Annotated in this window: 78 protein-coding genes and 2 pseudogenes (1 of these 80 cut by a window edge); 31 read left to right on the top strand and 49 right to left on the bottom strand. The window is 64.3% G+C overall.

Annotation, left to right across the window (positions count from 1 at the left end; all coding sequences use genetic code 11):
- Positions 1 to 124 precede the first annotated feature (124 nt).
- The gene (locus ABIE56_RS14345) at positions 125 to 3604 is read right to left on the bottom strand and encodes a hybrid sensor histidine kinase/response regulator (RefSeq protein WP_429244463.1); all 3480 of its coding nucleotides are present in this window, start codon (positions 3602 to 3604) and stop codon (positions 125 to 127) included.
- Positions 3605 to 3649: 45 nt separating this feature from the next.
- Here ABIE56_RS14345 and ABIE56_RS14340 point away from each other — a divergent pair, with 45 nt between their 5' ends.
- Positions 3650 to 4273, top strand: a complete 624-nt coding sequence (locus ABIE56_RS14340; RefSeq protein ID WP_429244462.1) for a 4'-phosphopantetheinyl transferase family protein — start codon at positions 3650 to 3652, stop codon at positions 4271 to 4273.
- A 141-nt stretch (positions 4274 to 4414) separates the two neighbouring features.
- On the top strand, positions 4415 to 5158 hold the full coding sequence (locus ABIE56_RS14335; protein ID WP_429244461.1) for a pyridoxine 5'-phosphate synthase: 744 nt from the start codon (positions 4415 to 4417) through the stop codon (positions 5156 to 5158).
- A 143-nt stretch (positions 5159 to 5301) separates the two neighbouring features.
- Here the strand turns inward: ABIE56_RS14335 and ABIE56_RS14330 are convergent, their stop codons facing one another.
- The 9 genes from ABIE56_RS14330 to dnaA all read right to left on the bottom strand — a co-directional run bounded on the left by ABIE56_RS14330 (position 5302) and on the right by dnaA (position 15759).
- Entirely contained in the window at positions 5302 to 5709 is a 408-nt protein-coding gene (locus ABIE56_RS14330; protein WP_247431301.1) for an ExbD/TolR family protein, read from the bottom strand.
- A gap of 5 nt (positions 5710 to 5714) precedes the next feature.
- Positions 5715 to 6128, bottom strand: a complete 414-nt coding sequence (locus ABIE56_RS14325) for an ExbD/TolR family protein (protein ID WP_247431298.1) — start codon at positions 6126 to 6128, stop codon at positions 5715 to 5717.
- A gap of 20 nt (positions 6129 to 6148) precedes the next feature.
- Positions 6149 to 6895: a MotA/TolQ/ExbB proton channel family protein gene (locus ABIE56_RS14320; protein ID WP_247431295.1), complete on the bottom strand. Its 747-nt coding sequence runs from the start codon at positions 6893 to 6895 to the stop codon at positions 6149 to 6151.
- Between the two features lie 54 nt (positions 6896 to 6949).
- The gene (locus ABIE56_RS14315; RefSeq protein WP_429244460.1) at positions 6950 to 7498 is read right to left on the bottom strand and encodes an energy transducer TonB; all 549 of its coding nucleotides are present in this window, start codon (positions 7496 to 7498) and stop codon (positions 6950 to 6952) included.
- Between the two features lie 306 nt (positions 7499 to 7804).
- Positions 7805 to 9103 (bottom strand): tetratricopeptide repeat protein, encoded by a 1299-nt coding sequence (locus ABIE56_RS14310; RefSeq protein ID WP_429244459.1) that lies wholly within the window; start codon positions 9101 to 9103, stop codon positions 7805 to 7807.
- 287 nt (positions 9104 to 9390) lie between these two features.
- On the bottom strand, positions 9391 to 11832 hold the full coding sequence (gene gyrB / locus ABIE56_RS14305; RefSeq protein ID WP_429244458.1) for a DNA topoisomerase (ATP-hydrolyzing) subunit B: 2442 nt from the start codon (positions 11830 to 11832) through the stop codon (positions 9391 to 9393).
- Between the two features lie 67 nt (positions 11833 to 11899).
- Positions 11900 to 12979 carry a DNA replication/repair protein RecF gene (gene recF, locus ABIE56_RS14300; RefSeq protein WP_429244457.1) on the bottom strand — a complete coding sequence of 360 codons (1080 nt, stop codon included), beginning with the start codon at positions 12977 to 12979 and terminating at the stop codon, positions 11900 to 11902.
- Positions 12980 to 13068: 89 nt separating this feature from the next.
- Positions 13069 to 14169, bottom strand: coding sequence for a DNA polymerase III subunit beta (dnaN, locus tag ABIE56_RS14295; protein ID WP_429244456.1), 1101 nt, complete (start codon positions 14167 to 14169; stop codon positions 13069 to 13071).
- Positions 14170 to 14382: 213 nt separating this feature from the next.
- The gene (dnaA, locus tag ABIE56_RS14290) at positions 14383 to 15759 is read right to left on the bottom strand and encodes a chromosomal replication initiator protein DnaA (RefSeq protein ID WP_429244455.1); all 1377 of its coding nucleotides are present in this window, start codon (positions 15757 to 15759) and stop codon (positions 14383 to 14385) included.
- 195 nt (positions 15760 to 15954) lie between these two features.
- Here dnaA and rpmH point away from each other — a divergent pair, with 195 nt between their 5' ends.
- The 4 genes from rpmH (at position 15955) to mnmE (ending at position 19595) form a co-directional block, all read left to right on the top strand.
- Positions 15955 to 16089 (top strand): 50S ribosomal protein L34, encoded by a 135-nt coding sequence (rpmH, locus tag ABIE56_RS14285; RefSeq protein WP_008211413.1) that lies wholly within the window; start codon positions 15955 to 15957, stop codon positions 16087 to 16089.
- Between the two features lie 29 nt (positions 16090 to 16118).
- Positions 16119 to 16484 (top strand): ribonuclease P protein component, encoded by a 366-nt coding sequence (gene rnpA, locus ABIE56_RS14280; protein WP_429244454.1) that lies wholly within the window; start codon positions 16119 to 16121, stop codon positions 16482 to 16484.
- Positions 16485 to 16550: 66 nt separating this feature from the next.
- The gene (yidC, locus tag ABIE56_RS14275; protein ID WP_429244453.1) at positions 16551 to 18245 is read left to right on the top strand and encodes a membrane protein insertase YidC; all 1695 of its coding nucleotides are present in this window, start codon (positions 16551 to 16553) and stop codon (positions 18243 to 18245) included.
- Between the two features lie 6 nt (positions 18246 to 18251).
- Entirely contained in the window at positions 18252 to 19595 is a 1344-nt protein-coding gene (gene mnmE, locus ABIE56_RS14270; RefSeq protein WP_429244452.1) for a tRNA uridine-5-carboxymethylaminomethyl(34) synthesis GTPase MnmE, read from the top strand.
- A 176-nt stretch (positions 19596 to 19771) separates the two neighbouring features.
- Here the strand turns inward: mnmE and ABIE56_RS14265 are convergent, their stop codons facing one another.
- The 3 genes from ABIE56_RS14265 to ABIE56_RS14255 all read right to left on the bottom strand — a co-directional run bounded on the left by ABIE56_RS14265 (position 19772) and on the right by ABIE56_RS14255 (position 22834).
- The gene (locus ABIE56_RS14265; RefSeq protein ID WP_429244451.1) at positions 19772 to 20272 is read right to left on the bottom strand and encodes a type II toxin-antitoxin system VapC family toxin; all 501 of its coding nucleotides are present in this window, start codon (positions 20270 to 20272) and stop codon (positions 19772 to 19774) included.
- Between the two features lie 344 nt (positions 20273 to 20616).
- Positions 20617 to 21843, bottom strand: coding sequence for an MFS transporter (locus ABIE56_RS14260; protein ID WP_429244450.1), 1227 nt, complete (start codon positions 21841 to 21843; stop codon positions 20617 to 20619).
- A gap of 100 nt (positions 21844 to 21943) precedes the next feature.
- A complete protein-coding gene (locus ABIE56_RS14255) occupies positions 21944 to 22834 on the bottom strand; it encodes a LysR substrate-binding domain-containing protein (protein ID WP_429244449.1) in 891 nt (296 codons plus the stop codon).
- 109 nt (positions 22835 to 22943) lie between these two features.
- On the opposite strand from ABIE56_RS14255, the gene ABIE56_RS14250 reads away from it, so the two are divergent.
- From ABIE56_RS14250 to ABIE56_RS14240, 3 genes are all read left to right on the top strand, one after another.
- Positions 22944 to 23996, top strand: coding sequence for an NAD(P)-dependent alcohol dehydrogenase (locus ABIE56_RS14250; RefSeq protein ID WP_429244448.1), 1053 nt, complete (start codon positions 22944 to 22946; stop codon positions 23994 to 23996).
- Positions 23997 to 24116: 120 nt separating this feature from the next.
- The gene (locus ABIE56_RS14245) at positions 24117 to 25298 is read left to right on the top strand and encodes an MBL fold metallo-hydrolase (protein ID WP_429244447.1); all 1182 of its coding nucleotides are present in this window, start codon (positions 24117 to 24119) and stop codon (positions 25296 to 25298) included.
- Positions 25299 to 25330: 32 nt separating this feature from the next.
- Positions 25331 to 26086, top strand: coding sequence for a DUF6624 domain-containing protein (locus ABIE56_RS14240; RefSeq protein WP_429244446.1), 756 nt, complete (start codon positions 25331 to 25333; stop codon positions 26084 to 26086).
- Positions 26087 to 26108: 22 nt separating this feature from the next.
- Here ABIE56_RS14240 and rtcR read toward each other — a convergent pair whose 3' ends face one another.
- Positions 26109 to 27698 carry an RNA repair transcriptional activator RtcR gene (gene rtcR / locus ABIE56_RS14235; protein WP_429244445.1) on the bottom strand — a complete coding sequence of 530 codons (1590 nt, stop codon included), beginning with the start codon at positions 27696 to 27698 and terminating at the stop codon, positions 26109 to 26111.
- A 172-nt stretch (positions 27699 to 27870) separates the two neighbouring features.
- Here rtcR and ABIE56_RS14230 point away from each other — a divergent pair, with 172 nt between their 5' ends.
- The 3 genes from ABIE56_RS14230 to rtcA all read left to right on the top strand — a co-directional run bounded on the left by ABIE56_RS14230 (position 27871) and on the right by rtcA (position 31973).
- Entirely contained in the window at positions 27871 to 29427 is a 1557-nt protein-coding gene (locus ABIE56_RS14230) for a vWA domain-containing protein (RefSeq protein WP_429244444.1), read from the top strand.
- Between the two features lie 292 nt (positions 29428 to 29719).
- Positions 29720 to 30940: an RtcB family protein gene (locus ABIE56_RS14225; RefSeq protein WP_429244443.1), complete on the top strand. Its 1221-nt coding sequence runs from the start codon at positions 29720 to 29722 to the stop codon at positions 30938 to 30940.
- Positions 30941 to 30959: 19 nt separating this feature from the next.
- A complete protein-coding gene (gene rtcA / locus ABIE56_RS14220) occupies positions 30960 to 31973 on the top strand; it encodes an RNA 3'-terminal phosphate cyclase (RefSeq protein WP_429244442.1) in 1014 nt (337 codons plus the stop codon).
- Here the strand turns inward: rtcA and ABIE56_RS14215 are convergent.
- The gene (locus ABIE56_RS14215) at positions 31970 to 32407 is read right to left on the bottom strand and encodes a winged helix-turn-helix transcriptional regulator (protein WP_429244441.1); all 438 of its coding nucleotides are present in this window, start codon (positions 32405 to 32407) and stop codon (positions 31970 to 31972) included. The two genes, rtcA and ABIE56_RS14215, sit on opposite strands and share 4 nt — an antisense overlap.
- A gap of 80 nt (positions 32408 to 32487) precedes the next feature.
- Between ABIE56_RS14215 and ABIE56_RS14210 the strand changes: the two genes are divergently transcribed.
- From ABIE56_RS14210 to ABIE56_RS14195, 4 genes and pseudogenes are all read left to right on the top strand, one after another.
- The gene (locus tag ABIE56_RS14210; protein WP_429244440.1) at positions 32488 to 33282 is read left to right on the top strand and encodes an SDR family NAD(P)-dependent oxidoreductase; all 795 of its coding nucleotides are present in this window, start codon (positions 32488 to 32490) and stop codon (positions 33280 to 33282) included.
- 105 nt (positions 33283 to 33387) lie between these two features.
- The gene (locus ABIE56_RS14205; protein WP_429244439.1) at positions 33388 to 35928 is read left to right on the top strand and encodes a DNA translocase FtsK; all 2541 of its coding nucleotides are present in this window, start codon (positions 33388 to 33390) and stop codon (positions 35926 to 35928) included.
- A 64-nt stretch (positions 35929 to 35992) separates the two neighbouring features.
- A pseudogene (locus ABIE56_RS14200) lies at positions 35993 to 36607 on the top strand (RHS repeat-associated core domain-containing protein); the annotation flags it as partial.
- A gap of 6 nt (positions 36608 to 36613) precedes the next feature.
- Positions 36614 to 37024, top strand: a complete 411-nt coding sequence (locus ABIE56_RS14195; RefSeq protein WP_429244438.1) for an energy transducer TonB — start codon at positions 36614 to 36616, stop codon at positions 37022 to 37024.
- A gap of 50 nt (positions 37025 to 37074) precedes the next feature.
- On the opposite strand, the gene rbsB is transcribed toward ABIE56_RS14195, so the two are convergent.
- From rbsB to ABIE56_RS14125, 14 genes are all read right to left on the bottom strand, one after another.
- Complete coding sequence (rbsB, locus tag ABIE56_RS14190) at positions 37075 to 38004, bottom strand: ribose ABC transporter substrate-binding protein RbsB (protein WP_429244437.1); 930 nt, start codon at positions 38002 to 38004, stop codon at positions 37075 to 37077.
- A 19-nt stretch (positions 38005 to 38023) separates the two neighbouring features.
- Entirely contained in the window at positions 38024 to 38968 is a 945-nt protein-coding gene (locus ABIE56_RS14185; protein ID WP_429244436.1) for an ABC transporter permease, read from the bottom strand.
- Between the two features lies 1 nt (position 38969).
- Entirely contained in the window at positions 38970 to 40451 is a 1482-nt protein-coding gene (locus ABIE56_RS14180) for a sugar ABC transporter ATP-binding protein (protein WP_429244435.1), read from the bottom strand.
- On the bottom strand, positions 40451 to 40849 hold the full coding sequence (rbsD, locus tag ABIE56_RS14175; protein ID WP_429244434.1) for a D-ribose pyranase: 399 nt from the start codon (positions 40847 to 40849) through the stop codon (positions 40451 to 40453). Before rbsD ends, ABIE56_RS14180 begins: the two co-directional genes overlap by 1 nt.
- Positions 40846 to 41742, bottom strand: coding sequence for a ribokinase (gene rbsK / locus ABIE56_RS14170; RefSeq protein ID WP_429244433.1), 897 nt, complete (start codon positions 41740 to 41742; stop codon positions 40846 to 40848). The genes rbsD and rbsK overlap by 4 nt, the downstream gene beginning before the upstream one ends.
- A 90-nt stretch (positions 41743 to 41832) precedes the next feature.
- Positions 41833 to 42186, bottom strand: a complete 354-nt coding sequence (locus ABIE56_RS14165) for a gamma-butyrobetaine hydroxylase-like domain-containing protein (protein WP_429244432.1) — start codon at positions 42184 to 42186, stop codon at positions 41833 to 41835.
- A gap of 73 nt (positions 42187 to 42259) precedes the next feature.
- Positions 42260 to 42877, bottom strand: a complete 618-nt coding sequence (locus tag ABIE56_RS14160) for a hypothetical protein (protein ID WP_429244431.1) — start codon at positions 42875 to 42877, stop codon at positions 42260 to 42262.
- A gap of 54 nt (positions 42878 to 42931) precedes the next feature.
- On the bottom strand, positions 42932 to 44269 hold the full coding sequence (hslU, locus tag ABIE56_RS14155; protein ID WP_429244430.1) for an ATP-dependent protease ATPase subunit HslU: 1338 nt from the start codon (positions 44267 to 44269) through the stop codon (positions 42932 to 42934).
- Between the two features lie 4 nt (positions 44270 to 44273).
- On the bottom strand, positions 44274 to 44807 hold the full coding sequence (gene hslV / locus ABIE56_RS14150) for an ATP-dependent protease subunit HslV (RefSeq protein WP_429244429.1): 534 nt from the start codon (positions 44805 to 44807) through the stop codon (positions 44274 to 44276).
- 69 nt (positions 44808 to 44876) lie between these two features.
- The gene (locus tag ABIE56_RS14145; protein WP_429244428.1) at positions 44877 to 45767 is read right to left on the bottom strand and encodes a tyrosine recombinase XerC; all 891 of its coding nucleotides are present in this window, start codon (positions 45765 to 45767) and stop codon (positions 44877 to 44879) included.
- The gene (locus tag ABIE56_RS14140; protein ID WP_429244427.1) at positions 45764 to 46450 is read right to left on the bottom strand and encodes a DUF484 family protein; all 687 of its coding nucleotides are present in this window, start codon (positions 46448 to 46450) and stop codon (positions 45764 to 45766) included. Before ABIE56_RS14140 ends, ABIE56_RS14145 begins: the two co-directional genes overlap by 4 nt.
- Before the next feature lie 60 nt (positions 46451 to 46510).
- The gene (dapF, locus tag ABIE56_RS14135) at positions 46511 to 47338 is read right to left on the bottom strand and encodes a diaminopimelate epimerase (RefSeq protein WP_429244426.1); all 828 of its coding nucleotides are present in this window, start codon (positions 47336 to 47338) and stop codon (positions 46511 to 46513) included.
- A gap of 7 nt (positions 47339 to 47345) precedes the next feature.
- On the bottom strand, positions 47346 to 47615 hold the full coding sequence (gene lptM / locus ABIE56_RS14130) for an LPS translocon maturation chaperone LptM (RefSeq protein ID WP_429244425.1): 270 nt from the start codon (positions 47613 to 47615) through the stop codon (positions 47346 to 47348).
- Positions 47616 to 47659: 44 nt separating this feature from the next.
- Entirely contained in the window at positions 47660 to 48130 is a 471-nt protein-coding gene (locus ABIE56_RS14125) for a GNAT family N-acetyltransferase (RefSeq protein WP_429244424.1), read from the bottom strand.
- Positions 48131 to 48348: 218 nt separating this feature from the next.
- Here ABIE56_RS14125 and ABIE56_RS14120 point away from each other — a divergent pair, with 218 nt between their 5' ends.
- Positions 48349 to 49833: a RimK family protein gene (locus ABIE56_RS14120; protein ID WP_429244423.1), complete on the top strand. Its 1485-nt coding sequence runs from the start codon at positions 48349 to 48351 to the stop codon at positions 49831 to 49833.
- A gap of 97 nt (positions 49834 to 49930) precedes the next feature.
- On the opposite strand, the gene ABIE56_RS14115 is transcribed toward ABIE56_RS14120, so the two are convergent.
- The gene (locus tag ABIE56_RS14115) at positions 49931 to 50173 is read right to left on the bottom strand and encodes a hypothetical protein (protein WP_429244422.1); all 243 of its coding nucleotides are present in this window, start codon (positions 50171 to 50173) and stop codon (positions 49931 to 49933) included.
- 80 nt (positions 50174 to 50253) lie between these two features.
- Here ABIE56_RS14115 and ABIE56_RS14110 point away from each other — a divergent pair, with 80 nt between their 5' ends.
- From ABIE56_RS14110 to ABIE56_RS14100, 3 genes are read left to right on the top strand one after another with little or no spacing between them, the layout of a single operon-like run.
- Positions 50254 to 50802 carry a lipocalin family protein gene (locus tag ABIE56_RS14110; protein ID WP_429244421.1) on the top strand — a complete coding sequence of 183 codons (549 nt, stop codon included), beginning with the start codon at positions 50254 to 50256 and terminating at the stop codon, positions 50800 to 50802.
- A 56-nt stretch (positions 50803 to 50858) separates the two neighbouring features.
- Positions 50859 to 51695: a shikimate dehydrogenase gene (aroE, locus tag ABIE56_RS14105; RefSeq protein WP_429244420.1), complete on the top strand. Its 837-nt coding sequence runs from the start codon at positions 50859 to 50861 to the stop codon at positions 51693 to 51695.
- Positions 51695 to 51955 (top strand): YkgJ family cysteine cluster protein, encoded by a 261-nt coding sequence (locus ABIE56_RS14100; RefSeq protein ID WP_429244419.1) that lies wholly within the window; start codon positions 51695 to 51697, stop codon positions 51953 to 51955. The genes aroE and ABIE56_RS14100 overlap by 1 nt, the downstream gene beginning before the upstream one ends.
- A gap of 3 nt (positions 51956 to 51958) precedes the next feature.
- Here ABIE56_RS14100 and ABIE56_RS14095 read toward each other — a convergent pair whose 3' ends face one another.
- The 6 genes from ABIE56_RS14095 to ABIE56_RS14070 all read right to left on the bottom strand — a co-directional run bounded on the left by ABIE56_RS14095 (position 51959) and on the right by ABIE56_RS14070 (position 56032).
- The gene (locus ABIE56_RS14095) at positions 51959 to 53365 is read right to left on the bottom strand and encodes an XVIPCD domain-containing protein (RefSeq protein WP_429244418.1); all 1407 of its coding nucleotides are present in this window, start codon (positions 53363 to 53365) and stop codon (positions 51959 to 51961) included.
- Positions 53366 to 53392: 27 nt separating this feature from the next.
- A complete protein-coding gene (locus ABIE56_RS14090; RefSeq protein WP_429244417.1) occupies positions 53393 to 54049 on the bottom strand; it encodes a lysozyme inhibitor LprI family protein in 657 nt (218 codons plus the stop codon).
- 105 nt (positions 54050 to 54154) lie between these two features.
- Complete coding sequence (locus ABIE56_RS14085) at positions 54155 to 54520, bottom strand: VOC family protein (RefSeq protein WP_429244416.1); 366 nt, start codon at positions 54518 to 54520, stop codon at positions 54155 to 54157.
- Positions 54521 to 54573: 53 nt separating this feature from the next.
- A complete protein-coding gene (locus ABIE56_RS14080) occupies positions 54574 to 54876 on the bottom strand; it encodes a hypothetical protein (RefSeq protein ID WP_429244415.1) in 303 nt (100 codons plus the stop codon).
- A 50-nt stretch (positions 54877 to 54926) separates the two neighbouring features.
- Complete coding sequence (locus ABIE56_RS14075; RefSeq protein ID WP_429244414.1) at positions 54927 to 55541, bottom strand: LysE family translocator; 615 nt, start codon at positions 55539 to 55541, stop codon at positions 54927 to 54929.
- A gap of 32 nt (positions 55542 to 55573) precedes the next feature.
- Positions 55574 to 56032: a DUF4126 domain-containing protein gene (locus ABIE56_RS14070; protein ID WP_429244413.1), complete on the bottom strand. Its 459-nt coding sequence runs from the start codon at positions 56030 to 56032 to the stop codon at positions 55574 to 55576.
- Positions 56033 to 56283: 251 nt separating this feature from the next.
- Here ABIE56_RS14070 and ABIE56_RS14065 point away from each other — a divergent pair, with 251 nt between their 5' ends.
- From ABIE56_RS14065 to ABIE56_RS14025, 9 genes are all read left to right on the top strand, one after another.
- Entirely contained in the window at positions 56284 to 56817 is a 534-nt protein-coding gene (locus ABIE56_RS14065) for an energy transducer TonB (RefSeq protein ID WP_429244412.1), read from the top strand.
- 86 nt (positions 56818 to 56903) lie between these two features.
- Positions 56904 to 57194 carry a hypothetical protein gene (locus tag ABIE56_RS14060; RefSeq protein WP_429244411.1) on the top strand — a complete coding sequence of 97 codons (291 nt, stop codon included), beginning with the start codon at positions 56904 to 56906 and terminating at the stop codon, positions 57192 to 57194.
- 102 nt (positions 57195 to 57296) lie between these two features.
- On the top strand, positions 57297 to 57602 hold the full coding sequence (locus ABIE56_RS14055) for a hypothetical protein (protein ID WP_429244410.1): 306 nt from the start codon (positions 57297 to 57299) through the stop codon (positions 57600 to 57602).
- A gap of 71 nt (positions 57603 to 57673) precedes the next feature.
- Positions 57674 to 58216, top strand: a complete 543-nt coding sequence (locus tag ABIE56_RS14050) for a gamma carbonic anhydrase family protein (RefSeq protein WP_429244409.1) — start codon at positions 57674 to 57676, stop codon at positions 58214 to 58216.
- Positions 58217 to 58354: 138 nt separating this feature from the next.
- Positions 58355 to 60403: a M3 family metallopeptidase gene (locus ABIE56_RS14045; protein ID WP_429244408.1), complete on the top strand. Its 2049-nt coding sequence runs from the start codon at positions 58355 to 58357 to the stop codon at positions 60401 to 60403.
- A 60-nt stretch (positions 60404 to 60463) separates the two neighbouring features.
- The gene (xth, locus tag ABIE56_RS14040; protein ID WP_429244407.1) at positions 60464 to 61231 is read left to right on the top strand and encodes an exodeoxyribonuclease III; all 768 of its coding nucleotides are present in this window, start codon (positions 60464 to 60466) and stop codon (positions 61229 to 61231) included.
- Complete coding sequence (locus ABIE56_RS14035; protein ID WP_429244406.1) at positions 61228 to 61899, top strand: YecA family protein; 672 nt, start codon at positions 61228 to 61230, stop codon at positions 61897 to 61899. The genes xth and ABIE56_RS14035 overlap by 4 nt, the downstream gene beginning before the upstream one ends.
- Before the next feature lie 192 nt (positions 61900 to 62091).
- Positions 62092 to 62922 (top strand): pirin family protein, encoded by an 831-nt coding sequence (locus ABIE56_RS14030; protein WP_429244405.1) that lies wholly within the window; start codon positions 62092 to 62094, stop codon positions 62920 to 62922.
- Between the two features lie 106 nt (positions 62923 to 63028).
- Positions 63029 to 63391, top strand: coding sequence for a hypothetical protein (locus tag ABIE56_RS14025; protein WP_429244404.1), 363 nt, complete (start codon positions 63029 to 63031; stop codon positions 63389 to 63391).
- 166 nt (positions 63392 to 63557) lie between these two features.
- Here the strand turns inward: ABIE56_RS14025 and ABIE56_RS14020 are convergent.
- The 8 genes and pseudogenes from ABIE56_RS14020 to ABIE56_RS13985 form a co-directional block, all read right to left on the bottom strand.
- Positions 63558 to 64733, bottom strand: a pseudogene (locus ABIE56_RS14020) (discoidin domain-containing protein); the annotation flags it as partial.
- A gap of 1595 nt (positions 64734 to 66328) precedes the next feature.
- A complete protein-coding gene (locus tag ABIE56_RS14015) occupies positions 66329 to 67150 on the bottom strand; it encodes a carbohydrate ABC transporter permease (RefSeq protein ID WP_429244403.1) in 822 nt (273 codons plus the stop codon).
- Positions 67147 to 68028 (bottom strand): carbohydrate ABC transporter permease, encoded by an 882-nt coding sequence (locus ABIE56_RS14010; RefSeq protein WP_429244402.1) that lies wholly within the window; start codon positions 68026 to 68028, stop codon positions 67147 to 67149. Before ABIE56_RS14010 ends, ABIE56_RS14015 begins: the two co-directional genes overlap by 4 nt.
- Positions 68025 to 69308, bottom strand: a complete 1284-nt coding sequence (locus ABIE56_RS14005; protein WP_429244401.1) for a sugar ABC transporter substrate-binding protein — start codon at positions 69306 to 69308, stop codon at positions 68025 to 68027. Before ABIE56_RS14005 ends, ABIE56_RS14010 begins: the two co-directional genes overlap by 4 nt.
- On the bottom strand, positions 69308 to 70798 hold the full coding sequence (locus ABIE56_RS14000; RefSeq protein ID WP_429244400.1) for a glucoamylase family protein: 1491 nt from the start codon (positions 70796 to 70798) through the stop codon (positions 69308 to 69310). Before ABIE56_RS14000 ends, ABIE56_RS14005 begins: the two co-directional genes overlap by 1 nt.
- Before the next feature lie 220 nt (positions 70799 to 71018).
- Positions 71019 to 74042: a TonB-dependent receptor gene (locus tag ABIE56_RS13995; protein WP_429244399.1), complete on the bottom strand. Its 3024-nt coding sequence runs from the start codon at positions 74040 to 74042 to the stop codon at positions 71019 to 71021.
- Positions 74043 to 74271: 229 nt separating this feature from the next.
- On the bottom strand, positions 74272 to 75291 hold the full coding sequence (locus tag ABIE56_RS13990; protein WP_429244398.1) for a LacI family DNA-binding transcriptional regulator: 1020 nt from the start codon (positions 75289 to 75291) through the stop codon (positions 74272 to 74274).
- A 323-nt stretch (positions 75292 to 75614) separates the two neighbouring features.
- A complete protein-coding gene (locus ABIE56_RS13985; protein ID WP_429244397.1) occupies positions 75615 to 76196 on the bottom strand; it encodes a TetR/AcrR family transcriptional regulator in 582 nt (193 codons plus the stop codon).
- Positions 76197 to 76286: 90 nt separating this feature from the next.
- On the opposite strand from ABIE56_RS13985, the gene ABIE56_RS13980 reads away from it, so the two are divergent.
- Positions 76287 to 77474, top strand: coding sequence for an MFS transporter (locus ABIE56_RS13980; protein WP_429244396.1), 1188 nt, complete (start codon positions 76287 to 76289; stop codon positions 77472 to 77474).
- Between the two features lie 19 nt (positions 77475 to 77493).
- On the opposite strand, the gene ABIE56_RS13975 is transcribed toward ABIE56_RS13980, so the two are convergent.
- Together ABIE56_RS13975 and ABIE56_RS13970 are read right to left on the bottom strand one after the other, a co-directional pair.
- Complete coding sequence (locus ABIE56_RS13975; RefSeq protein ID WP_429244395.1) at positions 77494 to 78420, bottom strand: M14 family metallopeptidase; 927 nt, start codon at positions 78418 to 78420, stop codon at positions 77494 to 77496.
- A 53-nt stretch (positions 78421 to 78473) separates the two neighbouring features.
- A complete protein-coding gene (locus ABIE56_RS13970) occupies positions 78474 to 79211 on the bottom strand; it encodes a GNAT family N-acetyltransferase (RefSeq protein WP_429244394.1) in 738 nt (245 codons plus the stop codon).
- A gap of 118 nt (positions 79212 to 79329) precedes the next feature.
- Between ABIE56_RS13970 and ABIE56_RS13965 the strand changes: the two genes are divergently transcribed.
- Positions 79330 to 80106, top strand: a complete 777-nt coding sequence (locus ABIE56_RS13965; RefSeq protein WP_429244393.1) for a hypothetical protein — start codon at positions 79330 to 79332, stop codon at positions 80104 to 80106.
- On the opposite strand, the gene ABIE56_RS13960 is transcribed toward ABIE56_RS13965, so the two are convergent.
- The 3 genes in view from ABIE56_RS13960 to ABIE56_RS13950 are tightly spaced (at most 3 nt apart) and all read right to left on the bottom strand, a layout consistent with a single transcriptional unit that may run on beyond the window.
- A complete protein-coding gene (locus ABIE56_RS13960; RefSeq protein WP_429244392.1) occupies positions 80103 to 81731 on the bottom strand; it encodes a PepSY-associated TM helix domain-containing protein in 1629 nt (542 codons plus the stop codon). The two genes, ABIE56_RS13965 and ABIE56_RS13960, sit on opposite strands and share 4 nt — an antisense overlap.
- A 3-nt stretch (positions 81732 to 81734) precedes the next feature.
- Positions 81735 to 81998, bottom strand: a complete 264-nt coding sequence (locus ABIE56_RS13955; RefSeq protein WP_429244391.1) for a hypothetical protein — start codon at positions 81996 to 81998, stop codon at positions 81735 to 81737.
- Positions 81998 to 82051: the final stretch of a hypothetical protein gene (locus ABIE56_RS13950; RefSeq protein WP_429244390.1), read on the bottom strand. The gene runs 216 nt beyond the window's last position; only the last 54 of its 270 coding nucleotides appear in the window; its start codon lies off the right edge, out of view; it ends in the stop codon at positions 81998 to 82000. The genes ABIE56_RS13955 and ABIE56_RS13950 overlap by 1 nt, the downstream gene beginning before the upstream one ends.

Raw genomic sequence — 82051 nt, 5'->3', positions numbered from 1 at the left:
GGGGCGATGCCGGCAGGCTTGTGGTTTGTTACAAATACCCCCACCCCGGCGTACCACCACCACCAGCCCCCCGGGCGGGGGGGGGGGGGCGCGCCCCCCCCCCCCCCCCCGCTCCTACAGGGTATTACGCAGCGTGGGTGCCCGTACGCTTCGCCAGCGCGACAAGCATCGCCCTCAACGCCGCAGGCTTCACCGGCTTGTGCAGCAGCGGATACCCCATCTCTCGCGCACGCTGCTTCAGCTCCGTACTTCCATCCGCGGTGACCATCGCTGCCGGGGGCATCGGAGAGATTTGCGTCCCCATGATCTGCAAGGCGACAAGGCCGTCCATCTCTTCCGTCAGATGGTAATCGGCGAGGATAAGATCGACGCGCGTATCACGCAGGATCGCGAGTGCCTCCCCGACATCGGTAGCCACGCGACAATCCACACCCCAACGGCCCAGTAGCGCCTTCATCCCGTCGAGGATGGTTTCGTCGTTATCGAGACAGAGCACGGTGAGCGGCAGTTGTTCGCCGCCAGGACGCGCCACCGCCGCCACACGCTTACGCGCCGTGGCTTCCGCGCGCGGTACGCTGATGCTGAAGCAACTGCCGTGGCCAACACGCGAGCGCAAGCCGAGCCGGTGGCCGAGGATGCCTGACAGGCGATCGCAGATGGAGAGGCCCAACCCCAGGCCCTTCTCGCCCCAGGGTGATGGCCGGTCGATCCGTTGGAACTCGCCGAAGATGCGCGCTTGCTGTTCCGTCGCGATGCCGGGGCCGCTGTCCCACACCTCGATGCGTATGTCTTTTCCGTCACGGCGTGCACCGAGTACGACACCACCGGATCTCGTGTAACGCAGCGCGTTCGAGAGGAAGTTAGCGACGATGCGGCGGAGCAGCTGAGCATCCGAACGAACTGCGACGGTGGTCGGAACAACGTGCAGCGTGAGGCCGCGCTGTTCGGCGACGACGGCGAACTGTTGTCGCAAGGAATCGAACAGGTCGGCGAGGGCAAACGGCGCGAGTTCGGGCCGGTAGCTGCCGGCATCCAGGCGCGAGACATCGAGCAGTGCGTCCAGCAAGTCTTCCGCGGCGCGGAACGATGCGTCGATACGTTCGGCGAGCTGTGTCGCATCGCCATCAAGGCCGGGATGTTGACGCAACGCGGACGTGAACAGGCGAGCCGCATTAAGGGGCTGCAACAAATCGTGGCTCGCGGCGGCGAGAAAACGCGTTTTCGATGCGTTAGCCGCTTCCGCTTCGCGGCGCGCGATAGCCGTCGCATCGAGCGCTTCGGAGAGTTCGGCGGTGCGATCCGCAACGCGTTGCTCGAGCGTTTCGTTCGCTTCAATGAGTGCGAGCTCAGCGTGCTTGTACGCCGTGACGTCGGTGAAGGTAGTAACGAAACCGCCGCCAGGGAGCGCGCGGCCGCGCATTTCGATCACCGTGCCATCGGGGCGAACACGCTGGAAAAGATGCGGTGAGCCCGCGCGCATGTAACGTATGCGCTTACCCACGTGTTCATCGACCTCGCCTGGCCCGCACTCGCCATGCTCCGCATTCCAGCGAATAAGGTCGGCGACGGGCAAGCCCACGTACACCATGCCTTCGGGGTAGTCGAACAACTCAAGATAGCGGCGGTTCCACGCGACCAGGCGCATGTCACCATCCACCACGCTGATGCCTTGCGATACGTTTTCCAGCGTGGTTGAAAGGAGTTCGCGGTTGAAGCGCAGCTCCTGCGAGGCTTCGTCCATGAGCGCCATGGCTTCGGCGATATCGAGACCCGTACCGCTCAACGCACCCATGAGAATACGCCGCGCACTCGCCGCACCGACGGCGCTCGCCAGCAGGCGCTCGGTGAACTGGATGAGCGGCCGGTCGGCGGAATCGGTGGGGGAGAGCGTCACGCCGTGGCGTTGGCCGTATTCGTGAAAGGCGCGCTGGGTGACCCGGTCGCCGACGATGCGTCCGGCGATCGTGCCCAGGTCGCGCACTGTCACGCGTCCACGCCAATCGCCGGCGCCACTGACGCTGCGCACGAACGGGTCGACGAACAGCGCCGCGTGCAACCGTTCCGCGACGCTCGGCCGGAAGCGCAGGGAGATGAAGACCAGGCACGACACGTTGATCAGCAGCGACCAGAACGTACCGTGGGTAACCGGCTCCCAACCGGTAAGGTGGAACAGCTCGTTGGGCTTTAACCAGCCGAGCCCGAACGGGCCATGATCCACCCACGCACTGGCGATCCAGCCGGCGCGTGTCATAGCTGGCAGGAGCAGGGTGTAGGCCCAGGTCGCGAAGCCAGCGATGAGGCCGACGTACACGCCGACCCGGCTCGCACCCCGCCAGTAGAGGGCGGAGACGATGGCCGGGGCGAACTGCGCCACGGCGGCAAACGAGAGCAGGCCGGTCGCCGCCAGGTTCTCGGCGTCGGCGATGACGCGGTAGTACAGGTAGGCCATCGCGGCCAGGCCGATGATCGCAATGCGCCGGATCGCGAGGACGAGGTGCGAGACATCGCCGCGTTGCTCCAGGCCAAGGCGACGGATGCGCAGCAACGCCGGCATCACCAGGTCGTTGCTGATCATGGTGGCGAGCGCCACCGCGGCGACGATGACCATGCCCGTGGCGGCCGAGAACCCGCCAATGAAGGCGATGAGCGCCATCGCGTGGTCGCCCAGCGCGATGGGCAGGTTCAACACCCACGCATCCACGTGGCGAGCCGTGACCGACGGCAGGCCCAGCCCGGCACTAACGATGGGGAGCACACCTACCGAGATCAGCACCATGTAGATAGGAAAGAGCCAGCGCGCCTTGCGCAGGTCGCGCGGGTCCTCGCACTCGACCACACCGATCTGGAACTGCCGCGGCAAGCAGAACATGGCGCAGAACGCGAGCAGGGTTTGCGCCACGAAACCCGGCGGCATGCTGCCTTGTTCGATCTGCTGCACGGGGGCGCGAACGGTCTCGACGATCCCCGGGCCGTGAAGATACGCGTACACCGCGATGCCGACGAACGCCAGCAGCTTCACCAGCGATTCCACGGCCACCGCGAGCATCATGCCGTGGTGGTGCTCCGTCGCATCGATGTTGCGCGTGCCGAACAGGATGGCGAACACAGCGAGGAGGGCGGCACACCACAGCGCCGTGTCACCGAACCACCAGCTCGAGCCATCGCCCAGCACGCTGAACGACATGGCCACCGCTTTGAACTGCAGGGCGATGTACGGAATGATCGCCACCACCGCGATGATCGCGACGAGGGCGGCCAGCCCGTGCGACTTGCCAAAACGCGCGGCGATAAAGTCGGCGATCGAGGTGATGTTGCGTTCGCGCGCCACGAGCACCAGGCGCTCGAGCAGGCCAAAGCCAAACACGAACAACAGCAGCGGGCCGAGATAGATCGGCAGATAGGCCAGGCCTGACCGGGCCGCTGTACCCACGGCACCGTAGAAGGTCCACGACGAGCAGTAAACCGCGAGCGCAAGGCTGTACACCAGCGGGCGCAGGCGCGGCTGGCGAGGGTACAGCGGGCGGCGGTCGCCGAGGTACGCGATCCCGAATAAAAGGCCGACGTACAGCAAGGCCACCAGCAGCAAGAGCCAGCCTGCAATCACGAGTGGGGGTCCCTGTCCGACACGGGCTCAGGCTAGCATGGGGGAATGCCCTTCGCCGTCCCCAACCTTCCCCACGCCGAGATCCATGTCTGGCGATTGCCCTGGTCCACCGATGCCGCCGAGGCGGCGCCGTTCCGGACACTGCTTGCCGCCTATGCCGGGCCGGATGCGCCCGAGGTGGCTCGGGGTGAGCACGGCAAGCCGCATTTCCCCGGTGCCGCCGGCATGCTCGGTTTCAGCTGGTCGCACAGCCAGGATACGGCACTGTTTGCCGTGGGGCGTGGTCCTGTCGGCTTTGAAGTAGGCGTGGACGTGGAACGGGTGCGCCCCCGGGCGAGGGCGATCGAGCTCGCCCGGCGGTTCTTCGCCCCCGATGAGACCGCGTGGCTGCAGGGCCTTGGCGACGTGCATGTGCTCGGCGCGTTCCTCGCGCTTTGGACGGCCAAGGAGGCCGTTTTGAAAGCCCATGGGGGTGGCCTTTCGTACGGGTTGCATCGCGTGGCATTCGCGCCCGATGGCTCGTACCTTGCCCCGCGTTCTTTCGATGGCGACGTGGGACCGGCCGAGGCCTGGCGGGTGGCCCAGGTGCCCTTGGAAGCGGGGCTGGTTGGCTCGGTCGCGTGGCGCGGTGAGCCGCGTTCAGTTCGCGTCTTCACATTTCCGCTTTGAACCTTTCCGCCCCTGGGCGTGTCGAAGTTAGCGTGTGTGTGTGAGCCGTGGAGTGCGCCACAGGGATGTGGCGCGTTATGCTGGGACGACAGTCATTGCGCACGTCGCGCTTGGTGACGTGCGCATTTTTTTGGACCGTCGATGACCCTACTCAGCGTAAACCTGAACAAGATCGCCGTGCTGCGCAATTCCCGGGGTGGCAACGAACCGGATATCGCCACCGCGGCCAATACCTGCATCGATGCAGGCTGTGGCGGACTCACCGTCCACCCCCGTCCCGATATGCGCCATGTCACGCCGGCCGACGTGCGAACGCTGGCTGGTTTGTTGCGCGGGCGCGTGGAATACAACATCGAAGGCAATCCGTTCGCCGGCGCGCGCGGTGCCTACCCTGGCCTTATTGAGCTGTGCCGCGAGGTGAAGCCGAACCAGGTCACGCTGGTGCCCGATGGCGATGGCCAGATCACGTCCGATCATGGTTTCGACCTGACGAAGGACATCGAAACGCTCAAGCCTGTCGTCGCCGCGTTTCGCGAAATCGGCTGCCGGGTAAGCGTGTTTGTCGACGCCGGCGGCGAAGGCTTTGCCGAGGCGAAGGCGATCGGCATCGAGCGTATCGAACTCTACACCGGGCCTTATGCGCAGGCGTTCCACGATGGCGATGCGCGCGCCGAGCTCGCAGCCTTTGCCGACACGGCTCGTCGTGCACAGCAGGCGGGGCTGGCGGTTAATGCGGGGCACGACCTCAGCCAGGCGAACCTGGGTACGTTCAAGGCCGCGATTCCGGGCCTTGCCGAAGTATCGATCGGGCATGCCTTGATTGGTGAGGCGCTTTACCAAGGGCTCGCCACTACCGTTCGTGCTTACCTCGATATCCTGAAGTAATAGCTATCGCGCGCAAGCGCGCTCCTACAAATGATCTGCGCAGGATTCGTGGCCGTGCGGTGACCGCAATCCACACTACGACGCACATAAAAAAACCCCGCCGTGAGGCGGGGTTTTTAGTCTTACCGGACAGACCAGATCGGTTACTGCGCGTTAACGAAGCCGATCTTGGTCAGGCCCTGGCCCTTCGCGTCAGAAAGCACGCGAGCCACGACCTCGTACTGAACCGAATCGTCCGCATCGATCTGCAGTTCCGGCTGGTTCGACTGCTGGGCGACCACCGCGATCTGGGCGCGAAGGCCCAGTTCGTCGACCGGCGTGTCGTTCCAGTACAGCGAGCCATCCTGGCGAATCTGCAGACGGATCGGATCCGGCGGATTTTCTGGGTTGACGATGTTCGGATTCGGCTGCGGCAGATCGATCTTGATCTTATGCGACAGCATCGGAGCCGTGATCATGAAGATGATCAGGAGCACCAGCATCACGTCGACGAGCGGCGTGACGTTGATGTCCGACATCGGGCCACCAGAGTTACCAGAGCTGAAAGCCATGTTCGTTACTCCTTGCCAGTCGACATGAAGCCGACGTGGACCATGCCCGCTTCCTTGGCGTCGCCAAGGATCTTCTTCACCACCTTGTACTCGGTGGTGCGATCAGCACGGATCTGAAGTTCCGGCTGCGGGGATTTGGCGGCACTGATTGCGAACTGCTGCTTCAACTCAGCCTCAGTGACTTCGTTGTCATTGAGGAAGTACGTACCGTCCGGCTTGACCGCGAGATCCATCGGCTCCACCGGGGTGTCATCCTTAACGTTCGGATTAGCCTTCGGCAGATCGATCTGGACCTTATGGGACATCAGCGGTGCCGTGATCATGAAGATGATCAGGAGAACCAGCATCACGTCGACTAGCGGCGTGACGTTGATTTCCGACATCGGCCCACCGGAGTTGCCCCCGCTGCTCATAGCCATGGGTCAATTCCTCTCGCGGATTACTTCGTGCCTTCGACACGGGCGCCGGTGGCGAAGAAGTCGTGCAGGTCATGCGCGAATTCGTCGAACTGGGCGTAGGTCAGGCGGTTCGAGCGCATGAAGAAGTTGTACGCGAGCACGGCCGGGATAGCGGTGAACAGACCGAACGCGGTCATGATCAGAGCTTCACCCACCGGACCTGCGACCTTATCCATCGAAGCCGAACCCGAAGCGGCGATGCCGATCAGCGCGTGGTAAATACCCCACACCGTACCGAGCAGACCGATGAACGGGGCCGACGAACCGACCGTGGCGAGCAGGGTCAGGCCGCCTTCGAGGCGCAGGCTCTCGCGAGCCACGGCCTGGCGCAGGGCGCGGTCGATGAACTCCGAACGCGACAGGGTCTCGGCGAGGCGACCACCGGCAGCTGCCTGGTGATGCGCAACGGCCGAAGCGGCGTCGAGTGCGATCTTCGAGAACGGTTCGCCCTTCGGCTGCTCTTCGAGCATGCGGATGGCTTCCTGGGTCGACGCGGTGTTCCAGAAGCCCTGGATCACCTTGTCGGCGCGCGAACGCACCAGGCTGTTACGGATGAAGTTGGCGACGATGAAGTACCACGAGAGCACGGACATCGCGACCAGCACCACGAACACAATCCAACCGAGGAAGTCGAAGTTGTGAATGAGGTGGTCGAAGCCCATCTGCTTCAGGGCATCGGCATTGGAGTTACCTGGCGAAGCAGGCTGAGCGGAGGTGTCTTGCAACATAACGCTACCCTTGGGAAGTCAAGCGTGAACTTAAAAGTTATAAGCCGTGGGGGCTTACAGCTGGTTTAGGTTGAACGTAACGGGGACACGTGCATAGCCTTCGACGGCCTGACCGCCTCGCTTGCCCGGGTTGAATCGCCAGTTCCTGGCCGCATCCTGCGCTGCCTTGTCCAGTTCGCGGAAACCGCTCGACTGGTCGATCTGGATGTCTTTCGGCGTACCGTCGACAGCCACGAGGACCAGAAGTACCACCGTACCTTCATGCCGCTGGCGAACCGCCTGCGGCGGGTACTTTGGCGGGTTGCGCTGACGGTACGACAGATTTTCGCTAGGCGCGATATCCGCCGGCGGTGCCGGAGGCGCGGGAGGCGCCGGAGGCGGTGCCGGAACGGCATTCGTGCTCGCCTCTTCAACTGCCGGCGGCGGCGGAGCCGGCGGCGGCGGTGTCGGTGGCGGTTTCACCTGCTGAATAATTTTCGGCGGCGGCTGCTTGGGGGGTTCCGGCGGCGGCGGCGGGGGAGGCGGGGGCGGCGGCGGCGGTTCGATAAAGTCGACCTGGACCACCTTATCCGTTTTCTTTTCTGCCTGCTTAGGCGGCGCCATGGGCGCTACCAGCAGGAGGAAAGCGAACGAGTGCAGCGCGATGGCAACAGCCAACGCACTTGTGCGCCCCCAACTGAACGGCGCTTGGCCGGTTGATTCGTTACTTGAGGCCATCAGTCACTATCAAGAGCTAATCAAGCGGAAGTGAGCCCGCTGCTTCCCGGCGCTCGGCGTTACACATTGCCTGAACGCGGGTTTTTGCAAGCGGAAAATATGCAAGTTACACCAGCATATGGCGTTTGTATAGCGCCTGAAGGGAAGATTTATGGCAAGCCACAAGACCCCCTTCCGGCACTTTACAAGGCCTTACTGATTACCTGCGGTTTTCAACCAGGCGTTGGCCTTGGCAGAGGTTTCAGGGTCCTGGGCCGCGAGCTTCATGTCCGCGATAGCACCCTGCTTGTTCTTCTGACCACGCTTGGCTTCCGCGCGCACCATATAGGCCTGGCCCTTATGCTGCACGCCCTTGCTGATGGCGTCCGTCGCAGCCTTTTCGGCAGCGGCGTATTTGTTTTCCTGGAGGTTGACCCGGGCGAGCTTGAGTGCCGGCTCGCCGTTGGTCGCCACCTTGACGGCTTCGTTCAGCGCGTTGGTCGCGCCGTTCATGTCGTCCGCGGTGATGTAGGAGTCGGCCAGCAGGTTGTAGTTGTCGCCCGTCTTCTGGACCACACCCTTGTCCATGCCTTCCTTGATGATGGCGGCCGCCTTGACGGCGTTGCCCTTCTGGCGCGCTTCGTTTTCCTGGCCGTCGATCAGGTAGATCTTGGCGAAGTTCACGTACTGCTTCTCGTCCTTGATGGCGCCGGCGGCATGCGCCTTCTCCATCAGGGCGATGGCTTCCGGGTACTTCTGTGCCTGGATGAGGGCCGAGGACGCGTTGTTCAGCGCCGTGGAGTCGTTCGGGTTCTTCTGCAGCTCATCCGACGCCATGGCGGCGGCCTTGTCGCCCTGGCCGGTCTCCGAGTAGCTGGCCATCAGGATCTGGTCCCACGACGCCTGCGGCTTGGCATCCGGCATCGACTTCGCCTTGGTCAGCGCGGCGATGGCTTCCGGGTACTTCTCGAGACGGTAATCGATGTTGCCCTCGAGGCCGTACGAATCCGCGGTTTCCTTCTTGCCCTGGTCGCGCCACTCATGCAGCGACTGAAGAGCCGGGGCGTATTGCTCATCGGCAACGAGAAACTGGGTGTACATGTACTTCAGCTGGAAGTAGGTGTCGTTCGGCAGGACGCCGATATCGAGCGCCTGCTTCAGCTGCACGATGGCGCCCTTCACGTCGCCAGCGTTGTACTTGATGTTGGCAAGGCCCTGCAGTGCGAGCGCCTGGGCGTACTTGCTGCTCGTGCCCGAACCATCGGCCAGCGGAGTGAGCAGCTGCACGGCCTTGTCGTTGTCGCCGTTATTGGCGGCATCGAGGCCCTCGTTGATGGCCTTCTGGTCCTTCTCGCTCTTCAGGTCGAGCTTGGGTTCCTGACGAGTGGCATTCGGGTACAGCACTTCCTTCTTGGCATCGGCCGGCTTGTCTTTAGCAACGACAACGGCGCTGGTGAGGGAAAGTGCGATCGCCGTAGCGAGCGCCATCTTGTTGAAGAAACCCTGTTTCATTGACTGACCTCGGTTGAAGGAGTCGTCGCACACGGCGGTGCTCCGGGGGACTACAGAGGTTACCCTGATTTGATTCCTAAGAACAAGTCGCAGCGCCACAAAAAACAAGAGTCAAAACAATGACTTGTTAGAAGAATGTTGGCGCTGACCGATTTAGGGTGATTTTTGGCCCTTGAAAATCCATTTTCGATCCACCCTACGCGGGCGAACGTTGCGAGCAAAAAAACGCCCGGCGGTCTTTCGACGGCCGGGCGTTTCGACGGTTTTCGCCATGTCTCTGGATCGAATCAGATATCCAGGTTGGCAACCTTCAGCGCATTGGACTCGATGAAGTCGCGACGCGGCTCGACGGCTTCACCCATGAGCATGGAGAACATCTGGTCGGCGGCCACCGCGTCCTCGATGCCCACCTGGAGCATGCGGCGCGTTTCCGGGTTCACCGTGGTCTCCCACAGCTGCTCGGGGTTCATTTCGCCCAGGCCCTTGAATCGCTGGATGGTGCGGCCCTTCTTGGCCTCATCGAGCAGCCAGTTGCGTACATCGGCGAAGCTGGTGACGCCGCGCGAGCCGTTGCCACGACGGACGACCGCACCAGGCTTCAGGCTGAGCTCGGCGAGTTGGGTCGAGATGGTGGCGATCGCGCGGTAGTCGCTACCGCCGAAGAACACCTGCGGCATGATCCAGGTGTGGCTCAGGCCATGCTGCATCCGCTCCACTTCTACCGCGGCACCCTGCTCGTTCAATGCTGGGCGGAAGCGCAGCGCGTACGTGGGCTTGCCGAGACCGCTCGCGCTAAGGCGCTTGGCGATGCCGTCGAGCCAGCCCTGCATGGCACCAGCGTCCTTCCAGAAGCCTTCGTCCAGCGGCGTGTGCTCGATCATCGCGGTGAGGACCGAGGTATCGAACCGGTGCGACATGCGTTCGATCTGGTCGAGCGCGGTCTGGTAGTCGCGCAGCAGCTTTTCGAGCGCTTCGCCGCCGATGCCCGGCGCACCCTCTTCCGGCTCGAGCGACGCATTGTCGACCGCGCTCGAAATCAGGAAGTCGTTCAGGACGCTGTCGTCCTTGATGTACAGCTCCTGCTTGCCCTGCTTCACCTTGTACAGCGGCGGCAGGCCAATGTAGACGTGGCCGCGCTCGATCAGCTCCGGCATCTGCCGGTAGAAGAAGGTGAGCAGCAGCGTGCGGATGTGCGAGCCATCCACGTCCGCGTCGGTCATGATGATGATGCGGTGGTAGCGCAGCTTGTCCGGGTTGTACTCGTCCTTGCCGATGCCGGTGCCAAGCGCGGTGATCAGCGTGCCGACTTCGGCGGAGGAGATCATCTTGTCGAAGCGAGCTTTCTCGACGTTGAGGATCTTGCCCTTCAGCGGCAGCACGGCCTGCGTGCGGCGGTTGCGGCCCTGCTTGGCGGAGCCACCTGCGGAATCACCCTCGACCAGGAACAGTTCGGACAGGGCCGGATCCTTTTCCTGGCAATCGGCGAGCTTGCCCGGCAGGCCGGCAATATCCAGCGCCCCCTTGCGGCGGGTCATCTCGCGCGCCTTGCGGGCGGCCTCGCGAGCGCGAGCCGCGTCGACGGCCTTGGAGGCGATGGCCTTGGCTTCGTTCGGGTTCTCGAGCAGGAACTCGGCAAGCTTGTCGTTGACGACCTGCTCCACCGCCGTCTTCACCTCGCTGGAAACCAGCTTGTCCTTGGTCTGCGAGGAGAACTTCGGATCGGGCACCTTCACCGAGAGAACCGCGATGACGCCTTCGCGCATGTCGTCGCCGGAAAGCGCGACCTTGGCGTTCTTGGCGATGCCTTCCTTCTCGATGTAGTTCTGCAGGGTGCGGGTCAGCGCCGCACGGAAGCCCGTGAGGTGGGTGCCGCCGTCACGCTGCGGAATGTTATTCGTGAAGCAGAACATCGTTTCCTGGTACGCATCCGTCCACTGCATGGCCAGTTCGACGGTGATGCCCTCGGAGAACGAGCTGAAGCTGATGACCGTGGGATGCAGGGCCGTCTTCAGCTGCGCCAGGTGCTGCACGAAGGACTTGATGCCGCCCTCGTAGGCAAAGATGTCCTTGCGCTCGTTACGCTCGTCCACCAGTTCGATCGTGACGCCCGAGTTCAGGAACGCCAGCTCGCGGAGGCGCTTGGCGAGAATGTCGTAGTGGAACTCGGTGTTGTTGGTGAAGGTGAGCTTGCTGGGGAGGAAGCGCACCATCGTGCCGCGGCGCGAGGTGTCCTGCGTGGCGGCGATGGGAGCGAGCGGCTCACCATGCGCGTACTGCTGGTTCCATTCCTTGCCATCACGCCAGATCGTCAGCCACAGCTTCTCGCTGAGCGCATTGACGACCGAGACGCCCACGCCGTGCAGGCCGCCGGACACCTTGTAGGAGTTGGCGTCGAACTTACCGCCGGCATGCAGCACGGTCATGACCACTTCGGCCGTGGACCTGCCCTCTTCCGGGTGGGTATCGACCGGGATGCCGCGGCCGTTGTCGGCCACGCTCACCGTATCGTCCTGATGGATCGTGACCGTCACGTAGTCGCAGAAACCCGCCAGGGCTTCGTCGATGGCGTTGTCGACCACCTCGAACACCATGTGGTGCAGACCGGTGCCGTCATCGGTATCGCCGATGTACATGCCGGGGCGCTTACGCACCGCTTCCAGGCCCTTCAGGACCTTGATGCTGCCGGAGTCGTAGGCGTTCGAGTTGGTCGGATCGAGAGGTTCGTTCATGCGAGGCCTGGTAATGACGCAGGAGGCCCCGGCGCGCGAAGGACGCGGCGCCAGGACAGTAGGTCGATTATAGCAAAGCCGTCACGGCACCCTGTTCCACGTGGAACACAGTGACGGGTTGGTCGGAAAGAGCGTGCGGAACCTCGGTACCGGTCACCAGCACCTGGACATCGCGGCCCATCAATTGAGCGACCACCCACTCTTGATGGGTACGGTCCAGCTCAGAAGCAAGGTCGTCGAGGCAGACCACGGGCCACTCGCCGCGTATCTCGGCGTGCAGCGACGCCTGGCCGAGCAGGCATGCCAGGGCGCAAAGCTTCTCCTGGCCGCGGGATAGGTGCTCCCGCAACGGCGCGTGCTCGAAAGCGACAGAAAAGTCAGCGCGGTGCGGCCCAGCAGTCGTGTGTCCCCGAGCCAGATCGCGCCCCCTGCGTTCAAATAGTGTCGTAGCGAGGTCACTCGTCTCGTCCCAGCCTGGCTTGTAGCGGATGGTGAACTCGCCCAGCTCTGGGAGCACGTTTCCCATGAAAGCCTGGATATGGGGAAGCAAACGGTCCAAATAAGCTTTGCGGTAGGCGGAGAGGCCTTCGCCGGACGAGGACAGCTCGGATTCCCAGGGCTCGATGAGACCCGGATTCAGAGGCCCACCGCTGCGTAGCAAGGCATTCCGCTGTTTGAGTGCCCGCTGATACCTGCGCCACTGATTCACGAAGCCATGTTCCACGTGGAACAAACCCCAGTCGAGGAACTGCCGCCGCTCCTCCGAGCCTCCAGCGATCAAATCATGCGAGCCAGGTTCGAAACAGACCACTGCGCACTCCTGGACCAATGCACCGAGTGACACGGCATCGCCATCGACCCGCGCCTGCCAACGGGCGCCCTCCCTGCCCAAGCCGAGACGCCTCGCACGCCCGTCGGCAGAACTCACCTCTGCGAACACCGAGAGAGCCGAAGCACCCCGCTTCAGCAGCACATCCCGCGAACCCGCTCGAAACGAGCGACCGTGGGAGAGCAGATAGGCGGCCTCGAGAACGCTCGTCTTGCCAGCGCCGTTAGCACCCACGAAAACGCTGATGCCGGGCGCAGGCGTAATCGACACGCCTTCCAGGCAACGCAGACCCGCGATTCGCAACGACTCGAACTTCATTCCCCGCCTTTACCCGTGCCAGAACGAACAACGCCGGGGTGTCGAAGACATCCCCGGCGTCGTGGGCCGAACTTTACAGCGTTGGGCCGTCAGAGGCGAAGCGGCATCACCACGTGGCGAGCTTCATCGTTGCCCTCTTCCTGCAGCAGGCAGCTGGACTGTGCATCGCGCAGGTTGAGACGAACCTTCTCGCCACGCAGTGCCCCAAGCGCATCCAGCAGGTAGCCCACGTTGAAGCCCACGGCCAGGTCGCTGACTCCGGTCTCGGCTTCCACTTCTTCCTGGGCTTCTTCCTGCTCCGGGTTGTGGGCGACGATCTTGATGTGGCCCGGCTGCAGTTCCAGCTTCACGCCGCGGTACTTCTCGTTGGAGAGGATCGCGGCGCGCTGCAGGGCGCTGCGCAGCACGTCGCGCTCGATCGTGGCGGTCTTGTCGGCGCCGAGCGGAATCACCGCTTCGTAGTCCGGGAAACGGCCGTCGATCAGCTTCGAGGTGAACTGCACACCACCGCGGCGAACGCGCAGGTGGTTGCGGCCAAACTCGAGCTCCACCGTGCCCTCACCCGATTCGAACAGGCCGATCAGCTCATTCACGCCCTTGCGGGGAATGATGATCTGCCGGCGTGCCGACACGGAGCTCTCGAGACGCGTTTCCTTGAGGGCCAGGCGATGGCCATCGGTGGCTACGCAGCGCAGCGTGTGTTCCTGCAAATCGAGCAGCATGCCGTTGAGGTAATAACGGACATCCTGGTTCGCCATGGCGAACGCGGTGCGTTCCATCAGGTCGCGCAGCACTTCTTCCGGCAGCGTCACCCGCTCGACCAGCTCGATTTCGTCGATGGTCGGGAACTCAGAGGCCGGCAGCGTGGCCAGCGTGAAACGGCTACGGCCGGCGTTGAGCGCAATACGGTCGCCATTGAGCTTCAGGTCGATCTTCGCGCCATCGGGCAACGCACGAACGATGTCGAACAGCTTGCGTGCGGGAATGGTGATCTCGCCTTCCTGCACGGCGTCGGCGTCAGTGGTCGCGACCATCTCAACTTCGAGGTCGGTGCCGGTGAATTTCACCTCGCTACCGGAGGCGCGCACCAGGAGGTTCGCCAACACGGGAAGCGTCTGGCGACGCTCAACGACGCCCACGACTTGCTGCAGGGGTTTGAGCAGTACTTCCCTCTGGATGCTGAATTGCATGCGTCCCCTACTCCTGCTTTTAAGGTTTTAAAGATTTTATAGTGGTAGTAGTTAGGCCGGTGGATATCTTGAAAAGTCCGATTTCATCTTACTTTTCAGTTACCTACGGCTTTATATCAACTGGCTTGAAGCGACGGTTTCGTGTGGGCTCGTTGTGGATAACTTTGAGGCCTGAAACCGTCCTCAGGTCACCCACCTATTATCCACAGGTTCTCAGCCCGTCAAGATACGGATCAGCTGTTCCCAATCCTGGCGCATACGCACATCTTTCTCACAGAAACCGCGGATCGTCCGGCACGCGTGGAGCACCGTGGTGTGGTCACGGCCGCCAAATGCCTCGCCAATCTCCGGCAGGCTGTGTTCGGTCAGTTCCTTGGACAAGGCCATGGCCACCTGGCGCGGGCGCGCCAGGGAGCGCACACGGCGCTTGGAGAGCAGATCGGACAGGCGTACCTGGTAGTAATCGGCCACCGTCTTCTGGATGTTGGGCACGGTCACGGCCTGCGCGTGGGTATTGAGCAGGTCGCGCAGCGTTTCTTCCGCGAAATCGGTGGTGATGTCGCGGCGGTAGAAGTTCGCACGCGCCGCAAGCGTGTTGAGTGCGCCTTCCAGGTCACGCACGTTCGAGCGGATGCGGCGCGCGAGCAGCATCGCCACGTCTTCCGACAATGCCATGTCCTTGTCCGCCGCCTTGGAAAGGAGAATGGCGGCGCGCGTCTCGAAATCCGGTGGCTCGATCGCTACCGACAACCCCCAACCCAGGCGCGATTTCAATCGCGGCTCAAGCTTGTCCAGTTCCTTCGGGTAGCGGTCGCAGGTAAGGATGATCTGCTGCTTGGCTTCGAACAGCGCATTGAACGTATGGAAGAACTCTTCCTGCGTCGTGTCCTTGCCGGCGAAGAACTGGATATCGTCGATCAGCAGCGCATCCACCGAGCGGAAGCGGCGCTTGAAGTCATCCATGTTCTTCTGCTGCAGCGCTTTCACCATGCCGCTGACGAACTGCTCCGAGCGCAGGTAGAGCACCTTCGCCTCGGGATTGTTCTGCAACAGCAGGTTGCCGGCGGCATGCATAAGATGCGTCTTACCCAGGCCCGTACCGCCATAGAGAAGGAGTGGGTTGTACGCGCGGCCAGGGTTCATCGCGACCTGCATGGCCGCGGCCTTGCCCAGCTGGTTGGATTTGCCCTCCACGAACGTTTCGAACGTGTAGTGCGGATCCAGGTTGTGCTGGTGTGGCGGCTCCGGTGCGGATGGCATATGCATGGCGGGCGCGGGGGCGTGCGCATGGGCCGGCGCAGGTGTGCTGGCCGCCACCGACGAGGCCGGTCGCGCAGGTGCCGGGCGGCCGCCGTGGGAACCCACCTCCAGACGCACGGGCAGGGGGTGGCCGGCCAGGTGTTCGATGATCGCTTCGATCCGAACCAGGAACTGGTTGCGCACCGTATCAAGCGAATACGGGTTCGGGGCGTACAGGTACAGGCCCGTGCCGTCCTCCCTGGCCTGCAAGGGCATGAGCCAGGTATGGACGTCTTCGGGGCTCAATTCGCCATCAAGACGCTCGAGACAGCGCCTCCAGAGATCACTCATCGGGTATTCTTTGCCACAGCGTAAAGGGGCGCTTGCGCGCGGGGTGGACGATGAAGTCTACCAGCCTTCCACCCCTCCCTCGGTGTACGCCCCGCCCGGCACCTGCTGTCATCCGCTTGCCAACCAGTTGACATCCTTCGGGATTGTCACGCATACTTGCAGGCCAACTTCAATCTTCACCCGGATGTAAGCGCCATGAAGCGTACTTTCCAGCCCAGCAAGCTCAAGCGCGCGCGCACCCACGGTTTCCGTGCTCGCATGGCCACGGCCGACGGCCGCAAGATCCTGAACGCGCGCCGCGCGAAGGGTCGCAAGCGCCTGATCCCGTAATCGGTTCGCCGGTCGTGCGAGCCGCAGCCTTGCCGCGCGATGCGCGGCTACGCCGCGCCGCCGACTTCGCAGCCTTGCGAAATGTCAGCGGTCGCCTCGGCGGCCGCTGTTTTCTTTTGCGCTTCGGAAATAATGCGGCAGGTACCGCCCGGCTTGGCCTGGCGATCTCCAAGCGCTGTTCCAAGCGCGCCGTCGACCGCAACCGGATCAAGCGCCTTGCGCGTGAGGCGTTTCGCCGCGCCCGGCCCGATCTGCCGCCCGTCGATATCCTCGTCATGGCCCGCGACAGCGCGGTCGAGGTACCCGGTGCCGCCCTTCTCGCGGAGCTCGATACCCTCCTCCGTCGCATCAAGCCGTTGAAGCGCGAGGGTGCCGACGGCACAATCGCGCGTTGACCTCTTTCCCGCCCGCCTTCCCGTCCTTATATCGGCCGCGGTGCCTAACGGATCTGGCTTAAGCTAATGAATCAAACGCGTACGCTTCTCTTCTTTGCGCTCATGTTCGTGGCGTACGTGCTGTGGACACAGTGGGAGCAGGATTACGGCCCGAAGCCGGCACCTGCCGCTCCCGCCGCCGCCCAGGTCGATGGCAAGCCTGCCGCCGATGGCAGCGTCCCCGGTGCGGCCGGCACGGCCAACGTTCCGGCCGATACCGCCGCAGCGCCTGCCGGCAAGGCCGAGCTGGTCACCCTGCAGAACGATGTGCTGCGCCTGACCATCGATACCCGTGGCGGCAGCGTCATCCGTTCGGAGCTCCTCTACTACCCGAACCAGCCGGTTACCCGTAAGGATCCGACCCCGCCGCCGGTGCGCCTCCTTGATGACGATGCGAAGACCTTCTTCGCCGCGCAGGATGGCCTGGTCAGCAACACGGGTGCCGCGCCGGACCACCGCGCCCTCTTCCACGCCGAGAAGACCCAGGCCGTGCTCGCCGACGGCGAGAAGTCCGTCAGCCTCGACCTGACCTGGACCGACCCCTCGGGTGTGAAGGTCACCAAGCGCTACACGTTGAAGCGCATGGATTACGTGGTTGACCTTGACCAGCGCATCGACAACGGCTCGCAGGCCACCTGGACGGGTAACGCCTACCAGCAGCTACAGCGCGCACCGGCTGAGAAGGTCAGCTGGTTCAAGTCATACACCGACCCGGCCCAGCACAGCTTCTTCGGCGCCGGCTGGTACAGCCCCGATACGAAGTTCGAATCGATGCTGTTCCCCGATTTCCAGAAGAATCCGCTGAACCGCGCCATCACCGGCGGCTGGATCAGCATGCTGCAGCACTACTTCCTCGTTGCCTGGATTCCGCCGGCCGACGAGAACGTCACCTATAGCAGCAGCATCGTCGATCCGAACTCTGCGACGCCGCGCTACCTCGTGCGTGCCTTCGGCCCCGCGCTGTCGGTCGCGCCGGGCCAGGCCGTCGATAGCGTGGCGCGCCTGTATGTGGGTCCGCGCCTGCAGGGCACGCTCGATGCGATCGCGCCGGGCCTTGACCTCACGGCCAACTACGGTTGGCTGAAGATCATCGCCACGCCGCTGCACTGGCTGCTTTCGCAGTTGCACGCCATCAGCGGTAACTGGGGTGTCGCGATCATCCTGCTGGTGTTGCTGATCAAGGCCGCGCTGTACAAGCTCACCGATGCCCAGTTCCGTTCGGGCGCCCGCATGCGCAAGCTCCAGCCGCGCGTGCAGGCACTGAAGGAGCGGTACGGCGACGACCGCATGAAGATGCAGCAGGCCATGATGGAGCTGTATAAGAAGGAGAAGGTGAACCCGATGGCAGGCTGCCTGCCCATCCTGATCACCTTCCCGATCTTCATCGGCCTGCTCCGCGTGCTGTCCGAGTCGATCGAGCTGCGCCACGCGCCGTTCTTCGGCTGGATCCACGATCTCTCCGCGCCGGATCCGTTCTACGTTCTGCCGGTGCTGTACTTCCTGGTCACGCTGCTCACCCAGCGCATGATGCCTACCGCCGGCATGGATCCGACCCAGGCCAAGATGATGAAGGTGATGCCGCTGATCTTCGGCGTCTTCTTCGCCTTCTTCCCGTCGGGCCTGGTGCTCTACTGGACGGTGAACGGTGCGACCAGCCTGCTCCAGCAGTGGTACATCAACCGTAGCGTCGACCGGGCGCACGAAAAGGCCAAAACGGCGTAAGCCACGATGACCCACGGCGCCGACACCATCGCAGCCATCGCCACCGGCGCAGGCGCGGCGGGAGTCGGCGCCGTTCGTGTGTCTGGGCCCCTCGTCCCGGCGATTGCCGCGAGCATGCTCGGCCGTGCGCCGAAGCCTCGTTACGCACACTTCGCTGCGTTCCGTGATGCGCAAGCTGAGCTGATCGACCGCGGCATCCTGCTCTACTTCCCCGGGCCAGCCTCCTATACGGGCGAGCACGTGCTCGAATTACAAGGCCATGGCAGCGCGGTATTGCTCGATGCCCTGCTCCGCCGATGCATCTCGCTCGGTGCACGCCTCGCGCGACCTGGCGAATTCACCGAACGCGCATTTCTCAACGGCAAGCTCGATCTCGCGCAGGCCGAAGCGGTCGCCGATGTCGTCAGTGCGACGTCGGAAGCCGGCGCGCGCGCGGCGTTGCGATCGATGGAAGGCGTGTTTTCCGCGCGTGTGGATGACCTTCTCGCCGAGCTGATCGCCTTACGCGTGCACATCGAAGCGGCGATTGATTTCCCCGAGGAAGAGATCGACTTCCTCGCCGATCCCGTGATCGGCGAACAGCTCGCCGCCCTGCGCGCGAACCTGGATGCGCTGCTTGTCGAGACACGCCGTGGCGTTCGCCTGAACGACGGTATCTCCGTCGCCATCATCGGTCGTCCCAACGCGGGCAAGTCCAGCCTCATGAACGCCCTGGCGGGAGCAGAACGCGCCATCGTTACCGACATCGCCGGCACGACGCGCGATGTGCTTCGCGAAGCGATCACTCTCGACGGCGTCACCCTTGAGCTTTCCGACACGGCAGGCCTGCGTGACTCCGACGACATCGTCGAACGCGAAGGTATACGCCGTGCACGTGCGCAGCTTGAGCGCTGCGATGTGGCGATCCTTGTGACAGATGAGGGGAACGTGGAAAGCGATCAAGCTTTCTTCGAAGGCACGCCAAACCACTCGGCGCACATTGTGGTTGTGAACAAAATCGATCTGCACGGCACACGAGCGCGCCGCAAGAGGGGCGATGGTGTGGACACCTTGTGGCTATCGGCCCGTACGGGCGAAGGCCTTGACGAGTTGCGCGACATGCTCCGCCGTCTGGCTACTGCGGGAGCAGGAGAGGGCGCGTTTAGCGCTCGTCGTCGCCACGTCGTAGCGCTTGAACAGGTCGAAGCCCATCTAGAACGAACGGCAGAAGCGTTGGATGGGGCGCACGCAGGTGAGTTGGCTGCCGAGGAGTTGCGACATGCGCAGCAAGCGCTCGGTGAAATTACTGGCACCTACTCGTCGGACGATCTGCTCGGTGCGATCTTTAGCTCGTTCTGCATTGGAAAATAAGCCGCTACTCGAGTAGACCCAGATGGCTTCGAAAGTCATTCATAAGGGAATATTTGTACTTCGGACGGAAGAAATTCCTCAGTATCTCTGTTGCAACGAGATCGCGATCAAGATCAAAGGCGTGACCAAGTTTCTCGAGCTCGTTGATGAGTTCGGTGTCCGTAATTTCCATTGCTTCAGCCATCGACTACTATCGATCCGCACCGAGACGAATTAGTAGCCAACGACGCGCTATTTTCTGCGTTCGGAACGGGAACGGCGATCGCCCAAGGATTCACCACCTCAAGCGGAAACTGTACGAAGTCTTTCTCGTTTCGAGTGGCTACGCGCGCCTTCGTCATAATAGCTATCGAGGCAATCATGGTATCCATTCGTCCCGGACAGAATCCTATCTTGGTGGCCGCTGCACCGATTCGCGCATAGCAGCGCGACGCCCCATCGTCGAACGGGAGAACCTTCCCGCGGAAATGCTTCGAAAACAGGCGTTCTGTCTTGTTGGTAATGGCGTCCCTCTTCTTCCCGCTGTCCATGTTTTCGAGACCATAGAATATCTCGGCCTTCGTGATGGATGTCGTAACAAGGTCGCTCGAGCGCTGTGCCTGCACCCATGCCAGAACACGCTCGTCTGGCTTCTCGCGAGTGAGCTCTGACAGAACATTCGTATCCAGAATGATCACGGGAGGGTACGACTGTCAGAGAGATCTAGTTCCAACCAGCCAACCTCCGCGAAATCAGCGCGAATGTCGGCGAGTAACTTGGCTGCGCTGCCGGGAGCATCGTTGGGATTCGACGAGATTCGTGTGGAACTCGCACACAAGTGTTCGCGCAAAATCTCTGTGACGAGATCGCTTACGTCACGCCCGGTGCAAGAGGCGAGTCTGTCGAGCTCATGAAGAAGTGTGGCGTCTGTGATCGTCATGTCCATCATCGTGCCTCCTACATTGCGCGGCGCATATTAGGCGACGCCCGCGCGATGATGTAGGAGTTCTCCGATGACGAGTGCCGAAACTCGCCGGGACGATCAGCAGGCCTGCGCCGCTTCCTGCGCTTCGCTGTTTCGTTCCACGGCGACGGACACGGCCCAGAGCAGCAGGCCGCCCAGTGCCAGGCCGCTTCCGACCCAACCGGGCGACGTCCAGCCGTAGCCGTTCGCGATCGCGAGGCCACCGAGGAAGGGACCGAGCGCATTCGCCGTATTGAACGCGGAATGGTTCAGTGCAGCGGCAAGTGCCTGCGCATCACCGGCGACATCCATGAGACGTGTCTGAAGTACGGTGCCGAGCGCGCCGCCCAAACCGATGAAGAACACGGTGATTCCGAGCGTCCACACGTTGCCGGCGGTGAACGGGAAGATCGCCAGGACGACAATCGCCCAGACGAGCAACGCGCCGGCCGTGCGCATGAGCGCGCGGTCCGCGAACACCGGGATGACCATGTTGCCCAGGGTCATGCCAATGCCGAACACACCCATGATCCACGGCACGGTGGAGAGCGGCATGTGGGTGACGCTGAGCAGGATATCCGCAAGGTAGGTGTACACCGCGAACATGCCGCCGAAACCGATTGCGCCGATGCCCAGCGTGATCCACACCTGCGAACGCTTCAGCGCGCTGAGTTCGCGCATCGGGCTCGCGTTCGCGTCGGCAGGCGTATTCGGTGCGAAGGCGAACACCGCGGACATGGTCGCGATGCCGAGCAGTGCGACCAGGGCAAAACTCCAACGCCAGCCCACGGCCTGGCCGAGCCAGCTCGCCAGCGGTACGCCGGCGATCGTGGCGACGGTAAGCCCCAGGAACATCTGGCCCACGGCGCGCGTGCGCCGGTTGGCCGGGACGAGTGAACTCGCTACCAGGGCGGCCACGCCGAAGTAGGCACCGTGGGGCAAACCGGCCAGGAAGCGGAAGACCAGCATCCAGTGGTAATTGGGCGACAGGCCAGTCAGGCCGTTGAACACGGTGAACATCGCCATGAGCAGGAGCAACAGGCGACGGCGCGGCATGCGTGCGCCCAGCACCGTGATGATCGGCGCACCCACGACCACACCCAGCGCATAGGCGCTGATCGCGTGGCCAGCGGTGGGTGCATCGATACCCAGGCCCTGCGCGAACAGGGGCAGCATGCTCATCGAGGCGAATTCGGTCGTGCCGATGGCGAAGCCGCCCACGGCAAGGGCAAGGATGACGAGCCCGACGTGGGGCGCGCGGACGGGCGGGGTGCCCGGATCGAGTGCGGGGGCGGCGGAAGTCATGGGGATGCGGGGCCTGGGACGTTGGCGGGCGCCGTTGTGCGGCGCAACATGGAGCTAGTTTACGCCGCAGGGGTTACGGGTGCCAGCGCTTGCAAGGCGGTCAGGTGTGGTCGCGCAGGTATTCGATGAAGGCGCGCAGGGCCGAGGTGACCCGGCGCTGGCGGGGGTAATAGACCATGAAGCCCGGGTACGGCGGGCACCAGTCCTCGAGGACGCGGACGAGCTTGCCGTCGCGGACGTACTCGTCCACCTGGTCATCGAGGACCAGGGTCAGGCCCACACCAGCGATCGCAGCGTCGATCGAGACGCACAGGTCGCCGAACGTGCAGCGGCCGCGGACATCGAGTTCGAGCTTGGTCTCGCCCTGCTCGAACTCCCACTTATAGAGGCGGCCGCTGGGGAAGCGGAACCGGATGCAGTCGTGCTGCAGCAGGTCGTACGGATGCAACGGCACGCCGCGCCGGGCGATGTACTCGGGCGACGCCACGCAGGCGCCCTTCTGCATGCCGCCGAACGGCACCGCGATCATGTCTTCGGGCACCGATTCATGGAAGCGAATACCGGCGTCATACCCCGATGCGACGATGTCGATCATGCCGTCATCATCCACCGCCTCGAAATGAATATCCGGGTAAGCCGCCAGGAAGCCCGGCAGGAGCGGTGGCAACAAGAGTTGCCCGGCCACTCGTGGCATGTTCATGCGGAGCGTTCCCGCGGGGTGGGCCCGGAAGTCGTTCATCTCCTCCAGGGCATCACCCACGTCGCGCAGGGCGGGCTGCAGCCGTTCGAGCAAACGCTGCCCGGCCTCGGTCAGCGAGACACTTCGCGTCGTGCGGTGGAAAAGGGTGACCCCCAGCCGCTCCTCCAGCCCACGAATGGCGTAGCTGATCGCGGAGGTGGTCAGGGTGAGCTCGGCGCCGGCCTTGCGGAAGCTGGCATGGCGGGCGACGGCCGCGAACGCGGCGAGATGCGAGAGGTTGTCTGGGCGCATGATTATGAAGAATACCTCAATGATTCGTCCAAAAAGTCCCGTTGGCGCGATCCATTGTTGAGGGTTATCGTTCCCGGCTTAACTTTTACCCCTGTAGAGGATGACACCCATGTTTGAAGTCCACGGTTTTGCGGCCAAAGACGCCACGTCGCCCCTCGTCCCGTTCACGTTCAACCGCCGCGATGTCGGCCCGCACGACGTGCACATCGAGATCCTCTTCAGCGGCGTCTGCCACTCCGACCTGCACCAGGCCAAGGGCGACTGGGGCAACTCCACGTTCCCCATGGTCCCGGGCCACGAGATCGTCGGCCGCGTGAAGGCGGTGGGTTCGGAAGTGAAGAAGCTGAAGGTCGGCGATTACGCCGGCGTCGGCTGCATGGTCGATTCGTGCCGCACCTGTGAGTCGTGCCAGAAGGACCTGGAGCAGTACTGCACGGTGCACACCAGCTTTACCTACAACGGCACCGAGCAGGACAAGAAGACGCCGACCTACGGCGGCTACTCGACCGAGATCGTCACCGAAGAGCGCTTCGTGGTGAAGATCTCCGACACGCTCGATCTCAAGGCCGCTGCCCCGCTGCTCTGCGCCGGCATCACCACCTACTCCCCGCTGCGCCACTGGAACGTGGGCCCCGGCCAGAAGGTTGGTGTGATCGGCCTGGGCGGCCTTGGCCACATGGGCGTGAAGTTCGCCAAGGCCATGGGCGCGCACGTCACCATGATCACCACCTCCGAAGCGAAGGGCGCGGACGCCAAGCGCCTGGGTGCGGATGAAGTGCTGGTGTCGACCGACCCGAAGCAGATGGAAGCCGCGGCCTCCAAGTTCGATTTCCTGCTGAACACGGTGCCCGTCAGCCACGACATCCTGCCGTACCTCATGCTGCTGAAGCTCGATGGCACGATGGTGCTCGTCGGTGCCCTCACCCCGCTCGATGCATTCCCGGGTGGTGCACTGATGCTGCCGCGCCGCACCGTCGCCGGTTCGGCCATCGGTGGCATGGCCGAAACCCAGGAGATGATGGATTTCTGCGCTGAGCACAACATCGTGTCCGACGTTGAGATGGTCAAGATGGCCGACATCAACGAGGTGTACGTGCGCCTGGCGAAGAACGATGTGCGCTATCGCTTCGTGATCGACATGGCGTCGATGCCGAAGGCTTAAATAGGTACATGTAGGAGCGCGCTTGCGCGCGATCGGGTCTTGCCACAAACCCCATCGCGCGCAAGCGCGCTCCTACCGTTTTTCGGATAAGGTAACCGCGTCATCAGCGGAGCCCATGGATTGAAACGGTTCTTCCGGTACCTCGGCTACCTTGCCGCTCTGCTCCTCGCCTTTCTCGCCTTCGTCGCGATCACCGCATGGCCGAACATCGGCACGCTGCCGAAGGGCGAATTCCTCGCTCGCAACGAGCAATCGCCAGAATGGCACGGCGATCAGTTCCAGAATCCGCAGCCGATGTTCTCGAACCTGCGCGGCGGCATCCTGCAGATCTTTGAATCGAAGCCAGGCGAAGAGCCTGACCGCCCCGTACCCACGGTCGATTCGTCGGCGGTGTACAAAACACCCCCGGCCACCGGCCTGCGCGTCACCTGGTTCGGCCACTCGTCGATGCTGCTCGAGATCGATGGCGTGAATGTCGTGGTCGATCCGTTCTGGAGTGAGCGCACCTCGCCGTTTGGCTGGCTGGGCCCCAAGCGCTGGTACCCGCCACCCGTACCCATGGATCACCTGCCGCGGGTCGATGTCGTGGTGATATCGCACGACCATTACGATCATCTCGATCGCGCGTCGGTGCAGGCGCTGTACGAACGTGGCGCGCGTTTCATCGTGCCCCTGGGCATCGCTTCGCACCTGGTGGGATGGGGTATTCCCAACGATCGCATCACCCAGCTCGACTGGTGGCAGGAAGCAAGAGTGGGCGCGCTCACCATCGTGTCTACACCGTCGCGCCATGCATCAGGACGTCTCAGCGCCCGCAGCGACCAGACCCTGTGGACAGGCTATGCGCTCGTCGGGCCGCATCACCGCGTGTTCTATTCGGGCGACACGGGGCTCAACGACAGCTTCCCGGATGTGGGCGAGAAGTACGGCCCGTTCGATGTGAGCTTTATTGAAGCCGGCCAGTACGACGCCCAGTGGCCGGATTGGCATCTGGGGCCCGAACAGGCGGTGCTGGTGCACCAGGAAGTTCGTGCCCGTACGCTGATACCCGTGCATTGGGGCCTGGTGAAGCTAGCTCACCACGCCTGGACCGAGCCACCGGAACGTATCCTCGCCGCCGCACGTTGTGCCCATGTGGATGTGTTGATTCCGGAGCCCGGGCAAGCGGTGGAACCCACGACACATCCCGTGGTCCCACGCTGGTGGCCCGCGCAACCGTGGTCAACGCGCGAGCAGACCCCAATCATCGCTTCGAAGGATGGCGAGCCGAACCACCCGTACACCGTGCCCGCCTGCCATTGAGGCGGGTCTACCGCTCAAGGAGGGGAACTCCCATGTATCAGTCGCTTGTTCGCCGTGGCGCCATTGCCGTGCTGTGTCTCCTCGCCGCCGGTACCGCTCTCGCCGATGCGAAGGACGATGCCGTGAAGGCGAAATGCCCGGCCGTGGAGGCATGGACCGAGAAGATGGCCAAGGCGCAACCCGCACTTTCGTCGGCGGGTATCGAGCGTGACAACAACGCTGGCGGCTTCTCCGACCCTGATTTGCGCGATGAACTGCTCAAGCGCGCTGCGGCGGATCAGAGCGCACGCAACGCGTGGATCGCATCACCCCAGGACAAGGCCCGCTTCGACGCCATGGATAAGGTCGACAAGGACAACCTGGCCTGGATGAAGGCGCGATTCAGCAAGGATGGCTTCCCGCATGCCAACGCGGTTGGCCTTGCGGGAGTCAACGCCGCATTCATTCTCGTGCAGCACGCCGTGGCCGATGTGCCCTTCATGCAATCGATGCTGCCGCAGGTCACCGCCCGGGGCGAGGCGGGCGAGCTGAAAAAGAGCGACGTCGCGATGCTGGTAGATCGCGTGCTCCGCCACGAGGGCAAGCCGCAGCGTTATGGCACGCAGTACGCCGGAACGAACATGAAGGATCTTTCCGACATGAAAATGGACCCGGTGGAAGATCCCGCGCACCTCGATGAGCGTCGCGCCTCGATGGACCTCATGCCGCACGCTGACTACGAGTGCGCCCTGCGCATTTTCTACGCGCCGGACCCCAGCCCGGCACCGGCATCAAGCACGGCCCGCTAGCGCCACATCACGCAGGCGCGTACTACGCCTGCGTGATCGTCTCCCACGCGAGCCCGAAGCGCGTAAGGTACTTCCGTAGCCGGTCGGCATCGTTCGTGCTGGCGCGCTTTGCCCGCGACGCAGCGAAAAGCTGCCGTCCCGCCTCCGATACGGTGCGGCAGCGGCGGCATACCTTCACCACCTCGGCCAGCTGCACGCGATCAAACAGGTCGATCTCATCGACCGCGTCACCGAGCAGTTCACGCAACACGTCTCCGCCGCCTTCCTGGCGCCACAGGCGTCGCAGACGCGCCAGTTCCTCCTCCACGCACGCCTCGTTGATGCGGCCGGCCGGTGCCAGCGTGGCCATGCGCACGACGGAGGCGCCGAGATCACGGAAGTTGCCTGACCACGGTGCCTCGCCCGAGGTCGCGAACGCGAGGTAGCGCGCCCGCGCTTCCTTATTGAACGTGACCCGGCGATTCTCATCACGGGCGAAGCGGTCGAGTTCGTAATCAAGGTTCGGCTCAATGTCTTCCATGCGCTCGGCGAGGCCCGGCAGATGGAACGACCAGATGTTCAGGCGGGCATAGAGATCGTCGCGAAACCGGCCCTCGGCCACCCGCTTACCAAGATCCCGGTTGGTGCCGGCGATTAACTGGAAATCGCTTGCCACTTCCCGATCGCCGCCGACGGGGAGGAAGCGTTTGTCTTCCAGGGCGCGCAGCAGCATGGCTTGCTCATCGGCACCCAGCTCACCAATTTCGTCGAGAAACAAGAGCCCCTTGTCGGCGCTGCGCAGCAAGCCAGCGCGTTCGCCTGCGGCACCCGTATAAGCGCCTTTGACGTGGCCGAACAGCGCGCTCATTGCGCCATCGCCACGCAGCGTGGCGCAGTTCACTTCAACAAAGCGACCTGTGACTTCCCTGCGCCCCTGTTTTAGCTCGAACAGCCGGCGCGCGAGCTGGCTCTTGCCCGCACCGGTCGGGCCCATCAGCAGGATGGGTGCGGAGGAGCGGCTGCCTACCGTTTCTATCTGATCGATCATCCGGTTGAACGCAGCGTTGCGCGTGGCAATGCCGCTCTTCAGGTGCGTGCGATCTTCCTGCTTCTCGCCCTGGAATCGCTGTGCCAGGCGGTCGTAGCGCGAAAGATCCAGATCGATAACGCTCAGTTCGCCCACGCTCGCGGTGACGCCTGCGTGGCGTGGCGGCGATGCCTGCAACAGCCGCCCAGGCAGGTGCCGGCTCTCGGTCAGGAGAAAGAGGCAGATCTGCGCGACGTGGGTGCCGGTGGTGATGTGGAAATAGTAATCCTCGTTCTCCAGATCGAACGGGTAGGCGCGGGCAAACGCGTACAGCGTCTCGTAGACGGATTCGAAATCCCATGGGTTCTCGATGTAGGTGTCGTGGACCTTCACCGTCGTCTCGGGCGACACCTGCCCAAGGTCCTCCACCACGCGCTTCAGCGTGCGCGATGCACGGCGCTCGTCGGCGAGCAGTTCGATGCGGCTCACGAGGAAGTCCTCGTGCATGCCCAGCGACACCGTCGGCCGCCACCGCTCCCAACGATCCGGCTTTTCGCCCGCATCGAGCTGGGTGCCCAGGAACCCCATCACGACCTTGGTCTTCACTGATCTATCCATATAACTAACGATACAAGAATATCGGAACCATGGAGTCTGGCGAGCGCTCGTCGGTGCGAAACATTCTTATGTTTCCATAATAATCAGATATTTATAAAGATCATACTGGGGTTGGCACGGCTCCTGCTCTATCTGGTCAGCACCCAGAGGAGCCGTCACGATGGCCAACAGCAACCTATTCAAGAGCGCACGCACGACCGCCGGCCCGCAGACCAACACGGTCAACGAGGCAGGCGGCACCGCCTACCTTCGCGACCCCCGTGCGGCCCTCGCGCAGTACGCGGTGACCGGTTGCCTCAACGGTACTTACTACGCCAGCGAGCACGCACAACTGGCGAAGGCGCTCGCGCTGTGCGCGGCGGTGCCGGCCGAATTCGTGGCCAAGGTCGCCATTCATGCTCGTCAGCATGCCCACATGAAGGACATGCCCGCGCTGTTGCTCGCCCACCTCGCCAGCCGCGATGGCGGTGCGCTGGAGAAAGCATTCAACCGGGTGATCGACAACGGCCGTATGTTGCGCAACTTCGTGCAGATCATGCGCAGCGGTGTGACGGGGCGTCGTTCGCTGGGAACGCGGCCTAAGCGCCTCGTGCAGCAATGGCTGGAGCAGGCGTCGACCATGTCGATTCTTGCGGCCTCCGTGGGCACGGAGCCATCCTTGTCGGACGTGATTCGCATGGTGCACCCGCGCCCTGCCGATGCCGGCCGCGAGGCGCTCTATGCCTGGCTGCTCGACCGCCCGCACGTACCGCTGGTGCTGCCAGCCGAGGTGCAAGCGTACGAATGCTTCAAGGCCGATCCCACCGGCACGCCGCCCGACCTGCCGCGCGAATTCCTTGCTTCGTTGCCGCTTAGTGCCAAGCAACGCAAGGTGATTGCGCTGCGAGGCTCCTGGCAGGCCACCCGCATGAACCTCAACACGTTCGCACGGCATGACCTGTTCAAGGACAAGGCGTTCACGCAAGCCATCGCCTGGCGCCTGCGGAGCCCGCAGGCGATCCGCGAGGCGCGCGTACTCCCCTATCAATTGATGGTGGCGTACCGCGCAGCGGAAGGGTCCATGCCGCGGGTGATCGCCGATGCATTGCACGATGCGCTGGAAACCGCGACATCCACGGTTCCTGTGCTCTCGGGCAGGGTCGTAGTGGCCATCGACGTCTCCGGCTCCATGGCGTCGCCGGTGACCGGCTACCGCAAGGGCGCGACATCGGTGGCGACGTGCGTTGAAGTGGCAGCCTTGATCGCTGCTGCCCTCAAGCGGGCGAACCGCGGCGTGCGGATCATCCCGTTCAACCACGCGGTGGTGCCTTACCGGGCTCGATCCACGGTGGGCGTCATGGAACAGGCGCGGGAACTGGCCAAGCTGGTCACCGGCGGCACTGCGGTGAGCGCACCGATCACGCAGTTGGTGGCGGAGAAGGCGAAGGTCGATCTGCTGGTGATCGTTTCAGATAACCAGAGCTGGTTTGACGTACGCAACATGCAGGATGGCACGGCAGCGATGCAGGCATGGATCGCGTTGAAGGCATTGAATCCGCAGGCACGACTGGCATGCATCGACCTGCAGCCATATGCCACCAGCCAGTTCGACGGTCACGACAGCGACATCCTGCACATCGCGGGCTTTAGTGATGCTGTGTTCGGCCTGCTGGCCAACGCGGCCGATACCGAAGGCGCGATGCGCTGGGTGGAGCAGATCGAGGCGACGCCCCTGTAAGACGTTTTTACTCCCGGTGGGAATGGGCCCACCGGGAGGGCCGGCGGGAAGCGAATGCGGCCTGGTACTACACCTGTCACGTGTGGCGTCCCCTCGCGGCCGTCATGTGCCGGGCCATGGTTGTCGTTTCCCGGGGCCAGCAACCCCGTTTCACTTCGCGGCGAATGCTCGTGGAGCTACTTGGAAAAGGCCCGCAAGGGCCGATGGGGTTCGAATCCCCCGCGGCTTCGGCCGTGTTCTCCACGCCTCCTTGTCGCCGCACCTATTTATCTGTGTTATCAGGACGAACACCATGAGTACCACTGCATACGAAGTCATCAACGAGCCAGGCGCCGTGCCGATCAAGAGCTGGACCCGCGGCGTGCCGCTGGAGGTCGAAGCACGGCAGCAGCTGATCAACATCGCGAAGCTTCCCTTCGTCCACGGCTGGCTGGCGGTCATGCCCGACGTGCACTTGGGCAAGGGCGCGACGGTGGGCTCGGTCGTTCCGACGATCGGCGCCATCGTGCCGGCGGCGGTCGGCGTGGATATTGGCTGCGGCATGATCGCCACGCGTACCACGCTAATGGCCTCCGACCTGCCTGATGACCTGCGTGGCCTGCGCCATGCGATCGAGGCGGCCGTGCCGCACGGTCGCACGCTGGGCCGCCGCGACAAGGGCGCGTGGGAAACGCCGCCGGAGGCCACGGTCTCGGGATGGCATGAACTGGTGACCGATTTCCGCCTCATCACCGACAAGTACCCGAAGCTGGCGCGCACGAACAACCTGCACCACCTCGGTACGCTGGGCACGGGCAACCACTTTGTGGAGGTATGCCTGGATGAAGAGGATCGCGTGTGGTTCATGTTGCACTCGGGCTCGCGTGGCGTGGGAAACGCAATCGGCACGCACTTCATCGAACTGGCGAAGGAAGATATGCGCCGCTGGATGATCAACCTGCCGGATCAGGACCTCGCGTACCTGCCCGAGGGGAGCGAGCACTTCGGTGATTACGTGTTCGCCGTGGATTGGGCGCAGCGCTATGCACGCACCAACCGCGCGATCATGATGCAGCACGTCGTGGATGCGGCACGCAGGGTGATCACGAAGCCGTTCGAGGCATGGGCCGAGGCGGTGAACTGCCACCATAACTACGTGAGCCGTGAGCGCCACCTTGGCAAGGATGTGTTCGTGACCCGCAAGGGCGCCGTGAGCGCGCGAAAAGGTGAGCTCGGCATCATCCCGGGTAGCATGGGAACCCGTAGCTTCATCGTTCGTGGCCTCGGTAACGAGGAAAGCTTTAACAGTTGCAGCCACGGTGCCGGCCGCGTGATGAGTCGTACCCAGGCGAAGAAGCAGATCTCGCTCGAGGAACACCGCAAGGCAACGGCGCACGTGGAATGCCGCAGGGACGCGGATGTCATCGACGAATCGCCGGCCGCGTACAAGCCGATCGACGCGGTAATGAAGGCGCAGGAAGACCTGGTCGAAATCGTCCACACGTTGCGCCAGGTGGTGTGCGTGAAAGGCTAAGGAAACAAGGAAAAAGGACATGATCGAGATCAATGGACAGGCCGGCGGCGGTCAGCTGTTGCGTACCGCACTGGCACTCAGCCTGTGCACCGGCGAGCCCTTCGCCATGGATGGCATACGGGGAAAGCGTGAGCGGCCAGGCTTGCTGCGCCAACATCTGACGGCGGTCGAAGCCGCGCGGGATGTGGGCGATGCCATCGTGGAAGGCGCGCAACCGGGTTCCATGGCGTTGCGCTTTAGCCCGCGCGGCGTGCGCGGTGGCCAGCATCGCTGGACGATTGGTACGGCGGGCTCGACCACCCTCGTGCTGCAGACGGTGCTGCCCGCGCTGTGGATGCATGGTGTGACGGCCGGGCTGGCGATCGAGGGTGGTACGCACAATCCCCAGGCCCCCTCGGCGAACTTCATCGCCGAGGCGTTCCTGCCCGTGTTGGCGAGGATGGGCCTCGAGGCAACGTTTAACCTGGAAAGCCACGGCTTCTATCCGGCGGGCGGCGGAAGCATTCGCATGGACCTGCGCGAGAGCGGCCGCCCGGCCGAGGTACATCTGCTTGAGCGCGGCAATATGATCGAGCGCCATGCGCTGGCCCTCGTATCCGCGATTCCCGCCAGGATCGCGGAGCGCGAGCTGGCCGTTGCCAGGGCACGGCTTGGCCTGGCGGGTGACGAGTGGTCGGTTCACGAGGTGCGCCAGGCGTCAGGGCCGGGCAACGCGCTATCCATACGGTTCGGGACGGAACACGGCGCCGCGGTGTTTACCGGCTTCGGCCAGAAGCGTGTCACGGCCGAAGCCGTGGCCGAGCGGGTATGCGCCGAAGCGAAGGCGTGGGTCGAAGCCGGGGTGTTCGCCGATACCTATCTGGCCGACCAGCTATTACTGCCCATGGCGCTTGCCGGCCGCGGAAGCTTCAGCACCCTCGAACCGTCCGACCACACGCGCAGTAACGCGGCCCTGATCGAGAAGTTCCTCCCGGTCGAGTTCACCTTCCGCGACGAAGGCCGCGGCCGCTGGAACGTCGCCGTCGACCGTTAAGCCGGCATCTCCAGCCGCATGTTCGCCGGGCTGAGCAATTCGCCCGTCGTACGGTCGATCACGACCGCTTCCACCGGTGCGCCTGTCGCCGGGTTCACCAACTGGCTCAGCTCGCCGGCGCCGTTGTGGCGCCGGCCCCATTCGCCCATGGCGGCGAGGATCGGCAAGAAGTCGATGCCGGCCGGGGTCAGGATGTACTCATCCCTCGGTGGCCGCTCACTGTAGCGGCGCTTCTCCAGCACCCCCGCCTCCGTCAACGCCTTGAGCCGCCGCGAAAGAATATTCGGGGCGATGCCCAGGCTTGTCCGGAATTGGTCGAACTGGGTCATGCCGCGGCTGGCATCGCGAAGGATCAGCGCGCTCCACGCATCCCCGACCAGGGCCAGGGCACGGGAGATGGGGCAGGTACCCGAAGAAAGTTTTTCGATGTCCATTGCAAAATGATAGTCGAGTCACTATCGTATGGCAACCTAGTTACTTTCACTATGCAATCAACCCTATCGGGAGACACGCTATGAGCACTGAATCCAAAGGCACGGCCATCGTTACGGGCGCTTCGTCGGGTATCGGCGAGGTCTATGCACAGCGCCTGGCCGATCGCGGCTACGACCTGATCCTGGTCGCCCGTCGCCTCGACCGCCTGGAAGCACTGGGCCGGAAGATCACCGAACGCACCGGCCGCAAGGTCCAGGCGCTGCAGGCCGACCTCACCTCCCGCGCCGACCTGGCCAAGGTCGAGGCATTGCTGGCCAACGACAGCTCGATCACCCTGCTGGTGAATAACGCCGGTATCTCGCTTGAGGGCAGCGTCCTCGAGAACGATGCCGCCAATATCGAAAAGATCCTGGCGATCAACACCGTCGCGCCGACCGTACTGACGGCCGAAGCTGCCCAGCAGTTCGTCAAGCGCAACAAGGGCGCCATCATCAATATCGCTTCCGTGCTGGCCTTCGCGCCGGAAATGATGGACGGCATCTACAGCGGTACGAAGTCACATCTGCTCAACGTGACCCTCGGCCTTGCGTCGCGCCTGCAGGGGACCAACGTGCACGTGCAGGCCGTGCTGCCGGGCGCGACCAAGTCGGAAATCTGGGAGAACTCGGGCAAGGATCCGGAAGCCCTGCTTCCCGGCATGGTCATGGAAACCGCCGACCTCGTGGACGCCGCCCTCCTCGGCTTCGACCGTGGCGAAGTGGTCACCATCCCGCCGCTGCACGACGAGGGCCAGTACAAGGCCTATAACGACGCTCGTGTCGCCATGGGTCCGAACCTGTCGCGCAAGGAAGTGGCCCCGCGCTACCGCGCGTAAAGTGGCCGGGAGGTAACCACGACAGTGGCTTAGCCGACCTTTCACCCACGGAACGTACGAATGCACGCTAAACTGTGGCATTCGCTACGTTCTTTGCGGTAAGGCATGCTCTCGTTCGTGTTCGGCGCCTTCGGGCTCTCCACTCTCTGGCTGCTTCCCCTGCTCTGGCGTGTCGCCGCTGCCCTCGTCCGGCGGCGGCGTCCGCCGACGGTTGGTCCTGGCGCCATTCGATTCTGGTCGGGCTTCCTGCTGGTGCTCCTCGCGAGCAGCACGCTGGAAGGGCTCGTCATTGCGCACTACACGGATGATCCCGCCGTGGGTGGTGCGGTGTGCCGCTGGCTTGGTGGGCTGGCTGGGCCGGCGGGCCCCATCGTCGCGCTGATCAGCGTTGCGGCGATCGTTATCGCTCTCCCCTGGTACGCCGGCGTTCCCTGGTCACAAGCGATCGTTCGCCTCAACGGTATCCTTGAGCCGATGGGTGCCTTGGCGATCGAGGGTGCAGGCCGGTTGCTCCGGCGTAGCGCCTCGCGCGCCACCGGGCGTAAGCCATCCGCCGCCGTTCGCCGTGCCGATCGCGTTCCCGCCCGGCGCCGCAGTGCCACGCCTCAGGTCAAGACAGCGAAGCCTTTGCCGCGTGCAAGCACGGCCACGGCGACCCTCTCACGCCCCGAACCGGTACGGCCCGATACGGTTCGTCCGTCGGTCACCACGCCGGTACCGCCGCGGCACCGCACGAAGCCGGATACGGTGATCAGTGAGCCGTGGCTGGCGCCGAAGGCGTTGCAGGCGCAGGTAGAGAATGAGGTGCGTGCGGAGGTCGAGACCGAAGTACCCGGGGTTATCAAGAGCATGCCGGTGATGGCGGCCGGCGCGTCGGCGGGCGACGGGGTGTGGCCTTCGGTCGATGCGCCTGATCGCGCGCAAGCGCGCTCCTACAGTGGGTCGGTTGCGTCTCGTGAGCCGGTGGTCTCTGCTGAGCCAGTGGCGCCGCGGGGCGAAGCGATGGTCGTGCCGGTCGTGCCCGAGCCGGTGTTGCCGGTGGAGCCGCCGCCGCCGGTGAAGCCGGTGTCGCGGTTTGCGATCGCGGCGAACGATGCGTCGCCGACTGAGCAGGCCACCATCACGACGATCACCGCGCCGCGTCCATTGCGCACGGTCAATCATGGTTCGATCAGCCTGCCTCCGCTCACCTTGCTCGCCGCGGCGACGCAGAGCGAACTGGCCGTGAGCGAGCAGGAACTGGGTGACACCGGTGAGCTGATCGAACAGCGCCTCGCGGAGTTCAAGGTGCCGGTGCAGGTGGTCGGCGCTTCCGCCGGCCCGGTCATCACGCGCTATGAAATCGAGCCTGCGACCGGCGTGCGTGGCAACCAGATCGTCGCCCTGATGAAGGATCTGGCGCGTGGCCTTGGCCGCACATCGATTCGTGTCGTCGAAACCATCCCCGGCAAGATGTGCATGGGCCTGGAGCTGCCGAACGAGCAGCGCCAGATGATCGCCCTGTCCGAGATCCTGGATTCATCGGAGTATCGCGAAAGCGATTCGCTGCTCACGCTGGCCATGGGCAAGGGCATCACGGGCGAGCCTGTCGTTGCCGACCTGGCGAAGGCGCCGCACATGCTTGTCGCCGGTACCACCGGCTCGGGCAAATCCGTGGCGGTGAACGCCATGATCCTGTCCATGCTCTACAAAGCCACGCCCGAAGACGTGCGCATGATCATGATCGACCCGAAGATGCTGGAGCTTTCAGTCTACGAAGGCATCCCGCACCTGCTGGCGCCCGTGGTCACCGACATGAAGCTCGCTGCGAACGCGCTGAACTGGTGCGTGGCGGAAATGGAAAACCGCTACAAGGTCATGTCCGACCTGCGCGTACGTAACCTCGCCGGCTACAACCAGAAGGTCCGTGAAGCACGCGCTGCCGGCAAGCCGTTGTTCAATCCGTTCCCGAAGCATCCGGAGGTGCCGGAACATCTCGACACGATGCCGATGATCGTGGTCGTGATCGATGAGCTGGCCGACCTGATGATGGTCGCGGGCAAGAAGATCGAAGAGCTGATCGCACGTCTCGCACAGAAGGCGCGCGCCGCAGGCATTCATCTGATTCTTGCGACGCAACGACCCTCGGTCGATGTCATCACCGGCCTGATCAAGGCGAACATCCCCACACGCGTGGCGTTCCAGGTGTCGTCGAAGATCGACTCGCGAACCATCCTCGACCAGATGGGCGCGGAGAGCCTGCTTGGCCAGGGCGATATGCTGTTCCTGCCGCCGGGCACGGGTTATCCACAGCGTATCCACGGCGCGTTCGTCGGCGATGAGGAGGTGCACCGCATCGTTGCGTGGCTGAAGCAGTTTGGCGAGCCAGACTACAAGGAAGAAATCCTGCAAGGTCCGCCGAGCGAAGCCGGCGACGGCGACGGTGGCGAAGACGGCGTCGATGCCGAGCTGGATCCGCTCTATGACGAAGCCGCAGCGTTTGTTTTACGTACTCGGCGTGCGTCGATCTCGTTCGTGCAGCGGCAGTTCCGGATCGGCTACAACCGCGCCGCGCGTCTGGTTGAGGCGATGGAAAGCGCGGGCCTCGTCTCGCCCATGGGAATCAACGGGCAACGCGATGTAATAGCGCCTGCGTCCGCGGACTGATCCCTTGAATTCGTAAGAACTTGACGGCGGCAGGCGGCCGGTATCGGGCGGGGCGGCGAGTGGGCCGGGGTTTGCCGGGCACACGGCTGATCCTGAAACGGGTCTGCTCTACATGCAGGCTCGGTACTACGACCCCGAAGTCGGCCGGTTCCTCAGCGTTGACGTATACAAGGCGAAAGCGGGCGATGTCTTTTCAAGCAACCTTTACGTCTACGCCCATGGCGCTCCGTCAGTGCTGGTCGATCCAGACGGACGCCAGGCGAAGGGGGGAAGAGATCTGGATATCTGCAACGGGCCAGTTCCCTGCGGGAGCGTCACTTATGGCCGTAACGGCAACATCAGCGGCCCATATGAAAAAATCGTCGACCGTGTTTTTACAAACTACCACGTATCGAGTGACGGCAAGAGCGCGAGCCTCGCGCCTTTCCCGGCTGAAGTCCGCACGGCATTGATTTACATTATCGCGTCGCCATTAGGCAGAGCCGTGGTGAAAGCATCGCTCGAGCATAACGAATCCATCACCCTAATGGATATGACCGCGACGAGAATGGCTCCTAACTTTTACTACGCGGCCGGGCAGGATGCGATTCCTTACACAAGGAAAGTCGAAAACCCATACAGGGGCTATTACGGCATCCCGGCACGAACGACATACAGTGGCATGTCGATATCGGAGTGAGAAAGCATGAAGCGAGACCTCAAGGTTGGCGCCCTACTCATCGTTCCGATGCTGGCTTCCGTTGCGAGCGCGACGGATTGTGGTGCCAGTAAGTACAGCGAAGTCATAAACGAAACCCGCTCCCTGATCGCCAGCTCAAGAGCTGTACCGATGGTACGTGGCGAAATATCGACTCCAGCGGGAACACGTGAATGCGTCCGCGTTAGCTTCAAAGTCGGGATCTCCGGACGCCCTTACGATATAGACGTCGCAGAGTCGAGCGGGCACATTGTCTACAACCGGGAGGTTGTTTCGACACTTGAGCGCTACACCTTCAAGGCTTCCCTATGGTCGATCTTCTCGGCCCGGATGCTGGTATTCGACAACGTCGTAGACCAATTTCCTGTTCCGGAACCCTCGGTGCCGGCTCACCCATAAAAATAAAGCCGGGCTCGCCACTGGCGAGCCCGGCCTTGTGCAACGCGACGTTACTCCTTCGTCAGGAGCTTAAGCGGCACGGCGATGGACTTGTCCACCGTCTGCTTATCCACAAGCTTCTTCGCCGTCTCGACGCCGAGGCGGCCGATTTCTTCCGGCTGCTGGGCGACAGTCGCGGCCATCTGGCCATCCTGCACGGCCTTCTTGCCATCCGGCGTGCCATCGAAGCCGACGACCAGCACCTTCTTGTTCTTGCCTGCCAGGGCCTGCACGGCGCCAAGGGCCATTTCATCGTTCTGCGCGAAGATGGCCTGGACGTCGCTGTTACCCTGGAGCAGGTTCTCGGTGACCGAGAGGCCCTGGGCGCGATCGAAGTTGGCCGGCTGCTGCGCGACGACCTTCATGCCGGTGGTGGCCAGTTCATCGTCGAAACCCTTGCCGCGCTCGCGCGCCGCTGAGGTGCCGGCCACGCCCTGCAGCTCGATGATGTTGCCCTTGCCGCCGAGCTGCTTGGCGAGGAAATCCGCCGCCATCTTGCCACCGGCGATGTTGTCCGAAGCGATGTGCGAGGCCACATCGGCGCCATCGACGCCGCGATCGAGCGTGATCACCGGAATGTTGGCGCGCTGTGCGGACTGCACGGCGCCGGCGAGCGCCGACGAATCGGTCGGGTTGAGCAGGATCACCGAAACGCGCTTCTGGATAAGGTCTTCGACCGAGGAGATCTGGCGGGCCGGATCGTCCTGCGCATCGACGACAACCAGCTGCACGCCGGCCGAATCAGCGGCCTTCTGCGCGCCATCCTTCAGTTCCACGAAGAACGGGTTGTTCTGCGTCGACAGGGCCAGGCCGATCACCGGCTTCCCGCCAGCCGCACCGGCGGTCGAGCCCGCGGCAGGCGCGGAATCGGTGGGACCCTGCTGCGAGCACGCGGCGAGCAGCGTGGCAGCTGCCGCGGCGATGAAAGTCAGTTTACGCATGGTGTGTTCCTCGTTGTTATTACTGCCGCCTGTCGAGCAGGACGGCGATCAGGATAACGATGCCCTTCACCACCTGCTGGTAGAAAGAGCTTACGCCCAGCAGGTTGAGGCCGTTGTTCAGGAAACCGATGAGCAGCGCGCCGACGAGCGTGCCGAACAGCCAGCCGCGGCCACCGGCCAGGCTGGTACCGCCGAGGACGACCGCGGCGATGGCATCCAGCTCGTAACCTTCGCCTGCGGTTGCCTGCGCGGAATACAACCGCGAGGTGAGCACCACGCCGGCGAAAGCGGAGAACAGGCCGGAAAGGCCGTAGATGCCCAGCTTCATCGGCGAAATGCGCACACCGGAAAGGCGGGCGGCTTCTTCGTTGCCGCCGATAGCGACGACGTGGCGGCCGAACACCGTACCGCGCAGCAGGAAGCCGCAGAGGGCGAAGGCGACGAACATCCAGATGACCGGCAAGGGGACGAGGTTGGCAACGTAGCCGCCACCAAGCAACGCAAAGCCGGGGTTGGAGACGGGGATCGGGCTGCCGCCGGTAAACGCCAGGGTAAGCCCGCGAAGCGTCGTCATGGTGCCGAGCGTGGCGATGAACGGGGCCACCTTGCCCCAGGACACCAGCGCGCCGTTGACCATGCCCAACAGCAGGCCCAGCACCAGGGCAGCACCGACAGAGAGGAACAATCCGTAACCAGCGGCCATCATCGCCGCGCTGATGGCGCCGGTGAGCGCGAGGATGGCGCCCACGGACAGGTCGATGCCGCCAGCGAGGATCACGAAGGTCATGCCGAAGGCGATCAGCGCGTTGACCGATACCTGGCGCAGGACGGTGAGCAGGTTATCCGTCGACAGGAAGTGCGGGCTCATGATCGACAATGCGATGAAGAGCACGAGGAGCCCGATGACCGAGCCGAGGCGCTGGAGCAGCGTGGTTGCCCGGCTCCAGTTGAGTTGAAGCGTCATATCACTTGCCTCCGGTCGCGGCGGTCATAACGGCTTCCTGGGTGGCGCCGTGTGCATCGAGCAAAGCGGTCGCATGACCTTCGTGCATGACGAGGATGCGATCGCTCATGGCGAGCACCTCCGGCAATTCCGATGAGATCATGAGGATGGCTACGCCCTGCTCCGCGAGTTGATTGATGATGTGGTAGATCTCGGCCTTGCCGCCGACATCGACACCGCGCGTGGGCTCATCGAGGATAAGCACACGCGGTTTCAATGCGAGCCACTTGGCCAGCACAACCTTCTGCTGGTTACCACCCGAAAGCGCACGGACATCGAGTTCCATGTCGCGGGTGCGGATCTTCAGCGCGTCGATAAGGCCGCGGGTCTGTTTCTTCTCCGCCGGGCGATCGACCAGGCCGGCATGCGCGGGAACGCGCGGCAGGCTGACGTTCTCACGAAGGCTGAGGTCGAGCACCAGGCCCTGGGCCTTGCGGTCTTCGGTGACGAAACCGAAACCGGCGCGAATCGCCTCGGTCGGTGTCTTCGGGGTGACGGGCACGCCGTCGAGCGTCACCTTGCCCGATTCGGACTTATCCAGGCCGAACAACAGGCGAGCCAGTTCGGTGCGGCCGGCGCCAAGCAGGCCGGCAACCCCCAGCACTTCGCCCGAGTGCAGATCGAAGCTCACGTCCTTCACCATGCCACCGGTGATGTGATCGACTTTCAGGCGTACATCGCCAATCGATACCGTGCGCGAAGGGAAGCGCGCATCGAGCGTGCGGCCCACCATCATCTTCACGACTTCATCGAAGGCGAGGCCGGGTACGTCGCGCGTGCCGACGAACTTGCCATCGCGCAGGATCGAGATGCGATCGCACAGGGCGAAGATCTCTTCCATGCGGTGCGATACGTAGACGATGCCCGTGCCCTGCTCGCGTAACTCGCGGATCAGCTTGAACAGCACGTTGGTCTCGTGCTCGGTCAGGGCGGCGGTGGGCTCGTCCATGATCAGCACGCGTGCGTTCTGGCCGAGTGCGCGGGCGATCTCGACCATCTGTTGCTGCCCGACCGAAAGCCGCTCGATAAGCGTATCGGGATCCAGCTTGGTCATGCCGACGCGCGCGAGCCATTCCTTCGCCGTCGCCGCCATGGCTTTACGATTGAGCAAGCCAAAGCGTTGCAGCTCGCGACCAAGGAACAGGTTATCCGCGATGCTCAGCGCCGGGATGAGGTTCAGTTCCTGATGGATGATGGCAATGCCGAACTTTTCGGCATCGGCAGGCGAGTTGATCGTCACCGGCTTGCCATCGACCTCGATCGTGCCCGCGTCGGGCGCATAGATCCCGGTAAGGATCTTCATCAGCGTCGATTTGCCGGCCCCGTTCTCACCCATCAACGCATGCACTTCGCCGGCGAGCAATTCGAAGTCCACGCCTTCGAGCACCTTCACCGGGCCGAAGGCCTTGTGGATGTCATGCATCCTGACGATCGGCGTGGCCATCAGAAGGTCACGCCGGCATGCAGGATGATGTTGGCGTAAGGCGAGGTTTCGCCCGTGCGGATGACGGCGACCGCGCGGCGCGTGGCCGCCTTGAAATCCTCGTGGTACAGCTCATCCACCGGCACGCCGCTATCTTCCAGGCGTTTTTTCAGCGCAACCATCGCCGGGTTATGGGCATGGATCTCGCTGGCGATCGTCGCATGCTCCACGGCCAGTTCAGCGAACACGGCATCGAACACCGTGGCGAACGCCGGGGTGCCGGGTAGCACGGCAAGGTCGATGCACGGCACGCCGTGCGGCACGGGCAGGCCCACGTCGCCAATCACCAGGGTATCGGTGTGGCCCATGGCGGCGATGATGCGGTTGAGTTCGGCGTGCAGCAGGCCGCTACGTCTCATGGATGGCTCTCCAGGAATGCCGCCACTTCCTCAGCGCGCGGCATGCCGCCCTGTGCACCCAACCGGGAAACGGCGATGGCGGCGGTGGCGCAGGCCTTCCGCACGGCCACGTCGAGGCCTTCGGCCAGGTACACCGCGAGGGCGGCGTTGAACGTATCACCGGCGCCGGTGCTATCCACCGCGTCGACCTTGAAACCGGCCTGGTGGCGCGGCTCGTCGTCCTTGTCACGGAACCACGCACCATCCTCGCCACGGGTCAGTACGACCGGGCAAGGGGCCTGACGCATCAGTTCACGGAAATCGGTATCTGCTGGCGCGCCAAGCACCATCGCCAGTTCGTGCTGGTTCGGCGTGATGAAGCGCACCTGCTTCAGCCACTCAAGCGGGAGCTTCTGCGCGGGAGCGGGGTTCAGGATGACGGGCACGCCTTCGTCGTGCGCGATGCGCAGCGTGGCTTCCACGGCATCCAGGGGAATTTCGAGCTGGACCAGCACGGCGTCCGCGCCACGGATCACATCGCGTGCGGCGTCGACCTGGGCCGGCGTAACGCGGCCGTTGGCGGCGGGCACGACCACGATCTGGTTCTCACCGCCGGCGACGGTGATCGACGCGGTGCCGCTGCCGATGCCTTCGATGTGGGTGACGTGGCTGACATCGATGCCTTCGGCTTTCAGGCCGTCGTACAGCGACTGGCCGAAGGCGTCATCGCCGATGTTGCCGACCATGGCCACCTGCGCACCCAGGCGTGCCGCGGCGACGGCCTGGTTGGCGCCCTTGCCGCCGGGAATGGTCAGAAAGCGATCACCGGTTATGGTCTCGCCCGGGCCGACGAAGCGTGGGGCCAGGGTGACCAGATCCATGTTGATGCTGCCGACGACAACAATTCGCGTCATGCCACGAGGCTCCGTTGGGGGGACCGGAATGGGGATGGCGCGCAAATATACGCCCTGGCCGCGCACGATGCTTTCATGCGCATGCTTTCATCAGCGGGAAAGGCCCTTCGCTTCGAGCTCGGCGAGGTAGGCGGGCCATGACGTGTCGTAGGCGCGGCCGAGGTCGTGCAGCGTGTCCCATCCGAAGATGCCACTGGCGTGGCCATCGTCGAAGCGGATGAGGATGCCGTAATGGCCGGTGGGCTCGATGGCGGTAATGCCGACATCCTTCTTGCCCGCCACCAGCACTTTCTGCCCCTTGCCGTGGCCCTGTACCTCGGCGCTGGGTGAGTTCACCCGCAGGTATTCGTAGGGCAGCCGGAAGTGCTCGCCGTTATCGAAACTGACCTCGAGAACACGCGAGGCCTGGTGCAGGGTGATATCGAGGGGGCGCGGGCGGTTCATTGGAGCCTTGAACACGTGGTGTAGGAGCGCGCAAGCGCGCTCCTACATAATTATTTCAAACGCGTAGGTTAGTTCAGGGAGCGTGGCCGAAGCCGCCGCCCGTGCCCTGTTCAAGCGGCGGCGGGTTACCCGCCACGGCCAGGAGCGAGGTGGCGTAGGCGTCTTCCATGCTCACCGTGGAGACTTCATCCCACGAGAAGAACGACGGCTCGCGCAGCCATTCCGCATCGGGGGTGATCTCCTGCATGTTGAAGCCATCATCCTCCACGCTGACCAGGCGGCCGATGTAGCAGACCTCCGCCTCGTCCTCGCTATCCACGTGTACGCCGATGACCGGCGCATGCGCAGCGGCCGCTTTCACCACCTGCGTAATGTCATCCAGGGGGAAATCGGCCGGCGGCGTGGGGGTGATGCCTTTGAGTGCCAACGCCTTCTCGAGGAAGCCGGCGTGCTTGTCCGGCGCCTCGAATTCGGAGATGTCGCGGTGCCGCATGATGTACATGCCGTCGTAGCTGACACCGTCGCCGATGACCCACAAAAGGAAGTACTCGCGGCCGACCCCGCCCACGTAGCCACAGAAGCTGCCGTGTTCGAGTTCGCCGCGCCAGATACGAACAAGCTGGCCGCTGTCCTGCGCTTCACGCAGGGAGGCACGCTGGCCGTTCGTTTTGAGTTGGATAACCTTGCCCATAGTGGTCAATATGTTACCGGAAGGGCCGGCCTTCAATGTTCAGAGGACGTAAGTTCACAGGATGTAACGGCTGAGATCCTCGTCCTTCACGAGCGATGCCAGGTTTTTATCGACATATTCGGCGTCAATTACATACTTTTCGCCGGATTTGTCGGCAGCCTCGAAGGAGATTCGCTCCAGCAGGCGCTCCATGACCGTGTGAAGGCGCCGGGCGCCGATGTTCTCGGTGCGCTCGTTCACCTGGAAGGCCACGTCGGCCAGGCGGTCCACGCCGGTGTCGGTGAAGTCCAGGGTCACGCCCTCGGTATGCAGCAGCGCAACATATTGCTTGGTCAGGGCGTTGTTCGGCTCGCGCAGGATCCGCTTGAAGTCATCCACGGAAAGGGCGTTCAGCTCCACCCGAATGGGCAGGCGGCCCTGCAGTTCCGGGATCAGGTCCGACGGCTTGGCCAGCGAGAACGCGCCGGAGGCGATGAACAGGATGTGGTCCGTCTTGATCGAGCCGTACTTGGTCGAAACCGTGGAGCCTTCCACCAGCGGCAGCAGGTCGCGCTGCACGCCTTCGCGGCTTACGCCGGCACCGCCCCACTCGGAGCGCTGGGCCACCTTGTCGATCTCGTCGATGAACACGATGCCGTTCTGCTCGGCGCTATCCACGGCGCGGGCACGCAGCTCGTCGTCGTTGATCAGCTTGCCGGCCTCTTCCTCGATCAGCAGGGGGCGGGCCTGGCGGATGGTCATCTTCCGCTTCTGGGATTTCTGGCCGCCCAGGTTCTGGAACATCTTGCCCAGCTGCTGGCTCATTTCCTCCATGCCCGGCGGGGTCATGATCTCCACGCCTACGTTCATGGCGAAATCCAGTTCGATCTCGCGGTCATCCAGTGCACCTTCGCGCAGCTGCTTGCGCAGCTTCTGGCGGGTGTCGTTCTCGATCGCGGGGGCGGGGGCGCCCGCGTCATCCCAGCCCGAGGGCTGGCGCCGCGGCAACAGCGCATCGAGCAGGCGGTCCTCGGCGGCATCTTCGGCCTGGCTGGCCACGCGGCCCTTGGCCTGGTCACGCACCAGCTTGTACGAGACATCGGCCAGGTCGCGGATGATCGATTCCACATCCTTGCCCACGTAGCCCACCTCGGTGAACTTGGTGGCTTCGACCTTCACGAAGGGCGCATTGGCCAGCGTGGCCAGGCGGCGGGCGATCTCGGTCTTGCCGACGCCCGTGGGACCGATCATGAGGATGTTCTTGGGAGTGACCTCATCGCGCATGCCCGGGTCGAGCTGCATGCGTCGCCACCGGTTGCGCAGGGCGATGGCCACGGCGCGCTTCGCGTCCTGTTGGCCGACGATGAACCGGTCGAGTTCGTTGACGATTTCGCGGGGAGTCAGTTCAGACATCAGCTCAGAGCTCTTCGATCGAAACGTTGTGGTTGGTGTAGATGCAGATATCGCCAGCGATCTTGAGCGCTTTTTCGGCGATCGTGCGTGCATCCATATCGGTGTTTTCCAACAGGGCCAGCGCGGCGGACTGCGCGTAGGGGCCGCCGGAACCGATGGCGATGAGGCCGTGCTCAGGCTCGAGCACGTCGCCGTTGCCGGAGAGGATGAGCGAGGCTTCCTTGTCCGCTACGGCCAGCATGGCCTCCAGCCGGCCCAGGCGGCGGTCGGTGCGCCATTCCTTGGCCATCTCCACCGCGGCGCGGGTGAGGTTGTAGCCGTGCTTGACCAGCTTCTCTTCGAACAGCTCGAACAGGGTGAAGGCATCAGCCGTGGCGCCGGCGAACCCGGCCAGCACATCGCCCTTGCCCAGGCGGCGCACCTTGCGCGCGTTGGACTTCATGACGGTGTTGCCAAGGGTGACCTGGCCGTCGCTGCCGATGACGACCTGATCGCCGCGGCGGACGCAGACGATGGTCGTTGCGTGCATCGATTCCATGGGGGATTCCTTGTGGGAGACGGCAGAAATGGGGCCGCCGCGCCCGCCAACCAAGCCCGGCGGTTTGCCTCAGGGCTTGGCCGCCTTCCGCTTCGCGCGCGGGTGGGCGGCGTCGTACACCTTGGCCAGGTGCTGGAAATCCAGGTGGGTGTAGATCTGGGTGGTGGCGATATCGGCGTGGCCGAGCAGCTCCTGTACGGATCGCAGGTCGCCTGAGGATTCCAGCATGTGGCTCGCGAAGGTGTGACGAAGCATGTGCGGATGGACCCGCTTCGCGTGGCCGCTGGAAAGCTTGGCCAGGCGGGCCTGCACCGTGCGCGGACTGATCGGCCCGCCTTCGCGGCCCTTGAACACGGCCTGCTCCGGCGTCGCGCCGCCGAGGGCGGCCAGGCCGCGCAGGGCCGCGATGGCGAACCGGCCCACCGGCAGGATGCGGGTCTTGTTGCCCTTGCCGAGTACGCGGACCAGCCCCTCCTCCAGATCCAGATCCCCCCAGCGCAGGCCGCACAGTTCGGCCAGGCGCAGGCCGCTGGAATAGAACAGCTCCATCATGGCGCTGTCGCGCGGGGCCAGGGTGCCGCCCAGGTTGGTTTCCACCAGCTCCTTGGCCTCATCGGCGTCCAGCACCACGGGCAGCTTGCGCCGCACCTTGGGTCCGCGGACGCTGGCCGCCGGGTCGTGGGCCAGTTGGCCCTCGCGGGTGAGGTAGCGGAACAGCGTGCGGCAGGCCGAAAGCAGCCGCTGGATGCTGTTGGGCTGCAGGCCGCCACGGTGCTCGCGGGCGATCATGCCGCGCAGCCGGTCGGGCGTCAGGGCATCGAAGGAACCGAGGCCGTCGGCCTCCATGAACCGCAACAGCTTGTCCAGGTCACGCCGGTAGGCGGCCAGCGTGTGTGCCGATGGCGCACGCTCGGCCGCGAAGTGGCGCAGGAAAGCCTCGACGGCCTCGCGCGGGTTCACGCCGCCTTCCGGGCCCGTTCGATCGCCGAGCCGACCGTGGTGGAGATCATGTCCAGGAACAGCGTGCCCATGCCCGGGTGGAAGCGGTCGGCATCGGCGCTGCCGATGGCCAGCAGCGCATCGGTACCCACGCGCATCAGCGCGGCCGAGCGCACATCGGGCGCGGCATCGCCGAACAGGCGGTGCAGCTTGTCGGGTGCGAGGCGCCCCGCGACGGGATCGTTGTGTTGCAGGAACGAAGCGAACTCAGGCAGGCCCGCACTGCCCCGCGGCTCGCGCAGCAACCAGGGTTCATCCGGCAGGCCGGCCAGGTCGCCAAAGAACACCAGGCGCACGCGCTCTGACTTGAAGTCGTCGGTGAGGCGGTGGACGACGTTGCGCACCGTCTCTTCGATATCCGCAGCGCCAAGCAAGGCCAGCATCAGCCCGTGCACGCGGCGCATCAGCGCCTCGTTCTCACCGGCGATGGTGGACAGTTCGCGCAGGCGCGTTTCCAGCTCGGCGTTCTTGTCGCGGAGTACCCGCAGCTGGTGCACGGAGAGCGAGGCAGCCGGGCCGTTCGCGCTGGGCAGCGTGAGTTCGCTGGCCAGGTCGGGGTAATCCGTGAGGAACCCGGGGTGCCGCCGCAGGTACGACGCCACGGTGGCTGGCTTGATATCGCCGTCGATCGCGGTGTCGGTCATGGCGTGGAGTTCCTTAGGTGATGCTCTGGCGCCCAGTGTGCCGCGTCCGGGGTGCCCGCGTCACACTTCGCCTTCAAAAACGAACGCGGCCGGGCCGGTCATCCACAGGGTATGCCCCGGGCCGTGCCACTCAATGGAAAGTACGCCCCCGGGCAGTTCCACGGCGACGACCGGTGCCGCGAGGCCCAGGGCCTGGGATACGGCAGCGGCGGCGCACGCACCCGTGCCGCAGGCCTGGGTCCAGCCGCTGCCGCGTTCATGCACGCGCAGCTTCAGGCGATCGGCGGCGGCGCGCTGGACGAAGCCGATGTTGGCGCCCTGCGGGAAGATCGGATGGTGGGTCAGCAGCGGCCCCAGCCGGTCGACACGCGGATCCGCCAGGTCATCGACAAACACGACACCGTGCGGGTTGCCCATGGAGACCGCGCCAAAGCTCACTTCGTCGCCATCGACATGCAATGTGTAGGTGGCATGCGCTGCATGGTCGAGCGGGATGTGCGCCGGGTCGAAGTCGGGTTCGCCCATGTCCACGGTGACGGTGCTTTCATCGAGCACCCGCACCACGACCGGGCCCGAGGGGCTCTCGAGCCGCACCGGCACGTCGCGTTCGATAACGCCATCGCGGTAAAGCCAGGCGGCGACACAACGCACGCCATTGCCGCACTGCCCCGAGGGCGAGCCGTCCGCGTTCCAGATCCCGTAGTAGAACTCGCAGGACGGGTCCCGGGCCGGCTCGATGCTGATCAGCTGGTCGAAGCCGATACCGGTGTGCCGATCGGCCAGGGACTTGATGCGGGCGGCGTTGGGCACGCGCCCGGCGTCGTCGCGCCAATCCACGATGACGAAGTCGTTGCCGATCCCATGCATCTTGGTGAAGCGCGAGGGCATGGCGGCGTTACTGGTGGATGATCGGATCGAACGGCGACAGCGATGTGCTGACCGGCGCGGGCGAATCCACCGTGGAGGCGCGGGCAGGCTGCACGTGGGGGCTGGTCGCCTCCTGCAGGGTCTGGCCGGGGTGGCCCTGTGGCGCGGCGGCGGCCGGCTTGGCCGTGGTGCCAGGCGCGGGCGGTGGCGGCATGAACAGGTCACCCTTCTGGCCGCAGCCTTCAAGGCTGGCCGTGGCGGCGCAAGCGAGGACAAGGGGCAGGATCAGTCGGCGCATGGGCGTCTTCCCGGAAACGGCGGCCAGTATAGCCCCGGGGGCCTTCAAAGCACCTTTTCCAGGCGCAGGGCATCCGCGCCATCGCCGTAGTACTTCGCGTACTCGCCAATGCGGCGGTAGCCCATGCGCTCGTAAAGGCGAATGGCCACCCCGTTATCCTTCCTCACTTCCAGGCGCAGCGAGCGGCAGCCGCGCGTGCGCGCTGCGTCCTCGGCGGCCTCGATAAGGGCCGAGCCCACGCCCTTGCCGCGTGCCTGCGGTTTGGTGGCAATGGAGTACAGGCGGGCGACCGTGGTGCCCTTGCGGTAGAACACGACAGCGGTGCCAAGGAAGCGGCGATGGTTCGCGCTGGCCACGAGCACCTGCGCGGTTTCGCTATCAAGATGCTTGCGGTACTGGGCGCGGCTCAGGCGGTCGGTGTCGAAGGTCGCCTCTTCGAGGGCGACCAGGTCGTCGAGATCGCTGACCTCGGCGCGACGGACGCGTACCGCGGCGGTTACCGGGGGTGGACGCATGCGCTTGGAGACTCCGGCGCGAAGGTTGGGGGGGCGGGGCAAGCGCGGCACTGTAGACCCGTGGGGGCGACGGATCAATGACTTTTTCCTAAATCCGCCTCGAAAGTCGTTACGCATTGCCTTGTGTGCAGCCACGCTGCGGAACACACTGCGCCACCGGCGAACATCCGGCCCCGGGCGGGGTCGGTGAAAGGTCTCTGCCGCGGAATCGAGGTCACATGAGCCGGCTCGTCATCGTCGTGGAAAAGGCCTCGGACTGGGGCTCGTATTACCCGTCCGCCGATGTCGTCAGCGCCATGGATTACCTCCGCGAGCCGATCGGCGGTGACGATGAGCGCACCCACGTCATCAACCTGTGCCGTAGCTACAAGTACCTGGGCACGGGCTACTACGTCTCGCTGCTGGCCGAAGCGCGCGGACACAAGGTGATCCCTTCCGTGCGTACGGTGAACGACCTGCGCCGCCGCTCGCTGTACGGCCTGCAGATCGATGACCTGAACGAAAAGCTCGAGACCTTCCTGCCGGCCAGCGGCCGCGACACCACCGATTTCGGCGTGCTGGTGTACTTCGGTGAAACCGCCTTTCCCGACCTGCAGGATCTTGCGAGGCAGATCTTCGATCACTTCCCGTGTCCGCTCATGCGCATCGAGTTCGAGCGTGAACGGTTCTGGCAGATCTCGTCGGTGAAGCCGGTAGGCCTGCACACGCTCGACGATGCGCAGGAAGACGCTTTCGCTGCCGCGCTGGAAAAGTTCTCGCGGAAGATCTGGCGGCGCCCGCGCGCGCGCAAGCAGTACCGCTACGACATCGCGATGCTGGTGGATCCGAACGAAGCCATGCCGCCTTCAAACAAAAAGGCGTTGAAGCATTTCATCGAAGCGGGCAAGCACCTCGGCATCGAGGTGGATCCGATTGGCAGGAACGATTACCAGCGCCTCGCCGAATACGATGGCCTGTTCATTCGCGAAACCACCGCCAGCGATAACCACACCTATCGCTTCGCCCACCGGGCCGAACGCGAAGGCATGGTGGTGATGGATGACCCCACCTCGATCCTGCGCTGTACGAACAAGATCTTCCTCAACGATTTGATGGTGTCGCGCAAACTCGCCACGCCGAAAACCGAGATCCTCTACCGCGACGATATCCGCCGCCTGCGCGAACTGCCCGAGCGGCTGGGCTTGCCTATCGTGCTCAAGATTCCGGATGGTTCGTTCTCGCGTGGCGTGGTGAAGGTCGAATCCGCCGAAGCGCTGGAGAAGGCAGCGAGCGAGTTGTTCTCGCACAGCGCGCTGCTTATCGCGCAGGAATATCTCTACACCGAATTTGACTGGCGCATCGGCGTGCTCAACCACGAGCCGCTGTATGCCTGCCAGTACTTCATGTCGCGCGGCCACTGGCAGATCTACAACCACGGCGCGAAAGGCACGGCCAAATCCGGCGGCTTCCGCACCGTCCCCGTCCGCGAGGCGCCTTCGGATGTGGTGAAGCTGGCGCTGAAAGCCACGCAGACCATCGGCGATGGCCTCTACGGCGTGGACCTCAAGCAGGTGAACGACCGGCCGGTGGTGATCGAGGTCAACGACAACCCGTCGATCGACGCGGGCGTGGAAGATGCCTACCTTGGCGAAGACCTGTACCTGCGAATCATGCAGGAGTTCCTGCGCCGGCTGGAGCTGAAACGCCTGGGTATTCAGCCCTGAGGTAACCCATTCGCGCGCAAGCGCGCTCCTACACGAGCGCGCTGCGTCGCCACATGGCGATGCGGTTGTAGGAGCGCGCTTGCGCGCGATTGGTGGTTCACCGGCGCAGCAGGGACGCGATCAGCTCCAACGGCAGCCGCGGCTTCAATGCCACCAGTACGCTCATCGGTGCCAGCAACAGCCAGAACGTCGGCGTCCAGCCCAGGGCATCCGTATGCCCCGACAACGGCGTGAGCAGCAGCAACAGCATGCCGGCGGCCAGCCAGGCCAGGGCGATCAGGGCGATGGTGCGGCGTGGGGTCAGCATGTCGTGCATGGCGTACTCCTTGTGGGGTGGCATGGGCGGATCCTCGCCCGCCCCCGTCTCACGGACCGCGACCGTTGACCGCACGTTGATGCGGTTCGTCGCAGCCTGCTCCCATGAGCCGCTTTCCTGCCCTGCTCCTGGTCATGGCTGGTGTCGCCGCCACGGGCTGCGCCGCCGATGCGCCGTTGAAGACGGTGGACCACGTGGACCTGCCGCGTTACATGGGCACGTGGTACGTGATCGGCACCATTCCCAACATGTTCGAGCGCGGCAAGGTGGCCACGGCCGATGAGTACCGGCTGCGCCCGGATGGCACCATCGATAACTGGTTCCACTACCGCAAGGGCTTCGACCAGCCCGCCAAGCGCTGGCACGGCAAGGCCTGGCTGCCTGACCCGAAGGATGCCAGCCGCTGGAAGGTGCAGCTGCTGTGGCCGTTCCGCTCCGATTATTCGATCCTCGCCCTCTCGGACGATTACCGGATCAGCATGGTCGGCCTGCCCTCGCGCAAGCTGCTCTGGGTGCTGGCCAAGGATCCGGTGATCGACGATACCGTGTACCGCCGCCTGCTCGAGCTGGCGCGCGCGCAGGGCTACCCGGTGGAACAGATGCGCAAGGTACCGCAGCGCCCCGACGACAGCGGCAAGCCGGGATACCTCTAGGCCTTGGTAGAATCAGCCCACCGGGCACAGGGTCCGGCGTCGATCCAGGAGACTCCATGAGCGCTGAAGCGCAACGTTTCGCCGTATTCGGCCACCCCATCGCCCATTCGCTGTCGCCGGAGATCCATGCCGCGTTCGCGAAACAGCTGGGGATTCGCCTCGAATACACGACGATCGACGCCGCGCCGGCCGATTTCGACGCCGCGGTGCGCCAGTTCTTCGCCCACGGTGGCGTCGGCGCCAACGTGACGCTCCCGCACAAGCATGCGGCCTTCGCCCTGGCCGATGAGCGCAGTGAAGCGGCCGTGCGTACTGGCGTGGCCAACACGCTCAGCCGCCTGCCGGAGGGGCGCATCGCCGCGCACAACACCGATGGCGGTGGTTTTGTCCGCGATATCACCGAACGTCATGGTTTCGACCTGCGCGGCCACGATGCCCTGTTGCTCGGCGCCGGCGGCGCCGCCAAGGCCGTGGCATGGGCCCTGATGGATGCCGGCGTGCAGACGCTGACTATCGTGAACCGCACCCCCGAGCGCGCCGACGAGATCGCCGACGCGATCGGCGAACCGGCCCGTTGCCACACGCGTTACTGGGATGGCCTGGACGGCGAATGCTTCGACCTGGTCGTGAATGCCACGTCCATCGGCGTGACCGGCGGCGATTTCGACCTGCCGATGTCCATCGTCCAGGAACATTCCACGGCGTACGATCTCTGCTACGGCGCTGCCGCGGCGGGCTTCAAGGGCTGGGCCGTTGCGGCCGGCGTGCGCCCGGACTGGTTCCGCGATGGCCTGGGCATGCTGGTCGAACAGGCCGCCGACGCGTTTGAACGCTGGCACGGCCAGCGCCCGGACACCGACCCGGTGTACCGGGAGCTTCGCCAGCGTTACTGATGGCCCTCGCCTGCCGCCCCGGCTGCGGCGCCTGCTGTATCGCCCCGTCGATCAGCTCGCCCATCCCCGGCATGCCCCATGGCAAACCGGCAGGCGTCCGCTGCATCCAGCTAAGTGACGACAACCGCTGCAAGATCTTCGGCCACCCCGACCGGCCGAAGGTCTGCGGCGGCCTGCAATCCGAGGCCACCATGTGCGGCCCGGATCGCGACCACGCCATGGCATGGCTGGGGGCGTTGGAGCGGGCAACGGCGGCCTGACCGCTACCGGCTGAGGGTCGGCCCGCTTGGCTGCTGCTGTTGCGCCTGTTCCTGCTGGCGTTGCTGCGCTTGCGATTGGGCCTGTTGCTGCTGATCCTGAAAGGCCTGCATGGCCTGCGGCCATTGCTGGCTACTGGCTTGTACGTCCCGCCCGACCGCTTCCATGGTCTGCACATTTGTATGTCGATCAAAGAAATGGTCACGAACACCCGGCGGTCGTTCCACACCCCAAACGCGGCTTGCATCCGTGCTCAGCTCGACCTGATCGATGCGCGAAAGTCCGTCCCGGCGCGCGCTGACCACGAGCGATGCCGCCAAATTGGCGCTGTGCTGGTCCGGTTGCCGCCCTTGGCGTCGGTCAAGGTCATGGACCAAGGCAAGCGTAGACGCATAGAGGGTGTGGTCCGGGTGGTCACGATCAGTTAGGTCCAACGATGGGCTCAACGGTCCCGGCGTGACGGAGGATGCGGCCTGTGCTTGCTCTCGAAGCGCTCGCATCGTCTGTGCCCCAACAATTCCATCGTCCTGAAGCCCTGACGCTCGCTGAAAAGCCTCAACTGCGGCCTTGGTGGCCGGTCCGGCGTGCCCGTCCAGAGCCAGGCGGTGCCCGGTGGCATCGCGATATCCAAGCTCGTCAAGGGTCGTTTGGACCTGAGCGATGTCCGGGTGCCCACTGCGGGCACTGGGCGCCAGAGTTCCCCGGTGGCGCAAGGGGCTAGGGTGGCTCGGGTCGGCCGGCGAAGCCAAGCCCAAATTCCGAAGGCCATCTTCAAGTCGCTGAGCGCGCCCGCCCGCAGCCCGCTGATTTTGCGTGGCATACGCGGTAGAAGCCACAAAAGCACCAATGTCGGTTCTCGTTAACGAGTCGCCCTGTAGCTGCAAGGTTCCACCAGGGAGCGTCACCTCGTGGCCTTCGAGGTAGGCGAGCATGGTGTTTGGTCTTGCCGCGCGACCGATTCCATCGATGCCGTACTGATTGTCGTAATCGGCAAGGGCGAGCTGCAGTTCGGGCGAGGCGGCCAACGTTCTGCCGACCGCTGGATTGTTCAGTTGAACCTGGTCGACCAGACCATTGATACGGTCAACCGCGTCTTGGAGCTGGCTATTCATGAACTGGTCAACCCGATCTTGCGGGATCGCCTGCAGTTGTCGATTCAGTCCAGCGAGTTGCGTTTCGTTGAGACCACCTTGCCGGGAGAGCTCTCGTACCTGGTCCTCGGTGAAGCCGTTATCTCGCAGGAATGACTTGACCCCGCCGTGATCAGAACCGACATCTACCTGCAACAAGCCGAACGAGTAAGTGCTCTGGCCGGTGCCGGCGTAGCTAAAGGTGTTTAGCGTTTCGGGTCTGTCACTGGTTTCGGTCGTCGTGAGGAGGCGGCGGAGCTGATCTGTGGTCAACTGTGTCATCAATTATCTTCCGTGAAGGCCGGCTTGCTAACCGCCGTAGCAGCGATCGTTCGTGAAATCGCGTAGCTCGGCATCGGTGCCGGTAGAAATGGGCTCAATCGCGAAGCGCCCGATCATGTCGTCGTTGCACACCTTGACGCGCCTTCGACCTTCTTGGGACTGAAGCGTGCAAAAGCCGCCGAACGTGTGGTTTGAACCACGAAATCCTACAGGCAGGTCGATCAGACGATTGCATCCGATGATCAACCCCGTCGCATGACTCGCTTTAAGTGACTGATTGAACGAAGTGATGCGATACGACGGATCGCGGTAAACAACAACGCTCCGACAGCTCTTGCCTTCAGGAATTTCGCAGTTTGAGTCGTTGGAAATTACCCGTTGATTTTGGGCAAGTAACGCGATGCGCTTGCCGTACTCAGACGTCAAGCACGCATCATCGTCACATACGTTCCTCACGAACGTGATCCAGTGGCGTTGCTCAATTTGGAGGTCTCGCTTGCTTTGGTCATCCGCAGCCGCTATGGCTGCCTTGTAGGTGACGACGAGCTTGGCGTCCAGATCGGAGAGCGCCGGACTTGCACACACACGCTGCTCGGTCGCGGTGGACGCTTTGGTGCAGTCGAATCCAGCGGCAAATACGTGGGCGCTAAGGAGAAGCGAGCCCAAACCAACGATCCATCGCATCTCTCTCATTCCGAGGCTCCAAGGAGGGGACCCGAGTATAGGCACCGAGCCACAACCACGCCGAGCAACATGTCCCGAAATTCGGCAGTCTTCGGGCCATTGTGACTACTTCACCCCGGCCGGGTCGAAATGCGGGTTCTCGATGATGCCGAAGCGGTTGCCGAACGGATCGGTCACGGCGCCGACCTTGATGCCGCCGCCCACTTCCGTAACCGGCTCCAGCGGCGTGGCGCCCAGGGCCACCAACCGTGCGAACTCGGCGTCGATCTGGCTCACGCCCCACAACGGCTGCGGCCCCGCAATACCCGGGATGCCATCGGGCACCAGCCCAAGTTCAAACCCACCGACGTTGAAGCCGACGTAGAAGGGTTCGTCGAAATACGGGGATTGTTCCAGCACCTGGGCATACCACGCCTTCGCGGCATCGAGGTCGGGAGCAGGATAGATGGCCGTGCGCAAACCCAGAATCATCGATGCCGCTCCTCGTTGTTGTGGTCACCGAGTATAGGCAACGAGGCGCGTATTCACTTCGGCAGCGCGACAGCTTCCGATGTCGACGGGCAAAAGTACGTGGCCCGGTATTGGTAGCTCGCCTTGTCACCATCCTGCTTCGCCAGCACCAGGTGGAGGGTGTCCACCGCGGCGCGGGGGCAGTCGCGGCGGGCGGCGGCCAGGCAGGGTGTGTCGCTGATCGCGTCTTCGGTGCACGACACCGCGATGGGCCCTTGTTTGGGCACCACCGTGACCTGCGCCGGGGGCGCGGATGCGCAGCCGGCCAGCGCGGCGAGCGCGAGGGCCGGGCACAGGGCTTTGAGGGGGAAACGCATCGGGCACCTCCTTGGAACGGAAGTTAGGCTCGCCCGATGACTCTATCGTTTCAGCGAACCAGTTGGCGAATCCCGAGCGCCACGATCACCGAACCGCACACGCGATCGATGCCCTTCTTCCAGTGCCGGTAGCGCGCGGCCACGCGCGGCGTGGCGAAGAACACCGCCACCAGCGCGTACCAGCTGGATGACACCGCCGCCACCGTGGCCAGCATGGCCAGGAACGTGGGTGGGTTCACGTGGGCGGGCGCGGCGGCCGCGAACACGGCCGCGAAGAACGCCATGGACTTCGGGTTGGCGATGTTCGTGGCGATGCCGGCGCGGAACGACTGCCACGCCGTGGGGCCACCCTCGTCCAACCGCGCGGCGCTGGTACGGCCTGCCTTCACGATGAGCCGGCCACCGAACCAGATGAGGTACGCCGCGCCGGCGACCTTCACCGCCAGCGCGATCCACGGGAACGTGGCGAAGACGATGCCCACGCCCAGGATGGAGCAGGTGGCCCAGAACAGGTTCACCACGACGATGCCGGCAACCATGGCCAGCGCATCAGCGGTGTTGGTCGAGGCCGCCTTGTGGGCGACAGCCACGAAGTTGGGCCCGGGGATAACCACGCCCACGACGTAGACAGACAGGACGACGGCGACGGCGTGGATATCGAGCATGCGCCGATCTTACGCGATGCCGCCGCCCACGCTCAGGCGGCCATCACCACCACGATGGCCAGCACGATCGCCACGACATCCTCGATGAGCGCTGCCGGCCGGTCGGATTTGAAGGCCCGCGCCATGGCGCTGCGCGCCGCCGAGCCACCCAGGGTGCCCACGATCGCGCCCACGATGCCTGCGATGGCGCCACCGATGAGCATGCCGTGGGCCGCTCCGATGCACGCGCCACTCAGGCCACCAGTAACGATGCGGGTGCCGAACTGGACCGGGATCTTACGACTGGGCGTGGTGGGTAGCTGGTCGGTCACCAGCTCGGCCAGCGCCGCGATGCCGAAGATCCACGGGGTCCAGGCGTAGCCCATGAAGGCCAGCGGGGTACCGGCGAGGGCCAGGCCGCCGAAGCGGGCGGCGAAAGCCGTGGCGGCGGGGGCCAGCATGGCGCGGAGGCCCGCGACGATACCTATTAATAGGGCGAGTAGCAGGATCATGGCGGCGCTCCTTGGGTGTGTCCGCATTCCAATCCCCGGGGGACGTACGTGGATTGTGGGAAATCACCGTGGGCTGGGATCGCGCGCACGCGCGCTCCTACAGGGGTGGCGCATTCGCAGCGTGGTGGGGCACTGTGCGCTGGCGCACGGTTGTCGCCAGCCTGAAACAATGGCGGGGGAACATGGCCCGCCCGCAGGGGCCGTCCGACAGGGGGCCGGCCTGGTTGCGGGCTGCGTTACGGAATTCCCCCATGATCTCCGCTTCCCGCATCGCCGCGGTTCCCCGCCGCGCGATCATCGTCGTTGTCGTCACCGCCGTACTGCTGGTGGCGGCCCTTGTGCTGGGCGTTCGCCAGCAACATGAGCTCGCCGCGGCCGATGCCGAGGTGAAGCTGCCCGAGCCGGCCACCACCACCGGTAGCTCGCCCGAAATCAACATCCTGCTTGGCCTCGCCCGCGACGCGACCAAGGAAGGGCGACTGGTGGCCCCGCAGGGTAACAACGCCTACGAGTACTACCTTTCCATCCTGCAGCTGGATGCGAGCAACGCCACGGCGACGGACGCCTTGCGCGAAACCCTGCCGTTCGCCTCGCAGACGATTGAGCGCCAGATCAACCGCCGCGACCTGGAAGAGGCGCGCCGCGAGATCGCCCTGCTCCGCGACTTCGATCCGACCAACTACACGCTGATCATCCTGGGCGCCAAGCTGGACGCCCAGCAGCAGGTCGTCACGGCAGAAGACGAGGCGAAGGCTGACGCGATTCGTAGGCGAAACGGAAGCTGAGATTCAGGGAATAGTCGGACACGGACGGTCATCCTGCGCTGGCGTCCAGATTCGGGCGCCACTGACACCAAGGCAAGGAGCCACCTATGAAGATCCGCGTACTCGGCCTGCTGGCCATCATCGCCTGCACCGCGCCGGCCATCGCCGCCGCCAAGCCCGCGTCGTTCGGTTGTGAGCGTTCGAACCCGGAAGCCATGCTGAACTGGCTGGCCAAGAAGAAGCCGACGCTTGAGCAGGCGCGCCTGTGGCTTTCCTCGTGCACGTATGTCGTTGGCCCGAATGACATCACGACGAAGGAAATCCGTACCGACAACAGCCGCCTGTTCCCCCACTACGACTCGAGCCGGGAGCGGATCATCGGCGGCGTGTTCCAGTAAGCCGGGCGGCCCGGCGGGTTTCTCCCGCCGGGCACTGGTTCATGGTTCGTCGCGGCGCCCTGGCCTATGATCAGGCTTCCCCCAAGGCAAGGAGCCTGCCCCATGTACCGCATCGGAACCCTGTTCTTCATGGCCGTCCTCGGTGGCGCCGCGCTCAGCGCGTGCCAGACCGCACCGGCTGCCGCCCCCGCCACGCCGGCACCGGTCCACGGCTTCGTCACCGATACCAAGGCCTTCGATGCCTTCATCGCCACGAAGCCCACCGCCGAGCAGTTCCGCGCCGCCTACCCGGATGTGCAGCTGGTGATGCCCGATTCCATCACCACGATGGATTTCCGGATGAACAACAGCCGCTACTTCCCGCAGTGGGACACCAGCGGCCATATCACCGGCGGCAAGTTCCAGTAACAGCACGCCCTGTGCGCGGCCCGGCCTGCGGTCGCGCCACAGGGAGCGCCGGCAAGCCCTACAATCGCGGCATGCCTACGAATATCCGGCCCTTCAAGGGCACCCTTCCTCGCCTTGGCGCCCGTGTCTACGTCGATATGGCCGCCACGGTCATCGGCGATGTCGAACTGGCCGACGATGTATCGATCTGGCCCGGCGCGGTAGCGCGCGGTGACGTGCACCACATCCGCATCGGCGCACGCAGCAACCTGCAGGATGGCGCGGTCATCCACGTCACCCACGATGGCCCGTACAGCCCGGGCGGCTTCCCGACGATCATCGGTGAGGACGTCACCATCGGCCATGGCGCGGTCATCCACGCCTGCACCATCGAAGACGCCTGCCTCATCGGCATGCATGCCACCGTGCTGGATGGCGCCGTGGTGAAGAAGAACGCCTTCGTGGCCGCTGGCGCGCTGGTGCCGCCGGGCAAAGTGGTCGGCGAGCGAGAGTTGTGGGTGGGTAACCCGGCGAAGATGGTGCGGGTGCTGAGCGATAAGCAGGTGGAGCAGCTTTATTACTCGGCGGCGAATTATGTGAAGTTGAAGGATACGTATCTCGCCGAACTGGGGTGACCCGGATCGCGCGCAAGCGCGCTCCTACAAGAGCGGCAGCGATGGGCTTTGCGAAACAATGGCTTAGGCTCTTCGCATCGTGCTGCTTGATTTGGGCTCCGGACGGCACCACGCTGGATGCCGAACTAGGAGACACCCATGGACAGCACCACCAATCCCCTTCTGGACCCCAGCGGCGAGCTGCCCGCGTTCTCGGCCATCCGGCCGGAGCACGTGGAGCCCGCGATCGACCGGCTGATTGCCAACCAGCGCGCCGGCATCGACCAGATCACCGCCGCGGGCGCCGCCCGGGATTTCGATCACGTGATCCTGCCGCAGGAGCGCCTCGACCAGGCGCTCTCGCGAGCCTGGTCGCCGGTCAGCCACCTGCACTCCGTGGCCGATAGCGAAGCGCTGCGCAAGGTGCACGGCGCCGCCGAAGAAAAGCTAACCGAGCACGGCCTGGAAGTAGGCCAGAACCGCGAACTGTACGCCGCCACGCAGGCTATCGCCGATCGCGGCGATTTCGCCACGCTGCCGGCGGCCGCGCGCGCCGCGGTGGACCACGCCCTGCGCGATTTCCGTCTGTCCGGCGTGGCCCTGGAAGAACCGGCGCGTACACGCTTCCGCGAGATCGGCGTCGAGCTTTCCCGGCTCACCACCGAGTTCTCCAACGCCGTGCTCGATGCGACCGAGGCCTGGCACAAGCACATCACCGATGAGCGCGACCTCGCCGGCATCCCTGCTTCGGGCCGCGCCGTGCTGCGTGAATACGCCCGCGAGGAAAACCTCGATGGCTACCTGGTCACGCTTAAGCAACCCAGCGTGCAGGCCGTACTTACCTACGCCGAAAACCGCGACCTGCGTTTCGACGTGTACTACGCCTACCAGACCCGCGCTTCGGACCAGGGTCCCAACAAGGGCAAGTTCGATAACTCCGAACGCATCGAGAAAATCATCGCGCTGCGCCACGAAGCCGCGCAGCTTCTCGGCTTCGCCAATGCCGCCGAGGAATCGCTGGCCACCAAGATGGCGACCTCGTCGCAGGAGGTGCTGGAGTTTCTGCGCAACCTCGCCGCGAAGGCACGCCCGCGCGCCCGTGAAGAACTGGCCGAACTGCGCCAGTTCGCGAACGAGACGCTGAAGATCGATAACCTGGAACCGTGGGACGTGGCCTTCGCCGCCGAACGCCTGCGCCAGGAACGCTACGCGCTGGATGAAGAACAGCTCAAGCCGTACTTCCCGGCCCAGCAGGTCGTCGATGGCCTGTTCGCCGTGGTTGAGCGCCTTTATGGCGTGAAGTTCGATCCACGCGACGACGTGGATACCTGGCACAAGGATGTTCGCTACTACGACCTGCGCAACGCCGATGGCAGCGTGTTCGCTGGCGCGTACGTCGATCTGTACGCCCGCTCGGGCAAGCGTGGCGGCGCCTGGATGGACGTGTGCGAAGCGCGCTTCCGCGATGGCGAGCACCTGCAGCTGCCGGTCGCGTTCCTCACCTGCAATTTCCCGCCGCCGACCGAAGGCGCGCCGGCGCTGCTCACGCACGATGACGTGCTCACGCTGTTCCACGAATTCGGCCACGGCCTGCACCACATGCTGACCGAGGTGGATATCCCCTCGGTGGGCGGCATCGATGGCGTGGAATGGGATGCGGTGGAACTGCCCAGCCAGTTCATGGAGAACTTCGCGTGGGACCGTGAGGCATTGCGCCTCTTCGCGAAGCACTACCAGACCGGCGAAGAACTGCCGGATGAGCTCTACGATCGGATGCTGAAAGCCCGCCACTTCCACACCGGCATGTTCCTGGTCCGCCAGCTGGAATTCGGCCTGTTCGATTTCCGCTTGCACCTGGAGTACGACCCGGTGCGTGGCGCGCGGCCCATGGAAGTACTCGAGGAGGTCCGCAAGGAAGTCTCGGTGCTGCACCCGCCGGTGTGGCAGCGCTTCCCACATGCCTTCACGCATATCTTCGCGGGCGGCTATGCGGCGGGCTACTACAGCTACCTGTGGGCCGAGGTGCTTTCCGCGGACGCGTTCGAGCCGTTCGAGGCTGCCGGGGTGCTGGATCGCGCCACGGGTGAGCGTTTCCGGAAGGAGATCCTGGCCATGGGTGCCACCCGCCCCGCCCTGGATTCCTTCACGGCCTTCCGCGGCCGCGCCCCGGAGCCCGATGCCCTGCTGAAGAGCTACGGGCTGGCCTGACGGCTGCCGGAAACCCGCCTGACGCCGAGTCGTCACGCGGGTTTCCATTACAATGGGGCGATGAAGATCGCTTCGTGGAACGTCAATTCGCTCAAGGTCCGCCTGCCTCACCTCCAGCAATGGCTGGGCGAGGCACAGCCGGACATCATCGCGCTGCAGGAAACCAAGCTCACCGACGACAAGTTCCCGGTCGATGAGATCGCCGCCATGGGCTACCACTCCGTGTTCTCGGGGCAGAAAACCTATAACGGCGTGGCCATCCTGGCGAAGGATGAACTGAGCGATATCGTCACCGACATCGAAGGCCTCGACGATCCGCAACGGCGCATCTTGGCCGCCACGGTCGGCGATGTGCGCGTCATCAACCTCTACGTCGTGAACGGCAAGGCGCTGGGCGACGAAAAGTACACCTATAAACTGCACTGGCTGGCGAAGGTGCGCGATTTCGTGGCACAGGAAATGGCGAAGCACCCGAAGGTGGTGGTGCTGGGCGATTTCAACATCTGCCGCGATGACCGCGATGTGTACGATCCGGTGGCCTGGGGCGAGGATATTTTCTGCTCGCCGCCGGAGCGCGCCGCACTGCAGGCCCTGCTCGATACCGGCCTCCACGACAGCTTCCGCCTGTTCTCCGAAGAGGCCGGGCTCTTCAGCTGGTGGGACTACCGTCAGGCCGCGTTCCGGCGCAACATGGGGCTGCGGATCGACCTTATCCTGATCAGCGATGCCCTCAAGGCCGCTGCCGTCTCGTCCATCATCGACAAGGCGCCGCGGAAATGGGAGCAACCGTCCGACCACGCGCCCGTCGCGCTGGAGTTAACGCTTTGAACGTACCCAAATCCGAATGGCCCAGCTCGCTTGATGACAAGGAACTGGAAGAACTCGATACCTACCTGCGCGTGCACGGTAGCGAAGGCGATCTCATGCTCGATGGCGTGCACGGGTTGCTCTCCGCCGTGGCAGTGGGGCCGCTCGAGGTAAAGCCGGAGGAATGGCTCCACGAAGTGCTGCATGATGCCTTCGAGGACGAAGAGCAGGGCAACCGCGTGCTGGCGCTGCTGGCCAAGCTCAACGATTCGGTCAGCGCCGAACTCGATGTCGATGCGTACGAACCCATCCTCGGTGAGATCGATACCGAAGAAGGGCCGATGCTGTCGGCCGCGGGCTGGTGCGAAGGTTTCAGCCGCGGTATCGATATGCGCGCGCAGCTATGGGAAACCCGCCTGGCCGAGGATCCGGAGCTGATGCAGCTGCTCGGCCCCATCATGGCGCTGGCCGTGGATGAAGGCGTGCTCCAGGCCGATGCGGAATTCGAGAAACTCACCGACGATGAATACGACGAGTGCCTGGGCCAGCTGCCCGAGGTGCTGATCGCCGTGGGTAACTACTGGCGCGAAAACGCACCGACCGAGGCCGAGCTGGGCGCGCTGGTAAAGCCGCGTCGCGAAGGCGAGGAACCACCGCCGCGGCAGCGCTCGGGGCACTGGGTGCATTGATCGTCGTGGCTGCGGCAGCGATGTCGCAGCCCGATCGCGTGCAAGCCCGCTCCTACAACGAGCAGGCATCCCTGTAGAAGCGCGCTTGCGCGATCCGGGCCTCCCCAGAACACATCGTTCACCGCGCAGGCCTATGCGGTACAAGGTAAAAGCGCCATCTTGTGGGAATCAAGAAACCCACCGGAGCCCACCATGACCTACCGCAGCATTGTCCGCCGCGTTCGCGGCATGGATACCGCCGACGGCGCCGGCGTGAAGCTGAAGCGCGTCATCGGCCAGCCCGCCCTCGATATGCTCGATCCGTTCCTGATGCTGGACGAATTCCGTTCCGACCAGGCCGGCGATTACATCGAAGGGTTCCCCGATCACCCGCACCGCGGCTTCGAGACCGTGACCTACATGCTCGCCGGACGCATGCGCCACGGCGACAACAAGGGCAACACGGGCGATCTTGGCCCGGGCAGCGTGCAATGGATGACGGCCGGCAGTGGCCTGATCCACTCCGAGATGCCGCAGCAGGAAGAAGGCCTGATGTGGGGCTTCCAGCTGTGGGTGAACCTGCCTGCCGCCGACAAGATGACCGCTCCGCGCTACCAGGACATCCCGCCCTCGGAGATCCCGGTGGTGCAGCCGGCTGCTGGCGTTACCGTGAAGGTGGTGGCGGGCGAGCTGGCCGGCGCAAAAGGCCCGGTGTCGGGTATCGCCACGGACCCGGTCTACCTCGATATCGCCCTGGAGGCGGGTGCGGCGTTCGACCTGGCGCTCCCGGAAGGCCACAGCGCCTTTGCTTACGTCTTTGACGGCAAGGCGGCCACCGTGGCCGGCCAGCCGCTGGGCCGGAGCGAGCTGGCGGTGCTGTCGAAAGGCGACCAGGTGGCCTTCTCGGCCGCCGAGCCGGCCCGGATCCTGCTCGTGGCCGGGCGCCCGCTGGCCGAGCCGGTGGCCCGCTACGGCCCGTTCGTCATGAACTCGCCTGACCAGATCCACCAGGCCATCGCGGACTTCCGTGCCGGCAAGTTCTAAGGCCGAAACTGAACGGGGCAGGGAAGTTCCCTGCCCCGTTTAAGGTGAGGACGGGGAAGGGTTTGTAGGCTTGGCGCCATACGCATTCGCCAGGTCGTCATCGCCCATGCGCTTTCTCCTCACCGTCGTTCCTTTAACCGCAGCCCTGATCATCGCGGCGTGCTCGCCCTCTTCCCCACCGGCGCCGCAGGCGGCTGGCCCCGCCGCGACCAGCACGGCGGCCTCCCCCGCGCCCGGCCGAACCGCGCCGGCTACCGCCGCGCTCGGTACCCCCGAATGGTACGGGTGGGTCGACAAGACCCTTGCCGTCAGCGATGACGGCCACGGCCCGCAGCCCAACACGCCCGCCTGGGACCAGGCGGTGAACGCCAAGCTGGGCCAGGAAGCGCCGCAGGCCGAACCCGGTTCGGCGGAGTGGCAGCAGGCGGTGGATGCGCTGCTGCGCACCCGTGTCGCCACCCACTTGTAGGAGCGCGCTTGCGCGCGATCGGGTTTGCGGCGCCACCCATCGCGACCCATCGCGCGCAAGCGCGCTCCTACAGGTCTGCCTTTATCTTTGTTTTGCCAGCGGGGATCGTGGTCTCGCCGGAGGGCAGCGAAAGCACCAGGCCGCCCGGCGGACTGATCGGCTGGGTGATGGTGAGTTCCACCTTCCTGCCCTTCGCCTTCAGCGTGTAGCCGAAGCGACCGTACGGCGTACGTAAGTCGTGGACGGCGATACCGTCGCCCTGCAGCCACGCCGGCTGTACGCCGGCAGCAATAACCATGGCGTTGTCGGCCTCGCGATCGTAGGCGAACAGATCCAACGCGGAGCGCACGTAATCCGAGGCGATCCAGGCGTGCGGCATGTCGCCGACAAACCTTGGCTTGCGCGGATCATGACCCACCACTTCAGCCCACTGGTTCCACGCCGCCGGGCGGCGGTCAGCAAAGAAGAAGGCGATAAGGTCGTTCGCGCGTTCGCGCCAACCCAGGCGAACGAACGTGGCGATGGTGCGCAGTTCGTACGGGGTGTAATCCTCCCATGCCAGCTTGCCATCGCGGCGCGCGACGAACGACGCCCAATACTTCTCGAACGTCCCGTCGACGAGGTCCTTGGGCAAGCGTGCGCCTTCGCCGCCTGGCGATAGCGCGATCGTGGTGGACGTCGCATCGAAGTCGCCGAGTTCCGCCGAGCCGGGGATGAACGTCAGGCCCTTGGCCTTCACCGCGGCGGCGATCGATGCGTGCAGGTCGTCGCGGAACTGGTCGCGCGATGCGCCGAAGGCCTTCGCGTCATCCGCATGGCCGAGAGCAGCGGCGAGGTCGGCGGCATCCTCGTAGCCCTTCAACGCCCAGAAATCATCCCAGTACGAATGCATCGGTTTCGCCGAGTAGCCCTCATGGCTGATCGATGCGGGCATCAAGCCATACAGCGCACGGTCCGGCCCTTCGAGCCGCCCGGGCTGGCGCTCACTGGCACGCAGCGTATCCATGTACTCAGCAGCCTTGCGCACATGCGGATACAGGGCATCCACCGTTGCCCGGTCATGCGTATAGCGCCACAGTTCGGCCACGCTGAAAATCAGCTCGCCGTGGCTGTCGTTCTCCGGCACTGGATCCGAACCGCGCGCATCCACGCAGCACGGCACCTTGCCGTTGGCGAACTGGTGCGGTGCGTACCAGCGTATGAAATCCCGTGCGACATCGTCGTGCCCGGTACGCAGCAAGCCTTCGAGCATCATGGCGCCATCGCGCACCCACGTGCGCGAATACGAGCGCGTGCCAGGCTGCAACGCAGGCCCATCACGCGAGATAAGGATCTGCGCGATACCGCTCTTCATTGTGTCGACGATCGGCTGGGCCTCCGCTGGCACGCGCACATCAACGCGGTCGAGCTTCGCACGCCACTGCGCCGCTACGGTATCCGCGTGCGAAGCCAGCCACGCCGACGCATCAACAGGCGCCGCGACGACGTCGTCCTGCTTCACGGGAACGACGAGGCCCAGGTCCACATGGCCATGCGCTGGCACATGCACCGGATAAACCAACGCACCCTGTGCGAACCCCGACTCATCATGCAACGTAACGTTGCCCGTCCACGAAGCCCCTGCAGGAGCGCGCTCGCGCGCGATCCCCCGCAGCGAAAGACTCGCCAACGATTCGCCCGCGTCGATACGTTCCGTCAGCATCCGCGGCGTATTCACCGACCCCACCACGGCAGCGGTCGTCTGCAACGGCACCACCTTCCGCTCGCCGTTGATGGTGAGCGCCTTCCCGTCCCACGCCAGGTCACGAATCGTGGCAATGCCACCGGGCGCATTGAGGAACTGCGTGGGCGGGTTCACCTGGAACGGCCGTGCCGCAAGCAGCAGCGTCACGTCACGCGCCGCATCGCCATCATTGGCGACGCGATAGGAAAGCACGAGCTCGGAAGCGCCCGGCTGTCCTTGCGCGAAGGCCGTGGTGGTCAGTGAGATGTCGCCCTTTTGCCAAGCCACCGACGGCATGGGCAAGTAACGTTCCCGCAGCGCCTGGGTGGCGGTCACGTCCGCCCACGTCACCAGCTTGCCGCCATCCATAAGGAACGGCTCGATGGAGAAGCCTCCGCGCACGATCTCGACAGCACCGTCCTCGGAAATCAACGCGGAGTCGCGGCTGCCGCCGTCCACGCCAACGATCGTCCAGTACGACTGCTCGCCCGAGAAGCCGCGTGGGTAAAGCCCGCGACGCACGGCCTTGGCCCGCTGCTCAAACACCGCATTCGGCGTCGGCGGCGGCGTAGGCACGGCCTCTGGCTTCCGCGGCACGAGTGTCAGGTTGTCGAAGCACACCTCGCCCTTGTCCGGGCCCATGCCAGGCTGCGCTTCCTTGTAGACCATGAACTCCACCTCGCGCGTATGGCGCAAGGTGCGGTCCTTCAGTGGGCCCCAGGCAAACTCCACCTGGCGGCTCGTCGCGTCGATGTGCTGCCAGTCATTCGACGGCACGAAGCCCGGTTTCTGGTACCACCAGACGTTATCCCCGCTGTCGTCAATCAACTTCAGCTGCAAGGTGTTCGCCGGCATGCTGCCGCGCATGTCGAAGCCCAACGCAAAGCCGTCGGGGAAATCGATCGGGAGGGTCTTGCGGATCGAGGCGGCGCCGGAGACGCCGTTGAAATCGAAGGCCAGGCAGACGGCCTGCCCTTTCTTGCCGGGCACGGCGTATAGCGACGCGGAAACATCGTCGGTATGCGTGGCCTGCCAGCCGGTGGTGGCGTCGAACGCATCGAGCGTCGTTGCCCGCGCACCACCCGCCACGAGCAACAACAGCGCGTGTAGGAGCGCGCTTGCGCGCGATCGGCGGCCACGCAACGGTGCACGACCCGCGGCGCCTGGCGAAACGATATCGCGCGCAAGCGCGCTCCTACAGGGGTGCATAGTGGTTAACCCTTTACGCTGCCCAGCAGCAGGCCTTCAAGGTAGTAACGCTGCAGGGCAAGGAACAACACCAGCACCGGCAAGATCGTGACCACCGAGCCGGCCATCATCAGCTCGCTATCCTGCACGTGCTCGCGTGATAGTGACGCCAGCGCGATCGGCAGCGTGTAGTGCTCCTGCCCGGTCAGTGCGATAAGCGGCCACATGAAGTCGTTCCACGCGGCGAGGAAGGTGAAGATCGCGAGGGTCACCATGATCGGCTTGAGCAGCGGCATGATGATGGTGGCGAAGATGCGGAACTCACCGGCACCATCAATTCGTGCGGCTTCCATCAAATCATCGGGAATGCCGCTGGCGTACTGGCGAACCAGGAAGATGCCGAAGATGGTGGCCAGTGCAGGCACGATGACGGCGCCATACGTATTCACCAGGCCCATGTACTTCAGCAGCAGGAACAGCGGCAGCATCGCCACCTGCGCCGGGATCACCAGCGCACCCAGCAGCAGCTGGAACAGTCGCGCCCTGCCCTTGAACTCCAGTTTCGCGAACGCGTACCCGGCCATCAGGTTGAAGGCGAGCGACACTACGGTGATCGCCGTAGAGATAAGCAGGCTGTTGAACAGGTAACGGCCCATGCCCGCGTTCATGAACAGCTGGCGGTAGTTCGCGAGCGTCCAGTGCGTCGGCAGCACGGGGGGCGGCAGGGCGCTCGCTTCGCCCGGCGTCATGAACGACACCGAGAGCATGTACAGCAGCGGCGCGATGGCGATGGCGGCCACGGCGATCAGCAGCCCGTTGATGATGGCTTTGGCCATGCGCGGGCTCATGCCGGCTCTCCCCGCTTCGACAGGCGAAGCATCGCAGCGGTGACCACGAACATGATCACGAACAGGATAAAGGCCACGGCTGATGCCGAGCCCAGGTTCCACCACTTGAACCCTTCTTCGTACATCAGGTACAGCACGGAGGTGGTGCTCTGCAGCGGGCCGCCTTCGGTCATCACGTACGGCTCGGCGAACAGCTGGAAGTAACCCGATACCGTGAGGATGCTGACCATCAGCATGGTCGGTTTCAGCATGGGCAGCGTGATGTGGCGGAACTGTGCCCAGGCCGATGCGCCATCGATACGCGCGGCCTCGTACAGATCGGCGGGGATCGCCTGCAGCCCGGCCATGAAGATGATCATGTTGTAGCCAAAGTTCTTCCAGACCGCGAACAGGATGATCGTGGGCATGGCCCAATGCGGGTCACCCAGCCAGTCCACGGTAGGCAGGTGCATCGCATCCAGCACGTAGTTGATCAGGCCGTACTTGGTGTTGAACAGGTAGCGCCAGATCACCGCCACCGCCACCACCGTGGTCACCACGGGTGCGAACAACGCCGTGCGGAAAAACGGCTTGAAGCGCACCAGCGGCGAGTTCAGCAGCATGGCCGCGCCGAGCGATGCCATGAGCGAGAGCGGTACGCCCACGAGCACGAAGTACAACGTGTGGCCCAGCGCCGACCAGAACAGTGGCCGCTGCAGCAGCGACCAGTAATTCTCCAGCGCGACGAAGCGCAGGTTGCGGATATCGGCCAGCGCGTACAGATCGAAGTCGGTGACCGACAGCACCAGCGCGGCGACCACCGGCAACAGGAAGAACAGGCCGAGGATGATCAGCGCGGGGGTGATGAAGAGCCAGGCGGCGCGGGTTGTCGTGTTCATGGCGATGCCTTGTGGCCGTGGTCGAGCATCCAGCGGCGCTTCTCCAGCAGGCGGTCGGCGCGGCGATCAATCTCCGCAGCGGCCTGGTCGATCGTGAGATCGCCGTGCGCGGCTTGCGCCGCCACGAGCTGCATCTCGGTGACGATACGCTCCCACTCCGCGACCGGCGGCGTGGCCTTTGCCCGGTCAAGCTGGTCGCGGAAGGCGGCGGCCTTGTCATCGTCACGCAGCGCGGGCGCATCCCACGAAGAACGGCGCGGCGGCATGTCGCCCAGGATCTGGTAGAAGCGCTCCTGGATCTCAGGACGCGACAGGAACTCGATCAGCGCCCACGCATCGTCCTTGTGCTTCGACTTGCGGTAGATGACCAGGCTGGAGCCGCCAGCGTTGGACGCGCCCGGGCCATTCGGCCCCGGCAACGCCACCGTGCCCCAGTCGGCCTGCTGCTCAGGCGGCAGGCGCTTGCGGAACTCGCCGATATTCCACGGACCCGACAGATAGAAGGCATAGAAGCCCTGGCCGAACGCAGCCCATGGATTACCGATGCCGACGTTGGTCATCATCGGCGCCTGCTGGTCCTTGAACATCGAGACGTAGAACGCCAGCGCTTTCTTGAAGCCGGGGCTCTGGAAGTTGCCGTAGCGGCCGCCGTCGCGCAGCAGCGGATCGGGCTGCTGCAAGGCGAGCGCGAGCAGTTGCTCGAACTCGTTGGTGGGCAGCAGCACGCCATAGGCCTTGCCTTGCGGCTGGGCCAGCTTCGCCATCATCGCCTGCCATTCCGCCCAGTCGCGCGGCGGATGGTCGTAACCCACCTTCGCCAGCAGATCCTTGCGGTAGAACAGCAGGCGCGTATCCACGTACCAGGGCACGCCGTACAGCGTGCCGTCGATCACGTTGGTGGACCAGATCGCCGGGAAGTAATCGTTCTTGTCCACGACCTTCGAGGCGTTGACGCGTGCGTCCAGTGGCTCGAGCGCATTGAGCGCCACCATCTCCGGCACCCATGTGTTGCCGAGCTGGGTGATATCCGGCGTGGAATCACCCGCATAGGCGGTAAGCAGCTTCTGGTGCGCCGCTGTCAGCGGCAGCTGCTGCACGGATACATGCAGGCCCGGATGTTCGCGCTCGAATTCGGGCAGCAGTTTAAGCACCGCCTCGCCTTCGCGCCCGATCGTCCAGAACTCCAACGTACGCGTGCCGGGTGGTTCTTTCGCGCAGGACGACAACGCCGTGCTGGCAAGAGCCAGCGCGGCGATGACACCAAGGCGGGCGACGCGCATCACCACAGGGTGGAGGCCGTCTCGGCGTCCAGCCAGCCGCCGGTGAAGCCGGCGCGCTGCAGGCCCTTGCGGATGTAAGGGTTCTTCTTCATCACGTTCCACACGAACTCACTGCGGTAGTTCTCGATCATGAGCACGATCGGGCCCTGGTCGATGCCCAGGTGAACGGTATCGGCCCAGCCGAAGCCCGGCACGAGCTGGCCGGTACGCAGGTCGGTGCGCGTATCGAAGCTGAGGTTGAAGGCATCGACGAAGCCGTACTTCGTATAGATGTACTGGCCGTACTTCTTCTTCATCTCTTCCAGCGCGGGAATAACGATCTCCGGTGCAAAGGCGATCGAGCCGCCCGCCGCGGTCGGCACGATGGTGCCGTCATCGGAGATGTAATCCAGGCCCGCGCCACGCGCGGTGTAACCCTGGAACGTCCGTTCCTTGTCACCCTGTTTGATGATCAGGCCGCCCGGACCATTCGAAGCCGTGAGGCCCCAGATGTTCTTGCCATAACCGGTCCAGCCGCCCGGGTTGGCCACGGCATAGGCCTGTTGCGAATAGGTGGCGCGGCGGCTGTTCTCGAAGTAGTCCAGGCCCTTTTCGCGGTTCCAGGCATCCTTGATGCCGCGGAAATCCACCCAGGTGTGGCTGTACTGGTGGCCGAACATGGGCGCGAAGTTCAGGAACGTCTGGCCGTGGAATTCGCCCCAGGTCTTATCGTAGGTCTTGGTCCAGGCGGACCAAGCATCGTCGCCCACCGGGTGCGTCGGCGAGCCCAGGGCCAGGATGTAAACCAGCATGCCTTCGTTATAGCCCTCCCAATCATGCGGGATGGCCTTGCCGCCCGGCGTCCAGCCCATGCTGATCAGCGGCTTGTGGTTCTGCATCCAGGTCCAGTCCACGCGGCGGTAGATCTGGTCAGCCAGGTCGCGGATTTCCTTTTCCTTGGGCGTATCGTGGTCGTAGTAGCTTTGCGCGAACAGCACGCCGCCGAGCAGCAGCGTGGTATCCACCGACGATACTTCCACCCAGCGCGCAAAGCGCTTCCCGGTCTTCATGTCCAGGAAGTGGTAGTAGAAGCCGTGGAAGCCGGTGGATTCATCCTCCGAATCGTTCTGCGCCGAGTCGTTGAAGAACTTCAGCGTGGCCAGCGTGCGGTCCACCGCCTGCTCGCGCGTGACGTAACCGCGCTCCACGCCCACGCCATAGGCGGTAAGGCCAAAGCCCACCGATGCGATCGAGGCGAACGAGTCGGTCGGGTAATGGTCGGGGATCAGGCCGTTCTCGGGGTTGGCGCTATCCCAGAACCACTGGAAGGTACGCTTCTCCAGATCCACGATCATCGGCGGCACCGGGTGCAGGTCCTTCGACGGCATGGCGGTGGCGGCAGGCTTCGCCTTGGCGGCCTTCGTGCCTTCGCGGGCCATGGCCAGGGGAGCGGCGCAGGCCATCAGGGCGGCGAGGGCAAGGGTGAGGCGCTTGGTCGTGGTCGGTTTCATCGCTGGGGATCCTTGGGCTTGAACGAGGCTAGCGCGAACGACGTGGGGACGGTTCGTGCTGCCGGTTGGCCTGCCTAGCGTAAACGTTTACGGCGCCCGGCCAAATAAAAGTCCCCGAAGGGACTTCCATGGAACAAAAGAGGCGCCCGAGGGGAGACTCACGGGCGCCCAAAGGTGGCACGGGTAGAAAGGGGAGCTTTCCACCCGTGCCAGGTGCTGCTTAGAACTTCAGGCCCACGGTGAAGCGGGCGGTACGCGGCAGGTAAACGATGTTGCCCTTCTTGTTGTAGGTCACCGGATCGCTGTTCAGCACGCCGCCGGAACCCCAATTGGTGTTGTAGTCGGCGAAGTTCTGCCAGTTGAACACGTTCAGGATGTCGAAGCGGGCGTAGATCTTGGTGTCACCGCTCAGCACGAAATCCTTGGTGAACTGGATATCGACATCGCGGTAGCCCCAGATGTCGCCACCGATGAGGAACTTCGAACCGCTCGGCACGCCCGAGACCGGAATGCACGACGAGCCATCGGCGAACGTCGCGCCGTAGCAGGCCACGTCATCCTTGGGCAGCGGCGTGGCGAGCGTCAGCTTGACCGACGCGTTGATACCCCACGGCAGGTCGACCGCGCCGGTACCGACGAAGCGATGCTTGGCCACGGCGTTCGAGGTGATGTAGCGGTAATCCTCGATCCACGGGTAATCGAACGAGTAGTGCTCGTTGATATCGCGGTTCTGCTTGGCGTGCGAGAACGTGTACGACAGGCTCGTGCTCCAGCCAGATTCCTTGGTGTAAGGCTTCTGCGCCGACAGCAGCACCTGGGTGGTGCGGGTGGAGATGCCGTTGTTGCCGAGGATCAGGCCGCCCACGTTCGGGATCGGGTAATCCCACGGCTGGGTGCCGTTCTTGAAGAACGAGCCATCCGGGTAGCGGTTGCCGAGCGTGAACACGAAGCCGTCGTGGCTGAGGACGCGCGTCACGGTGGCATCGGTCTGCCATTCGCCGATCGTGTTGGACATGCCCAGGCTGAACTGGTCGCTGTAAGGCGCCTTCAGCTTGTTGTTCAGCATGTCCACTTCCTGGCCGGAGTTACCGCCTACCAGGTAGTTCTGCAGCACGTTCTGGCCGTTCAGGAAATCCGGGTTCCAGGGCACGCAGGTGGACGAGCTGGTGTCGCACGGATGGGTCGGGATGTTGAAGCGCAGCGTGGTCTGCGGCAGCGACTGCTTGGTGACTTCCGTCTGCAGGTAGTCGAACAGGTTGCGGTCGTAGGCGCGGCCCGCACCGCCGTGGATCACGTGCTCTTCGTCAGCGAACAGGTCGTACGAGAAGCCGAGGCGCGGCTGCCATTCGCCCTTGAAGTTCTTTCGGTTGTGGCCGTTGCTGATGTAATCATTGAGGTTCACGCCACCGGCCGCGAGGGCATCGGCGTAGGTCTCACCCGGCGTCGCACCGGCGTAGGGGTTCGGCGAGTTCAGTGCATCGATCACCTTCTGCGAGGTGACGAAATTGGTGTACGACGGGTTCGCTTCGTAATCCCAGCGCACGCCAAGGTTCAGCGTGAGGTGATCGTTAACCGACCAGTCGTCCTGCGCGAAGATGCCGTACTGGCGTGCGTGGGTCTTGGCAACGCCATCGGAACCCGGCAGGTTCGAGGCGTAGAACACCTGCCATGGCTCGGCGGAGACGCCGGTCGGGTTCACGTCGTAATAGAACTGCGGGCTCTGTGCCGCGGCATCGGCGGCCTTCAGCTCAACGGCCTTGAACTTGTAGCCGAACTTGACGACGTGGTCGCCCTGCCACTCAAGATCGTTGAAGGTGAAGGTATCCGACACGCTCGGACCTTCCTGGCTCTTGTTCTGGGTAGCGCGCGGATCCGCCGAGCCCGTCGCAATGATCGCGGGGTTGTTCTGATCCGGCTGCCACGTGTACTGGAAGCCATTACCGGCTTGCAGCGGGTTAGCAGCGATAAACGCGTTTTCGTACGAGAAGATCAGCTCGTTGTACCAGCTGTCGGCGCTATGCGCCCACTTGAAGGTGCCACGGGTATCGTGGTTTTCGTTGCTGACGCCGGCCGACGGCGCGGTGCCAGTACCGGTGCCGGAGATCTGCTGTTCGCGGCGCACCTGGGTGCTGATCTCGATGCGGTCACGATCGGTCAGTTCCCAGTCGATCTTGCCGAAGTACAGCTTCTCGTCGAAGTTCAGGTTCGACGAGCCCAGCTCGGACTGCACGTTGGCCGGCAGCAGCGCCGAGACATCGCCCGCGTAGTTGACGCTGTTCGGAACGACCGAGATCGGCGTATCGAACTTCTTCTGCTCGTACGTGATGAAGAAGTGCATCTTGTCCTTGATGATCGGGCCACCAAGGGCAAAGCCGTATTCCTTCGATTCCGAATCCGTCTTGCCCGAGGTCTTTTCGATCGGGGTGCGGTTGCGGAATGCATCGTTGGTGTACGTGCCGAACACTTCGCCGTGGAACTCGTTGGTACCCGACTTGGTCTCGGCGGTGATCGCAGCGGACGACACCTGGTCGTATTCCGCCTTGTAGTTGTTGGTGATGACCTTGTATTCACCAATGGCGAGCTGCGGGAACGGGTTACCCTGGCTGTTGTTCTGGCCGGAGACGCCGCCTTCCTTCACGTAGCTCTTCTGGCTCACGCCGTCGATGTAGACGTTCGTGGAGCTGGTGTTCATCGCACCGCCGCGGAGCGAGGTGTTGCCCTTCGCATCGACGCTGAACACCATGCCCGGCACGGTATCGGCGAACTCGAGGAAGTTGCGCGATGCCTGGGGGATCGTGGCGATCTGGTGCAGCGAGATCGTCTGGCCAACTTCGGGGGTCTTCACTTCCTGCAGCGTGGTCGCAGCGACGCTCACGCCCTCGAGCGAGGTGGCATTCGCCGCATTGGCGCCACCGGCGGCCGCGGCAGGCGCGGCGAGGTTAAGGGTGCCCGTCGATGCGACGGTCAGCGTCACCGTCTGCTGCGTGCCCGGGCCAGCATCGACCTGGTACGAGGCGGGCGGCAGGCCGTTGATCGTGTACGAACCATCCGCGCCGGCGGTGGTCTTGCGGGTCAGGCCCGTCTGCGGGTTGAACGCGGTGACCTGCGCACCCGGGGCGGCCTTGCCGCGCAGGGTGGCGTTGGCCGACTGCGCCATGGTCATGGTCGGTGCAACGACGGCGGCGATGCTGGCGGCGATAACACCGCACAGCAGCTTCTTCTTCACGTGCTTCGAAGCGTTCATGGTACCCCTCTCTCCCAATCTCTCTGTGTGTATGACCCGGTCCGGCTGGGCATGGGTACGACGTCCGGCCCTGCGGCCGCGTCGCGGTGGTCAGCGCCACCTCATCTAAGGCGATCTACCCCGTACCCCCGCCCGTTCCGCGTACGGACCGGCTGGTTCTCGCTATCCATCAATGGCGCCGTCCTGGATCCCGCCACGGCCCGGCAAGCCGTGTAATGCAGACGACGGATCAGTTCCGTCGTTGTGCCTTGTCGCTGGCGCCACAGGAGGCGCGTACGACGAGTTCGGTACCGACAACGCGCGGCTCAGGTGCCGCGTCATCGGGTGATTCGATCATGCGTGCCAGGCGTTCCAGCGCGGCCTCGCCCAACTCGGCGATGCGCACGCGCACCGTCGTCAGCGGCGGCGATACGTATCGCGCCATCGGGATATCGTCGAAGCCGGTGACGGCGATCTCGTCGGGCGTGCGCACGCCCGCCTCGGCCAGCGCCGAAAGTGCGCCAATGGCCATCATGTCGTTCGCGGCGAAGATGGCATCGGGGCGCGGCGACATCGCCAGCGCTTCCTTGGCCATGCGGTAACCGGATTCTTCGGTGAAGTCGCCCTGCAGCACCACGGCGCTATCGCCCAGGCCCGCGGCGGCAAGCGCTTCGCGATAACCGCGGCAACGTTCCTGCACGTCGTGGTTCACTTCCGGGCCGGCGATGAACACGATGCGCTGCCTGCCGTTGCCGAGCAGGTGTTCGACCATGGCCTTCGCGCCACCGAAGTCATCGACATCCAGCGCGGCATGGCGCTCGGAACGCACGTGGCTGTTGATCAGTACGGTGGGAAGGACGATCGGCAGGTTCTCGTCCAGGAACGCGGCATCGGCATGCGGCGACATCACGAGCAGGCCATCGACACGGCCCTGCATGGCACGCAGGGCGATGGCTGCCTCGGTGGCATCGCCATGCGAGCTGGATACCAGCAGGTACAGGCCGCGCGCCCGGGCGGCCAGGTCGATACCGCGGATGAGCTCGGAGAAGAACGCGCCGTGCAGATCGGGCAGCAAGGCGCCGATCGTCTGGGTGCGGCGGGTGATCAGGCTGCGGGCCGCGCTATGCGGCACGTAACGCAAGCGGGCGGCGACCTCACGGATCCGCTTCTGCGTTTCCGCGGTCACGCCGCCGTGGCCATTCAGTGCGCGCGAAACGGAGGCCACCGATACGTTGGCCATCCTCGCGACGTCTTTGATCGTCACACTCACGTAATCATCGCCCTGCGTCCCCGGCCCCACCGGGGTTCGACGGCGCGGAACGTAAACGTTTTCACCATCCGTGTAAAGCCTGTTAAATCAAGGGCTTGTTGCACTGCACGAGTAAACGTTATTACGTGCAATACCACTTGATGGGTGGTGATGAAAACTTATTTAGAAACGGTATGTTGGGTGGTCTGCATGGGACTTTTGCGGTGCAGCACGAATCTTCGCGATTTGTTCACGTATTTGAATAGCTGCCAGGTCTAATAAGCGGCGAAGCGCAAGGACTTGCCAGGGGCTATGGAACCCGCGACCGGCCCCGGGAGGCTCGGTCAGGCCCGGGCATCCAGGGTGGCATCCAGCCAGCCGCCGACATCGTCCGAATTCGGCGTGCTGGCGGCGAACAGGATGCGATACATCATGGGTGCGATGACGCCATCCAGGATGGCCTGCGTGGCCAACGTGCGCTCGCCACGCGCCGCGGCGCGTTCGCTGATCGCATCCAACTGCTGCGTGCAGTAAAGCGCGCACTTACCCGTGTTTTCGCGACCTTGTACGCCGAGCACATCGCGCAACATGGTGCGCCCCGGGTCGGAAGACATCTCGTCGCGGTACTGCTCCAGCCAGGTGAACAGGTCGCCGCGGTAGCTGCCGGTATCCGCAGGCAGCCCCTCAGGCCGCAACTGCTCCACGGCGACATCCGCGAGCAGCTGGGAGAGATCGCCCCACCGGCGGTAGATCGTGGAGGGCGTGACCCCGGCGCGCGCGGCAATGGCCGGTACGGTCAGCGCTTCACGGCTGCCCTCGGCCTGGAGTTCGTGCACGGCCTGGTGGATCGCGGCCTGCACGCGTGCGCTGCGGCCGCCCGGACGGGGGCCGGCGGGGCGGGCTTGGGAGGGTGCAATCTCGTTCATGGCTGCCTATCATACTCCTAAACGCTAAATAGTTGCTTTAGCGCCCGGTCGGCGTAGACTAACGCGCATTCTTTGCTTTTAGGCTTCGCCATGAGCGCCTCCGACGTTCGACGGCCAATGGCCGTGCATACCTTTACCCTCGTCGCTTTCATCGCCGCTTCGACCGCACCGACCCCGCTCTATCGGCTTTACCAGGCGGCGTGGCACTTCACGCCCACGCTCCTCACCGTGATTTTCGCGGTGTATGCCTTCGCCTTGCTGGCCGCGCTGCTGTTCGGCGGGCGCCTGTCCGATCACCTGGGCCGCCGCCCCGTCATCGCCGCGGCAATCGTGCTGGATGTGTTGGCGATGGGCGTGTTCCTCGCGGCCGATAGCCCGGCGTGGCTGATCGCTGCACGCACGCTCCAGGGCATCGCTACCGGCATCGGCATGTCCACCCTCGCCGCGGCTATCCTCGACCTGGACCGCCAGCGCGGGGCCACCATCAACAGCTTCGCGCCGATGATTGGCCTGGGCGCTGGCGCGCTCGGCAGTACGGCCATGGTTGTGCTGGCGCCCGCCCCGATGCAGTCGGTGTACGTCGTGCTGATTGGCCTGCTATCCCTCGCCTTGATCCTCACGCGCACGACGCCCGAAACCGCTGAGCGCAAACCAGGTGCCCTGGCCAGCCTCCGTCCGTACGTGGCGGTACCGCAACGCGCGCGCCCCGCTTTCATGGCGGTCTCACCACTCAATGTGGCGCTGTGGATGCTGGGCGGCTTCTATCTTTCACTGATGCCTTCGCTGGTGGCGAAGACTACGCACTCCACCTCGCCGTGGATCGGCGGACTCGTCGTCACGGCGCTCATGCTGAGCGGCGCGGCCGCGGTGCTGCAGGGGCTGAATCACCCGGCGATCCGCTCTTTGCAGCGTGGCGCTGTCCTGCTGGCCGGTGGCCTGGTTCTGGTGCTGATCGGCGCCGGTATCGGTTCGGGTGCCTGGCTGCTGGGCGCCTCCGTGATCGCCGGCGCCGGCTTTGGTGCGTCGTTCCTTGGCGCGGTGCGCAGCATCATGCCGCTGGCCGAACCGCATGAACGCAGCCGCCTGATGGCCGCATTCTACATCCAGAGCTATCTGGCCTTCAGCGTGCCGACGATTGCCGTGGGTTATGTGGCACAGCACTACGGGCTGCTTACCGCCATCAACCTGTATGGCGGCATCATCGTCGCGCTGACCCTGGCCGCGTTGGTGTGGATCGTCATGCGGGCGCATCACGTTCGGGCACCCGCCGCGACCTGAGCCTTTCGGTGTCGCTCGCTCAGCCCTTGGGATGGGCGAGCGCGTAATCGATCGACGCACGTACTGCAGCCACCTGCGCGTCGTTGCATTCCTTCGGCGTGGCGCGCGGGCTATCCGGGTAAACCTCGGTGGTGGTGCAGTAGCGCGCCGGGGTGATGCCGGCGCACAGGCCGAGCGACTTCAGCGCGTACTCGATGACGCCGTGCGCCACTTCGGGTGAGCCGATGATCTCGCCGTTCGCATCCGCCGGCGCGATGTGCGTAACCTTCGCCACGGCCTCGATCACGGCCTTCTGGAATGCCGGCTGCGGTTTGTCCGCATCATCGACCAGGTAGAAGCCATCCGGCACCTCGCCCGGCTCGTAATCCTTGCCATCACGTGCCGCGAGCGCCGGGCGGAACTCGGATTCATCCGTATCCGTGGTCTCGTGCAGGTCGATATGCATCAGCACCTTGTCAGCCAGCGGTGCGAGCAAGCGCACCAGCGCGGCGGATTCGGCGGCGGGGCTGCCTTCGCGGAAATTGCGGTTGGGATCGATCGCATCGAAGTTCCAGCGGTGGATGCGCTCATAGGCCCAGGGGCTTACGCAAGGCACCACCAGCACGTTCGCACGGCCGGCGTAGTCGTTGCCGTGTTCGCGCAGGAACTGCAGTGCGCCGTGCACGCCGCTGGTTTCGTAGCCGTGCACGCCGCCGGTCACGACCATGACGGGCAGCGCACCGTTCCAGTGTCGCGTGCGCAGGGCGAAGAACGGGTAATGCTCGCCGGCGTAGTCCACCGCACCGTATTCCTCCACATCGAACAAGGCGCGCAGCGGCTCGATAGCCTTGACGACATCGTCCACATAGCTGCGCTGCTTGCGCTGCGTGGCGCGCCACGCCGTGACCTCAGCGGGGCCCCAGGGCGTGCCGGGCGTACCGATGGGATAAGGCGTGGACTGTGTCATGGCGTTGGCTTCGTAGGCTACAGGTGCGGCGATTGTATACGCGCCGGCCGCCATCAGTTCCCGTGAAGCGGCACCCCGGCCTGGGCACCCGCACGGGTGATCTGGTTCAGCATGAAGATTCGGCTGCGCTGGAAACCCAGGCGCTCGTACAGGGCGATCGCCGAGAGGTTCTCGCCGAACACGTGCAGGAACGGGATTTCACCACGGCGCTCGATGTCGGCACGCACGACGTTGATCAGCATGGCAGCGAGCCCCTTGCCGCGCCATTCGGGGTGGACGCAGACGGCACTCACCTCGGTATAGCCCGGCACACGCATGCGCTCACCGGCCATGGCAATCAGCTTGCCGTCGTCGCGCAGCCCTATGTAGCGGCCCATCGCGTTCGTCCTGCGGACGAAGGGTCCGGGCCGGGTGAGCTGGGTCAGCGCGATCATCTCGGTGACGTCGTCATCGCCCAGCTCCAGGAAATCGGCGCCGAACGAGGTGTTGTCCACGCGTGTCTCGGCGACCATCTGGTGGACGGCGCCCAACGCTACGGAACGCAGGCGTGAGGGAACCGCCAGCGGCTCGCGGGAGAGCACGGCGGCGACATCGCCGGGCTGCATCAGTGCGTGGAGCGCATCGAAGGCGGCAGGTAGTTCTTCGGCGACGGCGGCGAACGGCGCCACATCGGGCTGGTAACGCCGCACCAGCGCATCGCCTTCCCCCAGGTGCGCCTGCCGGGCGCCGAGAGCACTCCAGATAGGCGTGGCCAGGTCACCGTGGGTTTCGTTGCCAGGGTCGCTCACCATCCACCTCTCAATGTGCCGGTCATCGCATGCCTGCGCTGCATTGTAACCATCGCGCCACGCCCCGCGCCCACGGCGCGGCCGCGTATAGTGCGCCCACGCATCCAAGGGGGGAATCGTCATGCCGGCGCACCGCAGGTGGTGGGTTGGAATCGTCTCGCTTCTGTTCGCAGGCGGCCTTCTCGCTGACGAACCGCACTACGTCGCGGGCCCGGTACATCGTGGGGACTACCTGGGCGGGCATGATTTCCGGCTGACCCCCATCGTTGCCCGAGATCCCTCAGGCCAACCGATCACCGACATGCCAGCGTACCGCTTCGGCTTCCGCGACACCGATGGAAACTGGCAAGAGACCGAAGCGGATAGGCCGGTCGACATGACCGTTCCTCCCGCGCTGCGGGAGCGGCTGATGCTCGTCTTCAATGGCGGTTGGGAGTTGATGCCGCGCGGGTGGCGGCCGGCCGCCGCCATGTTGACGGCCAACAGCACGCTATTTATCGAATTCACGGCACCTGGCGGATTCGCGCAAGGTTGGCTCAGCGAGAGTATGGAAGTGGGGGCATGGGAGGCGATGAGCGACGCCGCACCGTTCTTCCCGCTGGTCCGCAAGGAAATGCTGGACATTGATTTCGCGCAACCCGGTCAACGGTTTCCGTTGCCACATCACGTGGTGAGCCTCACGCGGCCGGATGCCTGCACCGTGATTTACGATTACGTAGAACGGGGTTCGCCACGCGTCCACGCGTGGATGAACTTCGTCGGGATAAGCGACGGCGAACTCTACGTGTTCGACATGGCGATGCCCGAAGCGGACAAGGCCGTGCGCGACGCGGTGTTCGCCAATCACACGACCGCGCAGGCGCCATGCCCGCCTTCTCGTCAGCGAGCTAGCCGCTAGCCCTCATGGGCAGGTGTCGTCGATACCGCCGCGCGGGGTGCCCGGGCGGCCCACACGCTGCATGGATCGCCCTCGATCGCCCGGCGGCGGGTGGCGATGGCCAGCCACGCAAAACCCGCGCCCATCGCGATGGCGACCAGGTCCACGCCGAGTACGTCGTAACGGCCTTCGGACAGCGTGCGGGACAGGCGATCGCCATGCAGTGCCATGTCGAGCACGCCTACCACGACGGATACGGAGGCAGTCGCCCAGAGCAGGTCGACCGCGGCCTTCGCCGGGCGGCGCCAGAACGTCCACGCGATGGCCGCAAAGAATGTGGTGAAGCAGACCGGCTGGACGATCGACGTAGGCTCGGCCCCGACGTACGGCGCCAGGTGGTTGGCGACGAACGTGACCGAGATGGCGAGACAGGTACCCAGGCACACGCCGACGGTGGCCGTGGCCATGGCGCGTACTTTCAGCGGCTGATCGGCCTGGCGGCGTTTGCGGCGCGTCTCGATATAGAGAAGGTTGCCCGAATAAAACAGGAAGGCACCGGCCAGGCCCAGGATGAAATAGAGCCAACGCAGCGACAGGTTGCCGAACGTGCCGAAGTGCAGGCCGAAGATGGCCGAGTAGGTGGCGTGGTTCGCATCACGTGCGCCGGTGACCTGCACATTGAGGATGCGGCCGGTGCTCGCATCGAGCGCCACCATGCCGTACTCGCCCAGCGTCTTCGTGGAGGTGCCGCGCACTTCGGCGGACGCACCTGGCTGGCCGTAGTGCACGTAGCGCATATAGTCCGGATCGAAGTTGGCGGCGCCTGCGGCCAACGCGGCCTGGCGGGCGCGGGCGCCGAGCTCGGCGGGTGGGAGCATGGCTACGCCAGTATCCGTACCGGCCTTGGGTGCGGCCGCCGTCATCGCAGCGGTATCCGGCAGCGCGCTGGTCATGCGCTCGAACGCGCTCATCAGCTTGCCATCGAAGATCACCGTGTTGAACGCCATCAAGGCCACCAGGGTGAGACACAGCAACGCACCGGTGACGGCGAAGATGATGTGGAAGGGCAGGCTGAGGATGCCGATGACGTTGTGCGCATCCTGCCAGAGCCGCTTCAGGTTGTGGCCCGGGCGCAGGGCGAACAGTTCGCGCACCAGGTTCGGCAGGTGGATGAGCACGCCGGTGAGCAACGCCAGCCCGTAGATGACGCTGACGATGCCCATGAGGTAGATGCCGATCTCGGGGATGCCGAGGTCGTAGTGCAGCTCGTAGACGAAATCGGCCAGGCCGTGCTCGTGGTCTTCGGCGTCATGCGCTGCGCTGTCGTCGATGGCCTGGGTCATCCAGGTGCCATCCTTCTCCATCCAGTAGGCGGCCACTTCGTGCGAGGGGTGGCCCGCGGCATAGGTGACGCCGATGGATTCACGCGCGGCGGGGTGCTTCGCCACGATGTCAGCCATCATGGTGCCGGCGCGTTCCATCACCTGCGCATCGGCCAGTTCCTGCTTCGGCAGCGCCCAGGTATCGATCGGGTCGTGGAACATGGTGAGCGCGCCCGCGTAAAACGCGATGAACAGCGCGAAGCCCGCGAGCAGGCCGGTCCAGGTGTGCACGGTGGTGAAGGTGCGGATCGTGCTGGACTTCATGGCTCAGATACCGGGCAGGGTGTGCTTGGCAAGGAACAGCGCGGCGAACGCGCCCACGTTGGCGATGGCCAGCCAGGCCCAGGCGCGCACACCGCTGCGGAACATGTACGTCGCGGCCATCACCACCGTCCACAGTGGGAAGAACGCCACCAGCCACGGCATGAGCACGGATTCGCTGGCGCCTGGCCACAGGTAGACGGCCAGCCCGACGATGGCCATGCACAGCGGGAGGCCGAGGAGAATGCCGGCGAAGGTCTTGGCGAGCATCAGCGGGACTTCTTCGCGTCTGCCGGCTTGAGCAGCCACAGCACGTAGGGTAA

Origin of the sequence: Luteibacter sp. 621, from assembly GCF_050435445.1 — a bacterium.
GTDB lineage: Bacteria > Pseudomonadota > Gammaproteobacteria > Xanthomonadales > Rhodanobacteraceae > Luteibacter.
The sequence above is the reverse complement of the archived record's forward strand: the minus strand, read 5'-3'. Positions and strand labels throughout refer to the sequence as shown.

Excerpts from the sequence above, each read along its gene's own strand:
- lptM (WP_429244425.1), bottom strand. The coding sequence starts at position 47,615 with ATGCGCCGACTGATCCTGCCCCTTGTCCTCGCTTGCGCCGCCACGGCC.
- ABIE56_RS14030 (WP_429244405.1), top strand. The coding sequence starts at position 62,092 with ATGACCTACCGCAGCATTGTCCGCCGCGTTCGCGGCATGGATACCGCC.
- ABIE56_RS14210 (WP_429244440.1), top strand. The coding sequence starts at position 32,488 with ATGAGCACTGAATCCAAAGGCACGGCCATCGTTACGGGCGCTTCGTCG.
- ABIE56_RS14310 (WP_429244459.1), bottom strand. The coding sequence starts at position 9,103 with ATGAAACAGGGTTTCTTCAACAAGATGGCGCTCGCTACGGCGATCGCA.
- gyrB (WP_429244458.1), bottom strand. The coding sequence starts at position 11,832 with ATGAACGAACCTCTCGATCCGACCAACTCGAACGCCTACGACTCCGGC.
- ABIE56_RS14165 (WP_429244432.1), bottom strand. The coding sequence starts at position 42,186 with ATGAACCGCCCGCGCCCCCTCGATATCACCCTGCACCAGGCCTCGCGT.
- aroE (WP_429244420.1), top strand. The coding sequence starts at position 50,859 with ATGAGCGCTGAAGCGCAACGTTTCGCCGTATTCGGCCACCCCATCGCC.
- ABIE56_RS14325 (WP_247431298.1), bottom strand. The coding sequence starts at position 6,128 with ATGGCTATGAGCAGCGGGGGCAACTCCGGTGGGCCGATGTCGGAAATC.
- rtcA (WP_429244442.1), top strand. The coding sequence starts at position 30,960 with ATGATCGAGATCAATGGACAGGCCGGCGGCGGTCAGCTGTTGCGTACC.
- ABIE56_RS14060 (WP_429244411.1), top strand. The coding sequence starts at position 56,904 with ATGAAGATCCGCGTACTCGGCCTGCTGGCCATCATCGCCTGCACCGCG.
- ABIE56_RS14065 (WP_429244412.1), top strand. The coding sequence starts at position 56,284 with ATGATCTCCGCTTCCCGCATCGCCGCGGTTCCCCGCCGCGCGATCATC.
- ABIE56_RS13965 (WP_429244393.1), top strand. The coding sequence starts at position 79,330 with ATGCCGGCGCACCGCAGGTGGTGGGTTGGAATCGTCTCGCTTCTGTTC.
- ABIE56_RS14160 (WP_429244431.1), bottom strand. The coding sequence starts at position 42,877 with ATGGGCAAGGTTATCCAACTCAAAACGAACGGCCAGCGTGCCTCCCTG.
- hslU (WP_429244430.1), bottom strand. The coding sequence starts at position 44,269 with ATGTCTGAACTGACTCCCCGCGAAATCGTCAACGAACTCGACCGGTTC.
- ABIE56_RS14070 (WP_429244413.1), bottom strand. The coding sequence starts at position 56,032 with ATGATCCTGCTACTCGCCCTATTAATAGGTATCGTCGCGGGCCTCCGC.
- dapF (WP_429244426.1), bottom strand. The coding sequence starts at position 47,338 with ATGCCCTCGCGCTTCACCAAGATGCATGGGATCGGCAACGACTTCGTC.
- rpmH (WP_008211413.1), top strand. The coding sequence starts at position 15,955 with ATGAAGCGTACTTTCCAGCCCAGCAAGCTCAAGCGCGCGCGCACCCAC.
- ABIE56_RS14320 (WP_247431295.1), bottom strand. The coding sequence starts at position 6,895 with ATGTTGCAAGACACCTCCGCTCAGCCTGCTTCGCCAGGTAACTCCAAT.
- rbsB (WP_429244437.1), bottom strand. The coding sequence starts at position 38,004 with ATGCGTAAACTGACTTTCATCGCCGCGGCAGCTGCCACGCTGCTCGCC.
- ABIE56_RS14050 (WP_429244409.1), top strand. The coding sequence starts at position 57,674 with ATGCCTACGAATATCCGGCCCTTCAAGGGCACCCTTCCTCGCCTTGGC.
- yidC (WP_429244453.1), top strand. The coding sequence starts at position 16,551 with ATGAATCAAACGCGTACGCTTCTCTTCTTTGCGCTCATGTTCGTGGCG.
- ABIE56_RS14015 (WP_429244403.1), bottom strand. The coding sequence starts at position 67,150 with ATGAGCCCGCGCATGGCCAAAGCCATCATCAACGGGCTGCTGATCGCC.
- ABIE56_RS14080 (WP_429244415.1), bottom strand. The coding sequence starts at position 54,876 with ATGCGTTTCCCCCTCAAAGCCCTGTGCCCGGCCCTCGCGCTCGCCGCG.
- ABIE56_RS14025 (WP_429244404.1), top strand. The coding sequence starts at position 63,029 with ATGCGCTTTCTCCTCACCGTCGTTCCTTTAACCGCAGCCCTGATCATC.
- ABIE56_RS14010 (WP_429244402.1), bottom strand. The coding sequence starts at position 68,028 with ATGAACACGACAACCCGCGCCGCCTGGCTCTTCATCACCCCCGCGCTG.
- rbsD (WP_429244434.1), bottom strand. The coding sequence starts at position 40,849 with ATGAGACGTAGCGGCCTGCTGCACGCCGAACTCAACCGCATCATCGCC.
- ABIE56_RS14085 (WP_429244416.1), bottom strand. The coding sequence starts at position 54,520 with ATGATTCTGGGTTTGCGCACGGCCATCTATCCTGCTCCCGACCTCGAT.
- rbsK (WP_429244433.1), bottom strand. The coding sequence starts at position 41,742 with ATGACGCGAATTGTTGTCGTCGGCAGCATCAACATGGATCTGGTCACC.
- ABIE56_RS14205 (WP_429244439.1), top strand. The coding sequence starts at position 33,388 with ATGCTCTCGTTCGTGTTCGGCGCCTTCGGGCTCTCCACTCTCTGGCTG.
- ABIE56_RS14225 (WP_429244443.1), top strand. The coding sequence starts at position 29,720 with ATGAGTACCACTGCATACGAAGTCATCAACGAGCCAGGCGCCGTGCCG.
- ABIE56_RS14000 (WP_429244400.1), bottom strand. The coding sequence starts at position 70,798 with ATGAAACCGACCACGACCAAGCGCCTCACCCTTGCCCTCGCCGCCCTG.
- ABIE56_RS14340 (WP_429244462.1), top strand. The coding sequence starts at position 3,650 with ATGCCCTTCGCCGTCCCCAACCTTCCCCACGCCGAGATCCATGTCTGG.
- ABIE56_RS14255 (WP_429244449.1), bottom strand. The coding sequence starts at position 22,834 with ATGCGCCCAGACAACCTCTCGCATCTCGCCGCGTTCGCGGCCGTCGCC.
- ABIE56_RS14240 (WP_429244446.1), top strand. The coding sequence starts at position 25,331 with ATGTATCAGTCGCTTGTTCGCCGTGGCGCCATTGCCGTGCTGTGTCTC.
- ABIE56_RS14330 (WP_247431301.1), bottom strand. The coding sequence starts at position 5,709 with ATGGCTTTCAGCTCTGGTAACTCTGGTGGCCCGATGTCGGACATCAAC.
- ABIE56_RS14055 (WP_429244410.1), top strand. The coding sequence starts at position 57,297 with ATGTACCGCATCGGAACCCTGTTCTTCATGGCCGTCCTCGGTGGCGCC.
- recF (WP_429244457.1), bottom strand. The coding sequence starts at position 12,979 with ATGAAGTTCGAGTCGTTGCGAATCGCGGGTCTGCGTTGCCTGGAAGGC.
- ABIE56_RS14215 (WP_429244441.1), bottom strand. The coding sequence starts at position 32,407 with ATGGACATCGAAAAACTTTCTTCGGGTACCTGCCCCATCTCCCGTGCC.
- ABIE56_RS13975 (WP_429244395.1), bottom strand. The coding sequence starts at position 78,420 with ATGACACAGTCCACGCCTTATCCCATCGGTACGCCCGGCACGCCCTGG.
- mnmE (WP_429244452.1), top strand. The coding sequence starts at position 18,252 with ATGACCCACGGCGCCGACACCATCGCAGCCATCGCCACCGGCGCAGGC.
- dnaA (WP_429244455.1), bottom strand. The coding sequence starts at position 15,759 with ATGAGTGATCTCTGGAGGCGCTGTCTCGAGCGTCTTGATGGCGAATTG.
- xth (WP_429244407.1), top strand. The coding sequence starts at position 60,464 with ATGAAGATCGCTTCGTGGAACGTCAATTCGCTCAAGGTCCGCCTGCCT.
- ABIE56_RS14195 (WP_429244438.1), top strand. The coding sequence starts at position 36,614 with ATGAAGCGAGACCTCAAGGTTGGCGCCCTACTCATCGTTCCGATGCTG.
- ABIE56_RS13955 (WP_429244391.1), bottom strand. The coding sequence starts at position 81,998 with ATGCTCGCCAAGACCTTCGCCGGCATTCTCCTCGGCCTCCCGCTGTGC.
- ABIE56_RS14090 (WP_429244417.1), bottom strand. The coding sequence starts at position 54,049 with ATGCGATGGATCGTTGGTTTGGGCTCGCTTCTCCTTAGCGCCCACGTA.
- ABIE56_RS13995 (WP_429244399.1), bottom strand. The coding sequence starts at position 74,042 with ATGAACGCTTCGAAGCACGTGAAGAAGAAGCTGCTGTGCGGTGTTATC.
- ABIE56_RS14230 (WP_429244444.1), top strand. The coding sequence starts at position 27,871 with ATGGCCAACAGCAACCTATTCAAGAGCGCACGCACGACCGCCGGCCCG.
- ABIE56_RS14115 (WP_429244422.1), bottom strand. The coding sequence starts at position 50,173 with ATGCCACCCCACAAGGAGTACGCCATGCACGACATGCTGACCCCACGC.
- ABIE56_RS14110 (WP_429244421.1), top strand. The coding sequence starts at position 50,254 with ATGAGCCGCTTTCCTGCCCTGCTCCTGGTCATGGCTGGTGTCGCCGCC.
- ABIE56_RS14335 (WP_429244461.1), top strand. The coding sequence starts at position 4,415 with ATGACCCTACTCAGCGTAAACCTGAACAAGATCGCCGTGCTGCGCAAT.
- hslV (WP_429244429.1), bottom strand. The coding sequence starts at position 44,807 with ATGGAATCGATGCACGCAACGACCATCGTCTGCGTCCGCCGCGGCGAT.
- ABIE56_RS13970 (WP_429244394.1), bottom strand. The coding sequence starts at position 79,211 with ATGGTGAGCGACCCTGGCAACGAAACCCACGGTGACCTGGCCACGCCT.
- ABIE56_RS14005 (WP_429244401.1), bottom strand. The coding sequence starts at position 69,308 with ATGCGCGTCGCCCGCCTTGGTGTCATCGCCGCGCTGGCTCTTGCCAGC.
- ABIE56_RS14120 (WP_429244423.1), top strand. The coding sequence starts at position 48,349 with ATGAGCCGGCTCGTCATCGTCGTGGAAAAGGCCTCGGACTGGGGCTCG.
- ABIE56_RS14140 (WP_429244427.1), bottom strand. The coding sequence starts at position 46,450 with ATGACCGACACCGCGATCGACGGCGATATCAAGCCAGCCACCGTGGCG.
- ABIE56_RS14315 (WP_429244460.1), bottom strand. The coding sequence starts at position 7,498 with ATGGCGCCGCCTAAGCAGGCAGAAAAGAAAACGGATAAGGTGGTCCAG.
- ABIE56_RS14100 (WP_429244419.1), top strand. The coding sequence starts at position 51,695 with ATGGCCCTCGCCTGCCGCCCCGGCTGCGGCGCCTGCTGTATCGCCCCG.
- ABIE56_RS13980 (WP_429244396.1), top strand. The coding sequence starts at position 76,287 with ATGAGCGCCTCCGACGTTCGACGGCCAATGGCCGTGCATACCTTTACC.
- ABIE56_RS14260 (WP_429244450.1), bottom strand. The coding sequence starts at position 21,843 with ATGACTTCCGCCGCCCCCGCACTCGATCCGGGCACCCCGCCCGTCCGC.
- ABIE56_RS14125 (WP_429244424.1), bottom strand. The coding sequence starts at position 48,130 with ATGCGTCCACCCCCGGTAACCGCCGCGGTACGCGTCCGTCGCGCCGAG.
- dnaN (WP_429244456.1), bottom strand. The coding sequence starts at position 14,169 with ATGCAATTCAGCATCCAGAGGGAAGTACTGCTCAAACCCCTGCAGCAA.
- ABIE56_RS14075 (WP_429244414.1), bottom strand. The coding sequence starts at position 55,541 with ATGCTCGATATCCACGCCGTCGCCGTCGTCCTGTCTGTCTACGTCGTG.
- ABIE56_RS14250 (WP_429244448.1), top strand. The coding sequence starts at position 22,944 with ATGTTTGAAGTCCACGGTTTTGCGGCCAAAGACGCCACGTCGCCCCTC.
- ABIE56_RS14045 (WP_429244408.1), top strand. The coding sequence starts at position 58,355 with ATGGACAGCACCACCAATCCCCTTCTGGACCCCAGCGGCGAGCTGCCC.
- ABIE56_RS14095 (WP_429244418.1), bottom strand. The coding sequence starts at position 53,365 with ATGACACAGTTGACCACAGATCAGCTCCGCCGCCTCCTCACGACGACC.
- ABIE56_RS13985 (WP_429244397.1), bottom strand. The coding sequence starts at position 76,196 with ATGAACGAGATTGCACCCTCCCAAGCCCGCCCCGCCGGCCCCCGTCCG.
- ABIE56_RS14185 (WP_429244436.1), bottom strand. The coding sequence starts at position 38,968 with ATGACGCTTCAACTCAACTGGAGCCGGGCAACCACGCTGCTCCAGCGC.
- ABIE56_RS14180 (WP_429244435.1), bottom strand. The coding sequence starts at position 40,451 with ATGGCCACGCCGATCGTCAGGATGCATGACATCCACAAGGCCTTCGGC.
- ABIE56_RS13960 (WP_429244392.1), bottom strand. The coding sequence starts at position 81,731 with ATGAAGTCCAGCACGATCCGCACCTTCACCACCGTGCACACCTGGACC.